The organism is Sulfitobacter litoralis (assembly GCF_900103185.1).
GTDB classification, from domain to species: Bacteria; Pseudomonadota; Alphaproteobacteria; order Rhodobacterales; family Rhodobacteraceae; genus Sulfitobacter; species Sulfitobacter litoralis.
Map to the genome: position 1 here is coordinate 1 of NZ_FNJD01000005.1, position 111,967 is coordinate 111,967.

Consider the following 111,967-nt stretch of genomic DNA (forward strand, 5'->3'; position numbering starts at 1 on the left):
GCCGCAGGCGGGGTCACATCGGGCTGGTCTATCGGTGCGCCATCCACCAGCCTGTGAAGTAGGTTCAAGACATGGGTTTTTGTTGGCACGCCCGCATCCAGCGCCATTTCCACCGCGCAAAGCACGGCCTGTTCGTCATGGTGGAGCACCAAGGACAGGACATCGACCATCTCGCGGTCACCACCTGGCCTACGCAACATATGATCCTGCAGCTTCCGGAACCCTTCTGGCATCTCAACGAAGGGCGCCCCGTTGCGCAGCGCGCCGGGTTTGCGTTGAACCACCGCCAGATAATGGTGCCAGTTATAAATAACGCGCCCTGGCTGACGGTGTGAGCGTTCAATAATGCGCTCATGCGTGCAGACCACATGGCCTTCGGCGATGATGACCAGCCGTTCAGGATAGATGCGGAGACTGACAGGACGGTTCGCAAAGCTGGCAGGCACTGAGTAGCGATTACGGTCGAATGCTATCAGACAAGTGGGGGATACCCGCTTGCTCTGCTCGACAAAGCCGTCAAACATTGTGGGCAGTGGCATCAGCGCGGCCTTCTCGGCGTCCCAGACATCCGCAATATTGCCAGGCAATCTGCCATGCGGTGTTTCGGCCCACAGAAGCTTGCAGCGCTCCTCCAGCCATTCATTCAGCGCATTGAGGTTCGGAAAGGCGGGCATGAGTTGCCAAAGCCGTCGTGCTGCAGGCACGCCTTTGGCGTGATGGCGGGCGTCGCGCACATTCTTCTCAACCTGACCTTTCTCCCACCCTGCCGCGGGATTGCAGAACTCAGGGTCAAAGACATAATGGCTGGTCATCGCAAGGAACCGTGCGTTTACATCGCGCTTCTTTCCGACGCCAATCCGGTCGACGGCTGTCTTCATGTTGTCATAGACGCCACGCCCCGGAACACCCTCAAACACCCGAAAGCCATGCCAGTGGGCATCGAACAGCATCTCATGCGTTTGCAGCCGATAGGCCCGGACCAGAAATGCGCGGCTGTGAGACAGCTTGATATGGGCGACCTGAAGCTTGAGGCGTTCGCCCCCGACATAGGCCCAGTCCTCGCTCCAATCGAATTGGAACGCCTCGCCTGGCTGAAAGACCAACGGCACGAAAACACCACGGTCAGTCGTATGTTGAGCACGCTGTCGTTCGCCCTTCCAGTTCCGCACGAAGGCCGCGACACGCTCATATGAACCATCAAAACCGAGCTGAACCAGATCCGCATGCATCTGCTTGGCCGTTCGCCGTTCGCCGTTCCTTCCGTGATTTACGCTGCTCAGACAGCAACCAGCCTGTCAGCTTCTCAGCATAAGGGTCCAACTTGCTCGGTCGGTCCAAAATCTGGAACTCGGGCTCAACTATCCCTGTCCGCAGATACTTCTTGATCGTGTTGCGAGACACCCCTGTCCGGCGCGCAATCTCGCGGATGGGCATCTTGTCTCGCAGAGCCCATTTCCGAATAATCCTCAGAAATCCCATGTCTAACACTCCAATAGCTCCCAGCTGATTCAAGCAGGGGCAAGGTTGCACATGGGTCAATTCTCAATGACAATTTCTAAAGTTGCCGGGTCAGTTCTCGGTGACAATCAACACCCACGCAGGTATGCGCGCACTGTCCGGCGGCGCGAAACGCTCGGCTGTGTCAAGGTGCTGGCAATATCGTCTTCGGTCAGATCTTCTGCCGGACCATCCAGCCAAGGTGCAAGCTCCCGCTCCAAACACCGCCCGACTTCGGCCCCAGTTCGCTTGTGGATCAGCTTTTCCCGCTGGTACAAGTTCACTACCTCGCTCAGCGTCTTGCGACGTTGCAATGCCTCGGCCTTTGTCTTTCGAGCGTCGGCGTCCGCCTTCAACCGCTCCATGATGTCTATGCCGTTTTGTGCGTCAACGTAAGTTTCGGTCGCCATCTGCCGTGCGTCCTTCAGACTGATAGTCGGGTAGCGTCCCAGAGTTCGCGTCTTCCGCCCGATGCGCCCTGTTACAAGATAATCGAATATCCAACTTTTCGCAGTGTGGCTCACACGCAAGCGCAATCCCGGTGTGACCAAGTCGGTGTAAACCGTTTGCTCCTTACCATCGGCGGGCTTCAGGTTCTTCACCGTTGCATCAGTGAACTTTAGCTTTCGTTGCATGGCGCGATCCTACAAACTTACTACAAACAAATAGTGCGGTTTTTGAAGTACTGCAACCCCCTCTAACCCACGCCAATACACTGCCAAAGGCATTCAATATATTAATAATAATGAGTAATTTTAGTTTTACGCTATACGTTCTGGTGCGCAGTAGTTCGGCCTGCATAGTATTACAAATCCGTGTACAGGAGTTCGATTCTCCTACTCACCTCCAATTAATTTTAAAAGTTCGATCTTCAAACCGCAGTTGAGTGTCAGTATTGGCAGGGCAGTCTATTAGGCGCTCTGCTGGTCTTTTTTGCGCGAGGGCTGCCGTACTCCTCCAGTGCTAGCGCGCTGATGCGGGAAGCCGGGCAAGGTCAACGCCCGGCGAGTCTTTCAGCGTTCTAAGCACAATCTCAGACCTGACCTGCGCTACGAGTTCGTGCGGCAGCAAGTGTTCGTGTATGAAGCGTGCAAAGCTCTCTAGGTCGGGGGTGCGCAGATCAAGAATATAATCTGCATCCCCAGAGACGGAGAAGGCAGCGCGGACTTCAGGGTGGCGGGCGATAAAGCTGGCAAAGCCACTTTCGTTGGTGCCGCCGTGGCTGCGCAGGTTGACACGGACAATCGCGCGTAGTCCAAAGCCCAGCCGGTCCGCGTTCAACCGTGCAGAGTATCCGGAAATAAGCTGCGCTGCCTCGAGCGCCGAGCGTCGCCGCGAGCATTGCGACGGGGAAAGGTTCACTATTTCTGACAGAGCGGTGTTGGTCAGCGCTCCGTCCTGCTGGAGCGCCCTGAGTATTGCGATATCGAATCCGTCTAGCGACATAATAGCCTATCTTTCTATCTGAGTCGTGCAGGATGAACATGAAATGTGTTTCTAAGCTACAATAATCCCCGCTTCTATGCGATTTTTGTGTAAAGTTGCATAGATTTTACGCGTAGTATGCACGCACCATGCGCGGACGCTGATGCACAATGAATTCAACCAATACTTGGAGGAGTTTGCACCATGGGACCGTTTCCACACGACGCGCCAAAGGCCACTATTTCCGATCAGAACCCTGCAGGGACTGACGGGTTTTCATTCGTCGAGTTTGCGCACCGCGATCCGGTCGTTCTAGACAAGCTGTTTCGCCAGATGGGCTTTGTTCCAGTGGCCAAGCATAAATCCAAGGACATCACGATCTACCGCCAAGGCGATATTACCTATTTGCTGAACGCAGAGAAAACCGGACACGCGGCCGAGTTTGTCGAAGAGCATGGCCCCTGTGCCCCCGCAATGGGCTGGCGTGTCGTGGACGCACAACATGCGCTTAAACGTGCTGTCGATCTGGGGGCGAAGGAATACACCGGTGGCGGTAAGGCGATAGAGGCCCCTGCCGTTTACGGTATTGGCGGATCGCTGCTGTATTTCATCGACACATATGGTGAAGATGGCAGTGCCTTTCATGCTGACTATGATTGGCTTGGTGAAGTTGATCCGCGTCCCGAAGGGTTTGGCTTCTACTATCTCGACCATCTGACCCACAATGTGATCCGCGGCAATATGGACACGTGGTACCGGTTTTATGCCGATACCTTCAATTTCAAGGAAATCCGGTTCTTTGACATCAAGGGAAAGCAGACGGGGTTGACCAGCCGCGCGTTGACCTCGCCGGATGGTAAAATCCGGATCCCCATCAACGAAAGTGCGGATGATAACAGCCAGATCGAGGAATACCTGCGCGAATATAAAGGCGAGGGCATCCAGCATATCGCAATTGCTTCTGACGACATCTATGGCGGCACCGAAAAGATCGCGGATGCAGGGCTGGGGTTCATGCCCGGACCGCCCGCGACCTACTACGAAATGAGCCGCGCCCGCGTGAAAGGCCACCAAGAGCCGATCGATCAGATGCAGAAGCGTGGTATATTGATTGATGGCGAAGGGGTTGTGGGAGGGGGCGAAACCCGCGTGCTGCTGCAGATTTTCTCTAAAACTGTGATTGGTCCGATTTTCTTCGAATTCATCCAGCGTAAGGGAGATGATGGATTCGGCGAGGGCAACTTCCGCGCTTTGTTTGAATCTATCGAAGAAGATCAGGTGCGCCGCGGAGTTTTGCAGGCTGCTCCGGCGGAATGATCTGGACGGATCTATCTACGGCCCCGACATCCGGCACCTGCGTCGCACGTGCGGCGGATGTGACTGGGGTTACAGTAATGATGCTTACGACCGCAGCAGGGGATTTCCCTCTGCTGCTGGTACGACGAGGCGATCAGGTGATTGCTTATGTGAACATGTGCCCGCATCAGTTCTTGCCTCTCGATTATCGCGCAAGGCAGATACTGTCCGCAGATGGCCAAAAGCTGATGTGCAGCGCCCATGGTGCGATGTTTGACGCTGGAACCGGCGAAGGTATCGGGGGCGAGGGTCTTGGCTGCCGCTTGATTACTGTTCCTGTGTCGCAGGTGTCTGGCCGGATCGTGATCGGATGATCTGACCAATTGTCCGCGTTTTCAAAACCGCGGGCGAGGGACAATCGCCCCCATTCCTCGTGCGCGAGGGATAACGGCGCTGTGCGGAGCAGCTATGGCATCCGCCTTGTTTTGACCCTATTGTTCACCCAGCAGGGAAAATTGCACCCCTTAAACGCACTGACCGTTGCCCGACAGGCGGGTATATGGCATTCCATACGATATATAACCGAACGAAAGAGTTTAGCTGATGACAGATTTCACAGCCCGCCGCACCATGATGGTTGATACTCAGGTACGCCCTTCGGATGTTACCAAGTTCCCGATCATTGATGCGATGCTGAAAGTGGCGCGCGAAGATTATGTGCCCGCCGCCCGTCGCGAGGCCGCCTATCTGGGTGAAAACATCAGCCTGGGTGAGGGACGTGTCGTGCTAGAGCCGCGCACATTGGCCAAAATGCTGGACGAGCTCGGGATCGAGAATGACGAGCTGGTGCTCGATATCGGTTGTGGCTACGGCTATTCCTCTGCTGTGATCGCGCATATGGCCGAAGCCGTGGTCGCCGTGGAATCCGACGAGCAGATGGCGAAAGAAGCCCAAGAAACGCTGATCAACGCCGACATCGACAATGTTATTGTGCACCCAGGTGCGCTTGCCGAGGGCGCAGAGCAGCACGGGCCCTATGACGTGATGATCGTGCAGGGCGGCGTTGCAGAAGTGCCAGAGGCGCTGTTGGCGCAGCTCAAGAACGGGGGGCGGATCGCCTGCTTGTTCATGGACGGCCCCTTGGGCGAGGTACGTTTGGGATATAAAAGTGATCATGGCATCAGCTGGCGCAAAAGCTTTAACGCCGCAGCCCCGCTGCTGAATGGGTTTACCCGCGCGAAAGAATTTCAGCTATAAGATAATATAACTGCCGCACATGACGGCAGAAGCAGTGTCACCGATGGAGTGTGAAATATGATGAATACAGGCAAGATGCGGTCCGTCCGCAGTATACTCGCGGCGTCCTGCGTCGGGTTGGGATTAATGGCGCCGATGGCGGCGCAGTCGGAAACACTGGCTGACGCGCTGGTCGGGGCCTATAACAACTCCGGTCTGCTGGACCAGAACCGCGCCGTGCTGCGTGCTGCCGACGAAGACGTGGCCATCGCCAAATCCGTGCTCAAGCCGGTGTTGCAATGGACGGGAAACCTGACGAAATCGTACAACCAGTCGGTCAGCGGGGGCACCAGCACCAGCACTTTTCCAACGGGTTTCAGAAACTCTACCAATTCCCTCACCACGTCGGTCAACCTCGTGGCATCGCTGCTTGTCTATGACTTTGGCGCATCGCGTTATTCGATCGAAGCGGCCAAAGAAACCGTGCTGGCCACCCGCGAAACATTGGTGAGTGCCGAACAACAGATCCTGCTGCGCGCTGTCGACGCCTATATGAGCGTGATCCAGACGCAACAGCTTGTGTCGCTTCGAGAAAACAACGTGCGCGTTCTGACGCAGGAATTGCGCGCCGCGCGGGATCGTTTTGAAGTGGGCGAAGTCACCCGTACCGACGTCTCTCTTGCAGAGGCAGAGCTGGCAGCCGCACGCAGCAATCTTGCGGGTGCGCAGGGCGATTTCATCAGTGCCAAAGCCTATTACAAAGTGGCCGTGGGCACGAACCCAGGTCGCCTTAGCCCGCCGCCACGCTTGCCGAGCCTATCCAACAGCATCGCCACAGCCAAGGCGTTGGCCGTGCGGCAACACCCCGATATCTTGACCGTGCAACACCAGGTCGCTGCCGCTGATTTGCTGGTGCGCAGCAACGAATCCAGCTTGAAGCCACGGGTGTCGCTGCAGGGGTCCTATGGTCTGACAGAAACCTTCAGTTCCGAAGCTTCTTCGCGCAGTGGATCTGTGGGGGTTCAGGTTGGCCAAACGATCTATCAGGGCGGTGCCTTGTCCGCTGGGGTGCGTAAAAGCCAAGCGCAACGTGACGCGCAACGCGGCAACCTGCATGTGGTCGCCAAGGATGTTGAACGTGCGGTAAGCGACGCCTATGCGGGGCTCGCCTCGGCGCGGGCACAGATCGAAGCATCGCAGCGGCAGGTTAGCGCGGCACAGATCGCTTTCGACGGTATCCGCGAAGAAGCAAGTCTGGGTGCACGCACGACGCTGGAGGTGCTGGACGCTGAGCAATCCTTGCTTGATGCGCGCTCTGCTCGCGTTTCGGCGCAGTCACAGCTCTATGTCGCCGCCTATTCCGTGTTGGCGGCAACCGGACAGCTGACCGCGCAGGACCTCAAGCTGCCCGTACAGATCTATGACCCTTCGGCCTATTACAATCTGGTCAAGGATGGTCCGACGAAACTTTCTAAAGAAGGAAAGCAGTTGGATCGTGTTTTGCGGGCGCTGCAAAAAGACTGACATTTTCACCACCCCCATTGTGACAAGACAGCCTTCGGGTTAGACTATTTGCAAAGAACGAGTGGTGATTAATTATGTCCGAAACCGTCACAAACGCAGAGGTCGAAGACGTCCTGTCTTCGATCCGCCGTCTGGTCTCCGAGGATCGCAAGCCGGCGCAAAAAGTGCCTGAAAAGCCTTCTATCGAAGATAAATTAGTGCTTACGCCGTCATTGCGCGTCTCAAACGATACGCCGGTGGCGGCGCAGCCAAAGGGCGCGCCCCCTCAGGTGCATGAAGTGGTCCAGCAGCGGTCCGCCTCCTACCAAGAGGCCATGCAAGAAATCGATTCAGGCGAGGAAGAAGAGCCCTCCGCCTCTGATCGGAACCAAGTTGCCGAAGATTTTAAGTTTATTTCCGGACGCGAGCCGCGCTTTCGGGCGCAGTTTTCGACCCCCACGGGCGAAGATCATCTGCAGGATACCGCGGAACCGTCGCGCAAGCTGGCCTTTAGTGCGCCACGCGCCGCAGCCTATTCTGCCGACATGCTCAATCTGGGTACGTCCGAGCTGGTAGAAGACGTCCCCCCCACGCCGGACCGGCTCAGCGCCAAGATCGCCGCGCTTGAAACGGCAATCAGTCGCATTCCGGAAAACTGGGAGCCCGACGAGCCGGGCAAGAGCGACTATTCCGGCAGCGAAGATCCGGCGATGGCGTGGGAAGACGATGTAGAGTTCGACGCAACTGGTGCTCTGGTTTCGGATACCCTGAAAGAGCCCGACTATGACGCACCGCAAGATGGCAGCGTCGGCTGGAGCGATACAACCGCGTCGTCCGCCGAGCCTGAAGAGCGCATCGTTGATAGCCCCTTTGCCGCGCGGGTAACGGCGGCGGATGCTGCCGTTGAGGATACGACCGATGAGCCGACGACCGCAGCGCAGCACGATGACGCAGCACCCTTTGGCGCAGACGAATATTTGGACGAAGAGATGCTGCGCGACTTGGTGTCAGAAATCGTACGTAGCGAGCTTCAGGGCGCTTTGGGGGAACGGATCACGCGCAACGTTCGCAAGTTGGTACGGCGCGAAATCCATCGGGCACTGACATCGCAGGACCTTGAATAATAGCTTTGCAAGCGCCTCACGGCGCTAGGGCTTTGGAGTAGAATGGGCAAGGCTAGGCACCTTGCCCTTTTTGGTTTGTGGGGCAGGGCGACGGCAGGCCCGTCGATATAAATGGCAGACATAAAAAAAACGCGGCCGGTGGGCCGCGTTTTTTTGTTCAAACTTTTGGCAGTCTTCAGGCAGCTTCGGCCTGTTGCGCGGCATGGCGACGCTCTGACTCTTCGCGCGACAGGGCAACGGATGTCCGAATGCCTTTGCCAACAAAGTCCATCAGACCTTCGACAACACGCTCGTTGGGATCGATGCCGGCGCAGCTCAACACTTCGCGGCCATCGCGGGAGCGGGCCCAACGGGCAATCTGTTCTGGACCGTTGCCGTATTTCTTGTCATCGGCAATCGCATCGTCCAATGCAGCCAGTACCACAGCTGCGAAAAGTTTGCGGGCACGGTTACCTTGTTCATTGTTAAAGGCAGTGCCATCAACGAAATCTTTCATCTCGTCGTCCTTTCTATTATTCTTGCTCTTGTCATTTAGGCGTAGGCCTCCTTATGACCGAAAGAGCTCGATTCGGATACACCTTTATTGCATAGCACGCATGCGCCTTTCGCATATCTTTTCGCTGTTGCAGCATCGGGTGCGCTGTCTTGCGGGGGTCGACGTTGATATATATAGGTCGGGCCAATCTCTCTTCAACTTTAAGGCTACGGTGCTGATACATGCCAAAGATTAACGGGAACGAAATTCGGCCAGGAAATGTGCTTGAGCATAACGGTGGTCTGTGGGCGGCGGTCAAGGTCGATCACGTCAAACCGGGCAAGGGTGGTGCCTTTGCTCAGGTCGAAATGCGCAACCTTCGGAACGGGTCAAAATTGAATGAACGCTTCCGCAGCGCTGACAAGGTTGAAAAGGTCCGCCTAGAGCAAAAAGACCAACAATTCCTGTATGAAGACGCAGGTATGCTGGTTCTGATGGACACCGAAACATACGAGCAAGTGCAGCTTTCTGCAGAGCTTTTGGGCGAACGCCGCCCCTTCCTCCAGGACGGTATGATGGTGGTTGTGGAGTATCACGAGGAAGAAGCGCTTAACGCGTCCTTGCCCCAGAAAGTGACCTGCAAAATTGTCGAGACAGAGCCGGTCGTCAAAGGCCAGACAGCGGCGAATTCTTTTAAGCCAGCGATCCTGGATAACGGCGTCAAAGTGATGGTCCCGCCCTTCGTGGGTCAGGACGAAGATATCATCGTGAACACCGAAACCATGGAATATTCCGAACGCGCCTAAGCTTTGATGTGACGCTACGTCATAGCTTCGCTGCACTGCAGAGCCCCGGTGATGCCGGGGCTCTTTTGCGTTTTGCAAGCGGCGCGAAGGCCGACCGACATGGGGTGAAACGTTTGCAAAACGGGTTTTTGTTGCCAATCTGCAACTAAATAGACGGTGTGCCTACGCCCTTGCTTTAGACTGCCCGAAATTTGCGCAAAGCGGTCGGCCGGTGTGGCATCCGCCGCCCTAGCCGTCGGTCACCATCGTCACGATGGCGTCGCCTGCCTGCATCGCGGCCGTGGCGCGGTCATACCGAAGATACGCCAGTGCGTGCGTGCCGGTGCGGGTAAAGATCGTCCCGGCGGGCTTGCCGTTCGCAGTGATGGCGGTGCCTTTTTCAACGGGGGCGCTGATTTCGACCTGGGCCAGGCCTTTGCGTAATTCGGTTTTGTGCTTCATGCGGGCGGTGACTTCTTGGCCGACATAGCAGCCCTTGCGGAAATCGACGCCATTCAGTCGCTCGAACCCCATCTCGAGGATAAAGCTGTCCAGGGTCAGCTCTGCGCCGCACTCGGGGATCATATAGGTGACGCGCAGGGCATCCCAATCGGTCGTATCATCCTCTTGCGGCATGTCGCGGTAGGCGCGCCAGCCCATGCGGGCGTCGCGGGGGTCGGTATAGGACCCCTCGGGCGCGTCTTCTAGGCCACGGTGCAGATGCAGGCCGGTCGCGTCGATGGTGACGTCGGCGCGCAGCTTGTACAGCGTCAGACGCTGCACCAGCGCGTCGGCATCGGCCTCGGCGACGTCCAGCAGCACGGCATCGCCGCCCGCTGACAGGAAAAAATCGGTGATGAATTTGCCCTGTGGCGTCAGGATCGCGGCGTAGATCGGGGCCTGATCCAGCTTGCGAATGTCGTTGGTAACGAGGCCTTGCAGAAAGTCGCGGGTGTCGGGGCCTGATAGTCTCAGGATGCGGCGGCTGGTCATATCGCTTGTCCTTTCAATGATTAACATGACATATAACAGCGCAATTCGAAGCTGAAAGGGCAACCATGCGCGCGCCTATATCTGTTGTCATTCCCACCTTGAATGCCGAAGCGCCCCTGACCGATTGCCTCACCGCCCTGATGGAGGGGTTGGACGCGGGTCTTATCCGCGAGCTGATCATCAGCGACGGGGGCTCGGATGACATGACCCTGACATTGGCGGAAGCTTGGGGCGCAGAGATCATGGCTGGTACGCCGTCGCGCGGCGGGCAATTGCAGCGCGGCTGTGCCAAGGCGAAAGCGGAATGGTTGTTGGTGCTCCACGCTGATACCCGGCTTGCACCGGGGTGGACGGGGCCTGTCATTGCACATCTGCGTGGCGAAAAGGCAGGCTGGTTCCAGCTACAGTTCGATCAGGGGGGGCTTGCGGGCAAGGCGGTGGCGGCATGGGCGAACCTGCGCAGCCGTCTGGGGCTGCCCTACGGAGATCAGGGGCTGTTGCTGCCGCGACATTTGTATCAGTCCGTGGGGGGCTACCCCGATCAGCCGTTGATGGAGGATGTGGCCCTCGTGCGGGCCCTGCGCGGGCAGCTGGTGGGGCTAGAGGTCACAGCGGTGACGTCGGCGGATAAATATATGCGCCAAGGTTGGCTGCGGCGCGGGTCGCGGAACCTTTGGACCTTGATCCGCTATTTCGCGGGGGTCACCCCGGCCAAATTGGCCGAGGGATATGCTAAATAGACAGCGTTGCCGCCTAGACTAGGTGCCGAACAGCCGAAGCCCGATGCGTTGCAGCAGGTTCGGTTCAACGGGCTTAAGGCCGCGTTCCATACGCCGCATCGCGGCCAGGTTGCGCCCGTCGGTAACGGTTTTGCCGTCCTCGAACTGCAGCCGGTAGAGATCGGCATAGATGCCGCCACGCGCCAGCAGGTCTTCGTGTTTGCCTTCGTCCATCACCCGACCACGATCCATGACTACGATCTTGTCCGCGCCGCGGATGGTGGACAAACGGTGCGCAATAACCAAAGTTGTCCGCCCTTGTGACAGCCGATCCAGCGCTTGCTGCACAACCTTTTCAGACTGCGCGTCCAGCGCACTGGTCGCTTCGTCCAACAGCAAGATCGGCGTGTTGCGCAGCAGCGCACGCGCGATCACGACGCGCTGACGTTGCCCGCCCGACAGCGCAGAGCCGCGCGGCCCGACGCGGGTTTCCAAACCGTGCTCCAGCTTGGGCAGGAAGTCAGAGACATGGGCGGCGTCCAGCGCCTGTTGCAGCTCTTTGTCGGTGACGTTCTCGCGGCCCAAAACGATGTTCTCGCGTAGGGTTTCATCAAACAGCAGGGCCTCTTGCGTCACGACAGAGAACAAGCCGCGCAGGTCGGGAATATCCATGTCAGCCAAAGGCACGCCTGCGATTGTCACGCTCCCCTCTTGCGGGTCAATCAAGCGGGTCAGCAGGTTAAAGATGGTCGACTTGCCCGCCCCCGATGCCCCGACAAGCGCCGTCGTCTCGCCTGCAGCGGCATGCAACGTCAGATCGTCCAGAACCTTGGCGTCGCCGTAAGACAGGCTCACGCCTTCCAGCGCGATATGGGGGGGCGTTGTGGGCACAGGTACCGGATTGGCGGGCGACTTGAGATGCACTGGCTCGTCCATCAGCTCTTTGAGCCGTTCAAGCGCTGCGGCAGCGGTCTGCCACAGCCCGCTGATCGCGCCCAGACGGCGCAGCGGGTTAAAGGTAAAGCCCATGGCAGTGAAAAAGGTCATGAACTGACCGATGGTCTTGTCGCCCTCGATGATTTCGTTCCCGCCATAGAGGATCACGGCCATGAACCCGATGCCCGAGATGATGTCGATCATCCCCGGAATGGCCGAGTTCCCGAAGGAGGCCCGTACCTCGGTGCGGATATAGGTCTTGGTCAGGTCGCGGTATTGCTTGGCTTGATACTTTTCTAGCGCGTTAAGCTTGATCTGCACGATACCGTGGAACACTTCGTCCAGACGGGTCGATAGGGTTGCACCAAGATCGCGTGCCTCGCGCGACCGCGCCCGCACAAAGCGTTGCGCCAATGCGGCGGGCATGACCATCAGTGGCAGACCGATACAGGCAAGCAGCGCCCAGACCGGATCAATAGAGATCGCAACACCAAGCAGAACGATCAACCCGATCAGGTCGCGCCCCGCACCGGTGATCACGGCCTGCCAGACCGACCCGATGGCATTCACATCCGATTGCACCCGCTGGATCAAAAACCCCGGTGGATGCTCTTGGTGAAACGCGCCGTCCTGCACCATCATCCGGTCTAGCAGATCAATCCGCATATCAGCGGCGGACTTTTGTTTGATGCGTGTCAGCAGCACCTTTTGCACGACCCCGGACACAGCCCGCAGCACAAAGATGCCCACCAGCACCAGACCGACCCACAGCAATGCGCCGCTGTCGCCAGCGACAAATACCTGGTCGAACATCGGCTGCATCAGCTTGGCAAGCCCGCCCATGGTCGAGGCCTCGATCGACATGAAGATGATCGCCACGATCAATACCCACATGTGTTTCTTGAGGTAGTCGCGCCAGAGCCAGGTCAGCAGCTCGCGCGAGGAATAGGTCACATCACTCATATAAAGGCCGGGTTCCTTTGGGCATATATGTCTACGGGTTTACGCAGCCCTAAGGGGCAGGGCAAGCAGCGCCGCGTGGTTTGTGTGATTGACGCCACGCTGCTTGCGGATAAGTTGCAGGAAATTCTTCCTGCATATGAGGGCTGGTGCCATGACCAAATTCCGCAATCTGTCGCAAGGGCGCGGCTATCTCGCGATCCCCGGTCCGTCGGTGATGCCCGAGGCTGTGTTGAACGCGATGCATCGTCCGGCCCCCAATATCTATGCCGGAGAGTTGGTTGATATGATGCCACCCCTGATGGAAGATCTGCGGCGTATCGCGGGCACGCAGCATCACGTAGCGATGTATATTGGCAACGGCCACGCCGCTTGGGAGGCCTCGCTGAGCAATGTCGTGGCCCCCGGTGACAAGGTGCTGGTGCCGGCAACCGGGCGATTTGGAATCGGTTGGGGCGATGCCGCCACAGGGCTTGGCGCGGAAGTGGAGGTCATGGATTTCGGCCTGCAATCCGCCATGGATATCGATCAGATCGCAGAGCGGCTGGAAGCGGACACAGCCCACGAGATCAAGGTCGTGCTCGCGGTGCATGTGGATACCTCGACCTCTGTTGTCAATGATATCGCCGGCCTGCGCGCTGCGCTTGATGCAGCGGATCACCCGGCGTTGCTGATGGTGGATTGCATCGCCTCCTTCGCGTGCGACCGGTTCGAGATGGACAACTGGGGCGTCGATGTCATGGTCACCGCCTGTCAAAAGGGGCTGATGGTCCCGCCCGGTGTCAGCTTTGTATTCTTTAACGACCGCGCCGCCGCCGTGCGCGAGGCACTGCCACGGGTTAGCCGGTTCTGGGACTGGACCCCGCGCGCCAACCCGCAAGAGTTCTTCCAGTACCACTGTGGCACGGCCCCTACGCATCACATCTATGGACTGCGGGCCGCGCTGGATATGATCCACGACGAGGGCATCGAGGCCGTTTGGGACCGGCACGAAACGCTGGCGCGGGCGGTATGGGCCGCCTGCGATGCATGGGGGAGCGCAGGTGATCTGGCGCTGAACATCGCTGATCCCGCCCTGCGCAGCCACGCTGTCACGGCGCTGCGGCTAAAGGCACCACAGGCCACAGAGTTGCGCGACTGGGTCGAGGGGAACATCGGTCTTACGTTGGGCATCGGTCTGGGCATGGCCCCCAAAGATAGCCCCGAAAGCCACGGGTTCTTCCGCTTGGGTCACATGGGGCACGTAAACGGGCAAATGGTCATGGGGATGCTTGGCGGGATAGAGGCCGGCATGTCCGCGCTTGATATTAAACGCGGCACGGGCGCCCTAGAGGCCGCAGCGAAAGTGATCGGCGGGGCCTAACCCCGCCGCGCCGCGTTAGGCTTTTCGCGCATCCGCGAGTGCCGCGGGCAAGGCCGCGGCAAAAACATCAAGGTTTTCCGACGTGCCACAGCTGACGCGGATGCAGCGGTTTTGCGGCGCGGCAAATGGCATGCGCACAAAGACACCGCGCGCCACCAGCCCGTCCAGCACCGCCTTCGCAAAGCTGCCGTCAGCACCGCAGTCGATTGCGACGAAATTCGCGGCAGAGGGCAGGGCCGTCAGCCCGTTGTCAGATGCGATCTGCGCGATCCGGTCGCGTGCGATGGCAATCTGAGCTTGAATATGTGCCAGCCAATTGCTGTCTTGCAGCGCAGCGAGGGCACCTGCTTGGGCAGCACGGTTCATCCCAAAGTGGTTTCGCACCTTGCCAAAGGCCGTAATCAAATCGGGCGCAGCGATGGCATAGCCGACCCGCGCCCCTGCCAATCCATGCGCCTTGGAAAAGGTGCGCATGCGGATCAGGCGCGGATCATCGGCAGGCAGGTCGGGGGCGGTCCCATCGGGGGCGCAATCGACATAGGCCTCGTCGAGCACCAGCAAGCATCCTTGCGGCAACGCCTCTAACGCGCGGGTGATGACGTGTCCGTCGTGCCAGCTGCCCATGGGATTGTCTGGGTTGGCCAGATAGACCAGCTTGGCGCCTACCTCGGCGGCCTTGGCAAACAGCGCTGCCGGATCCTCATGATCGTCCGCATAGGGCACTTTGTGAAGCTCCCCACCAAAGCCCGCCACGTGATAGTTAAATGTCGGATAGGCCCCATCCGAGGTCACGACCGCATCGCCGTCTGCCACCATGAGGCGCACAAGATAGCTCAGCAACCCGTCGATGCCTTCGCCAACGATGATGTTCTCGGGCGTGATGCCATGATGCGCTGCAAGGGCCGCGCGCAGATCATGGCTCTCGGGATCGCCATACATCCACTGTTCGGTTTTTGCCATCGCATCGATCGCGCTGGGGGAGGGGCCAAAGACGTTCTCGTTCGCCCCCAGCCGCGCGCTAAAGGCGCGGCCCATGGCGCGTTCCTGCGTTTCGGGACCGACAAACGGCACGGTAGAGGGTAGGGCGTCGGCAAGCGGGGTGAGGCGATACTGTGTCATGGGGATCAGCTACTGCATCTGCCATGCTTCGGGCAAGTGACATCAGCATGCTCGCGCGCGGTTTTGGGTGCCGTAGCGTTTCGCTTTGCAACACGCGGGCTTCGTGGCCAAACTAGCCAAAATTCAAGGAGGATCCTATGAGCCGCGTTTCCGTCACCTATGACAATCAAATTGCCCATGTGCGCCTGACCCGCGCCGACAAAATGAATGCCGTTGACCAAGACATGATTGATGCTGTGATCGCTGCCGGAAACGAGGTGGCTGCATCAAATGCGCGGGCAGTGGTTATTTCGGGCGAAGGTAAGGCATTCTGCGCTGGCATCGATATCGGTGGCATGGGCGCTTTGGCCGGCGGCGACCCGACCGAACGGATGATGACGCGCACCCACGGCGACGGGACCACGAACCAGTGGCAAGAGGTCGCGATGGTCTGGACCCGCCTCGGTGTGCCCGTGATCGCTGCACTGCATGGCAAGACCTATGGCGCGGGCCTGCAACTGGCGCTCGGGGCGGATATCCGCATCGCGGCCCCCGATACCGAAATGGCCGTAATGGAAATGAAATGGGGGATCGTGCCGGATATGGGCGGCATGGTGTTGCTGCCCAAACTGGTGCGTGGCGATGTGTTGCGACTGTTGACCTATACCGCACAACCCATCGGGGCAGAACAGGCCGAACGCTGGGGGCTAGTCACGCAGATCGCTGAAGACTCGCTGGCTGCCGCCATGGCGCTCGCCACGACAATCGCCGGCAAAAGCCCAAGCGCGATAAAAGCTGCTAAACGTCTCACCGCCTTTGCCGAGGTAGGCGATGCGGATGCCGTATTGCTGGCGGAATCCCGTGAACAGGCGGCACTGCTGGGACGCCCCCACCAGATGGAGGTTATTGCCGCAGAGTTCGGCAAACGCCCCGCCGTCTTCAAAGACTAGCGTCACAAAAAAGTCAGCCCCGCCTGATTGCTCAGACGGGGCCTTCCAAATGGACGATCTTTGCTTCCCAGCGAGGACCGCAGATCAATCAGCGCAGACATTCATTTCCAAATGGTAAAAAAATCCTCGCCGAAGGCCTCTTTTGGTGCGTCAAAAGAGTTTTTAGCCTTCGGCGAGGATTTAAAGCCATTTGGAAGCAGCCCGGATTACCCCAGTTCTGCCAAGCGGTTCAGCGCTGCCTGAAGCTGGTCTGCTTCTTCTTGCCGTGCATCGAGATTGCCTTGGGCCTCGGCAACAACCTCGGCAGGGGCGGAGGCCGCGAATTTGGGGTTGTTCAAACGTCCTTTCAGCCCGCCGATTTCCTTGCCTAGCTTGTCGAGCGACTTTTGCAGACGCGCTTTTTCAGCGTCGATGTCGATCAGGCCGGCCAGCGGCAAGCCAAAGCTGGCCCCCGGTGCCGCGATAGAGACGGTGCCTTTGGGGAAAGTCTCTGCCTTATCCAAGGTTTCGACCCGTGCCAGCCGTTTGATCATCGCCTCGTTGCCGTCCCATGCGGTTTGGCCTGCGGCGTCCATGTCGGTATAAAGCATCGGCACTTTGAGCCCCGCAGGCACATGCATCTGTTGACGTGCTGAACGAATGGATTCGATCAGGCCGATCACCCAGTTGAGTTCGCGGTCGGCGTCGGCGTCCAGCATCTCGGCGGTGCTGTAGGTCGGCCAGTCGCCATGCACCAGCATCTTGGAACGGGTCGCCGTGGTCTGCCACAGTTCCTCGGTGATGTAGGGCATGATCGGGTGCAGCAGGACAAGGCACTGATCCAGCACCCATTTCAACGTCTGGCGTGTCTCGGCGGCCTCTGGCGCATCGTCTTGCAGCAGGGGTTTGGACAGCTCTACATACCAGTCGCAAACCTTGCCCCAGACAAAGGCATAAAGCGCATTGGCCGCGTCATTGAAGCGATAGTTGTCCAATGCGGCGTCGACCTCTTCGCGAACGCGAGCGGTTTCGCCGATGATCCATTTGTTGAGCGTGTGGTCGACTTGGGTGTGACTGGTGTAGGCCACCGTCGCGACGCTGTCCTCGAACACGCCGTTCATCTCGGCGAAACGGTGGGCGTTCCACAGTTTGGTGCCGAAGTTGCGGTAGCCGGCGATGCGTTGTGTCGACAGTTTCAGGTCGCGCCCCATGGCGGCCATTGCCGTCAGGGTAAAGCGCACCGCATCCGCGCCGTATTCGTCGATCAGGTCCAGCGGGTCCAGCACGTTGCCGAGCGATTTGGACATCTTCTTGCCCTTCTCGTCGCGCACCAGCGCGTGGACATAGACGGTGTCGAACGGATTTTGATCGACCACGGCGTATTGCATCATCATCATTCGGGCGACCCAGAAGAAGATAATATCGAAACCAGTGATCAGCACCGAGGTGGGGAAGTATTTCGCCAGCTCGTCCGTCTGTTCGGGCCAGCCAAGCGTGCCGATGGGCCAAAGGCCGGAGGAGAACCACGTGTCAAGGACATCGGGGTCGCGGGTCAGTGTCTTGCCGGGTGCCATCGCTTGCGCTTCGGGTTCGGTCGCAGCGCAGTATTCATTGCCCTCGTCATCAAACCACACAGGGATCTGGTGGCCCCACCACAGTTGACGCGAGATGCACCAAGGTTCGATATTCTCGAGCCAGTGGAAATACACCTTTTTATCCTGCTCGGGCAGGATTTGGACATCACCATTGCGCACGGCGTCGATGGCGGGTTGCACGATTTTCGAGGTCTCAACAAACCATTGGTCGGTCAGCATGGGTTCGATCACTACTTTGGATCGGTCACCAAACGGCTGCATGATCTTCTTGGGCTCGACCAGCGGGACCAGCATTTCGTCACGCTCTTCGCCGCCTTCTTCTGGGGCGAGGGGGGCTTTGACAGGCTTGCCCAAGCGCGGATCGGTCGGCGGCACCATGACGGCCAAGCCTTCGGCGGTGATATCGGCGATGACCTTGGTGCGCGCCTCGAACCGGTCGAGGCCGCGGTATTCTCCGGGCACGAGGTTGATCTCTGTCGCGTCCGTTGGGGCGTCTTCACGGCCATCGGCGATGGCCTGTGCGCGGGCGGCTGCTTCGTCATAAGGCAGGCCGTCGGCGCGCATGGCCCCGCGGGTGTCCATCAGCGCGTAGAGCGGAATGTTGTTGCGTTTCGCGACGCCGTAGTCGTTGAAGTCATGCGCGCCGGTGATCTTGACCGCGCCCGAGCCAAAATTCTTGTCGGGGTATTCGTCGGTGATGATCGGGATGCGGCGGCGCTGTGCTTTGGGGCCGACCGGGATTTCGCACAGCTTGCCAACGATGGGCGCATAGCGTTCGTCGGATGTGTGTACCGCAACCGCGCCATCGCCCAGCATGGTTTCGGGGCGGGTTGTTGCGATCGAGATGTAATCGCGTTCCTCGGTCAGCGTTACGTTACCGTCTTCGTCTTTCTCGACGTAGGTGTAGGTCGCGCCATCGGCCAGAGGGTATTTGAAGTGCCACATGTGGCCGTCAACTTCGGTGGATTCGACCTCGAGGTCGGAAATCGCGGTCTCGAAATGCGGGTCCCAGTTGACCAGACGCTTGCCGCGATAGATCAGCCCTTTGTTGTACATATCCACGAAGACCTTGATCACGGCGTCGTGGAAGTTGCCTTCCTCGCCCGCGGGGGCACCCGGCGCACCGGACATGGTGAAAGCGTTGCGCGACCAATCAAGCGAGGTGCCCAGGCGTTTGAGCTGGCCGATAATCGTGCCGCCGGACTTCTGCTTTTGCTCCCAGACTTTGGCGGTGAATTCTTCGCGGGTGAAATCGGTGCGGCGTTTGCCGTCTTTCGCAAGCTCGCGTTCCACCACCATCTGCGTCGCGATACCGGCGTGGTCCTGACCGGGCTGCCACAGCGTGTCAAAGCCGCGCATGCGGTGCCAGCGCACCAGAATGTCCTGCAATGTATTGTTGAATGCATGGCCCATGTGCAGCGACCCTGTCACGTTGGGCGGCGGGATCATGACCGAGAAGGTTTCCTTGCGCGAGGCGTTGGCACCGGCCTTGAAGGCACCGGCGTCTTCCCATGCGGCATAGAGGCGGGCTTCGGCCTGGGCGGCGTCAAAATTCTTGTCGAGGGCCATGATCAGCGTCCTTCTTTTAGCGTAGCGCTTTAAGCTTTGGGATGATCTAGCCGAGCGGGGCGTAAAGGGGAAGGCTGGGGCGTTGAAAACTTGGCGTCGCTGTGCCAGCTTTCGCCGCGCATCGTATGGACATCGCTGGTTTCGCGCTTAAGGTCGGGCGCAAAGCCAAGATGATGATCAAAGGATGCCGCCAGATGGAAAAGTTCGGGAAAAGCCAACCGGTCAAACGGGTTGAGGATGTGCGGTTTCTGACCGGCGAGGGGCGCTATGTGGATGACATTGCGCCTGCCGACGCGCTGCATGCCTATTTCTTCCGATCTCCTGTCGCGCATGGGGTGATCACCACACTGGATGTCACGGATGCGTCCGAGGCAGACGGCGTACACGCTGTCCTGACAATCAAGGATCTGGAAGCTGCCGGCATGGATATCTCTATGGCGGCGACGGTGTTGCAGAACCGAGATGGCAGCGAAGGGGCCAAGCCGTTGCGCCCCATGCTTGCGAAGGACCGTGTGCGTTTCGTCGGGGAACCTGTTGCGGTGGTGATCGCCGAGACGATGAACCAGGCGCGTGACGCCGCAGAGCTGATCATGTTCGAGGTAGACGATCTGCCCACCCATATGACGCTGGAGCGTGGCGGCGAGACGCTGCATCCAGAAGCGCCGGACAATATGGCATTCGACTGGGGCATGGGGGATGAGGAGGCCACGCAAAAGGCATTCGATGCGGCGGCAAAAACGGTCAGCCTGAACGTCGGAGACAACCGTATCATCGTCAACGCGATGGAGCCGCGCGGCTGTTATGCTGAATGGGCCGACGGCAAGGTGCATGTTTCCAACAACGGGCAGGGCGTTTGGGTGCACAAAGGCAACCTCAAACGCGTGTTCGGGCTAGATGACGACCACGTACAGGTGACCAACCCCGATACGGGCGGTGGTTTCGGCATGAAGGCCGCGGCCTATCCCGAATACTTCTCGGTTGCGCAGGCGGCGCGGGCCTTGGGGCGTCCGGTGCGCTGGATGTCGGACCGGACCGAAGCCATGCTCAGCGACAATGGCGGGCGCGATCTGACCTCGCTTGCGGAATTCGCCTTTGACGAAAACAACAAGATCACGGCCTACCGCGTCCGCACCAAATGCAACCTCGGGGCCTATAACAGCCAGTTCGGCCAGCCCATTCAGGCGCTCCTGTTCAGCAAGGTTTTGATGGGGGTCTATGATGTGCAGACCACGTGGCTGCAGGTCGAAGGCTATTACACCAATACCGTTCAGACCGACGCCTATCGCGGTGCTGGCCGGCCCGAAGCGATTTATGTGCTGGAGCGGCTGATGGACCGCGCAGCGCGCGAATTGGGTGTCGACCCGTGGGAGCTGCGGCGGATCAACTTTATCAAACCCGAACAGTTTCCCTATACCTCAGCCACGGGCGAGCAGTACGATGTAGGTGAATTCAACCGCTTGCTGACCCGCGTCGCGGTCGAGGCGGATCACGATGGCTTTGCCGCACGCAAGGCGGCGGATGCGGCAAAGGGGCTGCTGCGCGGGCAGGGGCTTTGCTATTACATCGAAAGCATTCTCGGCGATCCGGCAGAGGGGGCCAAGGTCGAGTTTAATGCCGATGGCACCGTGTTTATCTATGTCGGCACCCAGTCTAACGGGCAGGGGCATGAAACCGTCTATGCACAATTCCTGTCGGATCAGACGGGCATTCCGGCAGAGCTGATCCACGTCATTCAGGGCGATAGCGATCTGATCAAACAGGGCGGCGGCACTGGTGGGTCGCGCTCTGTCACCACGCAAAGCACGGCGACGCTGGCTACGGTGGCCAAGATGACCGATGCGTTTACCGCCTTTCTGTCTGAGGAAATGGGTGTGCCTGCGGCGCAGATTAGCTTTGACGACGAACGCTTTCGCGCAGACGGGTCGAACATGACGCCCACCATGCTGGAGGTCGCCGAGATGGCGCGCCAGAAGGGCCGCGACGATCTGCTGGTGCATCACGAACGCGCAACCCTACCGGGGCGCAGCTATCCCAACGGGGCGCATGTATCCGAGGTTGTGATTGACCCCGAAACAGGCGTTGTGACCGTGGACCGCTATACGGTGGTGGATGATTTCGGTAATCTGATCAACCCGATGCTGGCCGAAGGTCAGGTCCATGGCGGGGTGGTGCAGGGCATTGGCCAAGCCATTCAGGAACATGTCGTCTATGACGAAGACGGCCAACTGCTGACGGCCTCGTTCATGGATTATGCGATACCCCGCGCGGCGGACGTGCCGTTTGTGTCGTTCAACTCTGAACCCGTGCCGTCGACCGCAAACCTGATGGGGATGAAGGGCTGCGGCGAGGCGGGAACCGTCGGTGCATTGGCGGCCGTGTCGAACGCGGTACAAGATGCGTTGTGGGACCGTGGCGTGCGTCAGGCCGACATGCCGTTCACGCCGCATAAAGTGTGGACCTTGCTGAACGACAGCGCAATCGCAGCAGAATAAGCTTGGTTGCATCGGGGCGGGCCAGACGCCCCGATGCCTTCGTCTTAGGTCGCGATCTTCATCACGATACAGGTGGTCGAACCGGTTGCGTAAAGCTTGCCATCCTCGACCCCGCGAATTTCCCCATGCGCCACACCGGTAGAGCGGCCGACGTGATCGGTCGTTCCGATGCAGTCAACCTGCATGCCCAAGGGGATCGAACGCAGAATGTTAATCTTGTATTCCAGCGTCGTATAAACCGATCCGCGCGGGACTTTTGTCATCACAGCGCAGGCCATCGCGGAATCAAGCAAGGTGCCGTACCAGCCGCCGTGCACGGTTCCCATGGGGTTGGTCACGTTGAACTCGGGCGTGCCACGAAACACCGCGCGCCCGTCCGAAATGTCGTGCAGCATATAGCCCATAGTCGCACCGATGGGCGGGCCCGGGTTGGTGCCGTCCAGAATTTTCTGCATGAACTCCAGCCCGCTAAGCGCAAGCGCTTCGGACTGGCTCAGCAGATCTTGGGGTGTTTCGGCAAGGCGTGGCATAAAAAAATCTCCGGCAGTTGCGTGCCGGAGAAGAGTGCCGTTGTTCTTGACCCAAGGGCAAGTTGTGCGGTGGTTTTACGCCACGTCGGACAGCGATGTTTGCGCCGTCACCCCAAGGGCACGACAGACGGCGCGGGTCAGTTCCGGCCGGTTGAGCGTGTAGAAGTGCAGATTCTCGACACCTTCCGACACCAGCTCGCTGCACATTTCGGTGCATAGCGCGGTGGACAGCAGGTCATGACGGTCATCGCGGATCGCGGCGGCATAGGCTTCGTCTAATGCTGCTGGCACGCTGGCCCCGCAGCGGGTGGCAAAGTTGCGCGCCGATTTCCAGTTTGTCACCGGCATGATGCCCGGCGTGATCGGTTTGGTGATGCCTGCTGCCGCGCAGGCATCGCGGAACCGCAGGAATGTTTCGGCCTCGAAAAAGAACTGGGTGATCGCCTCGTCCGCGCCCGCGTCGAACTTGCGCTTTAGCCATTCGACGTTTTGCGCCTGATCCGGGGATTCGGGATGCGGTTCGGGGTAGGCACCGACGCGCAGGGTAAACTTGCCGGTATTTGCAAGCGCCTCGATCAGTTCGACACTATCTGCAAAGCCGTCGGCATGGGGGGTAAAGGTCGCTGCACCGTTTTCGGGATCACCGCGCAGGGCGACAATATCGGTCACGCCGATCTCGGCAAAACTATTGGCGACTTCCAGCGTCTCGGCCTTGCTGGCACCCACGCACGTCAGGTGGGCGGCGACGGGCAGCCCGGAGGTGCGGCGCAAAACATGGGCCGAATCATGGGTCAGGTCACGGGTAGATCCGCCCGCACCGTAGGTGACGGAAAAGAAACGCGGAGCCAGCGGTGCCAAGGCCTGCGCCGTATCCCAAAGACGGAACGACGCGTCCACGGACTTGGGCGGGAAGACTTCGAATGAAACGGCGGGGCTGGTCATTTTTACGATCCTGTTTTTAGCTTTCAACTCTTGTCGCACAGATGTGGTTGTGAAACAAACTCATAACTTTCATCTTCAACATGAGGAACGCCTCATATGCATATTGAGTTCCGTCACCTGCGCACCATTCAGGCGATTCACGAGGCCGGCGGGCTGGCCCGCGCAGCAGAGACCATGAACATCACCCAATCAGCCTTGTCGCATCAGGTAAAGGGCTTGGAAGATCAGGCTGGCGTTGAACTTTTCGTGCGCCGTTCCAAACCGCTAAAGCTGTCGCCTGCGGGGTTGCGGTTGCTCAAGTTGGCGCAGCAGGTCTTGCCGCAGCTAGAAGCCGCACAGGCGGAATTCATGGGGTTGCGGGCGGGCAGCACAGGCCGGATGCATATCGCCATTGAATGTCACGCCTGTTTCGAATGGCTGTTCCCTGTGCTTGAACAATTCCGCAAAAGCTGGCCCGATGTGGATGTCGATATCCGCCCCGGGCTGGCCTTTGACGCTTTGCCTGCCTTGCTGCGCGAAGAGGTGGATCTGGTGGTCTCCTCTGATCCCGAAGACCTGCCGGGCGTGAAATTCGTCGAGCTGTTTGATTACAAGGCAGTCTTTGTCGCCTCCAGCACGCATCCCTTGGCGCAGGAGCCTTTCGTTGAGGCGGCGGATTTCAGGGGCGAGACGCTGATTACCTATCCGGTGGAACGCACACGTCTTGATGTGTTCAGCCAGTTGCTGATCCCCGCCAAAGTCGAACCGCTGGCGATCCGGCAGGTGGAGCTAACGGCGGTGATCCTGCTGCTGGTGGCATCAAACAGAGGCGTGTCGGTGCTGCCCGATTGGGTCGTGCGCGAAGTGAAATACAGCAATGATTACGTCACCCGCCCGCTGACCGAGAACGGCATCACCCGCAGGCTTTATGCGGCTGTTCGCGAGGATGATCTGGAGAAGCCGTTTATGACCAAGCTCTTGGGGTTGGCGGGCGAAGAGGCGCGAAAGCTGCAACGGGCCTAGTCGGCGCTGCCCTTAGCGGTGCAACCGTGGGTCGAGCGCGAAGTCTTCTTGCACCACGTCGTCGTAATGACTGGCTGTCTTTTGCGCGTCAAAGATCAGGTTCCAGCTGTGGCGCGAAACGGTGGACGGGATCAGCACAAACAGGTGATCGCGTAGCAGCGCGTCGCCAAATCCTTTTTGCCCCGCACCATGGGCACCGGGCACCAGCCAGTTCGGGTTGGGGACATCCGCGGCTTGCACCACATGCACCGTCGCTGGGTCGATCACACGGCCTGATGTCAGCACGTGATGCGCGGTGTCCAGCGCCTTGAACCCCTTGTGCACCGCAACCTCGAGGATCGCGGTGGCAGGGTCTAGCGCGGTATAGACAGCCCGCACACCGGGGCTGTTCCAGCGCCCGCCCACACGGTACGCGCCTTCGCCGCTATGCCAGGTGGGTGCATGCTGCCGTTGATCCAACCGCCAAAAACGCAGTGCGCCTGACCCGAGGGGCGGCGGCAAAGGCGTCAAGCGTAGACCCCGTACTCCATCCGGGTGAGGGCGTTTTCAACGGCTTCGGCCCCCGCGGCCGACGACAGCAGGTCAATCGGACGCCGGTTGTCCAAGCTGATGGCAGGGGCCAGCATCCACGCCTCGGCGGCATCTTGATCGCCTAGAACATCGGTCGCCTGCGCCAGCAGTTCGGCAAAGCGCCACGCTCGGCTGCTTTGCTCGATGGAGAGACGGTCCTTGCCCTTGTCGGCTTTCTTGCGCTGAAGCGTGCGCAGGCTCATACCGATCGCTTTGTTCAGCGCGTCGCCCGAGGACAGCACCGACACAGTATCGACCAGATGCAGCAGCGCCTTAGAAGAGATGCCTTTGACAATCACATCATGCGCCTCAAGCGAGTTGCGCACCGTCTGGTTGATCACCTTGCGCCCGCCCAGCAGGTGGAACGCACGCAGGGCACCATCTGCATCGACATCGATCAAGGGGATTGCATTTTTGTCGGATTGAAAGGCGGTCGCACCCATAGCTGCACTCCTTTTCGTCATGTGTCGTAAAATATATGACACGTGACGCCGTGTTTTTCAAGGGGGCAGGGGGTTGTTCGCCGTAGGTACAAAAGGGGGCAGGGGCGCGTGCGCCCCCGCCCGACTGGTGTTAGCCGACCTTAACGATGGCCTTGCCTTGGTTGCCGCCGGTCAACAGGTCCATAAAGGCTTGTGGGGCGTTTTCGAGGCCCTCGGTGATGTCCTCTTTTACCGCGATGGAGCCATCTGCCACTTTGGGGGCGACTTCCTTGAGGAAATTGGGGAAGTTGTTCCAGTGGTTTGAAATGATGAAGCCATTCACGCTGAGGAAGTTCACCAGGATCGTGCGCCACAGTTTCGGCGCGGTCAGCGCCTCTTCGGCAGCATTCGCGCCCAATCCACCGGCGTTATACCATGCGATCATACCGCAGATCGGAATACGCCCGTGCGGATTCATCATCGGGATAACGGCTTCAAGCACTTTGCCGCCGACGTTTTCAAAGTAGATGTCGATGCCTTTGGGGCAGGCGTCTTTAAGCGCGGCACGCAGCGATTTCGCGTCATCATAGGCGCGGTGGTCGATGCATTCATCAAAACCGAAGTGGTCTTTGGCCATGGCGCATTTGTCCGCGCCGCCCGCGATGCCCACAACACGCAGCCCGTGCGACTTGGCGATCTGGCCAACCATAGACCCGACGGGGCCGGTTGCAGCGGCGACGACAAGTGTTTCACCCTCCTTTGGGCGACCATATTCCATCAAACCTTGCCATCCGGTAAACCCGGGCATGCCCAAAACGCCAAGCGATGTGGTGATCGACACTTGATCAGGATCGACTTTGCGCAGCTGGTTGGCGGGCAGGACGCCGTGCGTGGCCCAGCCCAGCATACCGAACGCATGGTCACCCGGTTTCAAATCGGGGCTGTTAGAGGCAATGACCTCTCCGACCGAACCGCCCTCCATCGTGCCGCCGACCGGCACCGGCGCGGCATAGGATTTCGCGTCATCCATGCGGCCCCGCATGTAGGGGTCAAGCGACATGTATTTAATGCGGACCAGCACTTCGCCGTCGCCGGGTGTGGGCACAGGGCCCTCTTCGAGGCGGAAGTTATCGGCCGTCGGGGCCCCGTCAGGGCGCGATGCAAGCACAATTCGTTTCATCTGGTCGGACATTTTGCTTTCCTCCTTAGCAATGTTTCTGGCACGTTATATGTTAATCGAAGGCAGACAAGAGAACCGTGCGCGCCACGTTGCGTCAGATGATGCTGCCCCCTTGGCAAATGCCGTATGGGGGCTTATACGCACGGCCTGATCCATCAAAGGACACGGAAATATGGTTGGCAGTGCAAATCTAAACATCATGATCAAGGCGGCCCGCCGTGCGGGGCGCGGACTGGTCAAGGATTTCCGTGAGGTCGAGAACCTTCAGGTGTCCATGAAAGGTGCCGGCGACTTTGTCAGCCGCGCTGATATTCAGGCCGAACAGACGCTGAAAGCCGAACTGATGAGCGCGCGCCCGACCTATGGCTGGTTGGCCGAGGAAGGCGGCGGCGAAGAGGGGCAAGACCCCACACGCCGCTGGATCGTCGACCCGTTGGACGGCACCACCAACTTTTTGCACGGGCTGCCGCATTGGGCGGTCTCCATCGCGCTAGAGCATAAAGGCCAGATCGTTGCTGGCGTGGTATTCGACCCCGCCAAGGACGAGATGTTCTTTGCTGAAAAGGGTGCCGGTGCGTGGATGAACGAAGGACGTCTGCGCGTCTCGGGCCGTTCGCGTATGATTGAATCGATTTTTGCCACCGGACTGCCTTTTGCCGGTCGCGCAGATTTGCCAGATACCTTGCGTGATCTGGGCCGCATCCTGCCGGTCTGCGCCGGTGTGCGCCGTTGGGGCTCTGCCGCGCTGGATCTGGCCTATGTGGCCGCCGGTCGCTACGATGGCTACTGGGAGCGCCGGTTGAACAAATGGGATCTGGCAGCGGGCATGTTGATCGTGCGCGAAGCGGGCGGCATGGTCGAGCCGCTGAACCCCGAAGGCAACATTCTGGACGATGGTGAAATCGTCTGCGCCAACGAGGCGCTGTTCAGCGGATTTGCGAAAATCGCTCGCGGTTGATCCGGTTGCCGGGGGCATAATGCCTTCGGCGAGGATTTATACCATTTGGAAGCATCCGTCGGCTATTTGTCTGACGGGTGGTTTATGCCGTCGCTGTAGGGGATCGGTTCCTGCGTCCAGGGCGTGGCCCCTTCGATACACCCCAGATTGACCCCGCATTGCGCCGGGTCGGATCGTCGCTGGTGGTACATATAGATGCCGCAAATTTTACAGAAATAATGCTTCGCCGTATGGGTGCCCCAGGTGTAGAGCGTCAGATGTTCTGCGCCTTTGGTTACCTTGAGCGCACTGGTGATCGCCGTGACGGCCGGTGCCGCGCGGCGTCGGCAGAAGGAACAGGTGCAGCGCGCGGCAGAGGCCAGCCCCTCTGGCAAGGTGGCGGTCAGGGTGACGCTGCCGCAGTGACAGGTCGCGCTATGGGTGCTGGCGGTCATTTGCGTCTTACCTTTGGGATGCGGCTGGCACTGGCGGGATAGGTTGCTTGCGGATGCGGCGGGTGCCCATCGGTGGTCGACCAGAATCGCGGCCCACCCAACCGTAGCCAAAGCGGTATCGTAAGAACCATCCCCACGATAAACCCGCCAGCATGGGCCCAATAGGCCACGCCGCCGACGGTGGGGTCAGCCCCGACGCCGCCGATAAACTGCATCCCCAGCCACAGGCCCAGCATGATCCATGCGGGGATCGGGAAGATACGGAAGAACACAATAAAGATAATCAGGATGTCGACTTTGGCTTTGGGGTACAGCAAGAGGTAGCCGCCCATTACACCTGCAATCGCGCCCGATGCCCCGACTGTCGGGACCGGCGAATAGGGGGCAGAGATCACATGAGCCAGCGCCGACAGCAGGCCGCAGGCGAGGTAGAACAGCAAATAGCCGCCGTGGCCCATTTCGTCCTCTATGTTGTCGCCGAAGATGTAGAGAAACAGCATGTTACCGGCCAGATGCATCCATCCGCCGTGCAAGAACATAGAGGTGAAGATGCCGGTATAGCCGTCCCCCGTAGTGACGCGGCCGGGGATCAGCGCCCAGTCGAAAAAGAAGATGTTGAGCGCACGGTTGTCGCTGAACAGCCCGACATAGCTGAGGAAAACGCCAATATTCACCGCCATCAGCAGGTAGGTGACATAGGGCGTGCGGCCGGACGGGTTGTGATCGCGAATGGGGAACATGGGCTGACCCTTAGCCATTGCGCGGGTGTGGTCAAGGGCGGGCGTCGGAACGCCCGCCCTTGGGTCAGATCAGCCGGCTGCCCCCAACAGCTGCGCGTTCCCGCCAGAGGCGGTGGTGTCGACGCAGACGTGACGTTCTGCGCGGACGCGGGCGGTGTCAGGCAGTCCGCGCAGGAGCGGAATGATCGGCCCGTCGCGTTCAGACAGGGCCTGTTCCAGTTTGCGCGCGGTCGCCTCGTCGCCCCACCACAGTACACCACCATAGGCTGGTCCATCGGTCAGCGCCGTCGGGTCGATGCTGCCCGGAAGCGCGACCGCATTGCCGCCAAGGGCCGTGACCGCGCGGGCTTGCTCGGCTGCGGTGTCTTTGCCCGGGCCCATACACAGCAGCGCCGGACGCGGCAGGGTGCTGAGCCGGTTGGATTCGCCCGTGGGCCCCGGTAGGGTGATGGTTTCGAGGAAGGCTCCGCTGTGATCCGGCAGACGGGGCAGGTCGCTTTGTGTGCTGTCCCATGTTTCGTCTACCACCTTGAGGTCGGGCGCGCTGAAGCGGGGCAGGTAGTTCGGCCCGCCGGCTTTTGGCCCCGTGCCTGAAAGACCTTCGCCACCAAAGGGCTGGCTGCCGACGATCGCGCCGATCTGGTTGCGGTTGACGTAGATGTTGCCCGCCTCGATCCGTTCAGAGATATGTTGCACACGGTCGTCGATCCGTGTGTGCAGGCCAAAGGTCAGCCCATAGCCCGTCGCATTAATGGCATCGACGACCTTGTTCAGCTCGGTCGCCTTGAAGGTGGCGATATGCAAAACGGGGCCGAAGATCTCGCGCTCCAGGTCGGCGATGCCCTTCACGCGGATCATTGTTGGCGCGATAAAAGTGCCAGCCGTCGGCGCGGTAAGCTCGGCGATAACCCGACCATCGGCGCGGGCGGCGTCGATATGCTCGGCGATGCCTTTTTGCGCGGTCTCATCGATCACCGGCCCGACATCGGTCGAGATGTCCCAAGGGTTGCCCATAACCAGTGCGTCCATCGCCCCTTCGAGCATTTCGATCACGTCTTCGGCGATGTCTTCCTGAATATAGAGGCAGCGCAGGGCAGAGCAGCGTTGCCCCGCCGATTGGAACGCGCTTTCGACAATGGATTGTACGGCCTGTTCGGGCAGGGCGGTGCTGTCGACGATCATGGCGTTCAGGCCGCCGGTTTCCGCAATCAAGATCGCGCCGGGATCGCAATGTTCGGCCATGGCAGAGCGGATGCGCAGCGCCGTGTTGGTCGAGCCGGTAAAGGCCACGCCGTTGATCCGCTTGTCCGAGGTTAAAGCCGCGCCGACCTCGCCGCCACCGGGCAGCAATTGCAACGCGTGGCGGGGGACGCCAGCGTCATGCAAAAGGGTTACCGCAAGGAAGGCGATCAGCGGTGTTTGTTCGGCTGGTTTGGCCAGCACCGCGTTGCCCGCAGCCAGTGCCGCGCTGACCTGCCCGCAGAAGATCGCCAGCGGGAAATTCCAAGGCGAGATGCAGGTGAAAAGGCCAGCGGGCGGCGTGTTGGTCGCTTGCTGTGCGTAGTAGCGCAGGAAATCCACCGCCTCGCGCAGTTCTGCCACGCAGTCGGGCAGGCCCTTGCCGGCCTCGCGCGACAGCAGGGCGAAAATCTCGCCGTAGTGCGATTCCAGCATGTCTGCCGCGCGTAACAGGACTTCGCGGCGTTCTTCTAGCGGGGCGTCCCACACGGCGGCGTTGTCCAGTGCTTTGGTCACGTCCGCCTCTGAGGCATTACGCACCGTGCCGGGGCTGCGACTGGAGGCAGCGGGGTTGATCAAGCGCACGGCTTTCTTGGGCTTTGCCTCACCGTTCAGGAGAGGCACTGCGGCCCAGCGGTGTGCCTTCCACGGGGCACGGGCAGATTCGATGACATCCAGCGTCGGCGTGTGCATCAGATCGAACCCCATCGAGTTCACGCGCGCAGGGGCGTAAAGTTCGGGGCCGGTCGGGATGTGCATGCCGCTTTCGGCAAGGCTGTCGAACGGATCAGCGGCGACGACCTCGGGGGCGACGTCTTCATCGACGATCTGGTTCACAAAGCTCGAGTTTGCGCCGTTTTCCAACAGGCGTCGCACAAGATAGGCCAGCAGATCGGCATGTGCGCCCACGGGGGCGTAGACGCGACAATGGGTACCGTGTTTCTCCATCACGATGTTGTGCAGAGTTTCGCCCATGCCGTGCAGACGTTGGAATTCGAACTTCGCTTTATCGTCGGCCATGTGCAGTACAGCAGCGACCGTATGGGCGTTATGGGTGGCGAACTGCGGATAAATCCGGTCGGTCATGTTCAGCAGTTTGCGTGCATTGGCGATATAGGACACATCGGTCGCGGCTTTTTGGGTGAAGACGGGGAAACCTTCGACGCCTTTGACCTGTGCGCGTTTGATCTCGGTGTCCCAATATGCCCCTTTGACAAGACGGACCATCAGCTTGCGGTCGTGGCGGATCGCCATATCGTAGAGCGCGTCGATCACCACGCCTGCGCGAGGGCCATAAGCTTGTACCACGATGCCAAAGCCATCCCAGCCCGACAGCGCGGGTTCGGACAGGACCTGTTCGATTACATCCAGCGACAGGCCCAGACGATCGGCTTCTTCGGCGTCGACGTTCAGGCCCATGTTGGCGGATTTCGCCAGCAGGGCAAGCGCCCGCAGGCGCGGGACCAGATCGCGCATGACAGAGGTCTCTTGCGCCACCTCATACCGCGGATGCAGCGCCGAGAGTTTGACCGAGATGCCGGGGTTCTTGCGGCTGTCCTTGTGAATGCACGCGGTCGCGATGGCAGAGATCGCGCGGCTATAGCTCAGGTGGTAGCGCTTGGCGTCGCTTTCGGTGCGGGCGGCTTCGCCCAGCATGTCGTAGCTATAGGTATAGCCCTTCTTCTCCATGCCCTTGGCGCGTTCCATTGCGGCATTGATGTTTTCGCCCAGAACGAACTGCCGGCCCATTTCCTTCATCGCGCGGCTGACAGCGGTGCGGATCACCGGTTCGCCTAGACGTTTAATGGCAGCGCGCAGGTGGCGCACGGGGCCGGGTTGGTCATCGTCCAGCACGCGGCCGGTCAGCATCAGTGCCCACGTTGACGCGTTCACCAATGGCGAGGTGGAGTGCCCCATGTGACGCCCCCAATCGGACGGCGCGATCTTGTCCTCGATCAGCGCGTCGATGGTTTCGGCATCAGGCACGCGCAGCAGGGCTTCGGCCAGACACATGAGCGCGACACCCTCGTCGGTGGACAGACCGTATTCGGCCAGAAATACTTCCATGATACCGGGGGAGGTGTGGCCCCGGATGTCACGCACGATCTGTGCAGCGTCTTTGGTGATCTTGACCCGTTCCTCTGGCGACAGATGCGCGTTGCGCACCAGTTCACGCAAGACGTTGTCTTGGTCGGTGTAGGTGCCTGCGTCGATCTGGTGGCGCAAAATAGGGGACGAATCGCGTGCCATTAGGTACTCCAATTAACAATTGCAGTAGAATAGCGCGTGAATAGTAGTATTAGTTCCTGATTCCGGCCAGATTGGTGGGTAAACCGCTTTATTATTGGGCCTTTTACGTGACAAACGACGACTTCAAAATGGACCGCTTCGACGCGGCGATTCTCTCGGTTCTGGCCGAGGACGGTCGCATCAGTATCACCGATCTCGCAAAACGGATCGGCCTGTCCAAATCCCCCACCCAAGCGCGGTTGAGACGGCTGGAAGACAGCGGCATAATTCTGGGCTACCGGGCCCTTTTGGACCCGATCCGCCTGGGGCTGGATCACGTCGCATTTGTCGAGGTCCGTTTGGAAGACACCCGCGAAGTCGCTCTGCGGGCCTTCAACGAGGCCGTGTCCCGTGTGCCTGAAATCGAACAGGCGCATATGATCGCGGGCAATTTCGATTATCTGCTGAAAGTGCGCACGCGTGATATGGCGGCCTACCGTCGATTCCTGGGCGAAACAGTCACCACGCTGCCCTATGTCGCCAACACGTCGACCTATGTTGCGATGGAAGCGGTCAAAGAAATCATGCTTGCGGATAAGACCTGAACCATCCTCTTTCATGATGCGATCTGACGTTTGCACCGCCAAGACAGCATCTGACCATTTACACCGCCCGCAAGCTGGCTATTGTGCGCGTCGATGCGGGCGTGATGGAATGGTAGACATACCAGACTTAAAATCTGTTGGGCCTTGTGCCCGTGTGGGTTCGAGTCCCACCGCCCGCACCACCCTGTAAATAATATATTTTACTTGCTTGCACGGCGAACTATATTCACACCGTAGCCGATTAAAGCGGTTTTTCGAGTGTGATGTGGGCCATTGTTGCCGTACGCCCAGGAATTATGGTAAGCGGCGAAAGTTAACGGGGAGTTCCCATTGGACGACGAAACGCAGCTACGCGCGACTATTCAGGATCATGCCGCCTATTTGCTGGGCTCGCATGATTTCCAATATGACATTGATATGCTCGCGGGCAGTGAAACGGTTGGGACGCTGCTGGAAACGGTGATGTTGGCCACCAACATGCGGTTTGCCGCTGTGGCACGTGTGACGGCGGACCGATGGGTGGCCTGTCGCACGGTGGACGAGGTGAATTTTGGCCTCTCGGCTGGGGACGAGATCGGGATCGATCAGACTTTTTGCCAGTCGGTGCACGAAACCTCGGAAAAAGTCCTGTTTAACAATGTCGCAACGGATGATGTGTATCGTAATCACCCGATCGCGGCGCAGTTCGGCATCGTCAGCTATGCTTCTATTCCTATCAAACGCAGCGATGGGACTTTCTTTGGCACACTATGTGCGATCGACACCGAACCTCGCGACGTAAAGAACCCCCGCGTGGTTGCGATGCTTGAACTTTTCGCGGACACTATCGGCCGCAGTCTCGAGACTGAAGAACGTGTTGAGGCGCAAGAACAGCTGGTCGAACACGAGCGGCAGATGGCCAAGATGCAAGAGGAATTTGTCGCGGTTCTAGGGCACGACCTGCGCAATTCAGTTGCAGCAATGAATGCCGGCGTGCGCCAGCTTGACCGCGAGCCACTGTCGGATAAAGCGCGAAAAATTCTGCCGTTGATGGGCTCCTCGATCCACCGCATGAGCGAGCTGATCGAGAACATCATGCTGCACGCCAAGGCACGGCTTGGCGGTGGTATCCGTATCTCGGCGACGCCTGACGCGCCCCTGTATGACGCGTTGCATCAGATCGTCGAAGAGGTGCGCGCAACTGTCCCCAATCATGAAGTGACGGTAGATTTGCAATTTGACCGACCTGTTAGCTGTGACGCCCCGCGTGTTGCGCAGGCGGTGTCGAACCTGCTGTCCAATGCCGTGCGCCATGCTGATCCCGGGACTGAAATCGCAGTATGCGGGCGCGTTAGTGATGCAGAGGTAGAGATTACCGTGTCAAATCATGGCCGGCCGATCCCTGACGGACTGCGGCAGAAGCTGTTCCAGCCCTATCAGCGCGGCGATGATACTGCCGGAGAGGGGTTGGGCCTTGGCCTCCATATCGCGTCGTCGATTGCGATAGCGCATAGCGGACAGGTCGATGTGACCTGTGAAAATGGCGTCACGACATTTATTTTCCGTCTGCCGTTGCTCGCCGCCTAAACAGGGTGCGGGTCGGGGCCGCTTTGGGATATACGAAAAAGGCCAGCGCACTGCGCTGGCCTTTGTCATTTTCAAAGCGTGGTGCGTAGGATCAGCTGCGCACTCCGGCGAATTTCTCCGCCCATTCATCGCGCTGCTCATCCGTGATTTTTGCAAACAGGACTTCTGGCACTTCAAAGCCGTGACCGGGGGGCAACTGTGCCAATGCGGCGGGCACATCGTCGGGCCATGCTGCATTTTCAACCTTCATGCTCTCTAGCATGCTCGCCGCGGCGGTGGGGATGAAGGGGGCAGAGAGCACGGCATAAAGCGGGATCAGGTTCAGCGCCAGACGCACCTGTGCCGCGGCTTGGTCAGGGTCCGTCTTAAAGGTCGTCCAAGGGGCCTGCGCCTGCAGGTATTCGTTGCCCGCAGCCCAGATCGCGCGCAATTCGGCGGCGGATTTACGGACCTCCATCGCCTCCATTGCGTTTTGATAGCGGGCAACACGTTCGGTCAGATCCGCGATCAGCGCATGTTCCTCGGGGCCGTATTCGCCCGCTGAGGGGACGTCTTCGCTGAACTTCGAGCGGCAGAATTTGGTGATGCGGCTGATAAAGTTGCCCAATACATCCGCCAGATCCTTGTTCACGGAAGACTGGAAATTCTCCCATGTGAATTCGGCGTCCGAGGTTTCGGGCGCGTGGGACAGCAGCCACCAGCGCCAGTAGTCCGCCGGCAGGATTTCAAGCGCCTGGTCCATGAACACACCGCGCCCGCGCGAGGTCGAGAACTGGCCGCCGTCATAATTGAGGTAGTTGAAGGATTTGATGTAATCCACAAGCTTCCACGGCTCATTCGACCCCATGATCGTCGCGGGGAAGCTAAGCGTGTGGAAGGGGACGTTGTCCTTGCCCATGAACTGGGTATAGCGCACGTCGTCCGCGCCCTTGTCGGTGCGCCACCAGCGTTCCCAATCGGTGCCTTTTCCAGCGTCGACCCATTCCTGCGCGCAGGCGATGTATTCGATGGGCGCGTCGAACCAGACGTAGAACACCTTGCCCTCCATGCCCGGCCAATCAGTGTCGCCGCGTTTGACGGGCACGCCCCAGTTCAGGTCGCGGGTGATGCCACGGTCCTGAAGACCGTCGCCATCATGCAGCCATTTCTTCGCGATAGAGGTGGTCAGCACGGGCCAGTCGGCCTTGCTGTTGATCCATGTATCCAGTTTGTCCTTCATCTGCGACTGGCGCAGAAACAGATGCTTGGTCGCGCGCATCTCGAGGTCGGTGGCACCGGACACGGTAGAACGCGGGTTGATCAGGTCCTCGGGGTCGAGCTGTTTGGTGCAGTTGTCACACTGGTCGCCGCGCGCGTCTTCAAAGCCGCAGTTAGGGCAGGTGCCTTCGACATAGCGGTCGGGCAGGAACCGCCCGTCGGTTTCGGAATAGATCTGCCGCTGTTCGACTTCTTCGATCAGGCCTTGGTCATACAGGGCTGCGGCGAAATGCTGGGTCAGCACCTTGTTTTGCGTGCTGGATGACCGGCCAAAGTGATCGAACGACAGGCCGAACCCGTCGGCGATGCGGGCCTGCACCTCGTGCATTTCCGCGCAGTATTCAGCGACCGGTTTGCCCGCCTTGGCCGCAGCCAGTTCCGCCGGCGTGCCGTGTTCATCCGTGGCGCACAGGAACAGCACTTCGTGGCCGCGCCCGCGCAGATAGCGGGCATAGAGGTCCGCGGGCAGTTGGCTGCCCACAAGATTACCCAGATGTTTGATCCCGTTGATATACGGAATGGCGGAGGTGATAAGGTGGCGCGTCATGACTTGGACCCCGAAACTGCTTTTGCACGTCTCTAGCGCAGCGGCGGGGCAAGGGCTAGGGGGCGTCGCGTTCGCGGCTGCGGCGCATCAGGCGCCCAATGGTGAAGGACGTGCGCGGCGCATAGACATAGGGGGTGCGTTTCGCCGCTGTGGGGCGCGCGCGCATGCGGGTCAGACCGAACAAGACCAGCAGACCATGCCCGACCGAGATCATGGTAAACAGCGCCGCGGGGCCAAAGCCTTCGATCAATACCGAGGCCAAATAGGGTGCAAAGATCGCCCCCACGGCAAACCAGAACATCAAGGCGGCTGACAGCTCTACCCGTTCGGAACTGCTGGCAAAGTCATGGGCGTGGGACGCCGCGACGGAATAAATCGGAAACGTTGTGAGGCCAAAGAAGGTCGCGGCAAGGAATACCGCCTGCGTGCCCATGCCAGCAGACATGACCGTCACCGCGCAACTTACCATCGACGCCGCCGACAACCAGATCAGCACCCAGCGGCGGTCGAATTTATCGGCCAGCCAGCCAACGGGAAATTGCGCCATCGCGCCCCCGAGCACGAAGGCTGACAGAAACCACGCGATCTGACCGGCGGTCAGCCCGACCTCTTGCCCGTAGATCGGCCCGACCATCCGGAAAGATGCGCTCGACAGCGCTGCGACGACCACCGCAGCGACGGCCAAGGGGGACCGCTGGATGGCCAGCTTGGGCCGCAACCGTCCCTTTTCAGGGGTTTCGGGTTGGGGCAGGCGTGTCAGCACCAGCGGGATCAGCGCGGCACAACACAAGATCGCCAACAGGTTATAAGACACATAGGATGCAGGTGCGAGCACGCCGATGATCATCTGTGCCGCCAGTGACCCGCTGGTGTCGACAACGCGGTAGGCCCCCATGGTACGGCCGCGCGTCTCATTGGTGACTTTGGCCTGCAACCAAGCCTCAACGACCGTGTAACACCCTGCAACGCAGAATCCCGAGGCGACCCGCATCAATGCCCAGGCATAGGGGTCCAGCACCATCATATGTGACAGCAGCCCGATCGCCCCTGTTGCGGTAAAGGCTGCAAAGGCGCGGCTGTGGCCGACACTGCCCAAAAGACGCGGTGCGCCCCAGCAACCCAGAAAGAACCCCACGAAATGCGCCGACCCCAACAGGCCGATCTGTTGGTTGGTAAAGCCCAGCTGGATGCCCGACAGCACGTCCAATGGCCCCACACCGCCCGACGACAACTGTAGCAAAATGACAGATAAAAAGAGAGCGGCGAAGGAAATGAGAAGGCGCATATTTTGCTACTCTGTTCTCTTTTGCAGGCGAAACCAACGGCCAAAACGATGTCTGTGCGACAATTTTCTTCATCGGGCCTTTGCGCGGCTCCCGTGCCTCTAAAATGACCTTGCGGTGGCAGTGCGGAACAGAAAGGTTAGGCGCAAAGCTAAACGAGGAATTCCGATGCAAAAGAACACACTTGGCCACACCGGTATCGAAGTGACAGATTTCTGTCTGGGCTCAATGACTTGGGGGACGCAGAACACCTCTGACGAAGGTCATGCCCAGATCGAACGCGCGCTTGATGCGGGGATAAATTTTATTGACACCGCCGAGATGTACCCCGTTAATCCGGTCAAAGCCGAAACCATTGGCCGCACCGAAGAGATCATCGGCGAGTGGATCGCAAAGACCGGGCGTCGCGATTTTGTGCTGGCGACGAAACACTCGGGCGCGGGGGCACCGGTACGCGACGGCGCGGGGATTTCATCTGACACGATCCGCAGCACGCTTGAGGCGTCATTGAAGCGGATGAACACCGATTACGTCGACCTTTATCAGTTTCACTGGCCCAACCGTGGCAGCTATATGTTCCGCAAGAACTGGGACTATGACCCCTCGTCGCAGAACCGCGCAGAGACGATGGCCCATATGGAAGACTGCATGGGCGCGCTGCAAGACGAAGTGACCCGCGGCACCATCCGCGCCTTCGGGCTGAGCAACGAAACCGCTTGGGGTCTGACCCAATGGGTGAATGCAGCGGAGCGGACAGGCGGCCCGCGTCCGGTCTCTGTGCAGAATGAATATTCGCTGTTGAACCGCATTGCCGATAGCGACGTGGCAGAGACATGCCACAACGAAGAGATTGGCATGCTGTCCTACTCTCCTTTGGGGGCAGGTCTGTTGACCGGCAAGTACCAGAGCGGCGCGATACCCGAAGGGTCGCGGATGGCGATCAACGGGGATTTGGGCGGGCGCAAGACAGACCGCGCGTTTGCTGCCGTAGAGGATTATTTGCAGCTTGCGCAGAAACACGGGCTGGACCCGGTTCAGATGTCGATGGCGTTCGCGCGGCAACGGCCCTTTATGGCGTCGGTGATCTTTGGCGCGACGTCGCTTGACCAGCTTGACGTTATTCTGGGGGCCATTGACTTGCATCTTGATGACGAGGTGATGGCCGATCTGGATGCCGCCCACAAAGCCCATCCAATGCCCTTCTGAACCAACGCAGCCCCAGCCCCGATACCATAGGAGATTTCGATGCCGCCTACCATGAACAAGGACGTATTCATCACGTGTGGCGTATCGGGGTCTGGGTGCGGTCTGTTTGTCGGGCATGAAAGCCTCGGCCCAACGAAAAGGCCCGCTACATGAAGCGGGCGCTTTGGGCGTTGGCCCTGCTTGCCGGGTGCTCTGCTCCTGCGCCCGAAACGGCGAAAGGTCTGCGCGACACCAAGGCGCTGATCGGGGCCACCAGCCGCTATGATGCGGCCCGCTTCAAGGGGGCTTGGGTGGTGCGCGATAGCTTTGGCGACGGCGTGGCGCAGGTCGCCTTGGTCGAGACAACCAAAGGGCCGGCGTTCCAATTGTGCGCGCAGACAGGGTGCCCTGACGGCGGTACCCTTTGGCTGGCGCAGCAACAGGGGCAGGGGCGGTATGCGCTGTCCCTTGCTGACGGTACCACGCGTGCGCTTTGGGTACTTTGGGTCGACGAAGGGTTCCGCACGGCGGTGGTCGGAAATCCGGCTGGAGACTTCGGCTGGATTCTCGACCGCAGCGCCACGGGCGGCGCAGACCGGATCGCGGCAGCCCGCGAGATACTGGACTTTAACGGCTATGACACGGGTCAGCTTGGGATGCCGCGATGACCCCGATAGGCTGGCAGGAACAGGCGTGGGTGGCGGTGTCCTTTGGCCCGCGCATCACACGAGGGCTGGAATATGGGCATGGGTGATACGATGCCTGACCTGTGGGTCCTCGTGACGCTCGCCGCTGCGGTGTTCCAGACCGGGCGTTTCATGCTGCAGAAATATCTGGCCACCGCGACATTGTCGGCGGCGGGGGCGACGTTCTCAAGGTTCCTGTATTCCGCGCCATTTATCGTGCTGGGCCTTGCGGCCTATCTGATGCTCAGCGCGACGCCTTTGCCGGCCCTAGGTCCGGGGTTCTGGGTGCACGGGCTGATGGGGGGGATGGCGCAGATATTGGCGACCGTTTGTGTCGTGCTGTTGTTCAAACAGCGTAACTTTGCCGTCGGGATCACGTTCAAGAAAACCGAAGTTATCCTGACCGTGCTGGTCGGATGGGTCATTCTGGGCGAGGGCGTCAGCGCCACCGGCTTTGCCGCGATTGCCCTAGGCGTGGTGGGGTTGCTGCTGCTGTCCGGCGGTGCCGAGGCAAAAGGCTTTCACCTGCGCGACTTGCGCAACCGCGCGGCGGGGCTGGGGGTTGCATCCGGCGCGTTGTTCGCCGTTTCCGCTGTGTCCTACCGCGGGGCGTCGCTGGCGGTGATGACAGAGCAGCCTGTGCTGCGCGCGGGGGTGACCCTTGCGGCGGTGGTTGTGATGCAATCGGTCATCATGGCCGTTTACCTGCGCCTGCGCGAACCGGGTCAAATCCGCGATGTCTGGCGCGCGCGCCGTGTCGCGGTCTGGATCGGCCTCACGTCTATGGGCGGATCGCTGTGTTGGTTCATCGCCTTCACGTTGCAGAACGCGGCCTATGTCAAAGCCTTGGGGCAAGTGGAGCTTATCTTGAGTGTTGCGGCCACTACGCTGTTCTTCCGCGAAAAGATCAGCACCCGCGAAGCTGCGGGCATGGCTGTGCTGATCGCGTCGATCCTGATGCTGGTTGTGGTGGCCTAGGGGAAGCGCAGGGGGCGCTGCTTAGCTTGGCAACGGGCGGCCGCGCAGTCGCAAGAACAGGCTCTCTTCGTCGTTGTTCTTGAAATACGGCACGGACGCGGGCGGCTCGAGTTGCCGCGCGCGGGCCTCTACTTCGGCCAGAACGACCTCTGTGATGAAGGGCATATCGAATTTTCGGGCGTCCGACAGGGCGACCCATTGCAGATGCGAAAGCTCGTCACAGGCGTCGTCGAAATTGTCCAGATCGGTAGCGATATCGTCGGCATCGACCAGAAAGAAACGCGCGTCAAAGCGGCGCGGACGGCCGGGAGGCGTCAGCGCGCGGAAAACAAATTGCAGCGGGGCCGCGTGGGGCAGGTAGCCGCGCTGTGCAAAGGTCAGCCAATCGGCAGGGGGCGTGCCCTCCCATGCGCCTTTTTGGCCAAGGATCAGGCCGGTCTCTTCCCAAAGCTCGCGGATCGCGGCCACCACCAAGGCATGTGCAAGGCTGCCATCGGCGTCTTCGGCCAGACGGTTCTGGCAGGTTTCATCCACCATGCTGGCCAGCGTCACCTGCGCATCGCCCAGATCGACAGCACCGCCCGGAAAGACGAATTTATTGGGCATGAAGGCCGCCGTCGCACCGCGTTGCCCCATCAGGATCCGCGGGGCGGTGTGCCGGTCGCGGATCACAATCACCGTGGCTGCGTTGCGGATTTTGCTTTTATCGATTGTCATCGCCTTGCCCCATGTCCTGTTTTTCTAGCGGGGCTTTTGGGGTCCCGGTCAGCTGGTGCTGCCGAACCCGCCCATGCGCTTTGCCCATTGGAAGCCAATCATGGCCCCTTTCATTCTAGGCAGAAGGTAGAGGGACAATCCGACGCAGCCAACCGAAAAGATTGTAAACAGCGTCAGCGGCTCGGGGCGCCAGACCACAAAGGCGATGTGCAGCCCCGGGGCCAGTAGGTGCCCGACAACGAGGATCGTCAGATAGGCCGGACCATCATCGGCGCGGTGGTGGAACAGCTCTTGGCCGCAGACGGTGCAGGTATCATTGACCTTCAGATAGCTTTTCAGCATCGGACCGGCCCCGCAGTTGGGGCATTTACGCCGCCAGCCGCGCAGCAGAGATTTCTTCATGCTGCGTTCATCGGTGTCTACGTGAGGCATATCTATGGTCTGGTCAGTCATCTTGGCTTCCTTGTTCGCATCCTACATGCGGCCAAAACGCCCCGAAATAAAGGGATCTTGGGGCAGTTGCGTCGCCATGTCGCAAAGCCCGTGCAGGGGTGCCCAAAACTTTTTCACATTTTTTGCGACGGAATGTCGGGCGGCTGTCGTTTGAACCGGTATCGCCACGCTGAAAACGGTGGGCGTTAGATAGATCACCAAAGGAAGAAACAGATGACAAAACGAGCAAATCTTCAGATCGCACTCTTGAGCGGCTTGATCGCATTGGGCGGCACGACACTGGTCGCGCAGAATGCGGATAAGGCAGAGGGCGGCAAGCAAAGCCACTTTGTCCAGTTGGACACCGACATGAACGGTGAAGTCACTGCCGAAGAAATGAAAGCCCAGGCTGCGGCACGTTTCGCTGCTGCTGACGCGGATGGCGACGGCTTCCTGACACAGGATGAACTGGCCGCCGCAGCCAAGGCACGCCACGCCGAGCGCAGCCAGCGCATGCTGGAGAAGCTGGACACCGACGGCAACGGGTCGCTGTCCGCGACCGAGCTTGAAGCCATGGGCGAAGGTAAAGGCGACCGGATGGCCAAGCGTCACGACAAGATGATGAAGCGCATGGACGCCGACAAAGACGGCAAGCTGTCGATGGAAGAAATGGGCGGACGTCACAGCCCCGAGCAGATGATCGAAAAGCTGGACACCGACAAGAACGGATCGCTGAGCGCCGAGGAATTTGCCAAAGCCCGTATGGGAGGCAAACATCACGGCAAGCGCGGCGGTCATGACGGTAAAGACGGGCACGGCAAGCCCGGTAAACACTTGAAGCACGACAAGTCCGATGACAGCGACGCGGCTGCAACGGAATAAGGCAAGCATGCGGGCGCGCTTGAACGGCGCGCCCGCAAAGGCTACGTCCGGCTTGATGAATATGCAGGATACCTCTGATGCCGATACGGCGGATGACCCCGAACGCGCCTTGCTGCACCGCTATGTGCAGGGGGATGCGGCGGCGGCACGGCTGTTGACGGTTCAGCTGACACCGCGCATCTTTGGTCACGCCTTCCGCATTCTGGGCAACGCGGCCGAGGCTGAAGACGTGACGCAAGACGCGCTGATGCGCCTGTGGAAGATCGCACCGGACTGGCGCGATGGAGAAGCGAAGGTAACAACTTGGCTGTACCGTGTAACCGCCAACCTGTGCACCGACCGGCTGCGCAAACGCGGCCGTGGTGTCCCGCTCGAGGACATCGCGGAACCCGCCGATCCGGCGGAAAGCGCGGAGGCCCGGCTGCAGCGCACGGCGCGCGAGGATGCCTTGCAAGCGGCGCTGGACACCTTGCCCGAGCGGCAGCGGCAGGCGGTGGTGCTGCGCCACATAGACGGGTTGGCGAACCCCGAGATCGCGACCATTCTGGATGTCGGGGTCGAAGCGGTTGAAAGCCTGACCGCTCGGGGCAAAAGGGCTTTGGCGAAACTTTTGGGCGCAAGACGTGACGCCTTGGGATACGATGATGACAAAACGTGAAACAGATACGCTAGAGGCGCATTTCGAACAGGCGCGGGCGACCCCGCCGCAGATGCCTGCCGGCATGATGGACCGGCTGATCGCCGATGCACTGGCGGCACAGCCCGCCCCTGCGATAGGGGGCTGGCGTGGCTTCTGGCGCGCCATCGGCGGTGCACCTGCCTTGGGCGGGCTGATCACGGCAACGGCTGTCGGGTTCTGGATCGGGGTCGCCCCGCCAAGCGGCCTGCCGGATGTTGCGACGCAGATCATCACCGGCGGCGACGATTACATCGTAGCCGATGCGACATCGCTGGACACCTATACGTCAGATCTGACGGCGTTTGGCTGGGACTTGGACGAGGGATAGAAGATGGCAGGCTTTGCATTCAAAAGCACGAAGACACTGCGGTGGGCCTTGGGGCTGTCGCTGGGGGTGAACCTGCTGGTGCTGGGGCTGGTTGCGGGGGCGGCCTATCGCTTTGACGGGCCGCATGGTGGCGCGATGCGGCACATGCGCGACTATGGCACGCCCTACGTCATGGCGCTGCCCGAAGAACGCCGCCGCGCCGTCTTTGCCGATGCGCGAAAGGGACGCGAGGATAAATCCGTTAGCCGTGCCGCACGCCGCGCATTGTACCAAGACGCACTGTCCGCCATCCGCGCAGAGCCCTTTGACCCCGCAGAAGCACGCCGCGTGCTGGACCTGCAACGCGACGCCACGCTGACCGTGCAGCAAACCGTTCAAAACGCGTGGTTAGCCGAGCTGGCCGAGATGTCAGCGACCGAGCGTGCAGCCTATGCCGATCGTGTCGAGGAAATGCTCAAGCGCGGCAAAAAAGGCAAACACGACGGCGCAAAGCCTCCGAAGGCCGGTCAATAAGCTGGCAACCGGCCCCGGTAGTCAGGGCTTGCCGTGCGGGATTGCGTGGCGCGGGCTTGCCAAATGCGCGCCCGGCGCGGTAGGCAAGGCGACCCTAACGAAAGTCGCGGCCCATGCTCTCTGAATTCACCAACCCAAACGAAGTTCTTGCCACTACGCGGGCCTCCTCTGGGCGGCGGGCCATTGGGTTGACGGCGCTTGGGATACTGGGGCTGTTCCTGATCTACGTCGCGTTCACGTCGTCGCCCGGTTTCGGGTGGCAGGTGTTTTTGCTGGCAATGGGGGGGCTGGCCCTTTGGATGGCCGACAAAATGCGCCGTGCCACCGCTGGCGCAATCGAGCTGACCCCGACCGAATTGCGCGACACCGACGGCACAGTGATTGCGCGGGTCGAGGATATTATCGGGCTGGATCGCGGTGTGTTTGCCTTCAAGCCGTCCAACGGCTTTTTGCTGCGGACCAAAGCAGGCACTGGCGGTGATCGGGTCTGGCGTCCTGGTCTGTGGTGGCGCATCGGTCGTCGCGTCGGCATTGGCGGCATGACACCCGGCAATCAGACCAAGTTCATGTCCGAGATCATTTCCGCCATGATGGCAGAGCGTTCTTAAGATAGAAAAAGGCCCGCAGGCAGATCGCCGCGGGCCTTATTCTTTGCTGTGCTGCCGGAATTTACGCCCCGTCTGAATAGAGAACCCAAGGGGCATAACGTGGGCGGGTAAAGACGAAGTTCTTTACCTCTTGCACCGGTAGTCCGATGTTGAAGGGTGGTGAAAACGATGTCCAGGTTTCGGTGATGGTGATATATTCCCCATCTTCGAGCTCGGGGATGCGGTTTGTCCAGCTGGTCACATCTGCCTGGGTCGCGTCCGTCAGATTGCCTCGGGCGCGTGACCAGTGCAGCAAGAAACGCTTGTTCGCTTGGTCATATTTTGCCGAGGTGATCCGCACCGTCGCCGGCCCGGAAGAGCGCGTCATATAATCCAGCAGATCCCGAACACCGTCCATATATGCGGTGTCCATTGGCAATGTCTCGCGCGAGATCATGTCGCCGATGGTATAGGCCGCTTTTTGGTTGGTGTAGTACTCCTGATAGGTCTGGAAAAAAGTGAACATCGCCAGATAGACCCAAAATACCATGGGCATGATGATAACGGCCTCGATCGAGGCGCTACCGTCTTGGTCGCGCAGAAAACGCGCGAATACACGGCGTTTGAAATAAGAGGTAACCATTAGCTTGGCTCCTGAACAAAGGAGGATACGGCGTACATGCTGCCTTGACCCGCGCCGTCGGTCTCGAACTTGAAGCCCATGGCGCTGCCCGGCAGCATCGGGTCGAATTTAACGCAGGCCCGCAGCAGCATCAGCTGGTGCTGCGCCCCAAGGCTAAAACCACGCTCGGGCTCGACGGGCATCGATTTATCGACGCAGTCGGGAGCTGCATTCATAGCGGCAAAGTTGCGCGGATCGACCAGGACCATTTCAAGGCGCAACGTATCTTTGCAGTCGCCGATATAGCCGACACTGTCGCAGATCATCGTCTTGATCAAGTCGTGGGTGACCGTCGCGCGGGTGTTTAACCGGATATACCGCACCGCAGTCTCGAGCCCACGGTTCAGGTGGAACTGGCGCAGCGAATATAGGCTGACCTCGACCGAGGCGAGGAACATGCCAAAGATCAACGGAAAGAGAATGACAAATTCGATCAGAACAACCGCGCCTTCCTCGCCCCGGCGGAACCGGCACAGCGCTTGTGAAATGCGGGCGATCATTGGGTCAGCCTCAGCTGGTTGATCTGGCGGGCAATGGCGCGAAAGGCCTCGGAAAGCTCGACCCCTTCCACTCGGAAGAAGTGACTGGGCGAGGACGCGCAGTTTTGCATCGCGGGGACATCGTCGTCATGTACCTCAAAGCCGATGGTCCAGATCACAATCCGCTTGGCTTTGGCTGCATCACAGATGTTCGACAGCAGGGTGTTGCCCAGCGATTTGTTGTACTTGTGATAATAGAAGTAGCTCCAATAACGATAGTCTACCTCATTACGGAGGTACCACCAGAGATTGTATTTATTCCAGTGAACATATTCGCTTTCGCTGTCGTAATAGTTGCTGCGAATACGGTACGAATTGTCATTCGCCCCGTCAGTCATCAAGATGACTGTCTTGAGGGTCTCTGGGTCATCATAGCTGGCAGGTCGGTTGTAAAATTGGCCGTCCACATGGCCAGCGTTCACCAGCGCGTTGTTGATGTCACGGAACGATGGATCCAGCATCGTCGCCGCCCATTTCATCCCGAGGAAAATCGACGTACCCGCGCGTGGTACAAGTTGGTTGATCTGGCTCTTTAGTGTAAGGCTGTTTTGCGAGAAAGGGGCGATGCGTTCATAGCTGTAGCGTGGACAGATCGTGTCGTCGCGGTAGTTGTTGCGACCGTCATAGTTCCACTGGAAATGCTGCATCTGGTCGTGCGTCGTGCTGGTATTCAGCGCGGCCGAGTTGAATTCATCGTCGGCGAATTCCAGGCAGTGAGAGTAATCGTGTTTCTTGTTCACACGCATGCGATCCAGGATCATAGGACCTGCGTTGACCTGTTCGGAGTAGGGGATCATCGAAACAGAGATCAGGTCTTCGTTCTCTGTTTTCAGCACCGTGTCCAAGAAAATCCCGGCGGCGTTTTTCAGCTCGCTCAGGCGGTTGTTAAGAGCCATCGACCCCGAGATATCGAGCACGAGAGAGACTTCGACCTTCGCAACGCGTTCTTCGGCCTGACTGTGCGCGGGCACATTGAGTGTCGGGAAGCCGAAGCGACCGATGAACTGCGTGTCCATCTCCTTGGACGCGTCAATGGTCACGGTGCGATAGTTCAACCCGTCGTCAACCACGACATTTGAAAGAAAATCGGTCATACCGGATTTTGCAAAATAGTCTGCAACCACGGCTTTGGGGTCGCGCATCTGGTCCAGATCGGCGGCGGCTAGAACGGCACGGTCAGAGACGGCCTGCAGGCGCGAACGTTCCATCTCGTGGCGCATGAAGTCAAGCTGGATGCCGCCTACCGCGACCATCATCATGATCATGAACAGCGCGAGGATTGTGACCAGCCCATCGTCCTCACGTGCAAACCGCGAAAGGCGATTGCGCAGCGGGAGGGCGACCCAAGTATTCACGGTATTTTTGACCGACATGTCCACGTCCTTTTTGGTGCGATCCCTGCGACAAGAGGCGTATGGGCGGATCGGCGTTGACGACAGATATGCGGGCTGAAGGTGGCTGAAATAGGGCGAAATACGTTTAAAAAAGTGTATACTGAAGCCGTTTTGAAGGCACATACCGGCACGACAGGCCAGCTGAATGCCATGGTTGAGCGCCTTAGCTGGATTGATCCGCGGTCAATGAGGCTAAGACACCACGAATAAAAGTTTTCAAACTGATTAAAAAATGTGCAAAAACTTTGGAAATTGGTGATTTGCAGCTTTGCTTGGCGCAGGTGCTATGTTCAATAGGCGAGGCGATGAACTGGCCCGGTTAAGGGTCGCAGAGCCAAATTAGGAGCGTAGAATGAACCCCGGAACCGAACCGAGCTTTCGCGATAGTGTCGACATCATGTTTAACCGGGCGGTTGCCCTGATGGACCTTTCGCCGGGTCTTGAGGAAAAGATTCGCGTGTGTAACGCGACCTATACGGTACGTTTCGGGGTGCGGTTGCGCGGGGGTATCCAGACCTTCACCGGCTACCGCTCTGTTCACTCCGAGCATATGGAGCCGGTCAAGGGCGGCATCCGCTACAGCCCCGGCGTGAACCAGAACGAAGTGGAAGCGCTGGCGGCGTTGATGACCTATAAATGCGCGCTGGTCGAAGCGCCGTTTGGGGGCTCCAAAGGTGGGTTGTGCATTGATCCGCGCGACTATGATGAACACGAGCTGGAACTGATTACCCGTCGTTTTGCCTATGAGCTGATCAAACGCGACATGATCAACCCGGCGCAAAACGTACCCGCCCCCGACATGGGCACCGGCGAGCGCGAGATGGCTTGGATCGCGGACCAGTACAAACGTATGAACACCACGGATATCAACGGGGTAGCCTGTGTGACGGGCAAGCCGATCAACGCAGGCGGCATCCACGGCCGCACTGAAGCGACGGGCCGCGGCGTACAATATGCGCTGCATGCGTTCTTCCGTGATCCTCAGGGCATGGCAAAAGCGGGCCTGGGCGGTGAGCTGGACGGCAAGCGCGTCGTCGTGCAGGGCTTGGGCAACGTAGGCTATCATGCCGCCAAGTTCCTGAGCGAAGAGGATGGCTGCAAGATCACCGCGATCATTGAACGTGATGGCGCGTTGTTCGATGACCGTGGTCTTGATGTGGAAGAGGTGCACCGCTGGATTTCCATGCACGGCACGATCAAGGGCTATCCCGATGCGCCCCTTGAGGAAGATGGTGCCAAGCTGCTGGAAGCGGAATGTGACATCCTGATCCCTGCGGCGATGGAAGGGGTGATCAATCTGACCAACGCGCATAGCATCAAGGCCCCGCTGATCGTCGAAGCCGCCAACGGCCCTGTAACCGCCGGTGCCGATGATATCCTGCGTGCAAAAGGCGTGGTGATCATCCCTGACATGTACGCCAACGCTGGCGGTGTGACGGTATCCTATTTCGAATGGGTCAAGAACCTGAGCCACATCCGCTTTGGCCGGATGCAGCGGCGCAACGAGGAAAGCCGGCACCAGCTGCTGGTGGACGAGCTGGAACGTCTGAGCGCCGATAGCGGTGTCGGCTGGCAATTGAGCCCGAACTTCAAAGACAAGTATCTGCGAGGTGCAGGGGAGCTTGAGCTGGTCCGCTCCGGTCTTTACGATACGATGAGCGACGCCTACCGGTCGATGGCGGAAGTCTGGCACAGCCGCGATGATGTCGACGACCTGCGCACCGCCGCCTATCTGGTCAGCATCGGCAAAGTCGCTGCCAGTTACCGCGCCAAGGGGCTGTAAGCCACGCGCGGCCAGGTGCTCGCCACGAAAAGTTCCCCGAGGGCCGCTGTGAGGGTGGCCTTCGGCAAAGACGCGCCAGACTGTTCGGAGGCGCGCTGCGGAAAACCGCTCGGATACTTGTATTCCACCCGGCTCTGGCTAGGTTTTTACGCAATAGGCAGCCCGCCACCCCCTCGTGAGCGCCATTTCTGTTGGTTGTGCGCAAGGGAACTGCGGTGGTATCGCCAAAAACATTAGGAGATGTGACGATGAAATTTGGTAAACTTATGATCGCCGCGGCGCTGGCCGCTTCCAGTGCACCAGCCTTTGCCGCAACGAGCGCGGAGACCGATTGTCAGTATCAGGCGGATGTCGTCCAGGCTGTGCGCCAGGCGCGCATCGACCGCGTGAAAGAGCGTGAGGTACCGGACCACATTGCGTCCCAGAACCCGCAGTGGCCGGATCGCTACGACGCCGTTGTGCCGCTGGTTGCGCCTTGGGTGTATGAGATGAAAATGCGTGACGTGAAAAAAAATGACCTGTCTGCTGCTTGGAACGAGATGTGTCTAGGCCAGTGACGGGGCCGGAGCGCGATCTATAGTGCTGACGCATCTGTTGGGGCGGTGACAAGGGGGCCAGCCCCCATCGCCCTGACGGGCGATCCCCCCGGCGTTTATTTGGCAAAATGAAGCCGGCATTGGAGGCTTTGGGTTCTGGACTTTGACCCTCGCGACCCAATATAAAACCGTATGAGCCTGCCCCCTGGATTTTTGGATGAACTGCGCAGCCGTGCCAGCCTGTCACAGGTGGTAGGGCGCAAAGTGTTGTGGGATGCGCGCAAGTCCAATCAGGGCAAGGGCGACATGTGGGCTCCGTGCCCGTTTCATCAGGAAAAATCAGCCAGCTTCCACGTCGATGACCGCAAGGGATTCTACTATTGCTTCGGATGCCATGCCAAAGGGGATGCGATCTCTTTTGTGCGCGAGACCGAGAATGTAAGCTTTATGGAGGCGGTCGAGATTTTGGCGCGTGAGGCAGGAATGCCCATGCCCAAACAGGACCCGCGCGCGCAGGAAAAAGCCGACAAGCGAACCCAGTTGGCCGAGGTAATGGAACTGGCCGTGCAGTATTTTCGGCTGCAGCTGCGCACGGGGGCGGCCAGTGCTGCGCGCGATTATCTGGCAGGCCGCGGTCTGACGCCGCAGGCGCTGGAGCAGTGGGAAATCGGATTTGCGCCGGATCAGTGGCAGGGACTTTGGGATCATCTAAAGGCCAAGAATGTCGAGGACGCGCTGATAATGGGGGCAGGGCTGGCCAAGCCTTCGTCCAAAGGTGGGCGGCCCTATGATACGTTTCGGGGCCGGATCATGTATCCCATCCGCGATGCGCGGGGGCGGGCGATTGCCTTTGGCGGGCGGGCGATGGACCCCAATGACAACGCCAAATATCTGAACTCCCCGGAGACAGAGCTTTTTGATAAGGGCCGCAGCCTATACAACGTGCGCGATGCCCGGACAGCTGCAGGGCAGGGCAAGCCGTTGGTCGTCGCCGAAGGGTATATGGACGTGATTGCGCTGGTGCAGGCCGGATTTGGTGCGGCCGTTGCCCCCATGGGAACGGCGACCACCGAGAGTCAGCTACAGATGTTGTGGCGCATCTCGCCCGAGCCGATCATCACGCTGGATGGTGACACGGCCGGCCAGCGGGCGGCCATGCGGTTGATCGATCTGGCGCTGCCGTTATTGGAGGCGGGCCAATCCTTGCGCTTTGCCGTGATGCCCGATGGAAAGGATCCCGACGATCTGCTGCGGGCCCATGGCGCACCCGCCTTGCAAAAGCTGCTGGATAACGCCATGCCGATGGTGCGGCTGTTGTGGCAGCGCGAGACAGATGGCCGCGTTTTCGACAGCCCTGAACGCAAGGCCGGCCTGGACAAGGCGTTGCGCGAAAAAATCATGATGATCAAAGATCCTTCGATTCGCAGCCACTATGGCCAAGAGATCAAGGATTTACGCTGGCAGCTGTTCCGCCCGCAAAAGGCCAAGAAAGACTTTAGCCCTGTGGCGCGTGCGTCCGGTGGGGGCAAGTGGGCACCCCCACCGCAAGGTCCGTCGCCAAGTGCGAAATCCTCTATTCTGGTGACTGCAGCCGGTCTAGGCGCGACAGAGCATCTGCGCGAAGCGGTGATTTTGATGGCTTTGCTAAACTGCCCGCAACTGGTTGAAGAATTTGAAAACGGCTTGGCCACAATGCGCTGTCAGGACTACGACCACGGGCGTATTCGGGACTTGATGCTGCGCCATGTGCATCAGGACCCTGCGGTGTTGCGCGAAAAGATTTACGACGCCCTTGGCGAGTACGCACTTGAAAATATGCTGGCGCAGCGCCACGTAGCCATCACGCCCTGCATCCGAAGCCCCGGCAACCTTGAGAAGACGCGTATGACCGTCGCCGAGGAGCTGGGGAAGCTGGAAGCTGTGCGTGGACTGGATGAAGAGATCGCCGATGCGGTCGAGGATATGACCGGCATGGCCGACGAGGGTCTGACATGGCGGTTGGGCGAAGCGGCGCGCAATGCCGATCGTGCGCAACGTAGCGGGCAGGAAGATACCGCTGAATACGACATCGCTGAAAACGGTGCCCACATCAGCCGGGACGAACGCAGCGCATTTGATGCTTTGCTGGGGTCGATCCTGAAGGGTGGCACGAAAGAGAAAAAATGAACCCGGCGTGGCTTTTTCGCCGGGATGACTAACAAAGTACAGGGTAACGGGTTTAAGAATCACCCAGAACCCCGCATGATTCGAACAACCGAATCACGTCACGTGATTCGCACCCATTCGCTGGAGGAAATTTCATGGCCGCCAAAGACACGAACGAAGACGCGAAGTCTGACGACCAGGATGCCGGCCATTCGCTTGATATGAGCCAAGCCGCCGTCAAAAAGATGATCGGCGAAGCCCGTGAAAAAGGCTATATCACCTACGATCAGCTGAACACTGTTCTGCCGCCCGATCAAGTAAGCTCGGAGCAGATCGAGGACGTGATGTCGATGTTGTCCGAAATGGGCATCAACGTGATCGAAGACGAAGAAGCCGAAGAAGAAGACGCCAAGGGTGGCACCGAAGTTGCCACCACGGAAAGCACGCGTGATGTGGCGCTGTCCGCTGGCACGTCCGAAAAGCTGGACCGCACGGACGACCCCGTACGCATGTACCTGCGGGAGATGGGGTCCGTCGAACTGCTCAGCCGTGAGGGCGAGATCGCCATCGCCAAGCGGATCGAGGCAGGCCGCAATACAATGATCGCGGGGCTGTGTGAAAGCCCGCTGACCTTCCAGGCGATCACGATCTGGCGCGACGAACTTTTGTCCGAAGACATTCTTTTGCGCGACGTGATCGACCTTGAGGCGACATTCGGCACCCAGATGGGCGACGAAGAAGAAACGACTCCGGTCGTGCCTGTCGGCGGCACCGAAACAAAGCCTGCGGAAAGCACCAGCGAAGTCGATGCAGATGGCAATCCGATCTCGAATGATGACGACGACGAGGATGAAGACGAACAGGCAAACATGTCGCTGGCCGCGATGGAAGCCGCGCTCAAGCCACAGGTGCTTGAGGCGTTGGACATCATCGCCGACGATTACGTCAAGCTGAGCCAGATTCAGGACAGCCGTATTTCGGCGACCCTGAACGAGGATGGCACCTTTTCGAAGGCCGATGAGGAAGAATACCAGCGCGTCCGGTCCGAGATCGTGCTGCTGGTCAACGAGCTGCACTTGCACAACAACCGTATCGAAGCCCTGATTGACCAGCTGTACGGCATCAACCGCCGTATCATGCAGATCGACAGCGCGATGGTGAAGCTTGCTGACCAAGCGCGCATCAACCGCAAGGAGTTCGTCGACAGCTATCGTGGCTACGAACTGGACCCCAACTGGATGGAGCGGATGGCCGAAAAGTCCGGTCGCGGTTGGCAGATGTTCATTGAACGCTCATCTGAAAAGGTTGACGAGCTGCGCACGGATATGGCGCAGGTTGGTCAATATGTCGGTCTTGATATCTCTGAATTCCGCCGCATTGTGCAGCAGGTTCAGAAGGGTGAAAAAGAGGCCCGTCAGGCCAAGAAAGAAATGGTCGAGGCAAACCTGCGCCTCGTTATTTCGATCGCTAAAAAATACACTAACCGCGGCTTGCAGTTCCTTGATCTTATTCAGGAAGGGAACATCGGTTTGATGAAGGCCGTGGACAAGTTTGAGTACCGTCGCGGCTATAAATTCAGTACCTATGCGACATGGTGGATCCGGCAAGCCATCACGCGATCCATTGCGGATCAGGCCCGCACCATCCGTATCCCAGTGCATATGATCGAAACGATCAACAAACTGGTCCGGACCGGTCGTCAGATGCTGCACGAAATCGGCCGCGAGCCGACGCCGGAAGAGCTGGCAGAGAAGCTGCAGATGCCATTGGAGAAGGTCCGCAAGGTGATGAAAATCGCCAAGGAGCCTATCTCCCTTGAAACGCCAATCGGCGATGAGGAAGACAGCCAGCTTGGCGACTTCATCGAAGATAAGAATGCCGTGCTGCCATTGGACAGCGCCATTCAGGAAAACCTCAAGGAAACCACGACACGGGTGCTGGCATCGCTGACCCCGCGCGAAGAACGTGTTTTGCGGATGCGTTTCGGCATCGGCATGAACACCGACCATACGCTTGAAGAGGTCGGTCAGCAGTTCAGCGTGACGCGTGAACGTATCCGGCAGATCGAGGCGAAGGCGCTGCGCAAGCTCAAGCACCCAAGCCGGTCGCGCAAGCTACGGTCGTTCCTCGATCAGTAAGCTGTTCAATCGCAAACAATATAGAAGGCGGGTGTTTCGGCATCCGCCTTTTTTCATGCGGTTAGGCCATACTCTCAAAGCTGTGAATTTAAATCCACGCCGCGCACCCTATCTGTGTCCTAGCCGCCAAACAGGAACCGCCATGAAACGTCTCGCCCTCGTCGCCATTTTGTCCACGATACCAATGGCCGCCGTCGCGCAGCCCTCTACGGCGGTGAACCGGTTGCAGGTTATTTCGCTGTCGGGCACGGCCTTTGAGGTGATCGAGGATCACGGAGAGGGCGCGCGCGGTCTGTGGTGTGCGGCTGCCGAATATGCCGAAGACCAGCTGAGTGCACGGACAGCAGACCAGATCTACCTCAAGTCGCCGCGAGGTCCCTCGGCCAGCGGCGCTGGTCGCGTCGGTGCCGTCTTTACACTGAATGACGCCGAGTTATCCGAGGCCGCATTCAAATCTTATTCAGTCTCGGTCCGCAACGCGGGGCAGACCCTGCCGGTTGGCCACGCAATCCAGTTCTGCAAGGACTACATCCTTGAGCTGAAAGACTTTTGATGAACAGGAATGACATTGTGAAAACCTTTAAAACAGCGCTTTTGATGGCCTCTTTGGTCGCGGGGCCTGCTCTTGCGCAGGGCTATGTGCCAAATGAACGGCTGACCTACACGCCGACGGAAAATGGTGTGCGTATCAGCGGTAGCACGGGCTTTGGTGCGCGGGGGCACTGGTGTGCGGCCGCGGGTTACGCTGGGGACCAGATGGGAGCCGCGGATCGTCAGACGCTTTATGTCAGCGAACCGCGCGCGCGTGGTTTTGGCGGCGATGGTGGCGTGACCTTCACGCTCGATCCGACAGGGCTGACACCGTCGCCGGTGGTGATACTGGGCGGATCGCTGACCAAGGCCGGATCGGCGATGACCATCAGCCACGGCATTACGCTGTGTGGTGGTTTGCAATCGCCCGGCAGGTAAGGCTAGCCTGACGCCAAGGCGATAGCCCAAGCGGAAGGCAGGCAGGATGAACAGCGAACTTACAGTCCACACACGCGGGCAGGGGCTGTACGAAATAACCAGCGATGTGATTCAGGCGCTTTCGGGTCAGCGGTCCGACGGGCTGCTGACGTTGTTCGTGCGACATACCTCTGCCTCACTGCTGATCCAGGAAAATGCCGATCCCGACGTGCAACGCGACCTATTGGCATATTTTGCACAGCTGGTGCCGCCTGCCAATGATCCCTCGATGTCCTATCTCCGGCATACGCTGGAAGGACCAGATGACATGCCCGCGCATATCAAGGCGGCAGTGATGCCCGTCACGCTTAGCATCCCTGTGGTCGCAGGGCGCATGGTGCTTGGAACATGGCAGGGCATCTACCTGTTCGAACACCGCGACGCGCCTCATAGCAGGCGCATCGCGGTACATTTCGCCTGAGCTTAGCCCACCGGCATCAGATGGATTTCGCGGACCGCTGCATGGGGCGGTGCCTGCAGCGCGTGCAGTACGGCAGATGCAACATCCTCGGGTTTCAGCTTATCAGGCTTGGCCTCGTCAAAGAACGGCGTGTCGACCATTCCCGGAGAAACGACCATGCAGCGCCCGCCCCATTCGGCCATTTCGTCGGCAAGGTTGCCAGCAAAACCATGGATGAAGAATTTAGTCGCGCCATAAATTGACCCCTTGATGTGGCGGCGTCCCGCGGCTGATCCGGTTACGACATATTGCCCTGTCGTTTTGCGCAGGTAGGGCATCGCAGCATGGGCGGTATAAAGCGCACCCATCACGTTCAGATCGACCATCGCCTTCCAATCATCGGGGTCGCCCTTTTCGGTCCCGCCGGGTGAGGTGCCGCGTCCCGCATTTGCGAACACCGCGTCAATCTGACCGAACTTCTGCGCAAGGCGGCTCATGGCCTGTTCCTGATCGTCATAGCTGGTCGCGTCTCCGGTCAGCACCAGCGCCTGATCCCCGATGTCACGTGCGAGGTTTTTCAGCTTATCCTCACTGCGGGCAAAAAGCCCTACGTTCCATCCTGCCTTGGCTGCAGCCTGTGCGGTGGCCGCGCCGATCCCGCTGGAGGCCCCTGTGATAAATAGCGTTTTGGTCATGTCGTTTTCCCTTCAAATTTATCCTGTTCCAGGCCTAACGCCTGGGCACAGGCGAAGTTCACGCCAGTTTCGCTCAATACAACATATAGACGGCCATTTCGCCCCTACCCAAAACCTCGCGTTGGTCCTATAGTTTTGGGGAGTGGGGTCGTTTGGACCCCTATTGAACAGGTTTAAGATAAAGGGGACCGGCCATGCGCTGCCCGTTTTGCGGAAATATCGACACCCAAGTAAAAGACAGCCGCCCGGCCGAGGATCACGTTTCAATCCGCCGCCGCCGTTTCTGTCCCGCCTGCGGGGGCCGGTTTACAACCTATGAACGGGTGCAACTGCGCGATCTGGTGGTCGTTAAAACCTCTGGCAAACGCGAGGATTTCGACCGCGACAAGCTGGAACGTTCTATCCGCATTTCCATGCAGAAACGCCCGATTGATCCCGAACGTATCGATCAGATGATCAGCGGCATTGTGCGCCGTCTTGAAAGCATGGGTGAAACAGATGTCGGGTCGAAACAGATCGGCGAGATCGTGATGGAGGCCTTGGCCCGCATCGATACTGTCGCCTATGTGCGGTTTGCCAGCGTCTACAAGAACTTTCAGGCGGCAGATGATTTCGATAAGTTCGTGCAGGAACTGCGGCCCGATACCCCTGCGGACGAATAAGTATGTCTGACGACGCGCGCTTTATGGCGCTGGCCTTGTCGCTGGGCCGGCGCGGGCAGGGGGCTGTCTGGCCCAACCCCGCCGTGGGCTGCGTCATTGTGCAACAAGGCCGCATCGTCGGACGGGGATGGACCCAGCCGGGCGGCAGACCCCACGCCGAACCCGAAGCCCTGCGGCAAGCGGGGCCGGCGGCCAAGGGCGCGACGGTCTATGTCACGCTCGAACCCTGCGCCCATACCGGCAAGACCCCGCCCTGCGCCGATGCGCTTGTGGCAGCTGATGTCGCGCGCGTTGTGATCGCCTGCACAGACAGCGACCCGCGCGTCAGCGGCAAGGGCATTGCGATCTTGCAAGCGGCGGGCATCTCGGTTGACGTGGGCGTGCTCGCGCATGAAGCCCGCGCCGATCACATGGGCTTTTTCCTGCGTATCAATGCAGGCCGTCCGATGGTGTCGCTTAAACTCGCCAGCAGCTTTGATGGTCGTATCGCCACCGCGACAGGTGAAAGCCAGTGGATTACAGCCCCGCCCGCACGCCGAGCGGTACATGCGATGCGCAGCCGGCATGACGCGGTCATGGTGGGCGGCGGCACGGCGCGACAGGATGATCCCAGCCTGACCGTGCGCGACCTTGGCGTCACCCGACAGCCAACACGGATCGTTGTGTCCAATGGCCTGGACATACCCCTTGGCGGCGCATTGGCAAAAACGGCAGGCGACATCCCTTTGATCCTTTGCCACGGCTCCAAAGCGCCGACAGAGCTGATCGAGGCCTGGAAAAGCCTAGGCGCCACGTTGATCGCCTGTGCTAGCAGGATGGGCCAGATCGATGCCGATGATATGCTCCAGCAACTCGGTCAGCACGGTCTGACACGCATCTTTTGCGAAGGCGGCGGTGGGCTCGCCGCAACGCTGTTGCAGGCTGGTTTGGTGGATCAGTTGATCGGGTTCACAGCAGGGCTCACGCTCGGGGCTGACGGGCTGCCAGCCATCGCGGCGCTACAGCTGCGACACCTTGCACAAGCCCCGCGGTTCACCCTGACGGAAACGGCGCGCATCGGCCCCGACCTCCTCCACATCTGGGCCCGCGCCGACGCGCCGGCCTAGACCGCTTCCAAATGGTTCAAACTCCCGGGGGTACGGGGGCTGGCCCCCGTAGCGCTACCCGCGCCGCCACAGATGCGCCTGTGTGGCGAACACCCCTTGCAGCTTGGCCAGCAGACGGTTCGTCACCCCGCGCCGTGGCACGTCGCCCGCTGCCAGCCGCTCTACCACGACCTCGACAGGGCATGCTGTGCCGGTACGCGGATCGAAATAGCGCGGATAATCAATGAGCGCTGCATGCACCACCCCTTCGAGGGTGACACCGGCCCCCCGTCGGGTGGGGATCGCGCCACGGTCCTCGGTCAGGCCCCAGCCGGCATAGAAAGGAGCCCCGAGGGTCACCACCTTGATGCCGCGCAACAGGGCCTCGAACCCTAGAAGGGACGTCATGGTCCAGACCTCGTCCACATGCGCCAACAGCGCAACGGGATCAGCGTGGGTCAATACGCGGTCGGCCAGCCCTTCGGCATCGATGGCACCGGGACGCAGACCGGCCTCTACGTCGGGGTGCGGCTTATACAGGATCACCGCGTCGGGATGTGCGGCACGTGCGCAGGTGAGCAGCGCCAAATTCGTCGACACATCCCCCGTGCCGGTCAGGATAGAGGCATCGTTCTCGACTTGCCCGGGCACCAAAATACGCCGTCCGGCAGGCAGGTCGGCGGGCATGATATCGCCGCCAAGGTTATACTTGCTGAGCCCCGCATCGCGTAGCGCAGCGATCAGCCGCGTGGCGCGGCGGGACTGGTCAGAGCGCAATTTAGCGCGGGCGACGATGTGGTTTTCCAGCCGGCTGGGTTTGCGGGGATCATAGTAGATACCCAAATCGTCACAGACCAGCGACAGCGGTGGCACCAGATCCGCCCCCAAGCCCCGTGACCGCAAGAACCCGTCCTCTACGCGGACCGCACCAGCGTGATCCTTTGTCTCCTTGGAGGCCCAGACCATCCACGGCTTGCCCGCCGCACGCGCCGCGTCGGGATTGTTTCGATAGGTGACAGGTGACCAGCGGCCAAAAAAACGCTGGAGCGGCTGGCGTTTCCACAACCTCATATCCGAGGCGACCCAGCCGCGATGGTCTTCGCGCCAAGCGCGGGTCTGAGCGGCCATCGCCTCTATCGCGGTTTCAATGTCACACAGGCAATCGCAGTGAGGGTCATACCACTTGGGATACAGGATCATCGTCCCTGCAAACAGCTGCGCACGGGTCAGCACCCGTTGGCGGCGCTGTACGGGGAATTCGTCCTCGGTCAGGCCCCAGCCTGCATAGAAGGGTTGCCCGAACACCCGTGGTTTATGGCCTGCGAAAATCGCCTCGAACCCCATTTGAGAAGAGACGGTATAAACGCGCACGGCCCCTTCGAACAGCGTCCAAGGGCTGATCGGGGCGGTCAGCAGGGTGATGCGGTCATTGGCGTCTTCGGGGCCAAAGTGGCCAGAGCGAAAGCCCGCCGCGGTTTCGGGGTGGGTCTTGATGATGATCCGCGCGCCGGGGTTTTCCTGCTGTGCAAAGACAAGCATTTCGAGAAACCGCGACCGGTCCGCCCCCGACGCCGCGACAGAGGCGTCCCCAAGAGTTTGGTCGATCACCAGCACATATCCCGGATCGGGGGCGGGGTGGGTTGGATCAAAGCCGCTGTATTTGGTCAGATGCGCTTCGGCTATCCGGTGGATGGCACCGCGGGCGCGGTCGAGCAGAGCTGTATCATCGAGCGGATGCGCGGTCAGGATCTCTTCGAGGTCAGAGGGCTGTTTGGGGTCAAAGTGCAACCCTTTATGGTCTACCAGTAACCCCAGTGGCGGCTCGCCCGCCCGGCCGGGAAACAGCGACCGGAGCAATGCGTCTTCGACGCGCACCACAGGCAGATCACGCTTTTCGGCCACGGCCAGCCCACGGTGGGCTGTGCCCGCGTTGCCCCAGACAGCGATGGCGTCACCTGCGCGCGGCATTCCCAGATGCAGGCTATAGCCCGACAGCTGCAGAATGCGCCGTACCCTGCGGTTGCTGATGAACCCGCCGTTAAACACAAAAAGCCGCCGGTCCTTTGCGGGGCCGGCGGCGGGAGTATCATATATTTCAGGCCCTAAAGCCATCTTTGCAGATCAGTTGCTCGACGCGAGCGACGAGAGGCTGTTGACCGAGCTGGCCGACCCCGTGATCGAGGAGATGACTTTGCTCCATTGTGTGAAGGGCGCTTCGGTTACGTAGAGCGTATCGCCGTCGCGGATCACGAAGTCACGTGCCATGAACATGCCGTTGGGCTTGGTCAAGTCTAGCACATAAATCATGCGCTGTGCGCCTTGCAGATCGTTGCGTCCCAAGACCTGTGCCACGACAGGTTCAGGTTCGTTGCGGAAGACGAAAACACCTGTTGGGTCTGCGGTGCCTGCGTTCAGGCCGCCGACCTGGGCGATGCCTTCGAGAGCCGACAGGTTCTTAGTTTCAAAAGGGACTTTTTGTTGCGCACCTGTGGCACCAAGCGCCACAAAGGACCGCGTGTCTTCCTCGATCAGGATGCGGTCACCGCCGCGCAGTGCAATGTCGAGCTCGGGGTGGTTGTACAGGTCTTCCAGCCAGATTTTGCCCTTTTGGTTGCCCCGCAGTACCGTCACCTGCGCGATTTGCGGCGTGATCGTCACGCCGCCGGCACGTGCCAGCATGGTGGCGAGGGTGCGGGTCGGGCGTTCAATGGCATAAACGCCCTGCGCGCCGACAGATCCCACAAGCGACACCGTCGCCCCATCACCGGCCAGACGGCGCACCTGTACCTGCGGGTCGGGAGTCTGCTCTGACAGTTTGTTGGTGATGATACGGCGGATCGCTTCGGGAGAGTTGCCAGCGGCCTTGACCCGACCCGCGTAGGGCACGAAGATAAAGCCAGAGCCGTCAACCTGCACTTCTTCCAGCACGGTGGCGTTTGCGCCCTGTGCCGCTAGCAAGCCGTCGTCGACGTTTTCCCAGATTGTCAGCCCCAGCGTATCACCCGGATTAATCGTGTCCGACCCAAGCTGGCCTGCGTGAATAAACCCCGAATTAAATCCAAGCGCCGGTGCGACAGCCGTCGCACGGGTCACACGGTCATTAACGGCAACGACGAAAGCGTCACCTTGCTTTTGGACCGATCCTGCATAGATTTGACGTTTGTTCGGACCAACCTGCGGAAGACCACACGAAGATACCACGGCCATAGCCGCCAATAATGCGATGGGACGCGCCCACCTGAAGGGTACGGATTTCACTGCCCGGTCTCCTCGACCTATTCTTACTCTGCCTCGAAATCGCCGATTATTTCGACGTAATTATCATCGGCTTAGCGCAGTTTGGATCGAAAAGCTACTGTTGCGGCAAAAATCTGTCAGGTGACGGCTCGCAACTGTTGCCGTGGTGCCGCGGTCCCCAGTTCCAGCGCGTCATAAGGGTCTTCGGGGGATAGCATCATATCAACGACCTGACGCAGAAGCTGAGTGCGCGCGCGGGCGGCATAAAATCCGCCGGGCACCTGCGAGGTTTCTAGCAAATACCGGCGATAGTCCTTGTAGGCCTTGTTGTCCGGGCGGGATGCGGCGGCAAAGAAATCGGTCAAGGGCTGGTTGGATACGAATTCGGGCTTTGCATAGACGGCGCTGCCAAATACCTTGAGAGGTATACCACGCCAGAGCACCTGTTGCCCCGCGGTCGAGTTCACGGTGATCGCCGTGCGCGCATCATTCAGAAGCTGTGCCAGTTTGCCGCCCCGCACGAAATGCACGCGGTCGGCTACGCCCAGATCACGTGCGACGCGCTTTACCACACGGCGCAAGGGGGCGCGGCCGTCTTCCAACGGATGGGCTTTGACGACAAGATGGTGGTGGCGTGGTGCGCCTTTGGCAAATCCCTCGAGCACGACGGTCAGGAAATCGGTCATCGTCTCGAACGGGGAATGTTCCTGAAACGAGCTGTCGTGCTCCAGTTGCAACAGCGCCAGATGGTAGGGGAAGCCGCCGAGCCGAATACGCAGCGTTGCGATCAGCCGGTCCAGCGCCAGCGCGGGCATCAGCAGCAGCCGCTTGAGGTAAAGCTTGAACTCCTTGATCACTGGCAAGCTGCGGTGCGGGCGAAAGTTGCGATACGCGCCGTTTCGAAACAGCACAAACCAGTGATACAGCGCCCCGTAAAAAACATGTTGGCGCATATCGCCCCAGTGGCCGGGGGGGAGGGGGGCCTCCATATCCGAATTGGCCAGTGCGACCTGCATCTGTTCGATCGACATCTCCATTAACCGAGAATTGCCGTTCGATCCGCCCCGTTCATAAGTGACCCAATAGGGGCGCATGTACCCTTCTTCAAAGACATGCACGGTCAGCCCGCGTGCCTTGGCTTCGGCCACGGCTTGGGCGTGGATCGGACGGGTGTCGCCGTATAGCACGATATCTGTGACACCTTTGTCGGCGAGCAGCGCAACAAAGGTGTCTTTCCACGTGTCAGCCGTACCGCGAAACGGAATATAGCTGCGCGGGTGGAACCAGAAGGCCCGATCGCCTGCATTGAACCCCACGCGCCAGACCTGCGCACCCGCCAGACGAAGCATCTTGCCCAGTCGGTTAAAGAAGGGGCCATGCGGCCCTTGCAGGAAAAGGAAGACCCGGTCACGGGGTGCTGCGGCGTTCATGGTTAGCTTTCAGTTTACCTTGTTCATCACACAGACAAACACCTGATACCGGCGAAAATGTGGCGTGTCTGTGGACTTGTCATGCTGATGGCAGAGGTCTACTTCGGTAGCGATCACTATAGAAGAGGCACGCGCATGTTTACAGGTATTATCACGGATATCGGAAAGATCTCCAAGCTCGAACAGCAGGGGGATCTGCGTGCACGGATCGAAACGGGCTATGATACCGACGGTATAGACATGGGCGCGTCGATCGCGAGCGACGGCGTCTGTCTGACGGTCGTCGATCTGGGTCCCGATTGGTACGAGGTGCAGATCAGCGCGGAGACCGTGGACAAGACCAACCTTGGCGCATGGGAGGTCGGGCGGAGGCTAAATCTTGAACGCGCTCTGAAGGTCGGTGACGAATTGGGCGGGCATATTGTGTCGGGCCATGTCGACGGCGTCGCCGAAGTGGTGGCGCTGCGCGATGAGGGCGACAGCACCCGTGTGACCCTGCGCGCGCCCAAAGATCTTGCCAGGTACATTGCGCCCAAAGGATCGGTCGCGTTGAATGGCACATCGCTGACCGTGAACGAGGTCGATGGCTGTGATTTCGGGATCAACTTCATCCCCCACACCAAAGAGGTCACGACCTGGGGCGATGTTGACGTAGGGGACCGGATCAACCTCGAGATCGACACATTGGCCCGCTATGTGGCGCGGTTGTCAGAGATGTCCTGATTGCCGCTGCTCTGCTTGCACGCACGAACGGCGGGCGAATCCCTTTGCTTGTCAGGGGGCTTAGGCGTATTTTGTAGCCGATAGCGCTGCCCGTGCAGGGCAGGGGGCTGGCGCGGCGGGTTGCTCTTACAGCGATGAACGCAGGGCACAGCGCCGGCTGATGGTGCGGATTTGAGTTTATTTGGCAAAATGAAGCACGGGCGGGGGCTGCCCCGCTCTGGCAAAGACGCGTGGGGTGGGGTATGTGCCTTGGCAACAAAGAGTGAGGTGAGCCCATGCAATTTGAAACGCCCGGACCCGTCGAGGCTGAATTGGCGGATACCATCGCGCCCATCGAAGAGATCATCGAAGAAGCCCGTCAGGGGCGTATGTTCGTGTTGGTCGATCACGAGGACCGCGAGAACGAAGGCGATCTGGTGATCCCGGCGCAGTTTGCGGACGCTGATGCGATCAACTTTATGGCCACCCACGGGCGGGGTTTGATCTGTCTGCCAATGACTGAAGAACGCGTCAATACTTTGGGTCTGCCAATGATGGCGGTGAATAACTCTGCCCGTCACGAGACGGCTTTTACCGTGTCGATCGAGGCGCGTGAGGGCGTGACCACCGGGATCTCGGCTGCGGATCGGGCGCTGACGGTCAAAGTCGCCATAGACGAAGACAAAGGTGCCGTTGATATCGCCACACCGGGGCACGTGTTTCCGTTGCGGGCACGCGACGGCGGGGTCTTGGTGCGGGCTGGACATACCGAGGCGGCCGTCGATATTTCGCGTCTGGCGGGTCTGCATCCGTCGGGCGTAATTTGCGAGATTATGAAGGAAGACGGCACCATGGCGCGCCTGCCTGATCTTGTCGCCTTCTGCCAGCAACATAAGATGAAAATCGGGACGATCAGCGATCTGATCGCCTACCGCCACAAACATGATAACCTATTGGTTGAACGTGACAGCCGGACTGTGACCTCCGCTTATGGCGGCGACTGGAAGATGCAGATTTTCACCGACGAGATCAGCGGCACCGATCACGTTGCGCTGTCAAAGGGCGATATCACTACGGATGAGCCTGTTCTGGTTCGGACCCACGCGATCAATGCGCTTGAAGATATCTTGGGCCTTGGCCCAAGCCCCGCTGACGAATTGCCTCGTGCAATGCAGATTATCGCTGAGGAAGGCCGCGGTGCGGTATTGCTGTTCCGCGACCCCGATCCGCGTTTGCGTTTCGAAGACGAAGAGGACGACCGTCCCCGTACCGTCAAACGGACCGGTCTGGGGTCGCAGATCATGGCGAGCCTTGGCCTGCACAAGCTGATCTTGCTGACCGACAACCCCGATACCCGTTATCTGGGGCTGGACGCCTATGACCTTAGCATCGTGGGCACGCGCCCGATCACGCAGGAGTAAGTGCAATGGCTGCTGGAAATCACACCACGCTGACGACCCCGAAATTCGAGACGCCTGTTAAGGTTTTGATCGTCATTTCGCCCTACTACTCGGATATCGCCGAAGGGCTGTTGAAGGGGGCCAAAGCTGAACTTGAGGCTGCAGGGGCCGCGTGGGACGTGGTGGAAATGCCCGGCGCGCTAGAGATACCGACCGCCATCGGCATCTCTGACCGCAAGAGCAATTTTGACGGCTATGTTGCCCTCGGTTGCGTGATCCGTGGCGAGACGACGCATTACGAGACCGTGTGCAACGATAGCAGCCGCGCGTTGCAGTTGATGGGGTTGCAGGGCATCTGCATCGGCAACGGCATCCTGACGGTTGAAAATCATGAACAGGCCGCCGTGCGCGCCGATCCTGATGGGCAAAACAAGGGCGGTGGCGCTGCAGCTGCGGCCTTGCATCTGATCGCGCTGAGCCGTAAGTGGGGCGACATTCGTAAAGATATCGGTTTCAAGCCCCGCTCGGATGAATATCTGATGGCGGGCAACAATGACGGACCCAAGACAGCATGACATCCTCCGCCGGCCTTTCGGGCAATCAAAAACGCAAGATGAAATCAGCTTCGCGGCTTTATGCCGTGCAGGCCTTGTTCCAGATGGAACATTCCTCGCAGAGCTTTGACACCGTTCGCAAAGAGTTCCTCGAGCACCGCTTTGGCGCGACCTATGACGGTCAGGAAATGATTGACGGCGACATTCGGCATTTTGCGGAATTGCTTGAGACTGCCGTGAACTATCAGGCGGCGATTGACCAGATGACGGACCGTGCCTTGGTTGCCAAATGGGCCATCGCGCGCATTGACCCTACGTTGCGTGCGCTCTTTCGCGCCGCCGGCGCTGAACTACGCGAGCAGGAAACCCCGCCCAAAGTCGTGATCAATGAATATGTCGATGTGGCCCGTGCCTTCTTTGAAGGCGGCGACGAGCCAAAGTTCGTGAATGCCGTTCTGGATCACATGGCCCGCGAGGCGCGCCCCGAAGCATTCTGATCTGGTCGTACTGTTTGGTCGGTGCGAACCGGCAGCCTGCGACGTTTACCTGTAAGAAAGTGTGACGGGACCACCGCTGCCGTTCTGTTGTATATTCCCGAGGACCTGTATGTACAGGTGGGCGCCAGATAAACGAACCAGGGCTCGAACAGAGCCAGCTCCCTCGGATTTGCTTAAGGCCACTGGAATGTAACTTTTACAAACAGGGCAGAACCCGTCACCCCCGTTAAGTAGGCGCGACGATGGCCTGCGACAAGGGGTATCTTAGCTTGCGTCGGCGTTTTCCACAAAGCGATAGCGGGTCAGCTCTTCGGGCAGCAGCAGATAGATCTCATCGGGGGGGGTAACCAGCGCGTGTTGCATAACCAACGGGTCGATTCCCATCTGATCCAGATAGGTCATGACCTCTCCCTGACCGCGCTGGATGTCTCCGACAGCGACAAAGGCGGGCAGCAGGGTGCTTTCGCCGAAAAAGTGCTGATGCACCCCGACAGAAGCATCGTCTGGCACATCGCGGCTGGTGCCTGCGGCCAATAGATAGGGACAGGCGGAATAGCAGATATCGCCGCTGCGCAGTGCCGTTGTTAGATCGGTATCGCGAAAATACCGCCCCAGACGCAGCGCATCGCTGACCGAGCCACCGGGGGAGTTCAGGATGACCCCGTCGGGTTGGGGCTTAAGCGCGGTGATCTGTTTTTCGATCCGTTCGGCATCGCCCGCCATAATGCCGCCTTCCAGCAACACCCGCGCCCCACCTTCGACGACCGTGAGGGTCAGGCGCTTGGGCAGGGGAGCCTCAGGCATGGGGCGGCCGCCGGGGCGGGCGCGGTCGGGCTGAAAGCGGCGGGTCTGGTCACCAGGTCGTGTCGGCTCTGTCAGACCTGGTGCGCGGGGGGCGAAGCCGGGCAAACGTAACCCGTCGCCAAGATCGCCCCAGAACAACATACCGGCCAGTCCAAGCTGAAGCATGAGGACGCCGCCAAGGACTCGGGCGGCGGGTGGACGCTTTGGAGAGTCGCGCAGCGGTTTCATGTGGTCTTGGACGGTGTCGACGTGACCGTGGTGTCCGCTGCGATATCAGGCGTTTGGATGGCATCGGACGCATTCGCATCCGGTGTGGGGGTGTCCACGATTGGCACACCCTTCATTGCTGCATCCATGTCGCGCATTGCCAGCACGGCGGCACGTAGTTCGGCCAACGTCAGTGTTTCTTCGATGGCGGCGCCCTCGCGGCCTTCGCGGATCGCTCCTTGGGTGATCGCAAGGATAAAGACCAGCACGGCGGGCAGCAGATCAATCGCGATGGCACCGGCCCAGGAGGGGATAAAGTTACGCGCATATTTAATGACGGCATCCGCGCTGGAAATTGGCGTATAAGTCGTCTCTGTCGGTGGGGCCATGGCCAACACGTCTTGAGCCGCGCGTTCTAGCGTCGCGGCACGTTGGGCCAGCACCTCGAGCACGGCAGTGATGGTAGAGGCCTGATTGCCGCGAACCTCGACGCTGCTGCCGTCCAGCTCGGGCAGAACGACTGAAGCCGACAAATCCTGCGCGGCACGTTCGACAAGCGGGGCCACAGACAGTTGGCGCAATCGTGTGATCAGCCCCGCAAGCCGTACAGCCTGCTCCGAAAACTCAACCGATCGCGCTTCAACGGGCCCGGGTTCAACAGTAAGGGCACGCATCCGGCTTAGGATCTGGTTGCCCTCGACAAAGGCGTCGCTCACCAGTGGCGTCTGGGTGGCGATCTGAGCTTCCAGCCCCGACAGCTCTGCCGATTTCTGGCGCAGCACGCGAAACACAGCGCCCCGACCGGCCAGCCCTGACAGCCCGCCGGTGGCCTCTTGTTCGCTTAGATCCTCGAAGCTTTGCCGCACGCGGGCCACGTCCCGTTCGAGCCCTTGGGCCGAAAGGGTGATCTCGTGCGCGCGCTCCAGCGATCCTTGGTAATCCTGTACGGTTTCGGCCAGATGTTGTTCCACCGCGGCTGAGCCAGCAAGGGCGGCTGCGTTCAGCCAGCTCGACATGGCGATAATCGCCACGGCCCCGAGCGACATCGCTCCCAGCAGACCGACCCGTGCCCGGGCACTGCGCACTGCCGGAAACAGGCGCAGCATATAGGACCAGAATACAAAAATGCCGACGGACACTGCCGCAGAATATGCGATGGCTGCAAACGCTGACATCGCGCCGTTATCATCCAACAAAGAGGACACCCCAAGATAGGTGTAGATGCCCGATGCCACAGCCAACACCCCAAGCGCTGTGCCCGAAAACGTATCAAGCCAGCCCAGATGCCCTTCAAGCTCGCGGGCGTAGCGGATGCCGCGCTGCTGATGTGTCGAATTTTCGCCGTCGCGCGCCATATAACCACCTTGTTTTCTTTTGAACTAGATAGGTTGCAGACTGAAGATTACCAAGCGCTTGCTTGATGTTCATGAATTGTTCATATTGCGGTCATGACCCAGACCACCCTGATGACCGCCCCATCCTTGCAACCCGGACAGCTCATTGCCCGTGGCGTGACGCGCCAGCTTGCGGCGCTTGGCTTTGCCAGCGTGGAAGAACTGGTGCCGACACGTGGGCTGCGCGTAGATGTCATGGCACTCGGACCCAAAGGGGAAATCTGGATCGTTGAATGTAAGTCCAGCCGCGCCGATTTCATGTCGGACAGCAAATGGGATGGCTATCTGGAATGGGCGGACAGGTTCTTTTGGGCCGTGGATGCCGATTTCGACATTGACCTTTTACCCGAAGATACCGGTCTGTTTGTCGGCGACAGCTACGGTGCTGAGCTGCTGCGCATGGGCCCTGAAAAGCGACTTGCAGCGGCGCGCCGTAAGAAAATGACGCATCTCTTCGCTACGCACGCCGCACGGCGGTTGCATTTGTTGCGCGACCCCCATGCGATGCCGCAATGGGGATAGCGCGATCCACCATTCCAAATGGAAAATATCCCGGGGGAACCGCGCCCCAGCACGGTGGGGCCTGGCCCCTGCCGGAAGGTGCAGTTTAGCTTAACGCTTGGCTTTGGCTGCCTTGCCCGCGCGATGCGCTGCGGCCATGATCTCTTCCGCGATTTCAACCGCTTCGTCCGGGGTGAAGTCCATCGGAATTTCAATCCCGCCTTCTGCTTCGATGAACAGCCGTACCATGCCCTTATCGGTCGGACCGATCTGCAGGTTGGCTTCAATGTCGCGTTCTGTGTCAATGCCCATGAGGTTTCTCCGAAACTGTGTCAGATCCCGTACCGCGCAACGATGCAAATGGCAAGTTTCTGCGTTTTCTGCGATGTGCGGACAAATCTGATTTTGCGGCACTTAGGGGCTTGCATTCCTTTTTCATGGGCGCTAGATCGACCGCAGTGCCGCCTTAGCTCAGTTGGTTAGAGCGCCTGATTGTGGATCAGGAGGTCCCTGGTTCGAGACCAGGAGGTGGTACCACTACCCCCCCCCAAAAAAAATCCGATATCGCCTTTAGCACGCCTATCAGCTCATATGCTGAGTCCGACGTTCTAAAGCATCACGGTCGCCAAGGGGTTTCGAGGACTATTTAATCGCTACACTTTGACGCAGTTCGCCAGTCATTCTGTCGAAGATCAGAATCACATCGTCTTTCGTCACGACAGCATACCAGTCGGGGCCTTGGGTGAACGTCACTGCTTTTGCGCCATCGGGCAGAGTAACAGACGTCGGTAAATCAGGGCTCTTGTTCGAGAAGCGGATGACAAGTAGCCCGATCACGACTAGAAGGCCGAAAATCATTGTGGCGGTCAGCACCGTCACCAGCCGCCGCAGGAATTTGATGTTCGGGGGCTCGGAAGGATCAGTCATGTCGCACCGTCAAATTAAGTTTACCATCACGGACAACCCGCCACCCCGCCTTGATAAGGCGCTTGCGCGGGATGTGCCAGAGGATGCGAACCTGTCGCGCACTCGGCTTGGGCGTTTGCTTGAGCAAGGGGCCGTGCGGGTGGATGGGCAGGTCGTGACCGACCCGCGCAGCCGCGCCGACGAAGGCCAAGAAATTACCGTGGATGTGGAAGAGGCCGAAGACAGCCATATCCTTGCCGAAGAAATCCCGTTGGACGTGGTTTTTGAAGATGCAGATCTGATTGTGATCAACAAGCCCGCTGGCATGGTCGTGCACCCCGCTCCGGGCAGCCCCTCCGGCACACTGGTAAATGCGCTGCTGGCCCATTGCGGTGATGAACTTTCTGGGGTGGGCGGCATGAAGCGCCCCGGCATTGTGCACCGGATCGACAAGGATACCTCTGGCCTGTTGGTGGTCGCCAAATCCGACGCAGCGCACCACGGCCTGGCCAAACAGTTCGAAAAACACACAGTGGAGCGCTATTATCAAGCGTTGGTCTACGGTGTGCCAGACGCTAATGATCCGCGTTTGCGGGGGGTGAAGGGAGCCAATTTTGAGCCCGGCAATATCCTTAAACTCACGACGCAATTAGCCCGCCACCGCACCGACCGACAACGGCAGGCGGTGTTTTTCCAAGGGGGGCGTCACGCAGTTACCCGTGCACGCACTGTGGCGCGCCTTGGATCGCCCGAGGTGTTGGCGCTAATGGAGTGTTGGCTAGAGACGGGGCGCACGCACCAAATCCGGGTTCATATGGCCCATGCTGGTCATGCGCTGGTCGGTGATCCGACCTATGGCGGTAAACGCAAGCTCGCCAAAGGCGCGGTTTCTGACGCTGCAGCCGACGCCATCCGCAGCTTTCCGCGACAAGCGCTGCACGCGGCGGTTCTGGGGTTCGATCACCCTTTGACAGGGGACTACGTTCGGTTCGAAGCCCCGCTGCCGGCTGACCTGACCAACCTGCTAGAGGCCGTGGGCTACAGCACAAGCTGATGCACAGTTGTGTGAACGACCTGTAGCATAACGGTAATTTAAGGTTTTTTGGGCCCAATACGCCCTTTCACGCGTTAGGCTGTACACTTGAAACAGAGCGGGGCGCTCTCCATATCTATGCTAATCCAAATAACATGGGCCCCGGAAATTGGGGAAAGGGACAAAGATGGCTAATTATGCAAATCTGCCAGCACCAACACCGGAAGGCGGATTAAACCGCTACATGCAGGAAATCCGCAAGTTTCCCCTGTTGGAACCAGAAGAAGAGTACATGCTCGCCAAACGCTGGGTGGAAGAGCAAGATACCAAAGCAGCACACCGTATGGTCACCTCCCACCTACGGCTCGCGGCGAAAATTGCCATGGGGTATCGTGGCTACGGCCTGCCTCAGGCCGAGGTGATTTCAGAAGCGAATGTCGGCTTGATGCAGGCTGTTAAACGGTTCGACCCTGAAAAGGGCTTCCGCCTCGCGACATATGCGATGTGGTGGATTCGTGCGTCTATTCAGGAATATATCCTGCGCTCGTGGTCTTTGGTCAAATTGGGTACCACATCGGGTCAAAAGAAATTGTTCTTTAACCTGCGTAAGGCCAAGAATCGCATCGGCGCGTTAGAAGAGGGGGATTTGCACCCCGATAATGTCACCCGCATTGCCACCGACCTTGGCGTAACCGAGACCGAAGTGATCTCTATGAACCGACGTATGTCGGGCGGTGATGCGTCGTTGAATGCCACGGTCGGCTCTGAGGGCGAGGGGACGATGCAGTGGCAGGACTGGTTGGAGGATGAAGATGCTGACCAGGCCACCGATTACGAAGAACGTGACGAGCTGGAAACCCGCCGTGAAATGCTGGCCGAGGCGCTGGATGTCTTGAATGACCGCGAAAAGGACATCCTGACCCAACGGCGTCTGTCCGACAAGACGGTCACGCTGGAAGATCTGAGCAGCCAGTATGACGTCAGCCGCGAGCGTATCCGCCAGATCGAGGTGCGCGCATTTGAAAAGTTGCAAAAACGTATGCGTGACCTTGCCCGCGAAAAAGGTCTCATGGCGACAGCTTGATCCGGAATATACGTGTTTTATCAATCCCCGCAGAGCGTTCGCTTTGCGGGGATTTTTTTGGTCAGTCATGGCCGTTCCCTTCCGTGCCAAAAGCCTGCAAACCGAGGCATTCGCTATCGGGGGTTGCACCGTTTCCCCGCTGACCTACCTATAAGAGGTAATCTAGAAGGGGATGATCATGGCCGGAGGTTGGGCAAAGGATGGTGCTGTCAGCGAACAGATCGAAGCGTCGATCAATGACGAGCTGGCCCGCCTGAAATCGCGAAAGTCACACCAAGGCGAAAGCCGTACCCATTGTGCAGAATGCGAAGAACCAATCCCCGAGGCGCGCCGCCAAGCGCTACCGGGCGTCAAGCTTTGCATTGATTGTGTGCGCGAACGCGACGGAATTGTGCAAGCACGTGGCGGTATCAACAGGCGCGGCAGCAAAGACAGCCAACTGAAATAGCCAAACGCAAAACGGGGCGCTGCAGATGCAGCGCCCCGTTTCTAATTCCAAATGGTCTTAAATCCTCGCCGAAGGCACTAAACTTTTGTGCCTACCGGCAAGATCAGTCCTCCATCGCTTCCAATTCATCGATAAAGCCCGAAATCATCGACAGGCCCTTATCCCAGAACGCGGGGTCAGAGGCGTCCAGCCCGAAGGGGGCCAGAAGCTCCTTGTGATGCTTCGACCCACCGGCTTTCAGCATGTCGAAATACTTGTCCTCGAACCCGGGCTCGCCTTCCTCGTACACAGCATAAAGTGCGTTCACCAAGCCGTCGCCAAAGGCGTAGGCGTAGACGTAGAAGGGCGAGTGCACGAAGTGGGGGATGTATGCCCAGAAGGTCTCATAGCCGTCCATATACTCGAACACCGGCCCAAGGCTTTCGGCCTGTACCGACATCCACAGGGCATTAATGTCATCTGGCGTCAGCTCTCCGCCACGACGGGCATCGTGCAGTTTGCATTCGAAGTCATAGAACGCAATCTGGCGCACGACCGTGTTGATCATGTCCTCGACTTTGCCGGCCAGTAGAACTTTGCGTTCGGCCTTGGTCTTGGCACCGTCCAGCATCTTGCGGAAGGTCAGCATTTCGCCGAACACCGACGCGGTTTCGGCCAAGGTCAGCGGCGTGGAGGATAGCATTTCACCCTGACCGGCGGCCAACACTTGGTGAACCCCGTGACCCAGTTCGTGTGCCAGTGTCATCACATCGCGCGGTTTGCCCAGATAGTTTAGCATCACATAAGGGTGCACGTCGGTCACGGTGGGGTGCGCAAAAGCACCAGGCGCCTTACCCGGTTTTACGCCCGCGTCGATCCAACCATCAGAGAAGAAGGGGGCCGCGATTTCGCCCATACGGGGATCAAAAGCGTTATAGGCATCCATGACCGTCTTTTCAGCCTGCTCCCAGCTGACGGTTTTAGGGTCGTCCATCGGCAGCGGCGCGTTGCGGTCCCAGACCTGCATGGTGTCAAGCCCAAGCCACTTGCGCTTTAGCTCGTAGTAACGGTGGCTCAGCTTGGGGTAGGCGTCGACGACGGCATTGCGCAGCGCTTCGACCACCTCGGGTTCGACGTGGTTCGACAAGTGGCGACCGGTTTGCGGTGTGGGCATGCCACGCCAGCGGTCGATGACCTCTTTCTCTTTGGCTTGCGTGTTATGCACGCGGGCAAAGGTGCGGATATTGGCCTGAAACACATCCGCCAGTTCGCGCGCCGCCGCTTCGCGCAGGTCACGCGATGGGTCGGTCAGCAGGTTCAGCACGCCTTCGATGTTCAGCGGCTCGTCGTTCACCTCGAACTCAAGCCCCGCGATGGTTTCGTCAAACAGGCGTTCCCATGCGTCGCCGACGACGCCCAGATCATGCAGGAATTTCTCCATCTCGTCGGAAAGCTGGTAATCTTTCATGGCGCGGATACGGTCAAACACGGGTTTATAGCGCGCCAGATCGGCCTTTTGGCTCAGCAGATTGGCAAGGTGATCATCCTCCAGCCGGTTCAGTTCCAGCGTGAAGAACACCAGCGGCGTGGTGAAGTTGGTGATCTTTTCCTGCGCGTCCGACATGAACTTGGCACGGCTGGAATCTGTGGTCATCTGGTAGTAGCGCAGGCCCGCGTAGGACATGATACGCCCGGCGATCTGGTTGATTTTCTCGTTGCGCAGCACGCAATCCAGCAGCTCGTTCGCATCCAGATCCGCCAGCTTGCCTTCGTAATCTTCGGCAAAGCTGCGGCAGGCTTCTTCCAGCCAGTCCAGATCACGCTTGAGCTCGGGGGCGTCTTCACTGGTGTAAAGATCGTCAAGATTCCATTCGGGCAGCTTGCCGAAGGCAGAGGCGCCGGAACCGGCGTTGGCATCAAGGACGGGGACAGGCAGTTGAAACATGAGAAACCTCTTTTTGACGTTAATTCTACCTAAGCACGGGTCCACGGCAAAGCAAGGCGATGGCAGGGTGGATCAACCGTAAATCCGCAGCATTTCTTCAAGATCGGCCAAGGTATTGGCTTCCTGAAGCGGCTTGTCCTTCCGCCAGCGCAGCATCCGTGGAAAGCGCAGGGCGACGCCGGATTTATGCCGTGTGCTGCGCTGAATGCCTTCGAAGGCGATCTCGAACACATGATGCGGGGTCACCTTGCGCACGGGACCAAACCGTTCGAGCGTATTCTTACGCACCCAAGCCGTGATCTTGCGAAACTCGGCATCCGTCAGGCCGCTATAGGCTTTGGTAAAGGGCACCAGATCATTGCCGTTCCAGACCGCAAAGGTGAAGTCTGTGAACAGGTTGGCGCGCCGGCCGGACCCCGACTGGGCATAGATCATCACGGCGTCGATGGTCAGCGGGTCCAGCTTCCACTTCCACCAATCTCCCTTCTTGCGCCCCGCCAGATAGGGGCTATCCGCACGCTTCAGCATGACCCCTTCGGCTTGCGCATCGCGTGCAGTGCCGCGTTGATCGGCCAGCGTGTCCCATGTGGCAAAGCTCAGCTGCGGCGACAGGCGGATCGGTGCGTCGTCGGGCAGGGCGGCACAGGCTTGCTCTAGCAGCGCACGACGGTCGGCAAAGGGGCGTTCTCGGATATCCTCGCCTTGCCATTCCAGCAGATCATAGGCGTGCAGCACGACGGGGGCTTCCGTCAGTAGCTTCTTGGGCACGGTCTTACGCCCGATACGGGCTTGCAGTGCGTTGAAGGATGACGGTGCAGGCTGACCATTGGGCCAGACCAGCAATTCGCCATCCAGAACCGTGCCATCGGGCATGAAATCAACCGCGCGGGCAAGTTCCGGAAAACGGTCAGTCATCAGCTCTTCGCCGCGCGACCACACGAAATATTCGCCGGCGCGCAGGATCAATTGGCCGCGAATACCGTCCCACTTCCATTCTGCGCGCCAGTCTTGCGGGTCACCCAGCTCTTGCGGTTCGGCTTCCAGCCCATAGGCCAGATAGAAGGGATAGGGCCGTGACGCGTCGGCAGAGGCATCTTCGGCTTCGACGAGCGTGTGCCATGTGGTGTCGTCGGGATGCCAGTTCCCTATCAGACGATGCGCCAGCTCGGGTTCGGGTTTGCCCGTGGCACGGACGAGGGCGCGGGTCATCAGCTTTTGGCTGACGCCCACACGAAAACCACCGGTGATGAGCTTGTTAAAAATAAAACGCTCGGTTCCGCCCAGTGTTGTCCATGCGTCCAGCACAAAGGCTTTGCGGGCCTCTTCATCCTGCGTGTAAATTTCGCGCAGGGCCGTGATCCAGGTAGACAGCGATTGGTCATCTTGCGTCGGGTTGGGGGGCAGCACCAGCGTGATCGTCTCGGCCAGATCGCCAACGATGCTATAGCTTTCCTCGAACAACCACAGTGGAATCCCCGCACGCTCAGCGGCCCATTCGCGCAGCTTGGTTGTGGTGACGGCGCGTTTGGGTCGGCGGCCGGAAAACAGCGCAATGGTCCATAGGCGATCATCATCCGGCGCGGCGCTAAAGTAATCGGCAAGAGCGGCCACTTTGACCGTCGTCTTGGTGCTTTGGTCGATGGCGTTGAACAGGGCTGCAAAACGTTTCATTCGTTCGCGTCCTTATCAAGGGACTCGCCTTCGAACTGGGTGGGCACCACCTGCGCCTGCCAGCCACTGTCTGCCAGATAGCGGCTAAAGACATCCGTATAACCATGTGTGACGTATATATTTTCTGCCTCGGTCGCCTTGATCGCCGACAACAGTCCATCCCAATCCGCATGGTCCGAAATGATAAAACCACGATCACCCGCACGGCGTCGACGTACACCCCGCACGGCCATCCATCCGCTGGCAAAGGCGGTTTCCTGCGGGCCGAATTTTTTCGACCACGCGCTGCCCAAAGCGCCGGGTGGGGCCAGCACAATCGCACCGGCGTGGTCCTTGGGGTTCAGGTCGGCATCGGCGAGGATCGTGTCGGGTAGGGTGATCCCTTGATCGCGTAGCACGCGGTTGGTGTTTTCAGTCGCGGTGTGGGTGAGGATAGGGCCTACGTCGGGGTCGAGCATCGATAGCAAACGTTGCGCTTTGCCCAAGGCGTAGGCCCCCAGAAACGCCGTCTTGCCCTGCGCCGCGCATCCCGCCCACCAGGCGTTGATCTCTGCCGCAACGGTAGATTGATCGGCCCAGCGAAACACCGGCAGGCCGAAGGTGCTTTCCGTAATGAAGTGATGACATTTCACCGGCTCGAATGGGTCGGACAGCCCGTCATCCACCACCTTGTAATCGCCCGAGGCGACCCAGACCTCGCCGTCTACTTCGACGCGGATTTGGGCCGAACCGGGGACGTGGCCAGCGGGATGAAACGACACCTGCGCACCGCCGATCTGCCGCACCTCGCCGTATGAGATGCCGTCGGCAGTGATGTCACCTAAGCGGTGTCGCATGACGGGCAGGGCGATGTCGGTGGCAAGATAACGGTTCATGCCCCAGCGGGCATGATCTGAATGTCCGTGGGTAATTAACGCACGGTCCACTGGGCGCCACGGGTCGATATAGAAATCACCCGCGGGGCAGTAGATGCCGTTTTCATTGAACGTGAGGACAGGTTGCTTGGCCATGCGCATAAGCTAGCGGGTCGGAGGCGTTTGAACAGGGTGGGTGAGTAAATCCTTGCGGATGCATGGTTTTTCTTCGTAATAACAGTAGGTTACGGGCAATAGTTCAACCCGATCTCTCGGCTACTTTTTGGCGTTTCCAAAGAACAGAGCCGCCATTTCCTCCACCGCGTTGTCGCGGATAGCTGGGGTTTCCATCAAGACTTCGTGCTCTGCGCCGTCGATGATATGCAGCTTGCCGCCTTTCCAAGTTTCCATCCGCGCATGGATACGATCCTTGTGGACGATCCGCTCGTTCGATCCGAGAAACGTGGCGCAAGGCAGGCTAGGGGCAGCACGCAGTGACAGATGTTTGGTTTCAGTCAAAGCTTCGCGCAGCCAGATAAAGCTTGGCCCGCCCAGCGATAGGTCGGGGTGCGCGTTGATCTGAGTGCGCATCATTTCGTACATCTCGGGGTCGGTCGTCAGCATGTTGCCTTCGAACGGCGCAGTCGAGACGTAGGACGCCGCCTGCGTCCCCATCGGCAAACGATACCCCTGACCAATACGCGGCATCAGCTGGCTTAGCCCCGCAGCCACCAGACGCATATGCGGCGCGATATGGATGCCCCACATCGGCGCGGTAAAGGCGGCGGCCTGCACCGACAGACCTTCCATACAGGCGCGCAGGCCGATGGCCCCCCCCATGGAGTGGGCCAGCAGGAAATACGGGCGCGGCAGCTGCAGGGCGCGGGCCGTCCGCATCATCGCTGCCACATCTTTTTGATAGTCAGAGAACACATCGACATGGCCGATGTTGCGGTCGGAGATCAGCCGATCCGACAGACCTTGCCCTCGCCAATCAATCGCGATGACCGCCAGCCCTTTTTTGGCCAGAGCGCTTGCGGTCATCGCATATTTTTCCACGTATTCGGTGCGGCCGGGGAAAAGCAGCACTGTGCCTTTTGCCCCATCCAGCGGCCAATGCGCGACGCGCAGCTTCTTACCGTCCGATGTCTCGGCCCAATGCGCCTGACCCGTCTCGGGGAGGGGCGCGATGTCGGTGAAAAAGGGCGCGGTTTCCAACATATCAGGAGAGAACAGCCGCCAGCTTCATCGCCATACCCATGTCGCCATCAATCTTGAGCTTGCCGCTCATGAAGGCACCGGTCGGGTTCGTGTCGCCGGACAGGATTGCCTCGAAAGTTTCAGCGTCTGCAGAGAGAGTTACGTCTGCTTCTTCATCCCCTGCGCGGGCACCGGTTGAATCCATCATCACAGCGCCTTCGCCTTCGATGTCGAACTTGGCAGTCCCGTCAAAGTCAGCGCCTGCCAATTTTTCATTCAGTACTGTTACAGCTTGGTTCACGATATCGCTCATCATAGGCCCTTTTCTTGGCAAATGGTGCCGACACGTCTGGAATTGTGGCGGCAGCCTGTTACATTCACTGTTGTTATGGGCAACTGCATCGTCAACCTCAAACATACCGTCGCGGCACTTGGTCTCTGGGTGTTGCTCGGGGGTATAAGTTTCGCACAAATGTCGCCCCCGATCGCGGCGGATTTGTTGCAGGATTTGCGCAATGCCCCCGCGGCAGAGGCGGCGCGAATCGAACGTGATGTGCAGCGCGCTTGGGCGCGGTCCGGGTCGGCGGCGATGGATCTGCTGTATTCCCGTGGTCGCGATGCCATGTCAGAGGGGGACACCACCTTGGCGATCGCCCATCTGACGGCTCTGACGGATCACGCCCCTGACTTTGCCGAAGGCTATCATGCCCGGGCACAGGCTTATTTCGCCGCGGGTCTCTATGGCCCTGCAATCGATGATCTGGAAACCACGCTTGCCTTGAATCCGCAGCAGTATAACGCCATTTTCGGTCTGGGAGCGATCCTGCAGGAGTTTGGCGACCTACGTGCGGCTGCCGATCTCTATCGCCGAGTGTTAAGCATTAACCCTCACCATGATAACGCGCAAAGGGCGCTGGACGGGCTGCGGCGCGACGGCATTGGGCGCACGCTTTAACGATCTAAGGAATTTCTGGTGGCAGGTGACAGCAGGGTCGTGGCCGTTTTAGGCCCGACCAATACAGGCAAGACGACCTATGCAATCGAACGGATGTTGGCGCATCGCACAGGGATCATCGGACTTCCCCTGCGGTTGTTGGCGCGCGAAGTCTATGATCGCATCGTCGCCCTTAGGGGGCCATCCGTCGTGGCGCTGGTCACGGGGGAAGAACGGATCGTGCCGCCGCGCACCCAATATTGGGTCTGCACGGTCGAGGCGATGCCCGAAGGCATAGGCGCTGATCTGGTTGCGGTCGATGAAATCCAGCTGTGTGCCGATCCTGAGCGGGGGCATGTTTTTACCGACCGGCTTTTGCGTGCACGAGGACTGCACGAGACGTTGTTTATGGGGTCCGATACAATGCGCGGGTCCATCGCGGCGCTGGTACCAGAGGCGGAATTCATTCGGCGCGAGAGAATGTCGGAATTAATTTATTCTGGTCAGAAAAAGATAAGTCGAATGCGGCCACGCAGTGCGATTGTCGGGTTTTCGGTTGAGAATGTATATGCCATTGCAGAGCTGATCCGTCGTCAAAAGGGCGGTGCGGCGGTGGTGATGGGGGCGCTCAGCCCCCGCACGCGCAATGCTCAGGTGGCAATGTACCAAAATGGCGAAGTCGACTATCTGGTGGCCACAGATGCCATCGGGATGGGGCTAAACCTTGATGTGGACCATGTCGCTTTTTCCGCGTTGAGCAAGTTTGACGGGCGGCGTATGCGACCGTTGGCCCCCAACGAGCTTGCGCAGATCGCAGGGCGGGCAGGGCGAGGGTTCAAAAGCGGGACCTTCGGTGTGACCGGTGATGCGCCCCCATTTGACGATGGTGTAGCGCGGGCGATCATGGACCACAGCTTTACGCCGCAGAAAAAGCTGAACTGGCGAAACCCGGCGCTGCAATTTGGATCGATCGACCGCTTGATCCAGACGCTTGAGGTGTCGCCTGACAATGAACGGCTGTTCAGAGCGCGCGAGGCTGACGACCTGCGTGCGCTGAAGAACATGGCCGTTGATGCCGAAATCGCGGCGCGCTGCACTGACGGCCCTTCGGTCCGATTGCTGTGGGATGTTTGCCGGATTCCCGATTTTCGTGGTATAGGCCATGCCGAGCATGCCAACCTGCTTGAGCAGATTTTCAACTACTTGCATCAGCGTGACACCATCCCCGACGATTGGCTTGCGCGACAAATTAAGCGCATTGATCGAACCGATGGCGACATTGATGCGTTATCCAAACGATTGGCGTTTATTCGAACGTGGACCTACGTAACACAGCGCAAAGGTTGGACAGGTGACGAAAGTCATTGGCGACACGAAGCACGTGTCGTAGAAGACAGACTGTCGGACGCGCTGCACGAGCGTCTGACCCAAAGATTTGTAGATCGGCGCACATCCGTGCTTTTGCGCCGGCTAGGACAGAAGGAAGCCATGGTGGCCGAAGTAAACGAGACCGGTGAAGTAACCGTTGAAGGCGAATTTGTTGGCAAGCTGGACGGGTTCCGCTTTCGCCAAGACAAAGGCGCAGGCGTTGCCGAGGATAAAACGATCAAAACTGCATCGTTGCAGGCGCTGGCTCCTCAGTTCCATTTGCGGGCGGATCGCTTCTATAACGCCCCCGACACAGAGATCGATTTCACAGAGCAGGGCGGCCTTATGTGGGGCAGTTCCGCTGTGGGCAAGCTGGTCTCGGGCTCTGATCCGCTAAAACCCGGTGTCGAGGTATTCGTTGACGACGTCGCGGGCCCCGAGGTCGCGCAAAAAGTGCAGCGCCGTTTGCAGCACTTCATTGACCGCAAAGTTGCAGCGTTGTTCGAGCCGCTGATCGCCATCTCTAAGGACGAGGCGCTGACCGGTCTGGCGCGGGGCTTTGCCTTCCGTATGGTCGAAAACTTTGGCATTCTGCCGCGCGCTGATGTGGCTGACGAGGTTAAGGCGCTGGACCAGGATGCACGGGGTGCTTTGCGCAAACACGGTCTGCGTTTCGGGCAGTTCACCATCTTTATGCCCTTGCTGCTCAAGCCTGCTCCGACGCGGCTACGTCTGGTGCTTTGGTCAATCACTAAAGGATTGAACGAATTTCCGGAATCGCCTCCTCCCGGTCTGGTAACGATCCCTGTGGATACCAGTGCGCCCGAAGGGGCTGCGACAATGGCAGGGTACCGCAACGCTGGTGAACGCGCGATCCGCATTGATATGCTGGAACGTCTTGCTGACATGTTGCGGTCGGAAGATTCGCGCGGCGGGTTTGAGGCCAAGGCCGATATGCTGTCGATCACCGGCATGACGCTCGAACAGTTCGCCACGTTGATGGAAGGGCTTGGATACAAGGCCGAGAAATCCGAACGAACAAAGGTCAAGGCTGTCGATACGGTCGTGCCGCATGACGGCGCACCAATGGCCGCTGACAAAGGTGCCGATGCAGATACGCCGGTGATGGATGTGGCTGCCGAGCAGCCCGCCGGTGGGATCATCGAAGACCCTGCCGCGGCGCAAGCGGATGATATCGTACCCGCGACTGCGGACATGCCCGATGACGGCATTGCCCCTTTGGTCGAAGAGCTGGCCGAGACGCCCGAAGTCGACGATCACATCCCCGATGTGCCTGCCGAAGAGACACCACAAGGCACTGCGCCTGATGCAGAGATCGCCGGTGCCGAGCTCGAGGCATTCTATGTCTTCACATGGGGCCGTGCCCCGCGTGCGAATGCGCAGGGGCAGCGTCGCGGTGGCGGTGATCGTCCGCAGGGCAAAGGGAAACCCGGACCCCGTGGCAAAAAGGGTGCGCCGCGCGGTGACAAGGGCGGGAAGCCGCAAAAGTTCAGCAGCAAGCCCGCACGCGCCGAAAAGCCGATTGATCCTGACAACCCATTCGCCGCTGCGCTGATGGGACTGAAAGACAACAAGTAATTGTCGCAGGCGGCGACAAAGCTGCGGCTTGATAAATGGCTGTGGCATGCGCGGTTCTATAAAACGCGCTCTCTGGCGGCCTCTCGCGTTCAAGCGGGGGCCGTCAGGGTCAACGGCAGCATTGCGCAGAAACGCGCAACGCTGATCGTCGTCGGAGACGTGCTGACCTTTCCCATGGGCGACGACGTGCGGGTCATCCAGATCGACGCGATCGGTATTCGCCGCGGTCCAGCCCCCGAGGCGCAGACGCTTTACACAGATCTGTCCCCGCCGGTTCCCCGATCCGAGAAAAAACAACCTGAAAATCCAGCATTCGAGGGAAAAGGGCGCCCTAGTAAGCGCGATCGCCGTGTGCTTGATCTTTCTCGGGCGCGCCACCTTGAATGATACGCTATGCTGACGTATCTCGTGGGTTAAACCTGCCATAAAAGATGATGTTATGACCTATATCGTTAACGATGCCTGTATCTCCTGCAAATACACCGACTGCGTTGAAGTATGTCCGGTGGATTGCTTTTATGAAGGCGAGAACATGCTGGTCATTCATCCCGATGAATGTATCGATTGCGGCGTTTGCGAGCCTGAATGCCCTGCGGATGCGATCCGCCCCGACACAGAGCCAGACATGGAAAAGTGGGTTGAATTCAACCGCAAATACTCCGAACTTTGGCCAGTGATCATCACCAAGAAAGACCCACTGCCCGAGGCAGAGGAACGCGACGGCGAAGAGGGCAAGCTGGAGAAATACTTCTCTGAGGCACCCGGCGAAGGCGGCTAAGCGATTCGGCCTCTGGTCATGGGACGCGCGTGATAAAATCTGTCGCCAACCCCCAATAAACGCTGGATTAGCGTGTATTTGATCGAATACGCTTCGCCACCGCTTTCGGGGCGTCGAAATTTGTGATATACGTTATCTCAAATGATGATACCCATGCGCCAAATACCAACCGTTTTGCACAGGTTGAATCAGGACATCTAAAGTTATGAAATGAGGCTGACGGCTCTTTGGGCCGGTCGGTTTTTGTTGTCGTGACTGTATATTTACCCATGCGGGCCGTCCCCGCGCCCAAGGAGCCACTTTATGAGCAAGTCGAAGAAGCTAGATTTTCGTCCGAATGAATTCGTTGTGTATCCGGCACATGGCGTCGGCCAGATCGTTTCGGTCGAAGAGCAGGAAGTTGCAGGCATCTCGCTGGAGCTGTTTGTGATAGCGTTCGAGAAAGACAAGATGACGCTGCGGGTGCCAACGCATAAAGCGACTGAAATCGGTATGCGCGCCCTGAGCAGCCCTGATGTGATTAGCCACGCGATGAAAACGCTTAAGGGTAAGGCAAAGGTCAAGCGGGCCATGTGGTCGCGGCGTGCTCAGGAATATGAGCAAAAGATCAACTCTGGCGATCTGATCGCGATTGCCGAGGTGGTGCGCGACCTGCACCGCACCGATGATCAACGCGAGCAAAGCTATTCCGAGCGCCAGCTGTATGAAGCAGCGCTAGAGCGTCTGACCCGCGAAGTTGCTGCTGTTGCCGGTGGCGATGAGCTGGCCGCGTCCAAGCAGGTTGGTGACGTTCTAGAAAGCCGTGTCGCCGCGGCTTGATCGACGACACTGGTATCAATTTAGCCGCGCCTGATGATGTATCGGGCGCGGCTTTTTTTATGTCATGAGCAGGCGGTAGGTGGGTGTTACGAGCTGCGCTTATCCTCTTGATCGATACGCTTTAAGAACGCGGTTTCCAGATCCTTTTGCAGCTCTTTAGCGCGCGCGACATAGGCCTTGTTCTCGCTTGGCGGTACGTCAGGGCGCCATAGCGCGGCGAGCTCGCGCACAGAGGCACGGTCATGCGAATAGAACATCCGCTGCGCCTCAGCGGCCTCGTAGTCGGACAGACCGAGGTTCTCGAGCACATAGCGCCCCGCACGCAGCGAGCTGTCGAACATCTCGCGGACGATGTCATTCGCGCCGGCCTGGTACTGTTGGTATACATCGGTCCGATCATGGGCGCGGGTCACAATGTGCAAGTCGGGGCATTCCTTACGGGCATAGGCAATCAGTTGGAGCGCCGATTTGGGGTCGTCCAATGCGACGACAAGGACCTTGGCGTCGCGCAGGCCGGCCTTGCGCAGGATATCCGCGCGGGTGGGGTCGCCCAGAAACGCCTTGAAGCCAAAGCGTCGCATGACGGCGATGGTTTCAGGGTTATGGTCCAAGACGACGGTGCGAAAGCCGCTGGCCTGCACGAGCCGGTTCACGATCTGGCCGAACCGTCCGACACCGGCGATGATCACGGTGCCTTGCTCGTCGATTTCATCGGCTACAATCGGGCCGGATTTCTTGTCCATTCGTTTGCTGATCTGGTCGTAAAGGATGAACAAAAGCGGCGTGATCAGCATCGATAGTGCAACCACTAGCAGCAGGGTTTCAGCCACATCATTTGGAATAACCCCTGTGGCTACCGAGAAACTGACCATAACAAACCCGAACTCACCCGCCTGTGCCAGGCCTAGTGCAAAGAGCCAACGATCGCGGCCATGCAGTTTGAATAGGGTGCCCAACCCGTACAGGATGACCCCTTTTACCAGAATAACGAGCAGCGCCATGCCTATGATGATGGTGGTGTCGGCGAAAAGTAAGTCGAAATTAATGCCCGCGCCGACAGTGATAAAGAACAACCCCAGCAGCAGCCCCTTGAAGGGTTCAAGGTCGGTTTCAAGCTCGTGTCGGAATTCGCTGCTGGCCAGAACCACCCCCGCGAGAAAGGCCCCAAGGGCCGGGGACAGGCCCACCAGCATCATCAAGAAAGAGATACCTACGACGATCAGCAGCGCCAAGGCGGTGTACATCTCTCGCAGGTTGGCTGCGTGAATAAAGCGAAAGACAGGTCGGGTGAAAAACACGCCAGTGATGATGATCCCTGCAATTGCCCCTAGGGTCACCAGTGTAATGCCCCACCCCGGCAACCCTTGCACAAGCGAGATCGCTGCCTGCGCGGTTTCGGCACCATGACCGGCTGCCGCCGGCCCGTGTCCCGCGGCAGCGTCTGCCCCATGGGCTGCATCCTCTGGGTTGACCGATATCGATCCGTCGGGCTGCATTTGTGCGGGAAGCTGCGCAACGAGCAGGGGCAGGAAGGCGAGGATCGGAATAACCGCGATATCCTGCGTTAACAGGACCGAGAACACCGACCGGCCGCCAGCAGTCTGCATCAGCCCCTTTTCCGACAGGGTTTGCAGCACGATCGCTGTCGATGACAGTGACAGCGTCAGGCCAATCGCAATTGCTACCCCTAGGGGCTGGTCATAGGCCATGGCGATGCCCATCAAGGCCGCAGCGCTTAGCACGACCTGCATGCCACCAAGCCCCAGCAATCGATGCCGCATGTTCCACAAGGCGCGGGGTTCTAGCTCTAGCCCGATGAGGAACAACATCATCACAACGCCAAATTCGGCGAAATGCTGAAGGTCTTTGGTCTCTGACCCCACGAGCCCAAAGGCTGGCCCGATTAGAATGCCCGCCGCAAGGTATCCCAGCACCGACCCCAGCCCCAAACGGGACGCGATCGGGACCGCTATCACCGCCGCGGCGAGATAGATCGAGGCTTGGAACAAGAAACCTTCCATAAGGGGCAAACTTTCATTTTTGTCGGGCTGGTCCCGAACGGGTCAATCAGATGGGCAGCGGCCCGTCTCGTTTAGGCTGATCCATAACAATCTGGCTATGCACTTTTGCGACAGCGGGATGGGGCAGCAGCACTTCATGGATCAGGTGGTTTAGGCTAGACAGGTCTGTACAGTAGACGCGTAGCAAATAATCCGCATCCCCGGTCATCGTCCAGGCGCTAACGATTTCAGCGTGGGTCGTTACAAGCTGCGCGAAGCTGACTGAATGTTCGGGTTGATGAGTGCCTAGATGCACCTGCACAAATCCTTGGACCATAAGTTCCAGTTTTTGAGGGTCGAGTTGCGCGGTATAGTTTTGAATATATCCTTCGGATTCAAGGCGTTGCCGCCGTCGGCCTGCCTGGGAAGGCGATAGATCCAACGTCTCTCCGAGCTCTTGCGCCGTGAGGTGGGCGTTACGCTGCAACGAAGCCAAAAGGCGTTTATCTGTCTCATCCAATGCCATGCGAGATTATTACATAGATCGGAGAAACAATGCGTCAACCCCGCGTCAAATGTCGGTAGGATCCATTTTCAAACGGCTTAAGCGCGAGATGCTGCGGAATTTATACGGATATTCAAAAGTGCATGAATGACTTAGATCCCACGCGTACTGATCAATTTTTAGGCAGCGTAAGGTTTCGTTTGTTAGAGAAGATGCAGCACCCGATTTGTCACGGTCCATGGAAGTGACAAAAGGGGGGCAGCGGCGCACGCGCTATCCGCGCGGCATCTTCAGTACAACGTCGCGCCCACGTCGATTATAGCGCAGCTCGCTTTCGCCGATCGCAGAGACGCGGCCACCGTCCAAACGATCCCCTACTGCGACTTTCTGATAGCGCCCGTTGCTAAGCCGGATCAGTGCGCGCCGACTGGAAGGTTTGCCGTAAACCCCGATCAGATTGATTGTACGAAGTTTAATCGCATTCTTCACGGTTGCTTGCTTTGAAACCGAAGTTTTGGACGGCACGGCCGGCTTGACCACCTGCGGCGTCACCGTTTTTGCGGCACTGGCGACAGTGACCGGCATCGGTTGCGCGCGCTCGGCACGGCGCACGAGGCGGGAAAAATTGGCCGGGCGCAGGTCGGGGCGTTTGGAAATATCGGTCGCATATCTAGTGGCGTTGTTGACCGGTTCCTGTGGAAGCGCAGCCTTGAGCGCCTCGGCCGCCGCCTTTGCTGCAGCGTCAACTTCGGCCTGTTGGGCGGCGGCTGCGGCTTTGATCACCTGAGCAGACCGTACCGTTGGGCGGAGTGCGGCGAGCTCATTCCGGATCGCGCTGTCAGCTTCAGAACTATCCGGGTCTGAACTATCCGAGTTTGTGCTTTCTAGGTTGGTTGTTTCTGGATTGCTGCTGTCGGTCGCTTCAGGGGGCTCTTCTGGGCGCAATTTAGGCCTGAACTTGGGCGGAGCGGAAGCGACAGACGCCTCAATCACTTCAGCGGCCTTAGGTGCGTCAGGCCGCGCTAAGGTGGCAGGGGGAACGCGGGCCGGCCGGCCTGCAAAGACAATCACCCCATCTGCATTCAACGTGCCCTTTTCGCTTGGAATGACCAAACCGCGATCATCCAGCTTGAACGTTGTGCCTGCGGTCGCGGGCGGTGCCGATATGATGTCGACAACATCGCCGCCGAACGACGCTAGCTTGGGCAAAGCCATCGCTTTATTCGAGGTGCTGACCGGATCAAGACCCCGTGCGAGCACGTTATCCAAGCTCAACATCGCAGGAACCTGAGGTGTTTTGGGCGCAAGGGCCCAGATGCCCGTGGTGGCGTATTTTGCCTCGATTTCCTGCGCGGTCATTTCTGTCGGTTGAAGGTTCTGTGGCGCAGACGTCTCATCAAGAACCGGGTCGCTTTCATCGCGCTGCGGCGTGGCGAGTGCTGCGACTGTCGTATCGTTCGCTTGTTTTGACGGCGCAGGGGGGGCTACATCGCGCTTTGTGCTCTGCTCTATCTTAGGTGCCGCGGTAGGAGCCGACGCCGCCGTCTGCGTGGTGTCACGGGTGCCGAAGATCCGCGAAAGGGTTAGCCCGTCGTCAAGAAACACGGAGGCCCATGCCGCAACGCCCGCCAAAAACACCAGCAAAGCTGCCGTTAAAGCCAATGCCAGAAAGCGGGGCTTGCCCCCTACAGTTTGGTCGTTGCGCGCCCCGAAGACAGTCATCCGGTCGGCTTCATTTACGTCTTTGGCGCGCGTTTTTCCGGCGACCGCAGGCGCGCTCGCGCGCGTTGGTCTGGACCGTGGCGGTAGAGGGAGAGACCTAAGGCGTTTTAAAAACGCAAAGGGCGAGGCTTTGGTCTCGTGGGCTGGCTTTGCGCCGGTCAAAGAGCTGCTATCAGGGACGGGGCCGCCGGCGTTTTCGAGGGGTTGCACGTGGCCGCGGCCGACCGCGGCTGCCACCCGTGGTGCGCTTCGGCGGCTGGAAAAATCTGCAGTGGCTTTCGTTGCAGCAGGGGCCGCAGGTGTCGACTTCGACGGCGCAGTTGTCGGCGCGCCGAGGGCAGGGGGGACTTTGCTCTCGACAGAGACTGTAGAGGTTTTGCCACCTGAGATCACCGGCGCTTTCTCGGTGGCCGACGGTTTCGGCAACGGCGGCGTGACCGATTGGGCGACGGGGTGCGCATCCGGTGCGGCCGTTCCCACAGAGGTATTGCTGGTCTGCTGACGCGTCCCTTCGGGGGCAGCCGAGGCCTTCGGCGCTGGTTTTTCGGCTTTGGGAGGGAGGGTCGTTGCCTCGGCTTCGGCTTGGATTATCGGCGCAGTCAGCCCCAGATCGGTCTTTGGAGGCGCGACAGAGATTTCAGCGATAGGGTCAGATTGCGATTGTTTTTCCTCGGGCGGCGCAACATCGCCCAAAATAACGAGAGGCTGTGTATCTGGCTCCACTTCTTCGCCCGGTTTTAGCCATTGGAAGGCGGTGCCTGTCGGCCCGAAAAACGCCTCGCCCTTGAAGTCATGATCGTCAGCCTGCGCAACGAAACTGACGGGATGAAACCGGTGCTCCGTCGCGAACGCTTCAGCCTCGATCAAGGTTTCGCGCGCGACGGCGGCAATGTGGGTGAGGGGGCCATCGTTGCGTGTGTCAAAGACCAGATCCGTAACGGCATAGGGCGTGGCCCCGTCCAGTGCACGCTTGGCTGCTTCGCGTCGCGCCTGACCGTCCAGCCCAGCTGTATCGATCGACATGAACTTGATCTGATCGTTGGGGATCAGAACCTTGCTGCGCAGGCCGCTTGGTTCAAGCGCGGTTGCGGTGGCACGCAGGGTCGCCAGTTCGGCGGCCATATCTTCGGCGTCGACCGCGACCTCGCCAATCTGCCGCCAGCCGTTAGGGACGCGGTGCAGCAGGCGAATTCCTTGAAAGGAGAGAGACAGTGCAAAGTTAGGCTTCATGGATACGCTTTTATTAGAGGCTTGGAGGCGGTGGAACATTCAGGACAGCAATAGATTGCCATTACCACGTGGATTGCCAGCAAAACAGTGTGTCGGTTCAGAGCAAAGGAATAGAGCAGTAGTTTGCTCATGAAAAGAGTCGAGCTCACAGGAGGCTTGCAGCGATCTGGGCGGAAGGCCACACAGGAGCCCAGCGGATATTACCAGAAAAAGGGTCAACAATATGCGAATGTTAAATATCAGAGTTTTCAAATTTGCGGCAATTCTTTGCGTGGGTTTCGCGTCTGGTGCGCTGGCGCAGCAAGCCCCACAAGGCATCACTGTAAGCGGCGAGGGTGTCGTTTCGCTTGCCCCGGATACGGCCACGATCCGCTTAGGGGTAAGCGAGCGCGCCGCGTCTGCCGCGGAAGCAATGGCACAAACATCCGAAAAAGTTCGTGGAATTTTAAATCAATTGGATTCACTAAAAATTGCTGGCCTCGACCGTCGGACAAGCGGGCTCTACCTGCGTCCAGTCTACGATAATGGGTCTCGCAACGACACGACGCCGGTACAAGTCTCGGGGTATGAAGCGGGGAACACGGTGAGTGTGACAGTGCGCGATCTTAGTAAACTGGGGCAGCTGTTGGATGCCGTGGTGGCCGAAGGTGCGAATGACTTTAATGGTTTGCAATTCGGGTTGCAGGATAACCAAGCCGCGCTGGAGCAGGCTCGTAAAGATGCCGTTTCAGATGCTATGGCGCGGGCGCAGCAGCTTGCCGATGCCGCCGGGGTTAAACTTGGCAAAGTGGTGAGCATGTCGGAAACCAGCCAAGGTTTCCGTCCAATGGAGATGCGCAGCGCGCAGATGAAAAGCATGGATATGCCCATCGAAACCGGTGAGGTCGACGTTAGCGCGCAGGTGTCATTGCAGTTTGAAATCGCCGGTGCAGACTAACCGTGTGAGATAGATCAAGCGCGTACCCTAGGGTGCTTTGGTTAAGGCAAACCCCGCCAGCATTACGCTTTGGCGGGGTTTTTTGTGGTTAAGCGGTTGCTATGGACAAGGCTTGATCAAGGTCGGCGATCAGGTCTGCCGCATCCTCTGTCCCGATCGACAACCGCACGACATTTGCCCCGGCACCCGCGGCTTCCTGCTGCTCAGCACTCAATTGGCGGTGCGTGGTCGAGGCGGAGTGAATGATCAGCGACCGCGTGTCACCGAGGTTGGCGACGTGGCTAAAGATTTCCAGCGCGTTCACCAGTTTGACGCAAGCATCGTACCCGCCTTTGACAGCAAAGGTGAACAAACCACCGGCCCCTTTGGGGCACACTTTTTTCGCACGTTCGAAATAGGGAGATGATTGCAGCCCTGCATAGGTGACATAGTCAACCCGGTCATCGTTCTCGAGCCAAGTCGCGATTTTCTGTGCGTTTTCAACATGGCGTTCCATCCGTAACGACAACGTCTCAGTGCCCATAAGTGTATAATGGGCAGCCTGGGGGTTCATTGTCATCCCAAGGTCGCGTAACCCGATGGCAATGCCATGAAAGGTAAAGGCCAGCCCACCAAATGTCTCGTGGAAGTTGAGCCCGTGGTAGGCTGGCTCGGGCTGGCTAAGCGACGGGAACTTGTCATTCGCCGACCAGTCAAATTTGCCCGAGTCGACGATGCAGCCTCCAGTAACTGTTCCGTTGCCGGTGAGGTATTTGGTCGTAGAATGGACCACGAGCGTCGCCCCAAGTTCGATCGGACGACACAGGTATGGCGTCGCCGTTGTGTTATCGATGATCAGCGGTACCCCCGCATCGTCTGCAACGTCTGCAATTGCCCGTACGTCCATAATGTAGCCGCCCGGGTTCGCGATCGCCTCGCCAAAGATGGCGCGTGTATCGTCGTCAACCGCGTCTTTGACGGCATCGATATCATCAAAATCCACGAACTTGCAGGACCAGCCGAAACGTTTGATCGTCTGGCTGAACTGCGTCACCGTGCCGCCATACAGCCGGGTCGACGCAATGATATTCTTACCCGGCCCCATGAGCGGAAATAGCGCCATGATCTGAGCTGCATGCCCTGAAGAGCAACAAACAGCCCCGACGCCTCCCTCAAGCGTCGCGATCCGTTCTTGCAAGACCGCCACGGTCGGGTTCGTCAGGCGGGAATAGATGAACCCCACCTCTTGCAAGTTGAACAATGCTGCTGCGTGGTCAGCATCTCGAAACACATAGGCTGTCGTTTGATAGATCGGCGTCTGTCGCGCACCGGTCGCCGGATCAGGTTTGGCCCCTGCATGTATCTGCAAGGTATCGAAACCATAATTGCTGCTATCTGTCATCGGTATTCTCCCTAAAATCGTCTGCAATATGGTTAGGTGAACCGATGTAGGCGCACAAGCCGTAGGTCGCAGGGACACCGGCTATGATGCTTCTGGATGGCGTGGGGTTAACTTGTGATTGAGCTCATCGAAGCCAATAGCCGTTTGATTTCAGGCGATTCCGAATGGCTTGTTCTTTGCGCGGAAGGTTCGTCTGGTCAAATAGGGCCCGTGCTTTACGGCCGCGTCCATTATAGACCATCCGTTTAATCGGCTCAGATCCTTTAAGAACTTTTTTAAGCTTATTTGGTGCCGCAATCTTTTCTAATAGATCAACGACATAATCTGGTTCGCGCGCATAGAGCAGGGGGATAAAACGATAGTGGCAGCTGACGGAGCCATCTATCATCCCATCTGGCAAAGTGTCTCGTCCTCCCCCAAGCGCGTGGATCACTAGCGGTAAAGCAACCTGATCGAGCCAGGGGTCAAAGGACTGCGCGCAGAGCTCTGTCGGCGGATCATCCCGAATTGCCAAAGCGTATTCGAGAAACTTTGCACCAAATTCATGGGGGCAGCGGTAGAAGAAGAATCCCGCGTTAAAATATAGATAGCGCTGCCAGTAATCATCGGGTTGGCTGTGGTCGAGACTGCTATCGAAATCTAGATCAAATTTATCATAAAGGGACTTCCACAGGCCCCCATACTGGGGCCCGTAAAGCTGAGGAACGGGCCACGTGTTGGTGCGCCGCATAGAGGCCATCGGACGTTCAAAATTGAACGGAACAGAGGCGAGATCCCCTGTAAGCAGTGTGTCTGTGTCAAAGAACACAAACGGCTCCGCGGCGGGAAGTGCGCTGATCATTTCGATCTTGTTGCCATAGGGATAGGCGTCTCCGAAGTGACGCGTTTCAAAGGGAACAATATTTGCGCCGAGTTGATGCAGCGCAGAAATTATCTCTGGGTTCTTGATCCGTGGGTCAGTGGACCATAGTGGACCCGGTTGCGGTTCCATTACATAAAGTTTGCCCTTAAAATTAGGGCTATTGTGACGCAGCGAAGCAGCAAAAAGAAGCGCTTCATACGCAAGTCGCCCGTGTTGGCCGACAATAGCAATATTGAATACTTGATCCGGTTCGGAAGCTTGGGCCACGCGCACCCCCCTATTTCTGCGACAGCAAACTCGATAGCTAACGTGTGTCACAGATACGTGCTACAGTACAACGCATCAAAGGAATATGCCGCTATACTTCAGGATATAAGCTGAGGAAAAAGTGGTGGGCGACCCTGGAATCGAACCAGGCGTGCGTCTCCGCGAGGGAGTTACAGTCCCCTGCCACACCTTGCGGCCTGTCGCCCACTTTAACCCTGTGCATTGCACCGGATGTGAAGGCGTGATTACAAGCGGGCAGTATTAGCGTCAAGGCGAAAACCTGTGAAAATCGCAGTGAATTTTACCTTGGGATAAAAGATAGAAGGTTCGGCGATGAAAAAACCTAAGTGGGTTGTACAAAAAGAGCAGGAAAAGAAGGCGGATGCGAACCAAACAGTTTGGTTGTTCGGGCTTCATGCGGTGCGTGATGCGCTAGAAAACCCTAAGCGAGAAAAAATAAAATTGATGGTGACCCCCAACGCGCAAATCAAGTTGGAAGAGGCAATCGTCAAAGCCGGCATTGAGCCTGAGGTCGTTGATCCCCGGAAATTCCGTCCTCCGCTCGATCCAGGCTCGGTCCATCAGGGTGCCGTGCTGGAAGTAAAGCCACTAAGCTGGGGCTCGCTGAAGGATGTCTGCATTGGTGCGGAGGCCCCGCGGGTATTGTTGCTTGATCGGGTGACAGACCCCCATAACGTCGGCGCAATTCTGCGTTCAGCAGAGGTATTGGGCGCATCCGCCGTCGTTGGGATGCGCCACCATGCAGCGCCCGAAACCGGTGCCCTCGCGAAAACTGCGAGCGGGGCACTTGAGCGACAGCCCTACTTGCGCGTTCGGAACTTGGCCGACGCGATAAAAGAGCTGCAGTCCATGGGGTATCTCGTTCTTGGGCTAGATGGCGAAGCCGAAGCAACGGTTGAATCCGCACTCGAAGGGAAGCGAGACCGTCCCGTTGCGCTTGTTCTTGGGGCAGAGGGGCCGGGTTTGCGCGAGAAAACCAAAGAAACGGTGGACGCCTTGGTGCGCATCGACGCCACGGGCGGGTTTGGCTCTCTAAATGTCTCGAACGCTGCTGCGATCGCGCTGTATGCGTCGCGCGACCATAGCTAAGCGTTTCGCGGTATACTTTACCAAGATTGCCACTTGCGGTTCTTGCGGGAGAATAGCGGCCTCAAATTTTGAGCGCTGGATAGCATGAGCTTTCCTGCGCTCAAAATGGATTCCCACTCTACGAAAAAAAACGAGTTCCAACGTATTAGGCTCCTGTCTCGTCCTGTCAGCCAAAACAAACCAAGGCTGGCATGTCTTAATTGCAGTCGCGTTATGGTCGCGTCCATAACCATTTCATAAAACTAAGGACGTTAAAAAAATAGGTAACATGGACTGCGAAAATCCCGGCTGGAGCGGCAACTATGAAGAGTGCGCTTAAATCAATTTTTGGCGTTGCTGTAGTACATGGCGAAAAACGGCTGATGCCTTCATACTTTGTTCACGGATATGTCAGAAGCTCTTTGAATGAAGCAAATCATTCTTATTTGTTTTTTCATGACGGCAGGCCTGGAACTCCTGCTGATCACCTAACTGTCCCTCGTTCCGTACCTTGCGCCCTCACGTTTGACGTGAAGGGCGCTTTTTTTGTGGGCGTTTAAAGTTTAGTAAGACCTATGCCATACACAGATACTCAGCTGACGAAGATTTTTAAGAATACCAAACGCATTGCTGTTGTTGGGGCCTCAATGACCCCGTTGCGGCCAAGCAATTATGTTGCGCAGTATTTGATATCGAAGGGATACGATATCATTCCGGTCAATCCAGCGCACGCGGGACTGACACTATTTGATACGACTGTCTTGGCAGGAATGTCAGACATAGTAGGGCAAGTCGATATGGTCGATATATTCCGACGGTCCGAAGCGGTTCCTGAGATTGTCGATGAAGCATTGGAGGTATTTCCAGATCTTGGCACTATCTGGATGCAAATTGGGGTTCAGCATCCTGTCGCTGCGGCGAAAGCTGAAGCAAAGGGTGTAGCTGTGATTCAGAATAGATGCCCGAAAATCGAGTTTCAGAGGCTGTTTAATTGAGGCTCGCCGGTGCTCGTTGCTATCAAAAAGATTGCCTTAGGCCGTGATGACATAATGTAGCGGCCCTACATCATCAAGTTTCGTGCGCGTCAGCGAGAGTCCTTTTCAGCCAGACCACTTTGGTGTTGGCGGCGGGTCAGTTCGGCGAATACGTCAGACAGCGCCACATCTCGCGACGCGAGCATAACGAGGAGGTGATACAGTACATCCGCTGCCTCTGAAGTCAGCTTTGCTTTGTCATTCTTAACGGCTTCGATAATTGCTTCGACGGCCTCTTCGCCGAACTTTTCGGCGCACTTCTCGGGCCCTTTGGCGAGCAATTGGGCGGTCCAGCTGCTTGTGGGATCCGAATGCTTTCGAGACTGGATCGTCGCAAATAAATCTTCGAGCATCATGAGAGCCTCATAGGAATACCGGCGTCGGACATATGTTGTTTAGCCTGAGCGACTGTGAACTCGCCGAAGTGAAAAATTGATGCTGCAAGGACTGCAGAAGCGCCGCCCTTGGTTACGCCATCAACCAGATGATCCAATGTACCCACCCCGCCGGAAGCGATCACCGGAACTGAAACTGCATCTGAGATGGCTCGCGTCAACGGAATATTAAATCCTTGCTTGGTACCGTCTCGGTCCATGGAGGTAAGAAGAATCTCTCCCGCACCTTTTTCTGCGACGGTCCTTGCAAACTCAACGGCATCGATGCCCGTGGCCCTGCGACCGCCATGGGTAAATATTTCCCACTTTCCGGGAGCGACAGTTTTCGCATCGATCGCGCATACGATACATTGACTGCCAAACTGATCGGCAGCATGCGCAATGACATCCGGGTCGGCCACTGCGGCAGAATTAAAGCTGACTTTGTCGGCCCCTGCTAAGAGCAGCGCACGCACATCTGCGACAGCGCGGACACCACCGCCAACTGTTAGCGGGATGTAGCAGTGTTCGGCAGTACGCGTCACGAGATCGAACATTGTGCCGCGGTTTTCGTGAGTTGCATGAATATCAAGAAAGCAAAGTTCATCGGCCCCCGCGGCGTCATACGCGATTGCTGCGTCCACGGGATCACCTGCATCGCGAAGACCAACGAAATTAACGCCTTTGACAACGCGACCATCAGCGACATCAAGGCAAGGAATGATACGGGTCTTTAGCATGTGATCTTTCTCGCGACGGGGGCGGGCGAAAGCGGTTGGACGGCTGTCCGCCCACCACAAACCACCCGAGAATTTGAAACCAGTTGGAAGCTTAGGCAAGCGCCTTCAATGCTTCGGTTAGGTTGATTGCACCATCATAAAGCGCCCGGCCGGAAATGGCACCGGAAATCACGCCGGTTTTTTTCAGCGCTTGAAGATCCGCAAGAGAGCTTACGCCGCCGGAGGCGATGACGGGAATGTTTACAGCGCGGGCCAATGCGGCGGTCGCATCGATATTAGGGCCTCCCATGGCACCATCCCGCATGATGTCCGTATAAATAATCGCCGCGACGCCAGCATCTTCGAACGATTTAGCGAGATCTGTAACCATTACATCGGTTTCTTCAGCCCAACCTTTCGTCGCCACGCGACCGTTTCTCGCATCAATACCAACGGCAACCTTGCCGGGAAAGGCGCGGGCCGCTTCGCGTACCAGTACGGGATTTTCGACAGCTACAGTACCTAAAATCACGCGTGCTAGGCCTTTATCCAACCAAGCTTCGATGGTCGCCATATCGCGGATTCCACCGCCAAGCTGGGCGGGAACCTTGCAGGATTTTAATATGGCTTCGACTGGAGCAGCATTAACCGGCGTGCCAGCGAAAGCGCCGTTCAGGTCCACAAGATGAAGCCAAGTGCAACCAGCATCCACAAACGACTGTGCCTGAGCCGCGGGGTCATCGTTGAAAACAGTAGATTTTTCCATGTCGCCGTGCACAAGACGCACGGCTTGCCCATCTTTGAGGTCGATAGCGGGGTAGAGGATCATAGCGTTGCCCTTGGCTTTGGGGGAGTTGGCTTCAATTGCCATGCTGCGCGCTCTATTGCAACGCAACAGAGGTGTCCCCTACGTCAAGCTTGCCTGAATCGTCATAATCGCTTCAATTTACGGTCATATCGGGAGGATATATGATGAAAATGACAATTTTTGCGGCAATTGCAAGCTTGGGATTTGCAGGCGCGGCGATGGCAGCGGATCCAGCGGTCGGCGTTTGGCAGACTCAACCGGATGACGGGGCATATGCACATGTCAAGATGGTCCCGTGTGGTAGCGCGGTTTGCGGGACGATCCAGCGGACGTTCAATGCGTCTGGAGAGTACAAATCCGAGAATATTGGCAAGCAGCTGGTTATCGACATGAAGCCCGACGGTAGCGGTAAATACGCCGGCAAAGTCTGGCGGCCTTCAAATAATAAAATATACATCGGCAAGATGGCGGTCGCGGGCAACAGCCTAAAGCTTTCCGGCTGTGTAGCTGGCGGATTGTTATGCTCTAAGCAGGATTGGCAGCGGATTAAATAACCCATTGGGCGTACTGTAATCTAGCTAAATTTGCACGAATCGGGGCGCGGGTGTAGGATGCACTCGCGCCTTGGTTTTTTGGTGCGTTGCTAAAAAGCTGTAAGGCATGTGTCGCTTGGGGGAGTGATACGATGTTTTTATTAAAATATATTTACTGTGCTGCTATTTTTGCAGTTTCTTCGACCACTGTTTTTGCTGATGTCGTCGAAGGTGTTTGGAAATCCACACCGGATGTTAACGGATTAGTCGTTCATGTACGCGCAAAGCCCTGTGGGCCAGCGCTGTGTGGGACAGTTGAACGTGCCAAAGACCGGCGTGGATATGACAAACGCTCGACCGCGGTTGGTAAGCGGGTATTCTGGGATATGAAACCGCAGCCTGATGGCAGCTATGTCGGCACATTGCTGGGAACCTCTGCCTCGGAAATGCGCAAGGCGACGATGCTCGTCCATGGCAATGCAATGCGGCTACAGACCTGTATCGGCGATGCGTGCAACGAGATGATCTGGACGCGCCTCCGATAGAAGGCATCCCCGTTGTTAGGGGCGCCAGTTCAAGAAATTTGCGATCATGCGAAGACCGGTCGTCTGGCTCTTTTCAGGATGGAATTGCATGCCGATCATGGTGTCGCGACCAATGACTGCGGTGACGTCGCCTGCGTAATCGACATGGGCCAGACGTTCTGAATTATGACGCACGTCCATATGATAACTATGTACAAAATAGGTATGATCGCCAGTCTTTATACCATCAAAAACAGGGTGGGGGTGGTCGATGATCAAATCATTCCAGCCCATGTGCGGCACCTTTAAAGCAGGGTCGCGCGGCGTGATTTTAGTCACTTCACCTTCAATCCAATCGAGCCCTGCCGTATCCTCATATTCGCGGCCCATGGATGCCATCAACTGCATGCCGACACAAATGCCGAGGAAAGGCCGCCCCTTCTCTACGGCCGCTTCGATCATAGCGGCATAGATCCCGCTTTGACCCTTTAAAGTTGCCATGCACGACGGAAACGCACCATCACCCGGCAGCACAATACGGTCAGCGCGGGCAACAACATCGGCATCCGCGGTAACGATAACATCACCTGCATCACATTCCCGCGCCATCCGTTGGAAGGCTTTGTGAGCCGAGTGAAGGTTGCCCGACTCGTAGTCAATAATAGCTGTTAACATCGTCAAAGCGCACCTTTGGTAGATGGTATATCGGTCGCTTTACGCGGATCCGTCTCAACTGCGTCGCGCAAAGCGCGGGCAACGGACTTGAATACAGCCTCTGCGATGTGATGGCTATTAATGCCGTGCAGCATGTCGATGTGGAGCGTGATGCCGCCATGGGTGCTGAGTGCTTGGAAGAATTCACGTACCAGTTCGGTATCAAAATTACCAATTTTCGCGGTGGGCAGATCAACGTTCCAGATCAGAAAGGGACGCGCTGAAAGGTCCAGCGCCGTGCGGATCAACGCGTCATCCATTGGCAACAGACAAGCACCGTACCGACGAATTCCGCGCTTATCGCCAAGGGCAGTGCTAAGGGCCTGCCCGAGTGTGATCCCCACATCTTCCACTGTGTGGTGGTCATCAATATGCAAATCACCTTTCGCGGAGATTTTCATGTCGATCAACGAATGGCGTGCCAGTTGGTCGAGCATATGGTCAAAGAAACCAATTCCGGTTTCATTGGCATAGGAACCCGTTCCGTCTAGGTTAATCTCGACACTGATTTCGGTTTCAGCAGTGGAGCGATTGATGGTGGTCTTGCGCACGTGAGTATCCTTGTCTTTCGGTATCTTATAGCAGTGCAAACCGTCGCGCCAAGTCTAAGCGTCTTTCGTCAGGTCTGGGTTAATCAGCGATTGCGGCGATACCCGCCTTATGTCAGCTTGGGCCTGTCGCAAATAGTCGAAAGTCTCCCCATGTCCACCTGCGTGTTCATTCAGATTCGGTGTCGGCCGGGCACAACCTATCGCGTTGCCGAAGAGGTCGCACTGCGGGAAATACACTCCGAGCTATATTCAACATCTGGCGATTTTGATCTTTTGATGAAGCTATACATTCCGTCGGGCAAAGACATCGGCGTCTATATCAATGATAACCTTCTGGACATCGACGGTATCGAACGCTCGCTCACGACGATGACGTTCAAAGCGTTTTGAAGCTTCTGATCTCGACTGCTGTCGTCTGGTCTGTATTGTCCGGTGCCGTGCTGGCCCTTACCTATGAGGGCGAGGAAGCTGCAGCCTTGCGTTGCGCAAATATGATTGCCCATACGGCGGTCACATTGGCCCGGGCAGAGATGATCGGTGAGCACGAAAAGACAGTTATGCTCGGCGTCACCGTTCTGATCCTAGAAAGGCATGTGAGCGGAACGCGCGGGCAGAAAAAGACGGCCATGACCATTTTGCGCGACCGTCGCACGATCGATCAGACGCTCGAAGACTATCGCAAGCATGCCGCGCATTGTTTGGTTCAGTTCCCGATCAACTGAACCTTAAGCCGCTGCGCATTTCGTTGCATAGCGCGATTCGGCGCGCGACAGCGCCCGTTCAAAGGTCTTTTTGACCCGCTGAGTTCGGTTCGCATTCGGTGGGATGGGGGTGCCGACTGACAGGCTGATGGATTTACCGTTGGCGTCACCTTGGGCCAAACTCAATGCGTCCATTTTCGCCTGTAACCCTGTTTCCATCCGGTTCCATTCAGGCAAGTTCGGATCGCGCGTAATACACAGAAATGCACCGTTGCCTTCGTACGACATGAGCAGATGAGGACAGGTGATAAGGTCAGACAACGTCTCGGCCAGGCTGGTTAAAATATGGACGTAGTCATGGCGGGATATTTGGTCGAACAGGCGCTCAGCATCATCAATAGAGACGCAAAATACCTGATATTTGTCCAATTCACTGCGTTCAAGCTGGGTGATGTAATTGCCAAGTGAAAACGATAGAATAAGCCGGCCCACATTCGCCAGATAGAGTTTATCGGCGAGTTTTATATCCGGTGGAGTCAGCGTATCGACTTCTGATAAGTCGCTGGCATCAATGCGTTTTATCGTTTTTGAGGAAACCAGCAAACGCTCTGCCACACGAATCCTGTTATAGATATCTTTAAGGTTGAAAGGCTTTGCGATGTAGTCGTTTGCACCTGCGGCAAAGGCTTTTTCGATCGAAATGGAATCAGTCTTCGCTGTCAGCATCAAGATCGGCTTATTTTCATATCCTGGAAGGGTTCGTATCCTGCCGCAAAGCTCAATGCCGTCCATTTCAGGCATATCAACGTCTAACAAAAGGCAGTCAAATGGCACTTTTGCAGCATCGATCATCTCGAGTGCTGCTGGGCCTGAAGGGGCTGTGTGCAGATCGTTCAAGTCCGCCTGTTCAAACATTGCAGGAAGAAGCTCAAGGATGAATGGATCGTCATCAACGGCTAAAATTTTCACATTGGTCTCCTTCCGAGAATTGCATCGACGTTTCGAAGCAACCTACGTCAAACTCCCTTAACGTTAGTAAACAAAACCGGCAACAATATGACTTTTTGCAAATTTCGCCTTGTGCGGGAAATATGCGCTTTTGATCAGAAAAGGTGAATAGATATCTTTTGCAATCGGAAAAACATTGCAGAATAGTTGCCGTAAAATCGGCTTATTTTTGGTCCAATGATAGGAAAATACCTAGCCTATCGGATACATCTCATGAAAATTACTGCCCTGCCAGTTTCACTTGCAATTGTCGCTCTGATTTCAGGGTGTGCCTCGTCCACAGTAGGTTTTGGGGGGCAAATAGGGACCCCAGGTACGGCCATGAGCTTTCAGGAAACTCATGAGAGCGATGCTGCAATGCTCGAACAGACCGCAGCACTTGAAGCCTTGATGCGCGATATTGTGCGCAGCTCTACCGTGAAGCATGCAGCAATTGGCGCCGCGATGGGGTGCGGCATTTTCGTACTTGCCACGGCTAACGCGTCAGGATGTATACGGGCTGCTACGGCCGGTGGCGTAGTCGGCGCGGTTAGCGGGAACCTGGCGGGAAAGCGCGAAGTCGCTCGACGCATGGAGTTGGTATCACCCAATGAACTCGTGCGTGGCATCCGTAGCTCGAACGAGAAGTTGGATCAAATCACGACCAATCTACCGCAGTTGCTTTCACGACAAGAAAAGACCGTCGCGACACTGGCACAGCGTAGGTCTTTAGGCGAACTGTCGCAGGGCGAATACAGCGCGCAAGTGGCATCTATTCGCACCCGTAGGGCGGAACTTGCCGAGGCGCTAACCTTATCCTCAAAACAGGCCAAGCTGGCGCAAAATAATCTAGCCGACGCTGCAGCCCATGGCCAAACAGGCCTAGAGTGGCACATACGCGCCATCGAGCAGTTGGAGCGTGAGGCACTGTCGGCGCGCTCAACGATTTCTTTACTGTGATAAATCGCGTTAGGTGTACCCGCTAGGGCGTGATCCCGTGCGGCATAACGTAATGCCTAGGAATAGGTATCCCAGCTGAAAAACTCTTTCAGAGCCCCATTGTTCTACTAATGTTATCCGCGGCATTTTGCGCTGCCCGTCAAACGCTCCAAGATTTGATTGGGAATAGCTTCAGTGACTTTGCTGTCAAATCCTCGGTTGCGTGGCCTATCGGATCAATTTCGGGCTAGGGGGGGCGTAGAAGTAGCGCGTCGGCTTCAGCCGCTTGCGATAGATTCGTCGTTTTCTAAGCTTCTAAACAGCCGAACTAAAGGAGGCGGCAGGGTCGGCGCTATGTACATTTGAATCTGGTGCCCGCGGGCTTGCATTTTAGCCGAAGCATTTCAGGTCCTCCATTTAATAGACTACCGTTGAAATATGAATGACTAAAGAAGATTTAAGGAAGGAGGCGTCTATAGCTGAAAAAGTCGGGTCGATGTTCCGGCAATTCAGCCCAAAGCGGCAGTGTTTTTTTGAGGTTAACCCAAACAGTAAAAGGCCACCCGAGGGTGACCTTGCTGTACTGCTGGGTAAGCAGTAACCCAGATGGAGCGGGCGAGGCGATTCGAACGCCCGACCCTAACCTTGGCAAGGTTATGCTCTACCCCTGAGCTACGCCCGCATCATCTGGTAAGGCTTGGAATACCTATAGCAGCGGTGAGCCGCAAGCAGAAAAATGAGTTTTTTTAAAATTAATTTAGCGAAGCTTTCACAGATATATCTTGAGCGATAATTCTCGGGCATCCGGGGCGTAACTACATCTGATGATTGTTTTTTTGTCGCTGAGGGGCGCCAAGCATTGATCAAAAAAAAAGGCCCCAACCGCCGTTGGAGCCTTTCGCTTATAGGTGCCAATTAATGGCTGGGTTGCTTATCCCATTCGTCCTGTTTGGGAAGAATTTCGAAGGTATGCTCTGGTGGTGGGCTTGGTAGCGTCCATTCAAGCGTATCCGCATATTCATTCCATGGGTTGGCAGCAGGGCTGCGTGCGCCACGAGTCAGGGTGTAGAACATAACACCGAAGAAGAATATGAAAGATGCAAAGCTGAGAAACGCGCCAATCGAGGACCAAAGGTTCCAGTAAGCGAATGCTTCAGGATAATCGATGTAACGACGCGGCATACCTTGGCGGCCCAAGAAGTGCTGTGGGAAGAAGGTAAGGTTTGCACCGATAAACATCGCCCAGAAGTGAAGCTTGCCAGCCCATTCTGGATACATGCGACCAGTAAACTTAGGCAGGTAGAAATAGATACCAGCAAAGATCGCGAAGACGGCACCCAGGCTCATGACATAGTGGAAGTGTGCAACCACATAGTATGTGTCGTGGTAATAGCGGTCGACCGCTGCTTGGGAGAGGACGATACCTGTCACACCGCCAACGGTGAAAAGGAACAGGAACCCGAAAGCCCACAGCATAGGCGTCTTGAACTCAACCGATCCGCCCCACATGGTTGCGATCCAGCTGAAGACTTTAACGCCGGTCGGCACAGCGATGACCATTGTTGCCAGCATGAAATAGGCTTGTTGGTTCAGGGACAGGCCAACGGTGTACATGTGGTGTGCCCAGACGACGAAGCCGAGTGCGCCAATTGCAATGATCGCCCAAACCATTGGAAGATAGCCGAAAATAGGCTTGCGGCTAAAGGTTGCGATGACGTGACTGATAATGCCGAACCCTGGAAGGATGATGATATACACTTCGGGGTGACCGAAAAACCACAGGATGTGCTGGTACAGAACCGGATCGCCACCGCCGGCGGGATCAAAGAACGCGAAACCGAAGTTGCGGTCCATGAGCAGCATGGTGATGGCACCGGCTAGAACGGGCAGGGATAGCAGAATGAGCCAGCTTGTTACAAAGATCGACCAGCTGAACAACGGCACCTTGAACAGAGTCATGCCGGGGGCACGCATATTCAAGAAGGTTGTGATCATGTTAATGGCACCAAGAATTGAAGACGCGCCCGATACGTGGACAGCGAAGATCGCGAAATCCATCGACATACCGCCTTCACGAACAGACAGTGGTGGGTACAGAACCCAGCCCACGCCAGATCCAAGCTGACCGCTGCCACCTGGCGTCAATACCGAACACACCGCGAGGGTTGTGCCGCCGACATAGAGCCAGAAAGACAGGTTGTTCATCCGCGGGAACGCCATGTCCGGTGCACCAATTTGCAATGGCATCAGGTAGTTACCGAAACCACCGAACAAAGCTGGAATGACGACAAAGAACATCATCAAGATGCCGTGCGCCGTGATCAACACGTTCCAGAGGTGCCCGTTTGGCGTACAGGTCGCAGCGCTATCAGCGATAAACCGCGCGCCTTCCATACACATATACTGCACCCCTGGGTGCATAAGCTCCAAGCGCATATATATGGTGAAGCAAACTGAGATAAAGCCAACGAGGGCTGAAACGATCAGGTACAAAAGCCCGATGTCTTTGTGGTTTGTGGACATGAACCAGCGCGTGAAAAAACCGCGCTCGTCGTGATGGTCTTGCCCGTGAATGGCTGCGTCTGCCATGCGGTGCCTCCTGAGATTGGGTTGTCAACTCACGCTCCGGCAGGGAACGCGCATTGAATTAAAGATCGTTCTAGTGCGGCTTGTCAGTATGGGCAATGGCCGCGTTTGACGCAGGGCAGGAAAAAAGACTGATCTATTGATGGTATCACTGGGGCATATGGATCTGCGCACGTGGTTCGGAGAGTGTGCATTTGCCTCAAGCTGGGTATTATTATCAGAGACATACATTGTAGTAATGAAGGAAGGTTGAACGTTGGGAGAATTTCACGTCCCCAGCTATGGCTTGGAAAAACCCAAAAAGGAGCCCAGTATCTCCAAAGTTAGGTCAGGCTAGATCGGGAAAGATGCTGGCGAACTGCTTTTTCAGCGCGATGTCAACGTCTTCCATTGCAACCGGAAGTCCGAGATCAACGAGTGATGTCACACCGTGTTGTTGAATGCCGCATGGAACAATTCCTGAAAAATGCGCGAGATTTGGATCAACATTTATACTGATTCCGTGAAAACTGATCCATTTTCGTAACCGAATGCCAATCGCTGCAATTTTGTCTTCACGAACATCCCCGGTCGAACTCAGGGGGTTATCGTGGCGCTCTACCCAGACGCCGACACGCCCTTCTTTGATTTCTCCGCTGACAGTAAAGCTTTTAAGCGTTTCGATGACCCAGCTTTCAAGGTCTTGTACAAAACGTCTCACGTCTCGGCCGCGCTTACCCACATCTAGCATTACGTAGACAACGCGTTGGCCTGGGCCGTGGTAGGTGTACTGTCCGCCGCGCCTTGTTTCAAATACCGGAAACCGTGTTGGATCGGTCAGGTCTTCAATCTTGGCAGAAGTGCCGGCTGAATATAACGGGGGGTGCTCTACGAGCCAGATGCACTCGTCAGCGCGATTCGCGGCGATAAGGGAGGCGCGTTCCTCCATCCACGCTTCAGCTTCGCGGAAATCAACAAGCTCGTTGGATGTGATCCATTCAACCATTCTAAATGCACCGGCTATGAAGGGATGGCCGTGCGCTCATTATGCGGCACTCATTTCTTGAACAACCTTTTCTAGAATTTGCACATAGTTATCGACACCCTGCGCACCGGTAACCAAGTATTTTCCGGCGAAAATCATCGACGGGACGCCTGAGATACCCTGTGATGTCCAGACCGATTGCCGCTCGCGAACGCGTTCAACGTGGCTCTTGTCCTCCAGAACCTGCCGCGCTTCATCACGGTCCAGTCCAACCTGAGCTGCAACGTCGACAAGCACTGCAGGGTCAGAGACATCCAAGCCTGCGGTGAAATGTGCTTCGAACAGAGCGAGCTTCAGTGGATGCTGAAGGTTTTGATCTTGTGCCCAATCCAGCAATTGGTGGGCGGCAAAACTATTGACGATGCGGCTCTCCGTATCAAATTGAAAATCAATCTCAAGTTCAGTGCCGATTTGAATAAGATGGGCACGATTCTGAGCGGACTGCTCGGGCGATGCACCATATTTCTCGGCAATATGCTCCGTCAGGTTTTGACCCTCTGGGCCCATTTGCGGGTTCAGCTCGAACGGATGCCAACGGATGAAAGCACCGATGTTCAAGGCAGCTAACGCCTGTTCTAGCTGACGGTAGCCGACAATACACCAAGGACACATGACATCAGAGACGATATCGATCTGAAGGGCAGGGGTGGTTGCGCTCGCTTGGGTCATATCTCTTCCTTGTTTCATATCCTCCCTTAAGTTTACGCCCTCGCGCTGATTTTCAAGTCGTGCTGCCTAATTGAATGGTAAAACACATGAATCTGAACAAGCCCTTAAGCCAGCGCATTTTAGCTCTTCACTTTGCGAAAAACTTTGTCTAAACGATCCCCACAAACCATGGCGTGCGGTCGTGGCGGAATGGTAGACGCGCAGCGTTGAGGTCGCTGTGGGGTAACACCCGTGAGAGTTCGAGTCTCTCCGACCGCACCACTGGTTTGATTTTCCATCATATTCACCACAGACGAAAACTTCCGGGACGCGGACGACCCGAATTGTCCTTATGTGTCAAACGCTTGCACCAAGTCGTTTCTCAGGTCATCAATGCTTTCGATACCGACCGACAGTCGTAGCAATCCCTCTGGTATCCCGGTGTGTGGCTCGATTGTGTGGCGATGCTCGACCAGGCTTTCTACACCACCGAGCGAGGTTGCCCGGTGAAAGACAGTTAGCTTGCTGATGACCGTAAGCGCGGCCTCTGCACCACCTTTGACCACACACGATAAAAGCGAACCAAATCCGCCGGTCATTTGAGTTTGCGCCAGCTCATAGCCATTATGGGATGGAAGGCCTGGATACAATACGGTTTCGATTTTCGGATGATCCTGCAGGAACGCGGCTAATTTCGCCGCATTGGAAGACATCTCTCTAACGCGAAGGGGGAGCGTACGCATGCCCCGGACCAGAAGCCATGCTTCGAATGGGCCGATGACCGCGCCGGCATCATGACGGTCGATCTTAATATCCTCCCATACGCGCCCGGTCACGTTATTGGTTGCTAATACGCCAGCCAATACGTCCGAGTGTCCGTTGATCCCTTTGGTGGCCGAGTGCATTACGATGTCAGCGCCGTGGCGCAGCGGCTGTTGCAATACTGGCGTTGCGGCGGTGCTATCAACCACAAGCAACCCGCCGACGGCGTGAACCCCATCAGCGGCAGCCTGTATGTCAACCACACGAAGCCAAGGATTCGACGGCGTCTCAATCAATGCGAGTGTTGGCTTGAAGCTCGCGCAAGTCTGTGTAAATGCAACAGTATCTGAGGCTTCGACCTCGCGTACTTCAATGTCACGGCGGGTGCAGAAGTCGCGTATCCATTTTGTTGTGCCCCAATAGATCTGGCTTTGTACCAATACGCGGCCACCATTAGGCACCGTCCGAAACGCAGCCGCCAGCGCTGCCATACCTGATGGAAACAAAAGGGTTTCCTTTGCCCCTTCTAACTGTGCCAGTACGTTCTCCGCGACGCGCACAATATCACTCTGATCGCGCAGGTAGATATTATCCGGACGTAGCGGCTGGTATGCTGCGTCCCGCAGATATGTCGTGGCCATTGGCAGTGCTGGGACGACACCGCCGGTTTGAACATCAATGGCACCCGCCGCTTGGGCAGCGATTGTAGCGGGGCTTAAACGAGACGTATCAGACATTTCTTAACGATTCCCTAATGGTACAGTTCTTTCAATTTACGGGACCTTTGCCCGCCGCGACAAAAACTGCCAGCCCGGAAAGCGATAATCTGACCGCTTCTTCATTTTGCCGGTAAACTCCCGCCGGAGGCGCCTATGGTCAAGGCGCGCTTTTGATCTAGAAATGGCGTCACAGGGGTTCAGACTTGTTCTTTACCCCCCCGCGGTCTATCCCGCGGCTACATCAAAACACCCCAAAACAAAGGTATCACCACATGATTCCCCGTTATTCCCGCCCCGAGATGGTTGCGATCTGGTCCCCTGAAGCCAAGTTCCGCATCTGGTACGAGATCGAGGCGCATGCCTGTGATGCCATGGCTGACCTTGGGGTGATCCCGCGCGAAAACGCTGAAGCAGTCTGGAAAGCCAAAGATGTCGAATTTGATGTGGCGCGGATTGACGAGATCGAAGCCGTTACAAAACACGACGTTATCGCATTTCTGACCCATTTGGCAGAGCATGTAGGCAGCGACGAGGCGCGGTTCGTGCACCAGGGGATGACCTCTTCTGACGTTTTGGATACTTGCTTTAACGTACAATTAACCCGTGCCGCCGATATTCTGATTGATGACATGGGGTTGCTGCTGGCCGCGCTGAAACGCCGTGCCATGGAACATAAGAATACACTGCGCGTCGGGCGGAGCCATGGTATCCACGCCGAACCAACGACGATGGGCCTTACCTTTGCGCGATTCTATGCAGAGATGGACCGCAACCTGACGCGCCTGAAAACGGCCCGATCCGAGATCGCGACCGGTGCCATCTCGGGCGCGGTTGGCACATTCGCGAATATCGATCCGCGTGTTGAAGAGCATGTGTGCGAAAAGCTCGGCCTGGCGCCCGAGCCGGTGAGCACGCAGATTATCCCTCGCGACCGCCATGCCGCGTTCTTTGCCGCCCTCGGCGTGATCGCCAGCTCGATTGAAAACGTCGCGACCGAAGTGCGCCACATGCAGCGTACCGAAGTCCTTGAAGGGGCGGAGTTCTTTTCGGCGGGGCAGAAGGGCTCCTCTGCCATGCCGCATAAGAAGAACCCTGTGTTGACCGAGAATCTGACGGGTCTGGCCCGCACGATCCGCATGGCCGTAATTCCTGCGATGGAAAACGTTACCATGTGGCACGAGCGCGATATTTCGCATTCCAGCGTAGAGCGGGCGATCGGGCCGGACACTACGATAACACTCGACTTCGCACTTCACCGTTTGACCGGCGTGATCGACAATATGCTGATCTATCCCGATAACATGCTGGCCAACATGAACAAATTCAGCGGTTTGGTGATGTCTCAACGAGTTTTGCTTGCTCTGACGCAGGCCGGCGTTAGTCGCGAAGACAGCTATAAGCTCGTGCAGCGTAACGCGATGAAGGTTTGGGAGGACGGAAAGGACTTCAAAACCGAGTTGTTGGCGGATGGCGAGGTTTTGGCTGCGCTAAGTGCTGAGGAAATCGAAGAAAAGTTCGACCTCGGCTACCATACGAAGCATGTCGACACGATTTTTAAGCGCGTTTTCAAAGACTGATCAATCGCCGACTTCAAAATCTGCATCGCTAATGCGATGCAGATTTTTTTGATTAAAAGGGTGCACACTTTAGCCCTATCGCTCTCGCTATCGTGACGCTACGCTTGAAGCTAATACTTTACCTGTGGTCCAGATCGGCTACCATCTGCGGTGTGATTAGTTCAGGAGCGTTTGAGTATGCGTGTTATGTTTGCGTCCATCCTGTCATTGGTGTTGCCGATTGCAGCCTTTGCGGCGGGCTCCGGTAATACGTCTCCGCCAAAGCCTGTCGTGAAATGTGAAGATGGGCAGGTGTATGAAAAGAAATCCAAAACGTGCGTCGATGCAAAAGACAGTCGCCTGACGCCGGACGACCGATATCAAGCTGTACGTGTACTGGCCTATGCCGGGGCCTATGAGGACGCGCAAGTCGTGCTTGCCGCTATGCCAGAATATGACGACCGGCGTCTTACCTATATGGGTTTCACCACCCGCAAGATGGGCGATCTATCGGGTAGCATGACATTTTACGCACGCGCTATTGAAGCCAATCCTGCGAACATTCTTGCACGGTCCTATCTTGGGCAGGCGCTGGTTGAGCAAGGGAATATCCCCGCCGCGCTGACTGAGCTGCGTGCTATTCGTGCGCATGGCGGGGCAGGGACGTGGGCCGAAGCCTCCTTGCGCACAGCTATCTCTACCGGTCAGACATTCAGCTATTGAAATCGCTTTCCACCCAGCTTTGCATTGCCTGCCGGGTGAAACTCGCTTGTTGCGCGGTGCCCTGCACGGTATGAACGGCAGGCCCCGCCCCTTTGGGGCGCTTTTCCTTGCAGGCAGACGCGCATGGCCAGTCCTAAATACGCTTCATATGTTCCGCTTCAACGACGCATTGCTCACTACGTAACCAATGCGTTTATAGTCGGTGTTATCCGTTTAGCATTGTTGCTGCCCTATGAGGCGCGGTTGGCTTTCGTTGGTTGGGTTGTTCAGCGGGTTATCGGGCCGGTGGCGGGATATAGGGCGCGCGCGCTAGAAAACCTAGCCATGATCTGGCCGCAAATGCCCAAAGAGAGACGTCAAGAGATTGCTTCAAAATGTCTGAATAATGTCGGGCGCAGCTTCATAGAAAACTACTCTGCGCATGACTTTCCTAAACGCATGGCGAAAAACACACCGATTGGGCCAGGCGTCATTGCGCTAGAAGCGGCCGCTAAAAGCGGCAAGCCCGTCATTCTCGTGACCGGACACTACGGTAACTACGAGGCGACGCGCGCGTGTCTTGTGGCGCGGGGGTATGACGTTGGCGGCCTCTATCGAAATATGAAAAACCCCTACTTCAACGCGCACTACGTCCAGACGATGGAAGCATTCGGCGGGCCGGTTTTTCCTCAAGGGCGCCGCGGTACCGCAGGTTTTGTGCGTCACCTAAAGGAAGGGGGGCAATTGGTGCTGTTGTTCGATCAGCATGTATTTGGTGCGCCGATGCTGGATTTTCTGGGTGTTCCCGCAAATACTGCGCTTTCTGCCGCCGAGCTTGCGCTACGCTATGATGCTTTGCTGGTCCCGTTTTACGGCATTCGCCAACCGGATGGCGTGTCGTTCGAGACGGTTCTTGAGGCTCCAGTCCCGCACAGCGACGCGGCTACGATGACGCAAGCCTTGAACGACAGCCTCACAGCGCGTGTAGAGGCGGATCCGGAGCAATGGTTTTGGGTACATCGGCGCTGGCGCAATCGGGATAAGTAGATCCAATTTGTCGATATTCTAACGGCGTCTCGCGCCTATTACCTGATGCGCGCTGCAGCGACGATCGCTCCGGCATTGCTGCGCTGGACCAGAACAACACTCGGCATGTCTCCGGTGACGGTTGCCGTGAGGGACAGCGGTGCCTGCCCGTTCCATTGATCAAGGGCCTGCCAATCGGCGACAATATTGCGGTTCTCGAACGTATGGCCTGCATTTTCGCCGCGTTTGATTTGCGTCGCTGCGATGGGGTGATACCGCAGCAAAAACACGTCAAATGGACCCGCCGCGCCGGACAGCGTCTGTGCTTTGATTTCCAGCGTGTCGCCGTCACGTGCTATCCTCAGGTCAACTTGGGCGGCATCGGACTTATGCTTATTGATGGCTTCCATCAGCTCAACCGGCTTGGCTCCGACAACATCTGTCTTGCCATTCACAATCATCTCGGGCGTATAGATAGATGTGCGTCCCCCTGTCATCGCATAGGCGCGTTGACGTTCAGCGTGGGCAGGCGCACCGAAGGGATCTTTCCAGCCAATGTAATCCCAATAGTCCACATGAAACGCCAGAGCGATCACGTCCTCCCGTTCGGATAACGCCGCAAACATCTCGTCCGCGGGCGGGCAGGAAGAGCATCCCTGCGACGTAAAGAGTTCGACCACAACAGGACGGTCTTGTGCAAAAGCAGGTGCGACGGACAGCAAGCTGGTGACAATGAGGGACGTGAGCAGGCGGGACATCGCAGGGTACTTTCGGTTTGGATGCTCAATTCGTAGACTGGGCGTATTGCAATTACCACTCAACCTTTGTTGAGGCGCTGAAACGTTATGGTCAGATGTGAAAAATGCCATGCTCCAGTACACAACGGTATACAAAAGCGGCCGAAACGCGTGTTTGCAGTTGAAACGACCTGCGCAATAAGGCATTTAGACCCCAAGTCACCGACCTTTTTTAACCCATAAAGGGAGCCATCCATGACCATTATCGTTGGCCAGGACACCGCCAAAACCCGCAAAACACTTTCTGCGGGCAGCCAATCCATCGCTTATTATTCGATTCCTGCAGCGCAGGAAGCCGGTCTGGGTGATTTCTCGAACTTGCCAGCCGCGCTAAAGGTGGTGCTTGAGAACATGCTGCGTTTCGAGGATGGTAAAACCGTCACCGTCGACGACATCAAAGCATTCGCCGAATGGGGTGCCAAGGGCGGCCAGAACCCTCGCGAGATCGCGTATCGTCCCGCCCGCGTGCTGATGCAAGATTTCACCGGCGTACCCGCGGTTGTTGACCTTGCTGCGATGCGTGACGGGCTGGTGGCCTTGGGCGGCGACGCCGACAAGATCAACCCGCTAAACCCTGTTGATCTGGTTATTGACCACTCGGTTATGATCGACGAATTTGGCAACCCACGCGCGTTCCAGATGAACGTCGACCGCGAATATGAACGCAACATCGAACGCTATACCTTCCTGAAATGGGGTCAGAAGGCGTTTAACAACTTCCGCGTCGTTCCCCCCGGCACCGGCATCTGCCACCAGGTGAACCTAGAATATCTGTCGCAAACAGTCTGGACCGACACGGACCAAGACGGCGTCGAAGTCGCATATCCTGACACGCTCGTCGGGACCGACAGCCACACCACCATGGTTAACGGTATGGCCGTTCTTGGCTGGGGCGTTGGCGGTATCGAAGCCGAAGCCGCGATGCTGGGTCAGCCGATTTCGATGCTGATTCCGGAAGTTATCGGCTTTGAGCTGACCGGTGCCATGATGGAAGGCACCACCGGGACCGATCTGGTGTTGAAAGTCGTCGAAATGCTGCGCGAAAAAGGCGTAGTGAGCAAATTCGTCGAGTTCTACGGCGCTGGCCTTGATACGCTGCCACTGGCCGACCGTGCCACGATCGCCAACATGGCCCCCGAATACGGCGCGACCTGTGGCTTCTTCCCGATCGATGCCGAAACCCTGCGCTACATGCGGACAACCGGCCGCGACGAAGACCGCATCGCGCTGGTCGAGGCATATGCCAAAGAGAACGGCATGTGGCGTGACGAAAACTATGCGCCTATCTACACTGACACGCTGTCGCTGGATATGGGCACCATCGTACCTGCGATCTCGGGGCCCAAGCGTCCACAAGACTACATCGCACTCAC

107 protein-coding genes, 5 tRNA genes, 1 other RNA gene and 1 pseudogene (1 of these 114 cut by a window edge) are annotated in these 111,967 nt (G+C 58.1%); 59 read left to right on the top strand and 55 right to left on the bottom strand.

The features are described 5' to 3' along the window. From istA to BLQ98_RS05660, 3 genes and pseudogenes are all read right to left on the bottom strand, one after another. Window positions 1–1,479, bottom strand: a pseudogene (istA, locus tag BLQ98_RS05650) (IS21 family transposase); the annotation flags it as partial. Window positions 1,480–1,586: 107 nt separating this feature from the next. Then, a complete protein-coding gene (locus BLQ98_RS05655; protein WP_093732373.1) occupies window positions 1,587–2,132 on the bottom strand; it encodes an Arm DNA-binding domain-containing protein in 546 nt (181 codons plus the stop codon). Window positions 2,133–2,460: 328 nt separating this feature from the next. Continuing rightward, complete coding sequence (locus BLQ98_RS05660) at window positions 2,461–2,943, bottom strand: Lrp/AsnC family transcriptional regulator (RefSeq protein ID WP_093732374.1); 483 nt, start codon at window positions 2,941–2,943, stop codon at window positions 2,461–2,463. Between the two features lie 183 nt (window positions 2,944–3,126). Between BLQ98_RS05660 and hppD the strand changes: the two genes are divergently transcribed. The 5 genes from hppD (at window position 3,127) to BLQ98_RS05685 (ending at window position 8,081) form a co-directional block, all read left to right on the top strand. Beyond that, entirely contained in the window at window positions 3,127–4,239 is a 1,113-nt protein-coding gene (gene hppD, locus BLQ98_RS05665; protein ID WP_093732375.1) for a 4-hydroxyphenylpyruvate dioxygenase, read from the top strand. Next, window positions 4,236–4,592, top strand: coding sequence for a Rieske (2Fe-2S) protein (locus BLQ98_RS05670; RefSeq protein ID WP_093732376.1), 357 nt, complete (start codon window positions 4,236–4,238; stop codon window positions 4,590–4,592). Before hppD ends, BLQ98_RS05670 begins: the two co-directional genes overlap by 4 nt. Before the next feature lie 229 nt (window positions 4,593–4,821). Next, window positions 4,822–5,475, top strand: coding sequence for a protein-L-isoaspartate O-methyltransferase family protein (locus BLQ98_RS05675; protein ID WP_093732377.1), 654 nt, complete (start codon window positions 4,822–4,824; stop codon window positions 5,473–5,475). Between the two features lie 57 nt (window positions 5,476–5,532). Next, complete coding sequence (locus tag BLQ98_RS05680) at window positions 5,533–6,978, top strand: TolC family outer membrane protein (protein WP_093732378.1); 1,446 nt, start codon at window positions 5,533–5,535, stop codon at window positions 6,976–6,978. Between the two features lie 74 nt (window positions 6,979–7,052). Next, the gene (locus tag BLQ98_RS05685; protein WP_093732379.1) at window positions 7,053–8,081 is read left to right on the top strand and encodes a hypothetical protein; all 1,029 of its coding nucleotides are present in this window, start codon (window positions 7,053–7,055) and stop codon (window positions 8,079–8,081) included. Between the two features lie 175 nt (window positions 8,082–8,256). Here BLQ98_RS05685 and BLQ98_RS05690 read toward each other — a convergent pair whose 3' ends face one another. Beyond that, window positions 8,257–8,577, bottom strand: a complete 321-nt coding sequence (locus BLQ98_RS05690) for a DUF6280 family protein (RefSeq protein WP_093732380.1) — start codon at window positions 8,575–8,577, stop codon at window positions 8,257–8,259. A 221-nt stretch (window positions 8,578–8,798) separates the two neighbouring features. Between BLQ98_RS05690 and efp the strand changes: the two genes are divergently transcribed. After that, window positions 8,799–9,362, top strand: coding sequence for an elongation factor P (gene efp, locus BLQ98_RS05695; RefSeq protein ID WP_093732381.1), 564 nt, complete (start codon window positions 8,799–8,801; stop codon window positions 9,360–9,362). A 228-nt stretch (window positions 9,363–9,590) separates the two neighbouring features. Here the strand turns inward: efp and ygfZ are convergent, their stop codons facing one another. Beyond that, window positions 9,591–10,334: a CAF17-like 4Fe-4S cluster assembly/insertion protein YgfZ gene (gene ygfZ / locus BLQ98_RS05700; protein WP_093732382.1), complete on the bottom strand. Its 744-nt coding sequence runs from the start codon at window positions 10,332–10,334 to the stop codon at window positions 9,591–9,593. Between the two features lie 65 nt (window positions 10,335–10,399). Here ygfZ and BLQ98_RS05705 point away from each other — a divergent pair, with 65 nt between their 5' ends. Then, window positions 10,400–11,074 carry a TIGR04283 family arsenosugar biosynthesis glycosyltransferase gene (locus BLQ98_RS05705; protein ID WP_093732383.1) on the top strand — a complete coding sequence of 225 codons (675 nt, stop codon included), beginning with the start codon at window positions 10,400–10,402 and terminating at the stop codon, window positions 11,072–11,074. 18 nt (window positions 11,075–11,092) lie between these two features. Here the strand turns inward: BLQ98_RS05705 and BLQ98_RS05710 are convergent, their stop codons facing one another. Further along, window positions 11,093–12,952, bottom strand: coding sequence for an ABC transporter ATP-binding protein (locus BLQ98_RS05710; RefSeq protein WP_093732384.1), 1,860 nt, complete (start codon window positions 12,950–12,952; stop codon window positions 11,093–11,095). Window positions 12,953–13,103: 151 nt separating this feature from the next. On the opposite strand from BLQ98_RS05710, the gene BLQ98_RS05715 reads away from it, so the two are divergent. Further along, a complete protein-coding gene (locus BLQ98_RS05715) occupies window positions 13,104–14,312 on the top strand; it encodes a pyridoxal-phosphate-dependent aminotransferase family protein (protein ID WP_093732385.1) in 1,209 nt (402 codons plus the stop codon). A gap of 15 nt (window positions 14,313–14,327) precedes the next feature. On the opposite strand, the gene BLQ98_RS05720 is transcribed toward BLQ98_RS05715, so the two are convergent. Continuing rightward, the gene (locus BLQ98_RS05720) at window positions 14,328–15,431 is read right to left on the bottom strand and encodes a pyridoxal phosphate-dependent aminotransferase (protein ID WP_093732386.1); all 1,104 of its coding nucleotides are present in this window, start codon (window positions 15,429–15,431) and stop codon (window positions 14,328–14,330) included. 137 nt (window positions 15,432–15,568) lie between these two features. Here BLQ98_RS05720 and BLQ98_RS05725 point away from each other — a divergent pair, with 137 nt between their 5' ends. After that, the gene (locus BLQ98_RS05725) at window positions 15,569–16,360 is read left to right on the top strand and encodes a crotonase/enoyl-CoA hydratase family protein (RefSeq protein WP_093732387.1); all 792 of its coding nucleotides are present in this window, start codon (window positions 15,569–15,571) and stop codon (window positions 16,358–16,360) included. 206 nt (window positions 16,361–16,566) lie between these two features. Here BLQ98_RS05725 and BLQ98_RS05730 read toward each other — a convergent pair whose 3' ends face one another. Next, the gene (locus BLQ98_RS05730) at window positions 16,567–19,503 is read right to left on the bottom strand and encodes a valine--tRNA ligase (protein WP_093732388.1); all 2,937 of its coding nucleotides are present in this window, start codon (window positions 19,501–19,503) and stop codon (window positions 16,567–16,569) included. Window positions 19,504–19,697: 194 nt separating this feature from the next. On the opposite strand from BLQ98_RS05730, the gene BLQ98_RS05735 reads away from it, so the two are divergent. Then, window positions 19,698–21,995: a xanthine dehydrogenase family protein molybdopterin-binding subunit gene (locus BLQ98_RS05735; protein WP_167354515.1), complete on the top strand. Its 2,298-nt coding sequence runs from the start codon at window positions 19,698–19,700 to the stop codon at window positions 21,993–21,995. A gap of 44 nt (window positions 21,996–22,039) precedes the next feature. Here the strand turns inward: BLQ98_RS05735 and BLQ98_RS05740 are convergent, their stop codons facing one another. Both BLQ98_RS05740 and metF read right to left on the bottom strand, forming a co-directional pair. Next, window positions 22,040–22,525, bottom strand: coding sequence for a PaaI family thioesterase (locus BLQ98_RS05740; RefSeq protein WP_093732389.1), 486 nt, complete (start codon window positions 22,523–22,525; stop codon window positions 22,040–22,042). A 75-nt stretch (window positions 22,526–22,600) separates the two neighbouring features. After that, window positions 22,601–23,467, bottom strand: coding sequence for a methylenetetrahydrofolate reductase [NAD(P)H] (gene metF / locus BLQ98_RS05745; protein ID WP_093732390.1), 867 nt, complete (start codon window positions 23,465–23,467; stop codon window positions 22,601–22,603). 96 nt (window positions 23,468–23,563) lie between these two features. Here metF and BLQ98_RS05750 point away from each other — a divergent pair, with 96 nt between their 5' ends. Continuing rightward, window positions 23,564–24,469 carry a LysR family transcriptional regulator gene (locus BLQ98_RS05750; RefSeq protein ID WP_093732391.1) on the top strand — a complete coding sequence of 302 codons (906 nt, stop codon included), beginning with the start codon at window positions 23,564–23,566 and terminating at the stop codon, window positions 24,467–24,469. A 12-nt stretch (window positions 24,470–24,481) separates the two neighbouring features. On the opposite strand, the gene BLQ98_RS05755 is transcribed toward BLQ98_RS05750, so the two are convergent. From BLQ98_RS05755 to BLQ98_RS05765, 3 genes are all read right to left on the bottom strand, one after another. Further along, window positions 24,482–24,979 carry an RES family NAD+ phosphorylase gene (locus BLQ98_RS05755; RefSeq protein ID WP_093732392.1) on the bottom strand — a complete coding sequence of 166 codons (498 nt, stop codon included), beginning with the start codon at window positions 24,977–24,979 and terminating at the stop codon, window positions 24,482–24,484. Continuing rightward, on the bottom strand, window positions 24,976–25,482 hold the full coding sequence (parS, locus tag BLQ98_RS05760) for an Xre family toxin-antitoxin system antitoxin (protein WP_093732393.1): 507 nt from the start codon (window positions 25,480–25,482) through the stop codon (window positions 24,976–24,978). Before parS ends, BLQ98_RS05755 begins: the two co-directional genes overlap by 4 nt. 130 nt (window positions 25,483–25,612) lie before the next feature. Beyond that, window positions 25,613–26,653, bottom strand: coding sequence for an NADPH-dependent curcumin/dihydrocurcumin reductase (locus tag BLQ98_RS05765; protein WP_093732394.1), 1,041 nt, complete (start codon window positions 26,651–26,653; stop codon window positions 25,613–25,615). Window positions 26,654–26,813: 160 nt separating this feature from the next. On the opposite strand from BLQ98_RS05765, the gene BLQ98_RS05770 reads away from it, so the two are divergent. After that, complete coding sequence (locus tag BLQ98_RS05770) at window positions 26,814–27,599, top strand: inositol monophosphatase family protein (protein WP_093732395.1); 786 nt, start codon at window positions 26,814–26,816, stop codon at window positions 27,597–27,599. Window positions 27,600–27,661: 62 nt separating this feature from the next. On the opposite strand, the gene BLQ98_RS05775 is transcribed toward BLQ98_RS05770, so the two are convergent. The 3 genes from BLQ98_RS05775 to putA all read right to left on the bottom strand — a co-directional run bounded on the left by BLQ98_RS05775 (window position 27,662) and on the right by putA (window position 32,262). Further along, the gene (locus BLQ98_RS05775) at window positions 27,662–28,033 is read right to left on the bottom strand and encodes a GFA family protein (protein ID WP_093732396.1); all 372 of its coding nucleotides are present in this window, start codon (window positions 28,031–28,033) and stop codon (window positions 27,662–27,664) included. Further along, a complete protein-coding gene (locus BLQ98_RS05780; RefSeq protein WP_093732397.1) occupies window positions 28,030–28,773 on the bottom strand; it encodes a rhomboid family intramembrane serine protease in 744 nt (247 codons plus the stop codon). Before BLQ98_RS05780 ends, BLQ98_RS05775 begins: the two co-directional genes overlap by 4 nt. Window positions 28,774–28,842: 69 nt before the next feature. Further along, window positions 28,843–32,262: a bifunctional proline dehydrogenase/L-glutamate gamma-semialdehyde dehydrogenase PutA gene (putA, locus tag BLQ98_RS05785; RefSeq protein ID WP_093732398.1), complete on the bottom strand. Its 3,420-nt coding sequence runs from the start codon at window positions 32,260–32,262 to the stop codon at window positions 28,843–28,845. A gap of 128 nt (window positions 32,263–32,390) precedes the next feature. Here putA and BLQ98_RS05790 point away from each other — a divergent pair, with 128 nt between their 5' ends. From BLQ98_RS05790 to BLQ98_RS05800, 3 genes are all read left to right on the top strand, one after another. Next, entirely contained in the window at window positions 32,391–32,846 is a 456-nt protein-coding gene (locus BLQ98_RS05790; RefSeq protein WP_093732526.1) for an Lrp/AsnC family transcriptional regulator, read from the top strand. Window positions 32,847–32,941: 95 nt separating this feature from the next. Next, window positions 32,942–33,028: transfer RNA gene (locus BLQ98_RS05795), tRNA-Leu, on the top strand. 148 nt (window positions 33,029–33,176) lie between these two features. Beyond that, entirely contained in the window at window positions 33,177–34,412 is a 1,236-nt protein-coding gene (locus tag BLQ98_RS05800; protein ID WP_093732399.1) for a GAF domain-containing sensor histidine kinase, read from the top strand. 91 nt (window positions 34,413–34,503) lie between these two features. On the opposite strand, the gene metG is transcribed toward BLQ98_RS05800, so the two are convergent. After that, window positions 34,504–36,216, bottom strand: coding sequence for a methionine--tRNA ligase (gene metG, locus BLQ98_RS05805; RefSeq protein WP_093732400.1), 1,713 nt, complete (start codon window positions 36,214–36,216; stop codon window positions 34,504–34,506). Window positions 36,217–36,271: 55 nt separating this feature from the next. Continuing rightward, window positions 36,272–37,501: an MFS transporter gene (locus tag BLQ98_RS05810; protein WP_093732401.1), complete on the bottom strand. Its 1,230-nt coding sequence runs from the start codon at window positions 37,499–37,501 to the stop codon at window positions 36,272–36,274. Window positions 37,502–37,667: 166 nt separating this feature from the next. Between BLQ98_RS05810 and BLQ98_RS05815 the strand changes: the two genes are divergently transcribed. The 3 genes from BLQ98_RS05815 to BLQ98_RS05825 all read left to right on the top strand — a co-directional run bounded on the left by BLQ98_RS05815 (window position 37,668) and on the right by BLQ98_RS05825 (window position 40,348). Further along, complete coding sequence (locus tag BLQ98_RS05815; RefSeq protein WP_093732402.1) at window positions 37,668–38,705, top strand: aldo/keto reductase; 1,038 nt, start codon at window positions 37,668–37,670, stop codon at window positions 38,703–38,705. Window positions 38,706–38,854: 149 nt separating this feature from the next. Then, window positions 38,855–39,352 (top strand): lipocalin family protein, encoded by a 498-nt coding sequence (locus tag BLQ98_RS05820; RefSeq protein WP_093732403.1) that lies wholly within the window; start codon window positions 38,855–38,857, stop codon window positions 39,350–39,352. A 78-nt stretch (window positions 39,353–39,430) separates the two neighbouring features. Beyond that, window positions 39,431–40,348 carry a DMT family transporter gene (locus BLQ98_RS05825; RefSeq protein ID WP_093732527.1) on the top strand — a complete coding sequence of 306 codons (918 nt, stop codon included), beginning with the start codon at window positions 39,431–39,433 and terminating at the stop codon, window positions 40,346–40,348. Window positions 40,349–40,369: 21 nt separating this feature from the next. Here BLQ98_RS05825 and BLQ98_RS05830 read toward each other — a convergent pair whose 3' ends face one another. Both BLQ98_RS05830 and BLQ98_RS05835 read right to left on the bottom strand, forming a co-directional pair. Further along, window positions 40,370–41,065, bottom strand: a complete 696-nt coding sequence (locus BLQ98_RS05830; RefSeq protein WP_093732404.1) for an NUDIX hydrolase — start codon at window positions 41,063–41,065, stop codon at window positions 40,370–40,372. Window positions 41,066–41,113: 48 nt separating this feature from the next. Further along, entirely contained in the window at window positions 41,114–41,518 is a 405-nt protein-coding gene (locus BLQ98_RS05835) for a DUF983 domain-containing protein (protein WP_093732405.1), read from the bottom strand. Between the two features lie 213 nt (window positions 41,519–41,731). Between BLQ98_RS05835 and BLQ98_RS05845 the strand changes: the two genes are divergently transcribed. From BLQ98_RS05845 to BLQ98_RS05865, 5 genes are all read left to right on the top strand, one after another. Next, window positions 41,732–42,379: an EF-hand domain-containing protein gene (locus tag BLQ98_RS05845; protein WP_093732407.1), complete on the top strand. Its 648-nt coding sequence runs from the start codon at window positions 41,732–41,734 to the stop codon at window positions 42,377–42,379. Then, window positions 42,351–43,037, top strand: a complete 687-nt coding sequence (locus tag BLQ98_RS05850; protein ID WP_093732408.1) for an RNA polymerase sigma factor — start codon at window positions 42,351–42,353, stop codon at window positions 43,035–43,037. The genes BLQ98_RS05845 and BLQ98_RS05850 overlap by 29 nt, the downstream gene beginning before the upstream one ends. Further along, a complete protein-coding gene (locus tag BLQ98_RS05855; RefSeq protein WP_235183798.1) occupies window positions 43,024–43,386 on the top strand; it encodes a hypothetical protein in 363 nt (120 codons plus the stop codon). The genes BLQ98_RS05850 and BLQ98_RS05855 overlap by 14 nt, the downstream gene beginning before the upstream one ends. 3 nt (window positions 43,387–43,389) lie before the next feature. Next, complete coding sequence (locus BLQ98_RS05860) at window positions 43,390–43,899, top strand: periplasmic heavy metal sensor (RefSeq protein ID WP_093732409.1); 510 nt, start codon at window positions 43,390–43,392, stop codon at window positions 43,897–43,899. Between the two features lie 113 nt (window positions 43,900–44,012). After that, window positions 44,013–44,507, top strand: a complete 495-nt coding sequence (locus tag BLQ98_RS05865) for a hypothetical protein (RefSeq protein ID WP_093732410.1) — start codon at window positions 44,013–44,015, stop codon at window positions 44,505–44,507. Between the two features lie 61 nt (window positions 44,508–44,568). On the opposite strand, the gene BLQ98_RS05870 is transcribed toward BLQ98_RS05865, so the two are convergent. The 3 genes from BLQ98_RS05870 to BLQ98_RS05880 are packed head-to-tail and all read right to left on the bottom strand — an operon-like array spanning window position 44,569 to window position 47,080. Continuing rightward, window positions 44,569–45,129, bottom strand: a complete 561-nt coding sequence (locus BLQ98_RS05870; protein ID WP_093732411.1) for a TadE/TadG family type IV pilus assembly protein — start codon at window positions 45,127–45,129, stop codon at window positions 44,569–44,571. Continuing rightward, on the bottom strand, window positions 45,129–45,668 hold the full coding sequence (locus BLQ98_RS05875; protein WP_093732412.1) for a TadE/TadG family type IV pilus assembly protein: 540 nt from the start codon (window positions 45,666–45,668) through the stop codon (window positions 45,129–45,131). The genes BLQ98_RS05870 and BLQ98_RS05875 overlap by 1 nt, the downstream gene beginning before the upstream one ends. After that, complete coding sequence (locus tag BLQ98_RS05880) at window positions 45,665–47,080, bottom strand: TadE/TadG family type IV pilus assembly protein (RefSeq protein ID WP_093732413.1); 1,416 nt, start codon at window positions 47,078–47,080, stop codon at window positions 45,665–45,667. The genes BLQ98_RS05875 and BLQ98_RS05880 overlap by 4 nt, the downstream gene beginning before the upstream one ends. A 373-nt stretch (window positions 47,081–47,453) precedes the next feature. On the opposite strand from BLQ98_RS05880, the gene BLQ98_RS05885 reads away from it, so the two are divergent. The 7 genes from BLQ98_RS05885 (at window position 47,454) to BLQ98_RS05915 (ending at window position 55,132) form a co-directional block, all read left to right on the top strand. Beyond that, window positions 47,454–48,884 (top strand): Glu/Leu/Phe/Val family dehydrogenase, encoded by a 1,431-nt coding sequence (locus BLQ98_RS05885; protein WP_093732414.1) that lies wholly within the window; start codon window positions 47,454–47,456, stop codon window positions 48,882–48,884. Window positions 48,885–49,132: 248 nt separating this feature from the next. Continuing rightward, window positions 49,133–49,441, top strand: a complete 309-nt coding sequence (locus BLQ98_RS05890) for a hypothetical protein (RefSeq protein ID WP_093732415.1) — start codon at window positions 49,133–49,135, stop codon at window positions 49,439–49,441. Between the two features lie 171 nt (window positions 49,442–49,612). Then, window positions 49,613–51,586, top strand: a complete 1,974-nt coding sequence (dnaG, locus tag BLQ98_RS05895; protein ID WP_093732416.1) for a DNA primase — start codon at window positions 49,613–49,615, stop codon at window positions 51,584–51,586. Between the two features lie 134 nt (window positions 51,587–51,720). Further along, on the top strand, window positions 51,721–53,703 hold the full coding sequence (rpoD, locus tag BLQ98_RS05900) for an RNA polymerase sigma factor RpoD (protein ID WP_093732417.1): 1,983 nt from the start codon (window positions 51,721–51,723) through the stop codon (window positions 53,701–53,703). Window positions 53,704–53,845: 142 nt separating this feature from the next. Further along, entirely contained in the window at window positions 53,846–54,256 is a 411-nt protein-coding gene (locus BLQ98_RS05905) for a hypothetical protein (RefSeq protein WP_093732418.1), read from the top strand. A 17-nt stretch (window positions 54,257–54,273) separates the two neighbouring features. Beyond that, the gene (locus BLQ98_RS05910; RefSeq protein ID WP_093732528.1) at window positions 54,274–54,672 is read left to right on the top strand and encodes a hypothetical protein; all 399 of its coding nucleotides are present in this window, start codon (window positions 54,274–54,276) and stop codon (window positions 54,670–54,672) included. 46 nt (window positions 54,673–54,718) lie between these two features. Continuing rightward, window positions 54,719–55,132, top strand: coding sequence for a secondary thiamine-phosphate synthase enzyme YjbQ (locus tag BLQ98_RS05915; RefSeq protein ID WP_093732419.1), 414 nt, complete (start codon window positions 54,719–54,721; stop codon window positions 55,130–55,132). Window positions 55,133–55,134: 2 nt separating this feature from the next. On the opposite strand, the gene BLQ98_RS05920 is transcribed toward BLQ98_RS05915, so the two are convergent. Continuing rightward, window positions 55,135–55,806, bottom strand: coding sequence for an SDR family oxidoreductase (locus BLQ98_RS05920; RefSeq protein WP_093732420.1), 672 nt, complete (start codon window positions 55,804–55,806; stop codon window positions 55,135–55,137). Window positions 55,807–56,000: 194 nt separating this feature from the next. Here BLQ98_RS05920 and nrdR point away from each other — a divergent pair, with 194 nt between their 5' ends. After that, window positions 56,001–56,468, top strand: a complete 468-nt coding sequence (nrdR, locus tag BLQ98_RS05925; RefSeq protein ID WP_005849229.1) for a transcriptional regulator NrdR — start codon at window positions 56,001–56,003, stop codon at window positions 56,466–56,468. Window positions 56,469–56,470: 2 nt separating this feature from the next. Then, the gene (gene ribD / locus BLQ98_RS05930; protein ID WP_093732421.1) at window positions 56,471–57,574 is read left to right on the top strand and encodes a bifunctional diaminohydroxyphosphoribosylaminopyrimidine deaminase/5-amino-6-(5-phosphoribosylamino)uracil reductase RibD; all 1,104 of its coding nucleotides are present in this window, start codon (window positions 56,471–56,473) and stop codon (window positions 57,572–57,574) included. A 54-nt stretch (window positions 57,575–57,628) separates the two neighbouring features. Here ribD and BLQ98_RS05935 read toward each other — a convergent pair whose 3' ends face one another. From BLQ98_RS05935 to BLQ98_RS05945, 3 genes are all read right to left on the bottom strand, one after another. Beyond that, window positions 57,629–59,665 (bottom strand): capsule polysaccharide biogenesis protein, encoded by a 2,037-nt coding sequence (locus BLQ98_RS05935; protein ID WP_093732422.1) that lies wholly within the window; start codon window positions 59,663–59,665, stop codon window positions 57,629–57,631. Window positions 59,666–59,674: 9 nt separating this feature from the next. Beyond that, window positions 59,675–60,811: a polysaccharide biosynthesis/export family protein gene (locus BLQ98_RS05940; RefSeq protein ID WP_472911603.1), complete on the bottom strand. Its 1,137-nt coding sequence runs from the start codon at window positions 60,809–60,811 to the stop codon at window positions 59,675–59,677. A gap of 116 nt (window positions 60,812–60,927) precedes the next feature. After that, complete coding sequence (locus BLQ98_RS05945) at window positions 60,928–62,220, bottom strand: capsule polysaccharide biogenesis protein (protein WP_093732424.1); 1,293 nt, start codon at window positions 62,218–62,220, stop codon at window positions 60,928–60,930. A 135-nt stretch (window positions 62,221–62,355) separates the two neighbouring features. On the opposite strand from BLQ98_RS05945, the gene BLQ98_RS05950 reads away from it, so the two are divergent. The 4 genes from BLQ98_RS05950 to nusB all read left to right on the top strand — a co-directional run bounded on the left by BLQ98_RS05950 (window position 62,356) and on the right by nusB (window position 65,373). Continuing rightward, the gene (locus BLQ98_RS05950) at window positions 62,356–62,943 is read left to right on the top strand and encodes a riboflavin synthase (protein ID WP_093732425.1); all 588 of its coding nucleotides are present in this window, start codon (window positions 62,356–62,358) and stop codon (window positions 62,941–62,943) included. A gap of 275 nt (window positions 62,944–63,218) precedes the next feature. Next, a complete protein-coding gene (gene ribB / locus BLQ98_RS05955) occupies window positions 63,219–64,343 on the top strand; it encodes a 3,4-dihydroxy-2-butanone-4-phosphate synthase (protein ID WP_093732426.1) in 1,125 nt (374 codons plus the stop codon). Between the two features lie 5 nt (window positions 64,344–64,348). Further along, window positions 64,349–64,897 carry a 6,7-dimethyl-8-ribityllumazine synthase gene (locus tag BLQ98_RS05960; RefSeq protein ID WP_093732427.1) on the top strand — a complete coding sequence of 183 codons (549 nt, stop codon included), beginning with the start codon at window positions 64,349–64,351 and terminating at the stop codon, window positions 64,895–64,897. Continuing rightward, the gene (gene nusB, locus BLQ98_RS05965) at window positions 64,894–65,373 is read left to right on the top strand and encodes a transcription antitermination factor NusB (RefSeq protein ID WP_093732428.1); all 480 of its coding nucleotides are present in this window, start codon (window positions 64,894–64,896) and stop codon (window positions 65,371–65,373) included. The genes BLQ98_RS05960 and nusB overlap by 4 nt, the downstream gene beginning before the upstream one ends. Window positions 65,374–65,436: 63 nt before the next feature. Here nusB and ssrS read toward each other — a convergent pair. From ssrS to BLQ98_RS05975, 3 genes are all read right to left on the bottom strand, one after another. Further along, window positions 65,437–65,590: non-coding RNA, 6S RNA (ssrS, locus tag BLQ98_RS18655), on the bottom strand. Window positions 65,591–65,637: 47 nt separating this feature from the next. After that, on the bottom strand, window positions 65,638–66,405 hold the full coding sequence (locus BLQ98_RS05970) for a COG3904 family protein (protein WP_093732429.1): 768 nt from the start codon (window positions 66,403–66,405) through the stop codon (window positions 65,638–65,640). Next, window positions 66,402–67,739, bottom strand: a complete 1,338-nt coding sequence (locus BLQ98_RS05975) for a hypothetical protein (RefSeq protein WP_237271391.1) — start codon at window positions 67,737–67,739, stop codon at window positions 66,402–66,404. Before BLQ98_RS05975 ends, BLQ98_RS05970 begins: the two co-directional genes overlap by 4 nt. 93 nt (window positions 67,740–67,832) lie before the next feature. Between BLQ98_RS05975 and BLQ98_RS05980 the strand changes: the two genes are divergently transcribed. Further along, entirely contained in the window at window positions 67,833–68,300 is a 468-nt protein-coding gene (locus BLQ98_RS05980) for an MmcB family DNA repair protein (protein WP_093732430.1), read from the top strand. A 90-nt stretch (window positions 68,301–68,390) separates the two neighbouring features. Here the strand turns inward: BLQ98_RS05980 and BLQ98_RS05985 are convergent, their stop codons facing one another. After that, complete coding sequence (locus BLQ98_RS05985) at window positions 68,391–68,591, bottom strand: DUF6324 family protein (RefSeq protein WP_093732431.1); 201 nt, start codon at window positions 68,589–68,591, stop codon at window positions 68,391–68,393. Between the two features lie 148 nt (window positions 68,592–68,739). On the opposite strand from BLQ98_RS05985, the gene BLQ98_RS05990 reads away from it, so the two are divergent. After that, a tRNA-His gene (locus BLQ98_RS05990) sits at window positions 68,740–68,816 on the top strand. A 105-nt stretch (window positions 68,817–68,921) separates the two neighbouring features. Here the strand turns inward: BLQ98_RS05990 and BLQ98_RS05995 are convergent. Beyond that, window positions 68,922–69,206 carry a DUF6476 family protein gene (locus tag BLQ98_RS05995; RefSeq protein WP_093732432.1) on the bottom strand — a complete coding sequence of 95 codons (285 nt, stop codon included), beginning with the start codon at window positions 69,204–69,206 and terminating at the stop codon, window positions 68,922–68,924. On the opposite strand from BLQ98_RS05995, the gene BLQ98_RS06000 reads away from it, so the two are divergent. From BLQ98_RS06000 to BLQ98_RS06010, 3 genes are all read left to right on the top strand, one after another. After that, on the top strand, window positions 69,205–70,239 hold the full coding sequence (locus BLQ98_RS06000; RefSeq protein WP_093732433.1) for an RluA family pseudouridine synthase: 1,035 nt from the start codon (window positions 69,205–69,207) through the stop codon (window positions 70,237–70,239). The two genes, BLQ98_RS05995 and BLQ98_RS06000, sit on opposite strands and share 2 nt — an antisense overlap. 166 nt (window positions 70,240–70,405) lie before the next feature. After that, window positions 70,406–71,302, top strand: a complete 897-nt coding sequence (gene rpoH / locus BLQ98_RS06005) for an RNA polymerase sigma factor RpoH (protein WP_093732434.1) — start codon at window positions 70,406–70,408, stop codon at window positions 71,300–71,302. Window positions 71,303–71,480: 178 nt separating this feature from the next. Further along, on the top strand, window positions 71,481–71,750 hold the full coding sequence (locus BLQ98_RS06010) for a DksA/TraR family C4-type zinc finger protein (RefSeq protein WP_093732435.1): 270 nt from the start codon (window positions 71,481–71,483) through the stop codon (window positions 71,748–71,750). Window positions 71,751–71,853: 103 nt separating this feature from the next. Here BLQ98_RS06010 and BLQ98_RS06015 read toward each other — a convergent pair whose 3' ends face one another. The 5 genes from BLQ98_RS06015 to BLQ98_RS06035 form a co-directional block, all read right to left on the bottom strand. After that, entirely contained in the window at window positions 71,854–73,674 is a 1,821-nt protein-coding gene (locus BLQ98_RS06015; protein ID WP_093732436.1) for a M3 family oligoendopeptidase, read from the bottom strand. Window positions 73,675–73,746: 72 nt separating this feature from the next. Further along, complete coding sequence (locus BLQ98_RS06020; RefSeq protein WP_093732437.1) at window positions 73,747–75,345, bottom strand: ATP-dependent DNA ligase; 1,599 nt, start codon at window positions 75,343–75,345, stop codon at window positions 73,747–73,749. Then, window positions 75,342–76,361 (bottom strand): ligase-associated DNA damage response exonuclease, encoded by a 1,020-nt coding sequence (locus BLQ98_RS06025; protein ID WP_093732438.1) that lies wholly within the window; start codon window positions 76,359–76,361, stop codon window positions 75,342–75,344. The genes BLQ98_RS06020 and BLQ98_RS06025 overlap by 4 nt, the downstream gene beginning before the upstream one ends. A gap of 114 nt (window positions 76,362–76,475) precedes the next feature. Then, window positions 76,476–77,420, bottom strand: coding sequence for an alpha/beta fold hydrolase (locus tag BLQ98_RS06030; RefSeq protein WP_093732439.1), 945 nt, complete (start codon window positions 77,418–77,420; stop codon window positions 76,476–76,478). Between the two features lies 1 nt (window position 77,421). Next, window positions 77,422–77,712 (bottom strand): SCP2 sterol-binding domain-containing protein, encoded by a 291-nt coding sequence (locus BLQ98_RS06035; RefSeq protein WP_093732440.1) that lies wholly within the window; start codon window positions 77,710–77,712, stop codon window positions 77,422–77,424. Between the two features lie 75 nt (window positions 77,713–77,787). Between BLQ98_RS06035 and BLQ98_RS06040 the strand changes: the two genes are divergently transcribed. The 5 genes from BLQ98_RS06040 to BLQ98_RS06060 all read left to right on the top strand — a co-directional run bounded on the left by BLQ98_RS06040 (window position 77,788) and on the right by BLQ98_RS06060 (window position 82,897). Beyond that, window positions 77,788–78,354, top strand: a complete 567-nt coding sequence (locus BLQ98_RS06040; protein WP_093732529.1) for a tetratricopeptide repeat protein — start codon at window positions 77,788–77,790, stop codon at window positions 78,352–78,354. An 18-nt stretch (window positions 78,355–78,372) separates the two neighbouring features. Further along, window positions 78,373–81,300 carry a helicase-related protein gene (locus BLQ98_RS06045; protein WP_167354513.1) on the top strand — a complete coding sequence of 976 codons (2,928 nt, stop codon included), beginning with the start codon at window positions 78,373–78,375 and terminating at the stop codon, window positions 81,298–81,300. Then, complete coding sequence (locus BLQ98_RS06050) at window positions 81,301–81,687, top strand: RNA-binding S4 domain-containing protein (protein WP_093732441.1); 387 nt, start codon at window positions 81,301–81,303, stop codon at window positions 81,685–81,687. It begins immediately after the preceding gene. Window positions 81,688–81,739: 52 nt separating this feature from the next. After that, a complete protein-coding gene (fdxA, locus tag BLQ98_RS06055; protein WP_093732442.1) occupies window positions 81,740–82,078 on the top strand; it encodes a ferredoxin FdxA in 339 nt (112 codons plus the stop codon). Between the two features lie 303 nt (window positions 82,079–82,381). Further along, window positions 82,382–82,897: a CarD family transcriptional regulator gene (locus tag BLQ98_RS06060; RefSeq protein WP_093732443.1), complete on the top strand. Its 516-nt coding sequence runs from the start codon at window positions 82,382–82,384 to the stop codon at window positions 82,895–82,897. 86 nt (window positions 82,898–82,983) lie between these two features. Here BLQ98_RS06060 and BLQ98_RS06065 read toward each other — a convergent pair whose 3' ends face one another. From BLQ98_RS06065 to BLQ98_RS06075, 3 genes are all read right to left on the bottom strand, one after another. Next, window positions 82,984–84,918: a cation:proton antiporter domain-containing protein gene (locus BLQ98_RS06065; protein ID WP_093732444.1), complete on the bottom strand. Its 1,935-nt coding sequence runs from the start codon at window positions 84,916–84,918 to the stop codon at window positions 82,984–82,986. Between the two features lie 46 nt (window positions 84,919–84,964). Then, on the bottom strand, window positions 84,965–85,423 hold the full coding sequence (locus tag BLQ98_RS06070; RefSeq protein ID WP_093732445.1) for an Lrp/AsnC family transcriptional regulator: 459 nt from the start codon (window positions 85,421–85,423) through the stop codon (window positions 84,965–84,967). Between the two features lie 252 nt (window positions 85,424–85,675). Continuing rightward, complete coding sequence (locus BLQ98_RS06075; protein ID WP_093732446.1) at window positions 85,676–88,354, bottom strand: hypothetical protein; 2,679 nt, start codon at window positions 88,352–88,354, stop codon at window positions 85,676–85,678. Between the two features lie 223 nt (window positions 88,355–88,577). On the opposite strand from BLQ98_RS06075, the gene BLQ98_RS06080 reads away from it, so the two are divergent. Continuing rightward, window positions 88,578–89,291: an SIMPL domain-containing protein gene (locus BLQ98_RS06080; RefSeq protein ID WP_244148378.1), complete on the top strand. Its 714-nt coding sequence runs from the start codon at window positions 88,578–88,580 to the stop codon at window positions 89,289–89,291. Window positions 89,292–89,379: 88 nt separating this feature from the next. On the opposite strand, the gene BLQ98_RS06085 is transcribed toward BLQ98_RS06080, so the two are convergent. The 3 genes from BLQ98_RS06085 to BLQ98_RS18225 all read right to left on the bottom strand — a co-directional run bounded on the left by BLQ98_RS06085 (window position 89,380) and on the right by BLQ98_RS18225 (window position 92,007). Further along, window positions 89,380–90,672 carry an O-acetylhomoserine aminocarboxypropyltransferase/cysteine synthase family protein gene (locus BLQ98_RS06085; RefSeq protein WP_093732447.1) on the bottom strand — a complete coding sequence of 431 codons (1,293 nt, stop codon included), beginning with the start codon at window positions 90,670–90,672 and terminating at the stop codon, window positions 89,380–89,382. Window positions 90,673–90,796: 124 nt separating this feature from the next. Beyond that, a complete protein-coding gene (locus tag BLQ98_RS06090; RefSeq protein WP_093732448.1) occupies window positions 90,797–91,801 on the bottom strand; it encodes a GT-B fold glycosyltransferase domain-containing protein in 1,005 nt (334 codons plus the stop codon). 122 nt (window positions 91,802–91,923) lie between these two features. Continuing rightward, window positions 91,924–92,007: transfer RNA gene (locus BLQ98_RS18225), tRNA-Tyr, on the bottom strand. Between the two features lie 127 nt (window positions 92,008–92,134). On the opposite strand from BLQ98_RS18225, the gene rlmB reads away from it, so the two are divergent. Together rlmB and BLQ98_RS06100 are read left to right on the top strand one after the other, a co-directional pair. Further along, the gene (gene rlmB / locus BLQ98_RS06095) at window positions 92,135–92,911 is read left to right on the top strand and encodes a 23S rRNA (guanosine(2251)-2'-O)-methyltransferase RlmB (RefSeq protein ID WP_093732449.1); all 777 of its coding nucleotides are present in this window, start codon (window positions 92,135–92,137) and stop codon (window positions 92,909–92,911) included. Between the two features lie 554 nt (window positions 92,912–93,465). Continuing rightward, window positions 93,466–93,885, top strand: coding sequence for a CoA-binding protein (locus BLQ98_RS06100; protein ID WP_093732450.1), 420 nt, complete (start codon window positions 93,466–93,468; stop codon window positions 93,883–93,885). An 89-nt stretch (window positions 93,886–93,974) separates the two neighbouring features. Here BLQ98_RS06100 and BLQ98_RS06105 read toward each other — a convergent pair whose 3' ends face one another. From BLQ98_RS06105 to hisA, 3 genes are all read right to left on the bottom strand, one after another. Next, entirely contained in the window at window positions 93,975–94,280 is a 306-nt protein-coding gene (locus BLQ98_RS06105; RefSeq protein ID WP_093732451.1) for a phosphoribosyl-ATP diphosphatase, read from the bottom strand. Beyond that, a complete protein-coding gene (hisF, locus tag BLQ98_RS06110; RefSeq protein ID WP_093732452.1) occupies window positions 94,277–95,038 on the bottom strand; it encodes an imidazole glycerol phosphate synthase subunit HisF in 762 nt (253 codons plus the stop codon). The genes BLQ98_RS06105 and hisF overlap by 4 nt, the downstream gene beginning before the upstream one ends. Before the next feature lie 91 nt (window positions 95,039–95,129). Continuing rightward, the gene (gene hisA, locus BLQ98_RS06115) at window positions 95,130–95,846 is read right to left on the bottom strand and encodes a 1-(5-phosphoribosyl)-5-[(5-phosphoribosylamino)methylideneamino]imidazole-4-carboxamide isomerase (protein ID WP_093732532.1); all 717 of its coding nucleotides are present in this window, start codon (window positions 95,844–95,846) and stop codon (window positions 95,130–95,132) included. 143 nt (window positions 95,847–95,989) lie between these two features. Between hisA and BLQ98_RS06120 the strand changes: the two genes are divergently transcribed. Beyond that, window positions 95,990–96,379 (top strand): DUF2147 domain-containing protein, encoded by a 390-nt coding sequence (locus BLQ98_RS06120; RefSeq protein ID WP_093732453.1) that lies wholly within the window; start codon window positions 95,990–95,992, stop codon window positions 96,377–96,379. Between the two features lie 131 nt (window positions 96,380–96,510). Further along, entirely contained in the window at window positions 96,511–96,903 is a 393-nt protein-coding gene (locus BLQ98_RS06125; RefSeq protein ID WP_237271403.1) for a DUF2147 domain-containing protein, read from the top strand. A 15-nt stretch (window positions 96,904–96,918) separates the two neighbouring features. On the opposite strand, the gene hisH is transcribed toward BLQ98_RS06125, so the two are convergent. Continuing rightward, window positions 96,919–97,557: an imidazole glycerol phosphate synthase subunit HisH gene (hisH, locus tag BLQ98_RS06130; RefSeq protein ID WP_093732455.1), complete on the bottom strand. Its 639-nt coding sequence runs from the start codon at window positions 97,555–97,557 to the stop codon at window positions 96,919–96,921. Window positions 97,558–97,559: 2 nt separating this feature from the next. After that, window positions 97,560–98,147 carry an imidazoleglycerol-phosphate dehydratase HisB gene (hisB, locus tag BLQ98_RS06135; protein ID WP_093732456.1) on the bottom strand — a complete coding sequence of 196 codons (588 nt, stop codon included), beginning with the start codon at window positions 98,145–98,147 and terminating at the stop codon, window positions 97,560–97,562. A gap of 150 nt (window positions 98,148–98,297) precedes the next feature. Between hisB and BLQ98_RS06140 the strand changes: the two genes are divergently transcribed. Next, window positions 98,298–98,537: an Lrp/AsnC ligand binding domain-containing protein gene (locus BLQ98_RS06140; protein ID WP_093732457.1), complete on the top strand. Its 240-nt coding sequence runs from the start codon at window positions 98,298–98,300 to the stop codon at window positions 98,535–98,537. Beyond that, window positions 98,534–98,869, top strand: coding sequence for a hypothetical protein (locus tag BLQ98_RS06145; protein WP_093732458.1), 336 nt, complete (start codon window positions 98,534–98,536; stop codon window positions 98,867–98,869). The genes BLQ98_RS06140 and BLQ98_RS06145 overlap by 4 nt, the downstream gene beginning before the upstream one ends. A gap of 3 nt (window positions 98,870–98,872) precedes the next feature. Here the strand turns inward: BLQ98_RS06145 and BLQ98_RS06150 are convergent, their stop codons facing one another. Next, a complete protein-coding gene (locus BLQ98_RS06150; RefSeq protein WP_093732459.1) occupies window positions 98,873–99,817 on the bottom strand; it encodes a response regulator in 945 nt (314 codons plus the stop codon). A 252-nt stretch (window positions 99,818–100,069) separates the two neighbouring features. Here BLQ98_RS06150 and BLQ98_RS06155 point away from each other — a divergent pair, with 252 nt between their 5' ends. Beyond that, window positions 100,070–100,795, top strand: coding sequence for a hypothetical protein (locus BLQ98_RS06155; RefSeq protein ID WP_093732460.1), 726 nt, complete (start codon window positions 100,070–100,072; stop codon window positions 100,793–100,795). A 586-nt stretch (window positions 100,796–101,381) separates the two neighbouring features. Here the strand turns inward: BLQ98_RS06155 and BLQ98_RS06160 are convergent. From BLQ98_RS06160 to BLQ98_RS06175, 4 genes are all read right to left on the bottom strand, one after another. Beyond that, window positions 101,382–101,456, bottom strand: a tRNA-Gly gene (locus BLQ98_RS06160). 233 nt (window positions 101,457–101,689) lie between these two features. After that, window positions 101,690–103,363: a cytochrome c oxidase subunit I gene (gene ctaD, locus BLQ98_RS06165; RefSeq protein WP_093732461.1), complete on the bottom strand. Its 1,674-nt coding sequence runs from the start codon at window positions 103,361–103,363 to the stop codon at window positions 101,690–101,692. A 325-nt stretch (window positions 103,364–103,688) separates the two neighbouring features. Continuing rightward, window positions 103,689–104,345, bottom strand: a complete 657-nt coding sequence (gene lipB / locus BLQ98_RS06170) for a lipoyl(octanoyl) transferase LipB (RefSeq protein ID WP_093732462.1) — start codon at window positions 104,343–104,345, stop codon at window positions 103,689–103,691. A 39-nt stretch (window positions 104,346–104,384) separates the two neighbouring features. Beyond that, complete coding sequence (locus tag BLQ98_RS06175; RefSeq protein ID WP_093732463.1) at window positions 104,385–105,053, bottom strand: DsbA family oxidoreductase; 669 nt, start codon at window positions 105,051–105,053, stop codon at window positions 104,385–104,387. 175 nt (window positions 105,054–105,228) lie between these two features. Between BLQ98_RS06175 and BLQ98_RS06180 the strand changes: the two genes are divergently transcribed. Continuing rightward, window positions 105,229–105,314, top strand: a tRNA-Leu gene (locus tag BLQ98_RS06180). A 68-nt stretch (window positions 105,315–105,382) separates the two neighbouring features. On the opposite strand, the gene BLQ98_RS06185 is transcribed toward BLQ98_RS06180, so the two are convergent. Next, a complete protein-coding gene (locus BLQ98_RS06185; protein WP_093732464.1) occupies window positions 105,383–106,531 on the bottom strand; it encodes a trans-sulfuration enzyme family protein in 1,149 nt (382 codons plus the stop codon). Window positions 106,532–106,785: 254 nt separating this feature from the next. On the opposite strand from BLQ98_RS06185, the gene purB reads away from it, so the two are divergent. From purB to BLQ98_RS06200, 3 genes are all read left to right on the top strand, one after another. After that, window positions 106,786–108,090, top strand: a complete 1,305-nt coding sequence (gene purB / locus BLQ98_RS06190) for an adenylosuccinate lyase (protein WP_093732465.1) — start codon at window positions 106,786–106,788, stop codon at window positions 108,088–108,090. A 177-nt stretch (window positions 108,091–108,267) separates the two neighbouring features. Further along, window positions 108,268–108,792 (top strand): tetratricopeptide repeat protein, encoded by a 525-nt coding sequence (locus BLQ98_RS06195; RefSeq protein ID WP_093732466.1) that lies wholly within the window; start codon window positions 108,268–108,270, stop codon window positions 108,790–108,792. Between the two features lie 123 nt (window positions 108,793–108,915). Beyond that, window positions 108,916–109,818: a lysophospholipid acyltransferase family protein gene (locus tag BLQ98_RS06200; protein ID WP_093732467.1), complete on the top strand. Its 903-nt coding sequence runs from the start codon at window positions 108,916–108,918 to the stop codon at window positions 109,816–109,818. A gap of 38 nt (window positions 109,819–109,856) precedes the next feature. On the opposite strand, the gene BLQ98_RS06205 is transcribed toward BLQ98_RS06200, so the two are convergent. Continuing rightward, the gene (locus BLQ98_RS06205; RefSeq protein WP_093732468.1) at window positions 109,857–110,555 is read right to left on the bottom strand and encodes a DUF1223 domain-containing protein; all 699 of its coding nucleotides are present in this window, start codon (window positions 110,553–110,555) and stop codon (window positions 109,857–109,859) included. 234 nt (window positions 110,556–110,789) lie between these two features. Here BLQ98_RS06205 and acnA point away from each other — a divergent pair, with 234 nt between their 5' ends. Beyond that, window positions 110,790–111,967 carry the 5' portion of an aconitate hydratase AcnA gene (gene acnA, locus BLQ98_RS06210; RefSeq protein WP_093732469.1) on the top strand. It continues 1,597 nt past the right edge of the window, so only the first 1,178 of its 2,775 coding nucleotides appear in the window; it begins with the start codon at window positions 110,790–110,792; its stop codon lies off the right edge, out of view.

Bases quoted from the DNA above. Each gene is read 5' to 3' on its own strand.
- BLQ98_RS05655 (WP_093732373.1), bottom strand. From the start codon at position 2,132: ATGCAACGAAAGCTAAAGTTCACTGATGCAACGGTGAAGAACCTGAAG.
- BLQ98_RS05660 (WP_093732374.1), bottom strand. From the start codon at position 2,943: ATGTCGCTAGACGGATTCGATATCGCAATACTCAGGGCGCTCCAGCAG.
- hppD (WP_093732375.1), top strand. From the start codon at position 3,127: ATGGGACCGTTTCCACACGACGCGCCAAAGGCCACTATTTCCGATCAG.
- BLQ98_RS05670 (WP_093732376.1), top strand. From the start codon at position 4,236: ATGATCTGGACGGATCTATCTACGGCCCCGACATCCGGCACCTGCGTC.
- BLQ98_RS05675 (WP_093732377.1), top strand. From the start codon at position 4,822: ATGACAGATTTCACAGCCCGCCGCACCATGATGGTTGATACTCAGGTA.
- BLQ98_RS05680 (WP_093732378.1), top strand. From the start codon at position 5,533: ATGATGAATACAGGCAAGATGCGGTCCGTCCGCAGTATACTCGCGGCG.
- BLQ98_RS05685 (WP_093732379.1), top strand. From the start codon at position 7,053: ATGTCCGAAACCGTCACAAACGCAGAGGTCGAAGACGTCCTGTCTTCG.
- BLQ98_RS05690 (WP_093732380.1), bottom strand. From the start codon at position 8,577: ATGAAAGATTTCGTTGATGGCACTGCCTTTAACAATGAACAAGGTAAC.
- efp (WP_093732381.1), top strand. From the start codon at position 8,799: ATGCCAAAGATTAACGGGAACGAAATTCGGCCAGGAAATGTGCTTGAG.
- ygfZ (WP_093732382.1), bottom strand. From the start codon at position 10,334: ATGACCAGCCGCCGCATCCTGAGACTATCAGGCCCCGACACCCGCGAC.
- BLQ98_RS05705 (WP_093732383.1), top strand. From the start codon at position 10,400: ATGCGCGCGCCTATATCTGTTGTCATTCCCACCTTGAATGCCGAAGCG.
- BLQ98_RS05710 (WP_093732384.1), bottom strand. From the start codon at position 12,952: ATGAGTGATGTGACCTATTCCTCGCGCGAGCTGCTGACCTGGCTCTGG.
- BLQ98_RS05715 (WP_093732385.1), top strand. From the start codon at position 13,104: ATGACCAAATTCCGCAATCTGTCGCAAGGGCGCGGCTATCTCGCGATC.
- BLQ98_RS05720 (WP_093732386.1), bottom strand. From the start codon at position 15,431: ATGACACAGTATCGCCTCACCCCGCTTGCCGACGCCCTACCCTCTACC.
- BLQ98_RS05725 (WP_093732387.1), top strand. From the start codon at position 15,569: ATGAGCCGCGTTTCCGTCACCTATGACAATCAAATTGCCCATGTGCGC.
- BLQ98_RS05730 (WP_093732388.1), bottom strand. From the start codon at position 19,503: ATGGCCCTCGACAAGAATTTTGACGCCGCCCAGGCCGAAGCCCGCCTC.
- BLQ98_RS05735 (WP_167354515.1), top strand. From the start codon at position 19,698: ATGGAAAAGTTCGGGAAAAGCCAACCGGTCAAACGGGTTGAGGATGTG.
- BLQ98_RS05740 (WP_093732389.1), bottom strand. From the start codon at position 22,525: ATGCCACGCCTTGCCGAAACACCCCAAGATCTGCTGAGCCAGTCCGAA.
- metF (WP_093732390.1), bottom strand. From the start codon at position 23,467: ATGACCAGCCCCGCCGTTTCATTCGAAGTCTTCCCGCCCAAGTCCGTG.
- BLQ98_RS05750 (WP_093732391.1), top strand. From the start codon at position 23,564: ATGCATATTGAGTTCCGTCACCTGCGCACCATTCAGGCGATTCACGAG.
- parS (WP_093732393.1), bottom strand. From the start codon at position 25,482: ATGGGTGCGACCGCCTTTCAATCCGACAAAAATGCAATCCCCTTGATC.
- BLQ98_RS05765 (WP_093732394.1), bottom strand. From the start codon at position 26,653: ATGTCCGACCAGATGAAACGAATTGTGCTTGCATCGCGCCCTGACGGG.
- BLQ98_RS05770 (WP_093732395.1), top strand. From the start codon at position 26,814: ATGGTTGGCAGTGCAAATCTAAACATCATGATCAAGGCGGCCCGCCGT.
- BLQ98_RS05775 (WP_093732396.1), bottom strand. From the start codon at position 28,033: ATGACCGCCAGCACCCATAGCGCGACCTGTCACTGCGGCAGCGTCACC.
- BLQ98_RS05780 (WP_093732397.1), bottom strand. From the start codon at position 28,773: ATGTTCCCCATTCGCGATCACAACCCGTCCGGCCGCACGCCCTATGTC.
- putA (WP_093732398.1), bottom strand. From the start codon at position 32,262: ATGGCACGCGATTCGTCCCCTATTTTGCGCCACCAGATCGACGCAGGC.
- BLQ98_RS05790 (WP_093732526.1), top strand. From the start codon at position 32,391: ATGGACCGCTTCGACGCGGCGATTCTCTCGGTTCTGGCCGAGGACGGT.
- metG (WP_093732400.1), bottom strand. From the start codon at position 36,216: ATGACGCGCCACCTTATCACCTCCGCCATTCCGTATATCAACGGGATC.
- BLQ98_RS05810 (WP_093732401.1), bottom strand. From the start codon at position 37,501: ATGCGCCTTCTCATTTCCTTCGCCGCTCTCTTTTTATCTGTCATTTTG.
- BLQ98_RS05815 (WP_093732402.1), top strand. From the start codon at position 37,668: ATGCAAAAGAACACACTTGGCCACACCGGTATCGAAGTGACAGATTTC.
- BLQ98_RS05820 (WP_093732403.1), top strand. From the start codon at position 38,855: ATGAAGCGGGCGCTTTGGGCGTTGGCCCTGCTTGCCGGGTGCTCTGCT.
- BLQ98_RS05825 (WP_093732527.1), top strand. From the start codon at position 39,431: ATGGGTGATACGATGCCTGACCTGTGGGTCCTCGTGACGCTCGCCGCT.
- BLQ98_RS05830 (WP_093732404.1), bottom strand. From the start codon at position 41,065: ATGACAATCGATAAAAGCAAAATCCGCAACGCAGCCACGGTGATTGTG.
- BLQ98_RS05835 (WP_093732405.1), bottom strand. From the start codon at position 41,518: ATGACTGACCAGACCATAGATATGCCTCACGTAGACACCGATGAACGC.
- BLQ98_RS05845 (WP_093732407.1), top strand. From the start codon at position 41,732: ATGACAAAACGAGCAAATCTTCAGATCGCACTCTTGAGCGGCTTGATC.
- BLQ98_RS05850 (WP_093732408.1), top strand. From the start codon at position 42,351: ATGACAGCGACGCGGCTGCAACGGAATAAGGCAAGCATGCGGGCGCGC.
- BLQ98_RS05855 (WP_235183798.1), top strand. From the start codon at position 43,024: ATGACAAAACGTGAAACAGATACGCTAGAGGCGCATTTCGAACAGGCG.
- BLQ98_RS05860 (WP_093732409.1), top strand. From the start codon at position 43,390: ATGGCAGGCTTTGCATTCAAAAGCACGAAGACACTGCGGTGGGCCTTG.
- BLQ98_RS05865 (WP_093732410.1), top strand. From the start codon at position 44,013: ATGCTCTCTGAATTCACCAACCCAAACGAAGTTCTTGCCACTACGCGG.
- BLQ98_RS05870 (WP_093732411.1), bottom strand. From the start codon at position 45,129: ATGGTTACCTCTTATTTCAAACGCCGTGTATTCGCGCGTTTTCTGCGC.
- BLQ98_RS05875 (WP_093732412.1), bottom strand. From the start codon at position 45,668: ATGATCGCCCGCATTTCACAAGCGCTGTGCCGGTTCCGCCGGGGCGAG.
- BLQ98_RS05880 (WP_093732413.1), bottom strand. From the start codon at position 47,080: ATGTCGGTCAAAAATACCGTGAATACTTGGGTCGCCCTCCCGCTGCGC.
- BLQ98_RS05885 (WP_093732414.1), top strand. From the start codon at position 47,454: ATGAACCCCGGAACCGAACCGAGCTTTCGCGATAGTGTCGACATCATG.
- BLQ98_RS05890 (WP_093732415.1), top strand. From the start codon at position 49,133: ATGAAATTTGGTAAACTTATGATCGCCGCGGCGCTGGCCGCTTCCAGT.
- dnaG (WP_093732416.1), top strand. From the start codon at position 49,613: ATGAGCCTGCCCCCTGGATTTTTGGATGAACTGCGCAGCCGTGCCAGC.
- rpoD (WP_093732417.1), top strand. From the start codon at position 51,721: ATGGCCGCCAAAGACACGAACGAAGACGCGAAGTCTGACGACCAGGAT.
- BLQ98_RS05905 (WP_093732418.1), top strand. From the start codon at position 53,846: ATGAAACGTCTCGCCCTCGTCGCCATTTTGTCCACGATACCAATGGCC.
- BLQ98_RS05915 (WP_093732419.1), top strand. From the start codon at position 54,719: ATGAACAGCGAACTTACAGTCCACACACGCGGGCAGGGGCTGTACGAA.
- BLQ98_RS05920 (WP_093732420.1), bottom strand. From the start codon at position 55,806: ATGACCAAAACGCTATTTATCACAGGGGCCTCCAGCGGGATCGGCGCG.
- nrdR (WP_005849229.1), top strand. From the start codon at position 56,001: ATGCGCTGCCCGTTTTGCGGAAATATCGACACCCAAGTAAAAGACAGC.
- ribD (WP_093732421.1), top strand. From the start codon at position 56,471: ATGTCTGACGACGCGCGCTTTATGGCGCTGGCCTTGTCGCTGGGCCGG.
- BLQ98_RS05935 (WP_093732422.1), bottom strand. From the start codon at position 59,665: ATGGCTTTAGGGCCTGAAATATATGATACTCCCGCCGCCGGCCCCGCA.
- BLQ98_RS05945 (WP_093732424.1), bottom strand. From the start codon at position 62,220: ATGAACGCCGCAGCACCCCGTGACCGGGTCTTCCTTTTCCTGCAAGGG.
- BLQ98_RS05950 (WP_093732425.1), top strand. From the start codon at position 62,356: ATGTTTACAGGTATTATCACGGATATCGGAAAGATCTCCAAGCTCGAA.
- ribB (WP_093732426.1), top strand. From the start codon at position 63,219: ATGCAATTTGAAACGCCCGGACCCGTCGAGGCTGAATTGGCGGATACC.
- BLQ98_RS05960 (WP_093732427.1), top strand. From the start codon at position 64,349: ATGGCTGCTGGAAATCACACCACGCTGACGACCCCGAAATTCGAGACG.
- nusB (WP_093732428.1), top strand. From the start codon at position 64,894: ATGACATCCTCCGCCGGCCTTTCGGGCAATCAAAAACGCAAGATGAAA.
- BLQ98_RS05970 (WP_093732429.1), bottom strand. From the start codon at position 66,405: ATGAAACCGCTGCGCGACTCTCCAAAGCGTCCACCCGCCGCCCGAGTC.
- BLQ98_RS05975 (WP_237271391.1), bottom strand. From the start codon at position 67,739: ATGGCGCGCGACGGCGAAAATTCGACACATCAGCAGCGCGGCATCCGC.
- BLQ98_RS05980 (WP_093732430.1), top strand. From the start codon at position 67,833: ATGACCCAGACCACCCTGATGACCGCCCCATCCTTGCAACCCGGACAG.
- BLQ98_RS05985 (WP_093732431.1), bottom strand. From the start codon at position 68,591: ATGGGCATTGACACAGAACGCGACATTGAAGCCAACCTGCAGATCGGT.
- BLQ98_RS06000 (WP_093732433.1), top strand. From the start codon at position 69,205: ATGTCGCACCGTCAAATTAAGTTTACCATCACGGACAACCCGCCACCC.
- BLQ98_RS05995 (WP_093732432.1), bottom strand. From the start codon at position 69,206: ATGACTGATCCTTCCGAGCCCCCGAACATCAAATTCCTGCGGCGGCTG.
- rpoH (WP_093732434.1), top strand. From the start codon at position 70,406: ATGGCTAATTATGCAAATCTGCCAGCACCAACACCGGAAGGCGGATTA.
- BLQ98_RS06010 (WP_093732435.1), top strand. From the start codon at position 71,481: ATGGCCGGAGGTTGGGCAAAGGATGGTGCTGTCAGCGAACAGATCGAA.
- BLQ98_RS06015 (WP_093732436.1), bottom strand. From the start codon at position 73,674: ATGTTTCAACTGCCTGTCCCCGTCCTTGATGCCAACGCCGGTTCCGGC.
- BLQ98_RS06020 (WP_093732437.1), bottom strand. From the start codon at position 75,345: ATGAAACGTTTTGCAGCCCTGTTCAACGCCATCGACCAAAGCACCAAG.
- BLQ98_RS06025 (WP_093732438.1), bottom strand. From the start codon at position 76,361: ATGCGCATGGCCAAGCAACCTGTCCTCACGTTCAATGAAAACGGCATC.
- BLQ98_RS06030 (WP_093732439.1), bottom strand. From the start codon at position 77,420: ATGTTGGAAACCGCGCCCTTTTTCACCGACATCGCGCCCCTCCCCGAG.
- BLQ98_RS06035 (WP_093732440.1), bottom strand. From the start codon at position 77,712: ATGAGCGATATCGTGAACCAAGCTGTAACAGTACTGAATGAAAAATTG.
- BLQ98_RS06040 (WP_093732529.1), top strand. From the start codon at position 77,788: ATGGGCAACTGCATCGTCAACCTCAAACATACCGTCGCGGCACTTGGT.
- fdxA (WP_093732442.1), top strand. From the start codon at position 81,740: ATGACCTATATCGTTAACGATGCCTGTATCTCCTGCAAATACACCGAC.
- BLQ98_RS06060 (WP_093732443.1), top strand. From the start codon at position 82,382: ATGAGCAAGTCGAAGAAGCTAGATTTTCGTCCGAATGAATTCGTTGTG.
- BLQ98_RS06065 (WP_093732444.1), bottom strand. From the start codon at position 84,918: ATGGAAGGTTTCTTGTTCCAAGCCTCGATCTATCTCGCCGCGGCGGTG.
- BLQ98_RS06070 (WP_093732445.1), bottom strand. From the start codon at position 85,423: ATGGCATTGGATGAGACAGATAAACGCCTTTTGGCTTCGTTGCAGCGT.
- BLQ98_RS06075 (WP_093732446.1), bottom strand. From the start codon at position 88,354: ATGAAGCCTAACTTTGCACTGTCTCTCTCCTTTCAAGGAATTCGCCTG.
- BLQ98_RS06080 (WP_244148378.1), top strand. From the start codon at position 88,578: ATGCGAATGTTAAATATCAGAGTTTTCAAATTTGCGGCAATTCTTTGC.
- BLQ98_RS06085 (WP_093732447.1), bottom strand. From the start codon at position 90,672: ATGACAGATAGCAGCAATTATGGTTTCGATACCTTGCAGATACATGCA.
- rlmB (WP_093732449.1), top strand. From the start codon at position 92,135: ATGAAAAAACCTAAGTGGGTTGTACAAAAAGAGCAGGAAAAGAAGGCG.
- BLQ98_RS06100 (WP_093732450.1), top strand. From the start codon at position 93,466: ATGCCATACACAGATACTCAGCTGACGAAGATTTTTAAGAATACCAAA.
- BLQ98_RS06105 (WP_093732451.1), bottom strand. From the start codon at position 94,280: ATGATGCTCGAAGATTTATTTGCGACGATCCAGTCTCGAAAGCATTCG.
- hisF (WP_093732452.1), bottom strand. From the start codon at position 95,038: ATGCTAAAGACCCGTATCATTCCTTGCCTTGATGTCGCTGATGGTCGC.
- hisA (WP_093732532.1), bottom strand. From the start codon at position 95,846: ATGATCCTCTACCCCGCTATCGACCTCAAAGATGGGCAAGCCGTGCGT.
- BLQ98_RS06120 (WP_093732453.1), top strand. From the start codon at position 95,990: ATGAAAATGACAATTTTTGCGGCAATTGCAAGCTTGGGATTTGCAGGC.
- BLQ98_RS06125 (WP_237271403.1), top strand. From the start codon at position 96,511: ATGTTTTTATTAAAATATATTTACTGTGCTGCTATTTTTGCAGTTTCT.
- hisH (WP_093732455.1), bottom strand. From the start codon at position 97,557: ATGTTAACAGCTATTATTGACTACGAGTCGGGCAACCTTCACTCGGCT.
- BLQ98_RS06140 (WP_093732457.1), top strand. From the start codon at position 98,298: ATGTCCACCTGCGTGTTCATTCAGATTCGGTGTCGGCCGGGCACAACC.
- BLQ98_RS06155 (WP_093732460.1), top strand. From the start codon at position 100,070: ATGAAAATTACTGCCCTGCCAGTTTCACTTGCAATTGTCGCTCTGATT.
- ctaD (WP_093732461.1), bottom strand. From the start codon at position 103,363: ATGGCAGACGCAGCCATTCACGGGCAAGACCATCACGACGAGCGCGGT.
- lipB (WP_093732462.1), bottom strand. From the start codon at position 104,345: ATGGTTGAATGGATCACATCCAACGAGCTTGTTGATTTCCGCGAAGCT.
- BLQ98_RS06175 (WP_093732463.1), bottom strand. From the start codon at position 105,053: ATGACCCAAGCGAGCGCAACCACCCCTGCCCTTCAGATCGATATCGTC.
- BLQ98_RS06185 (WP_093732464.1), bottom strand. From the start codon at position 106,531: ATGTCTGATACGTCTCGTTTAAGCCCCGCTACAATCGCTGCCCAAGCG.
- purB (WP_093732465.1), top strand. From the start codon at position 106,786: ATGATTCCCCGTTATTCCCGCCCCGAGATGGTTGCGATCTGGTCCCCT.
- BLQ98_RS06195 (WP_093732466.1), top strand. From the start codon at position 108,268: ATGCGTGTTATGTTTGCGTCCATCCTGTCATTGGTGTTGCCGATTGCA.
- BLQ98_RS06200 (WP_093732467.1), top strand. From the start codon at position 108,916: ATGGCCAGTCCTAAATACGCTTCATATGTTCCGCTTCAACGACGCATT.
- BLQ98_RS06205 (WP_093732468.1), bottom strand. From the start codon at position 110,555: ATGTCCCGCCTGCTCACGTCCCTCATTGTCACCAGCTTGCTGTCCGTC.